At 62.9% G+C, this 112764-nt stretch carries 100 protein-coding genes, 1 tRNA gene and 1 pseudogene; 56 read left to right on the top strand and 46 right to left on the bottom strand.

Annotated features, from left to right (window positions below):
• Positions 1-3: 3 nt before the first annotated feature.
• Positions 4-1575 (top strand): type III effector, encoded by a 1572-nt coding sequence (locus AC1MEK_RS00510; protein WP_480394297.1) that lies wholly within the window; start codon positions 4-6, stop codon positions 1573-1575.
• Between the two features lie 590 nt (positions 1576-2165).
• Positions 2166-3107 (top strand): hypothetical protein, encoded by a 942-nt coding sequence (locus AC1MEK_RS00505; RefSeq protein ID WP_480394296.1) that lies wholly within the window; start codon positions 2166-2168, stop codon positions 3105-3107.
• Positions 3108-3193: 86 nt separating this feature from the next.
• Here AC1MEK_RS00505 and ptrR read toward each other — a convergent pair whose 3' ends face one another.
• A complete protein-coding gene (ptrR, locus tag AC1MEK_RS00500) occupies positions 3194-4075 on the bottom strand; it encodes a putrescine utilization regulator PtrR (RefSeq protein WP_480394295.1) in 882 nt (293 codons plus the stop codon).
• Between the two features lie 152 nt (positions 4076-4227).
• Here ptrR and AC1MEK_RS00495 point away from each other — a divergent pair, with 152 nt between their 5' ends.
• Positions 4228-5619: an aldehyde dehydrogenase family protein gene (locus tag AC1MEK_RS00495; RefSeq protein WP_480394294.1), complete on the top strand. Its 1392-nt coding sequence runs from the start codon at positions 4228-4230 to the stop codon at positions 5617-5619.
• Positions 5620-5648: 29 nt separating this feature from the next.
• Here AC1MEK_RS00495 and AC1MEK_RS00490 read toward each other — a convergent pair whose 3' ends face one another.
• Positions 5649-6080, bottom strand: coding sequence for a hypothetical protein (locus AC1MEK_RS00490; RefSeq protein WP_480394293.1), 432 nt, complete (start codon positions 6078-6080; stop codon positions 5649-5651).
• On the opposite strand from AC1MEK_RS00490, the gene AC1MEK_RS00485 reads away from it, so the two are divergent.
• Positions 6058-7332 (top strand): MFS transporter, encoded by a 1275-nt coding sequence (locus tag AC1MEK_RS00485; protein WP_480394292.1) that lies wholly within the window; start codon positions 6058-6060, stop codon positions 7330-7332. The two genes, AC1MEK_RS00490 and AC1MEK_RS00485, sit on opposite strands and share 23 nt — an antisense overlap.
• Positions 7333-7385: 53 nt before the next feature.
• Here AC1MEK_RS00485 and AC1MEK_RS00480 read toward each other — a convergent pair whose 3' ends face one another.
• Complete coding sequence (locus tag AC1MEK_RS00480; protein WP_480394291.1) at positions 7386-7652, bottom strand: hypothetical protein; 267 nt, start codon at positions 7650-7652, stop codon at positions 7386-7388.
• A gap of 411 nt (positions 7653-8063) precedes the next feature.
• Here AC1MEK_RS00480 and AC1MEK_RS00475 point away from each other — a divergent pair, with 411 nt between their 5' ends.
• Positions 8064-9383, top strand: a complete 1320-nt coding sequence (locus tag AC1MEK_RS00475; RefSeq protein WP_480394290.1) for a sigma-54-dependent transcriptional regulator — start codon at positions 8064-8066, stop codon at positions 9381-9383.
• 65 nt (positions 9384-9448) lie between these two features.
• Here the strand turns inward: AC1MEK_RS00475 and AC1MEK_RS00470 are convergent, their stop codons facing one another.
• Positions 9449-9973, bottom strand: a complete 525-nt coding sequence (locus tag AC1MEK_RS00470) for an AAA family ATPase (RefSeq protein ID WP_480394289.1) — start codon at positions 9971-9973, stop codon at positions 9449-9451.
• 7 nt (positions 9974-9980) lie between these two features.
• Positions 9981-10544, bottom strand: a complete 564-nt coding sequence (pnuC, locus tag AC1MEK_RS00465; RefSeq protein WP_480394288.1) for a nicotinamide riboside transporter PnuC — start codon at positions 10542-10544, stop codon at positions 9981-9983.
• Between the two features lie 314 nt (positions 10545-10858).
• Between pnuC and AC1MEK_RS00460 the strand changes: the two genes are divergently transcribed.
• Positions 10859-11689: an undecaprenyl-diphosphate phosphatase gene (locus tag AC1MEK_RS00460; protein ID WP_480394287.1), complete on the top strand. Its 831-nt coding sequence runs from the start codon at positions 10859-10861 to the stop codon at positions 11687-11689.
• A gap of 4 nt (positions 11690-11693) precedes the next feature.
• The gene (locus tag AC1MEK_RS00455; RefSeq protein ID WP_480394286.1) at positions 11694-12137 is read left to right on the top strand and encodes a DUF1294 domain-containing protein; all 444 of its coding nucleotides are present in this window, start codon (positions 11694-11696) and stop codon (positions 12135-12137) included.
• 8 nt (positions 12138-12145) lie between these two features.
• Here the strand turns inward: AC1MEK_RS00455 and AC1MEK_RS00450 are convergent, their stop codons facing one another.
• Complete coding sequence (locus AC1MEK_RS00450; RefSeq protein WP_480394285.1) at positions 12146-12496, bottom strand: MmcQ/YjbR family DNA-binding protein; 351 nt, start codon at positions 12494-12496, stop codon at positions 12146-12148.
• A 197-nt stretch (positions 12497-12693) separates the two neighbouring features.
• Between AC1MEK_RS00450 and AC1MEK_RS00445 the strand changes: the two genes are divergently transcribed.
• Positions 12694-13719: a hypothetical protein gene (locus AC1MEK_RS00445; RefSeq protein WP_480394284.1), complete on the top strand. Its 1026-nt coding sequence runs from the start codon at positions 12694-12696 to the stop codon at positions 13717-13719.
• On the opposite strand, the gene AC1MEK_RS00440 is transcribed toward AC1MEK_RS00445, so the two are convergent.
• Entirely contained in the window at positions 13720-14628 is a 909-nt protein-coding gene (locus AC1MEK_RS00440; protein WP_480394283.1) for a LysR substrate-binding domain-containing protein, read from the bottom strand.
• 130 nt (positions 14629-14758) lie between these two features.
• Between AC1MEK_RS00440 and AC1MEK_RS00435 the strand changes: the two genes are divergently transcribed.
• Together AC1MEK_RS00435 and AC1MEK_RS00430 are read left to right on the top strand one after the other, a co-directional pair.
• Positions 14759-15364, top strand: coding sequence for an FMN-dependent NADH-azoreductase (locus AC1MEK_RS00435; RefSeq protein ID WP_480394282.1), 606 nt, complete (start codon positions 14759-14761; stop codon positions 15362-15364).
• Between the two features lie 420 nt (positions 15365-15784).
• A complete protein-coding gene (locus AC1MEK_RS00430) occupies positions 15785-16825 on the top strand; it encodes an alpha/beta hydrolase family protein (protein ID WP_480394281.1) in 1041 nt (346 codons plus the stop codon).
• Positions 16826-16830: 5 nt separating this feature from the next.
• On the opposite strand, the gene AC1MEK_RS00425 is transcribed toward AC1MEK_RS00430, so the two are convergent.
• From AC1MEK_RS00425 to AC1MEK_RS00400, 6 genes are all read right to left on the bottom strand, one after another.
• Positions 16831-17700, bottom strand: a complete 870-nt coding sequence (locus AC1MEK_RS00425; protein WP_480394280.1) for a TIGR03915 family putative DNA repair protein — start codon at positions 17698-17700, stop codon at positions 16831-16833.
• Positions 17697-18917 carry a putative DNA modification/repair radical SAM protein gene (locus AC1MEK_RS00420; protein ID WP_480394279.1) on the bottom strand — a complete coding sequence of 407 codons (1221 nt, stop codon included), beginning with the start codon at positions 18915-18917 and terminating at the stop codon, positions 17697-17699. Before AC1MEK_RS00420 ends, AC1MEK_RS00425 begins: the two co-directional genes overlap by 4 nt.
• Before the next feature lie 172 nt (positions 18918-19089).
• Complete coding sequence (locus AC1MEK_RS00415; protein ID WP_480394278.1) at positions 19090-19743, bottom strand: HAD family hydrolase; 654 nt, start codon at positions 19741-19743, stop codon at positions 19090-19092.
• A gap of 222 nt (positions 19744-19965) precedes the next feature.
• Positions 19966-20919 carry a 2-hydroxyacid dehydrogenase gene (locus tag AC1MEK_RS00410; protein WP_480394277.1) on the bottom strand — a complete coding sequence of 318 codons (954 nt, stop codon included), beginning with the start codon at positions 20917-20919 and terminating at the stop codon, positions 19966-19968.
• 77 nt (positions 20920-20996) lie between these two features.
• A complete protein-coding gene (locus AC1MEK_RS00405) occupies positions 20997-22400 on the bottom strand; it encodes a sodium:solute symporter family protein (protein WP_480394276.1) in 1404 nt (467 codons plus the stop codon).
• Between the two features lie 487 nt (positions 22401-22887).
• Positions 22888-23433, bottom strand: coding sequence for a cysteine hydrolase family protein (locus AC1MEK_RS00400; RefSeq protein WP_480394275.1), 546 nt, complete (start codon positions 23431-23433; stop codon positions 22888-22890).
• A gap of 94 nt (positions 23434-23527) precedes the next feature.
• Here AC1MEK_RS00400 and AC1MEK_RS00395 point away from each other — a divergent pair, with 94 nt between their 5' ends.
• From AC1MEK_RS00395 to AC1MEK_RS00375, 5 genes are all read left to right on the top strand, one after another.
• Complete coding sequence (locus AC1MEK_RS00395) at positions 23528-24637, top strand: DUF1615 domain-containing protein (protein ID WP_480394274.1); 1110 nt, start codon at positions 23528-23530, stop codon at positions 24635-24637.
• 136 nt (positions 24638-24773) lie between these two features.
• Positions 24774-25052 (top strand): DUF1652 domain-containing protein, encoded by a 279-nt coding sequence (locus AC1MEK_RS00390; RefSeq protein ID WP_480394273.1) that lies wholly within the window; start codon positions 24774-24776, stop codon positions 25050-25052.
• A 256-nt stretch (positions 25053-25308) separates the two neighbouring features.
• Complete coding sequence (locus tag AC1MEK_RS00385; RefSeq protein ID WP_480394272.1) at positions 25309-27564, top strand: ATP-binding protein; 2256 nt, start codon at positions 25309-25311, stop codon at positions 27562-27564.
• Between the two features lie 19 nt (positions 27565-27583).
• Positions 27584-28045 (top strand): response regulator, encoded by a 462-nt coding sequence (locus AC1MEK_RS00380; protein ID WP_480394271.1) that lies wholly within the window; start codon positions 27584-27586, stop codon positions 28043-28045.
• 68 nt (positions 28046-28113) lie between these two features.
• On the top strand, positions 28114-30510 hold the full coding sequence (locus tag AC1MEK_RS00375; protein ID WP_480394270.1) for a response regulator: 2397 nt from the start codon (positions 28114-28116) through the stop codon (positions 30508-30510).
• Positions 30511-30668: 158 nt separating this feature from the next.
• Here AC1MEK_RS00375 and AC1MEK_RS00370 read toward each other — a convergent pair whose 3' ends face one another.
• Entirely contained in the window at positions 30669-31010 is a 342-nt protein-coding gene (locus AC1MEK_RS00370) for an FKBP-type peptidyl-prolyl cis-trans isomerase (RefSeq protein ID WP_480394269.1), read from the bottom strand.
• 136 nt (positions 31011-31146) lie between these two features.
• Positions 31147-32730: an aldehyde dehydrogenase (NADP(+)) gene (locus AC1MEK_RS00365; protein ID WP_480394268.1), complete on the bottom strand. Its 1584-nt coding sequence runs from the start codon at positions 32728-32730 to the stop codon at positions 31147-31149.
• 271 nt (positions 32731-33001) lie between these two features.
• Here AC1MEK_RS00365 and AC1MEK_RS00360 point away from each other — a divergent pair, with 271 nt between their 5' ends.
• The gene (locus AC1MEK_RS00360) at positions 33002-33442 is read left to right on the top strand and encodes a carboxymuconolactone decarboxylase family protein (RefSeq protein WP_480394267.1); all 441 of its coding nucleotides are present in this window, start codon (positions 33002-33004) and stop codon (positions 33440-33442) included.
• Positions 33443-33646: 204 nt separating this feature from the next.
• Here AC1MEK_RS00360 and pdxR read toward each other — a convergent pair whose 3' ends face one another.
• Positions 33647-35080 (bottom strand): MocR-like pyridoxine biosynthesis transcription factor PdxR, encoded by a 1434-nt coding sequence (pdxR, locus tag AC1MEK_RS00355; protein ID WP_480394266.1) that lies wholly within the window; start codon positions 35078-35080, stop codon positions 33647-33649.
• 216 nt (positions 35081-35296) lie between these two features.
• Here pdxR and AC1MEK_RS00350 point away from each other — a divergent pair, with 216 nt between their 5' ends.
• The 6 genes from AC1MEK_RS00350 (at position 35297) to mnmH (ending at position 42389) form a co-directional block, all read left to right on the top strand.
• Entirely contained in the window at positions 35297-35737 is a 441-nt protein-coding gene (locus AC1MEK_RS00350) for a carboxymuconolactone decarboxylase family protein (RefSeq protein WP_480394265.1), read from the top strand.
• Positions 35738-35924: 187 nt separating this feature from the next.
• On the top strand, positions 35925-36572 hold the full coding sequence (locus tag AC1MEK_RS00345; protein WP_480394264.1) for a LysE family translocator: 648 nt from the start codon (positions 35925-35927) through the stop codon (positions 36570-36572).
• A gap of 203 nt (positions 36573-36775) precedes the next feature.
• Positions 36776-38845, top strand: a complete 2070-nt coding sequence (gene treS / locus AC1MEK_RS00340; protein ID WP_480394263.1) for a maltose alpha-D-glucosyltransferase — start codon at positions 36776-36778, stop codon at positions 38843-38845.
• Between the two features lie 209 nt (positions 38846-39054).
• The gene (locus AC1MEK_RS00335) at positions 39055-40209 is read left to right on the top strand and encodes an MFS transporter (protein ID WP_480394763.1); all 1155 of its coding nucleotides are present in this window, start codon (positions 39055-39057) and stop codon (positions 40207-40209) included.
• A gap of 45 nt (positions 40210-40254) precedes the next feature.
• A complete protein-coding gene (gene selD, locus AC1MEK_RS00330) occupies positions 40255-41289 on the top strand; it encodes a selenide, water dikinase SelD (protein WP_480394262.1) in 1035 nt (344 codons plus the stop codon).
• Positions 41289-42389, top strand: coding sequence for a tRNA 2-selenouridine(34) synthase MnmH (mnmH, locus tag AC1MEK_RS00325; RefSeq protein ID WP_480394261.1), 1101 nt, complete (start codon positions 41289-41291; stop codon positions 42387-42389). The genes selD and mnmH overlap by 1 nt, the downstream gene beginning before the upstream one ends.
• Positions 42390-42547: 158 nt before the next feature.
• Here the strand turns inward: mnmH and AC1MEK_RS00320 are convergent, their stop codons facing one another.
• The gene (locus tag AC1MEK_RS00320) at positions 42548-43603 is read right to left on the bottom strand and encodes a permease (protein WP_480394260.1); all 1056 of its coding nucleotides are present in this window, start codon (positions 43601-43603) and stop codon (positions 42548-42550) included.
• Between the two features lie 186 nt (positions 43604-43789).
• Between AC1MEK_RS00320 and AC1MEK_RS00315 the strand changes: the two genes are divergently transcribed.
• On the top strand, positions 43790-44899 hold the full coding sequence (locus tag AC1MEK_RS00315) for a DUF2817 domain-containing protein (RefSeq protein ID WP_480394259.1): 1110 nt from the start codon (positions 43790-43792) through the stop codon (positions 44897-44899).
• 152 nt (positions 44900-45051) lie between these two features.
• On the opposite strand, the gene AC1MEK_RS00310 is transcribed toward AC1MEK_RS00315, so the two are convergent.
• From AC1MEK_RS00310 to AC1MEK_RS00300, 3 genes are all read right to left on the bottom strand, one after another.
• Complete coding sequence (locus AC1MEK_RS00310) at positions 45052-45888, bottom strand: NAD-dependent protein deacetylase (RefSeq protein WP_480394258.1); 837 nt, start codon at positions 45886-45888, stop codon at positions 45052-45054.
• A gap of 95 nt (positions 45889-45983) precedes the next feature.
• Positions 45984-46973, bottom strand: a complete 990-nt coding sequence (locus AC1MEK_RS00305; RefSeq protein WP_480394257.1) for a DMT family transporter — start codon at positions 46971-46973, stop codon at positions 45984-45986.
• A gap of 99 nt (positions 46974-47072) precedes the next feature.
• Complete coding sequence (locus AC1MEK_RS00300) at positions 47073-49172, bottom strand: sensor domain-containing protein (RefSeq protein WP_480394256.1); 2100 nt, start codon at positions 49170-49172, stop codon at positions 47073-47075.
• A 341-nt stretch (positions 49173-49513) separates the two neighbouring features.
• Here AC1MEK_RS00300 and AC1MEK_RS00295 point away from each other — a divergent pair, with 341 nt between their 5' ends.
• Genes AC1MEK_RS00295 through AC1MEK_RS00280 form a run of 4 tightly spaced genes read left to right on the top strand, consistent with a single transcriptional unit; the run spans position 49514 to position 52407 of the window.
• Entirely contained in the window at positions 49514-50179 is a 666-nt protein-coding gene (locus tag AC1MEK_RS00295; protein ID WP_480394255.1) for an amino acid ABC transporter permease, read from the top strand.
• Positions 50160-50819, top strand: coding sequence for an amino acid ABC transporter permease (locus tag AC1MEK_RS00290; protein ID WP_480394254.1), 660 nt, complete (start codon positions 50160-50162; stop codon positions 50817-50819). The genes AC1MEK_RS00295 and AC1MEK_RS00290 overlap by 20 nt, the downstream gene beginning before the upstream one ends.
• Positions 50816-51577, top strand: coding sequence for an amino acid ABC transporter ATP-binding protein (locus tag AC1MEK_RS00285; RefSeq protein WP_480394253.1), 762 nt, complete (start codon positions 50816-50818; stop codon positions 51575-51577). Before AC1MEK_RS00290 ends, AC1MEK_RS00285 begins: the two co-directional genes overlap by 4 nt.
• Complete coding sequence (locus AC1MEK_RS00280; RefSeq protein WP_480394252.1) at positions 51574-52407, top strand: transporter substrate-binding domain-containing protein; 834 nt, start codon at positions 51574-51576, stop codon at positions 52405-52407. The genes AC1MEK_RS00285 and AC1MEK_RS00280 overlap by 4 nt, the downstream gene beginning before the upstream one ends.
• A gap of 328 nt (positions 52408-52735) precedes the next feature.
• Here AC1MEK_RS00280 and AC1MEK_RS00275 read toward each other — a convergent pair whose 3' ends face one another.
• The gene (locus AC1MEK_RS00275; protein ID WP_480394251.1) at positions 52736-53914 is read right to left on the bottom strand and encodes a cystathionine gamma-synthase; all 1179 of its coding nucleotides are present in this window, start codon (positions 53912-53914) and stop codon (positions 52736-52738) included.
• On the bottom strand, positions 53911-55287 hold the full coding sequence (locus AC1MEK_RS00270; protein ID WP_480394250.1) for a pyridoxal-phosphate dependent enzyme: 1377 nt from the start codon (positions 55285-55287) through the stop codon (positions 53911-53913). The genes AC1MEK_RS00275 and AC1MEK_RS00270 overlap by 4 nt, the downstream gene beginning before the upstream one ends.
• A gap of 311 nt (positions 55288-55598) precedes the next feature.
• Here AC1MEK_RS00270 and AC1MEK_RS00265 point away from each other — a divergent pair, with 311 nt between their 5' ends.
• From AC1MEK_RS00265 to AC1MEK_RS00245, 5 genes are all read left to right on the top strand, one after another.
• Positions 55599-56555: an ABC transporter substrate-binding protein gene (locus tag AC1MEK_RS00265; protein WP_480394249.1), complete on the top strand. Its 957-nt coding sequence runs from the start codon at positions 55599-55601 to the stop codon at positions 56553-56555.
• A gap of 19 nt (positions 56556-56574) precedes the next feature.
• Entirely contained in the window at positions 56575-57912 is a 1338-nt protein-coding gene (locus AC1MEK_RS00260; RefSeq protein WP_480394248.1) for an LLM class flavin-dependent oxidoreductase, read from the top strand.
• 228 nt (positions 57913-58140) lie between these two features.
• Positions 58141-58905 (top strand): SDR family NAD(P)-dependent oxidoreductase, encoded by a 765-nt coding sequence (locus AC1MEK_RS00255; RefSeq protein ID WP_480394247.1) that lies wholly within the window; start codon positions 58141-58143, stop codon positions 58903-58905.
• Between the two features lie 108 nt (positions 58906-59013).
• Positions 59014-60246 (top strand): ethanolamine utilization protein EutH, encoded by a 1233-nt coding sequence (eutH, locus tag AC1MEK_RS00250; RefSeq protein WP_480394246.1) that lies wholly within the window; start codon positions 59014-59016, stop codon positions 60244-60246.
• A 105-nt stretch (positions 60247-60351) separates the two neighbouring features.
• Positions 60352-61155, top strand: coding sequence for a LuxR C-terminal-related transcriptional regulator (locus AC1MEK_RS00245; protein WP_480394245.1), 804 nt, complete (start codon positions 60352-60354; stop codon positions 61153-61155).
• Here AC1MEK_RS00245 and AC1MEK_RS00240 read toward each other — a convergent pair.
• On the bottom strand, positions 61134-62066 hold the full coding sequence (locus tag AC1MEK_RS00240) for an AraC family transcriptional regulator (protein ID WP_480394244.1): 933 nt from the start codon (positions 62064-62066) through the stop codon (positions 61134-61136). The two genes, AC1MEK_RS00245 and AC1MEK_RS00240, sit on opposite strands and share 22 nt — an antisense overlap.
• A 112-nt stretch (positions 62067-62178) precedes the next feature.
• On the opposite strand from AC1MEK_RS00240, the gene AC1MEK_RS00235 reads away from it, so the two are divergent.
• The 3 genes from AC1MEK_RS00235 to AC1MEK_RS00225 all read left to right on the top strand — a co-directional run bounded on the left by AC1MEK_RS00235 (position 62179) and on the right by AC1MEK_RS00225 (position 64153).
• On the top strand, positions 62179-63210 hold the full coding sequence (locus tag AC1MEK_RS00235; protein WP_480394243.1) for an SDR family oxidoreductase: 1032 nt from the start codon (positions 62179-62181) through the stop codon (positions 63208-63210).
• Positions 63211-63489: 279 nt separating this feature from the next.
• On the top strand, positions 63490-63705 hold the full coding sequence (locus AC1MEK_RS00230; protein WP_480394242.1) for a hypothetical protein: 216 nt from the start codon (positions 63490-63492) through the stop codon (positions 63703-63705).
• 181 nt (positions 63706-63886) lie between these two features.
• Positions 63887-64153, top strand: coding sequence for a DUF1652 domain-containing protein (locus AC1MEK_RS00225; protein ID WP_480394241.1), 267 nt, complete (start codon positions 63887-63889; stop codon positions 64151-64153).
• Here AC1MEK_RS00225 and AC1MEK_RS00220 read toward each other — a convergent pair.
• Positions 64147-64875 carry an SDR family oxidoreductase gene (locus AC1MEK_RS00220; protein ID WP_480394240.1) on the bottom strand — a complete coding sequence of 243 codons (729 nt, stop codon included), beginning with the start codon at positions 64873-64875 and terminating at the stop codon, positions 64147-64149. The two genes, AC1MEK_RS00225 and AC1MEK_RS00220, sit on opposite strands and share 7 nt — an antisense overlap.
• 141 nt (positions 64876-65016) lie before the next feature.
• Here AC1MEK_RS00220 and AC1MEK_RS00215 point away from each other — a divergent pair, with 141 nt between their 5' ends.
• Positions 65017-65931 (top strand): LysR family transcriptional regulator, encoded by a 915-nt coding sequence (locus AC1MEK_RS00215; protein ID WP_480394239.1) that lies wholly within the window; start codon positions 65017-65019, stop codon positions 65929-65931.
• Positions 65932-66068: 137 nt separating this feature from the next.
• On the opposite strand, the gene AC1MEK_RS00210 is transcribed toward AC1MEK_RS00215, so the two are convergent.
• The gene (locus AC1MEK_RS00210; RefSeq protein WP_480394238.1) at positions 66069-67355 is read right to left on the bottom strand and encodes an MFS transporter; all 1287 of its coding nucleotides are present in this window, start codon (positions 67353-67355) and stop codon (positions 66069-66071) included.
• A gap of 133 nt (positions 67356-67488) precedes the next feature.
• Positions 67489-68712 carry a phosphonoacetate hydrolase gene (gene phnA, locus AC1MEK_RS00205; protein WP_480394237.1) on the bottom strand — a complete coding sequence of 408 codons (1224 nt, stop codon included), beginning with the start codon at positions 68710-68712 and terminating at the stop codon, positions 67489-67491.
• Positions 68713-68829: 117 nt separating this feature from the next.
• On the opposite strand from phnA, the gene AC1MEK_RS00200 reads away from it, so the two are divergent.
• Together AC1MEK_RS00200 and AC1MEK_RS00195 are read left to right on the top strand one after the other, a co-directional pair.
• Positions 68830-69738: a LysR substrate-binding domain-containing protein gene (locus AC1MEK_RS00200; protein WP_480394236.1), complete on the top strand. Its 909-nt coding sequence runs from the start codon at positions 68830-68832 to the stop codon at positions 69736-69738.
• A gap of 95 nt (positions 69739-69833) precedes the next feature.
• Positions 69834-70055: a hypothetical protein gene (locus AC1MEK_RS00195; protein ID WP_480394235.1), complete on the top strand. Its 222-nt coding sequence runs from the start codon at positions 69834-69836 to the stop codon at positions 70053-70055.
• Positions 70056-70058: 3 nt separating this feature from the next.
• On the opposite strand, the gene AC1MEK_RS00190 is transcribed toward AC1MEK_RS00195, so the two are convergent.
• Positions 70059-70940, bottom strand: a complete 882-nt coding sequence (locus AC1MEK_RS00190) for a LysR substrate-binding domain-containing protein (protein ID WP_480394234.1) — start codon at positions 70938-70940, stop codon at positions 70059-70061.
• 101 nt (positions 70941-71041) lie between these two features.
• Here AC1MEK_RS00190 and AC1MEK_RS00185 point away from each other — a divergent pair, with 101 nt between their 5' ends.
• Positions 71042-71983 (top strand): AEC family transporter, encoded by a 942-nt coding sequence (locus AC1MEK_RS00185; protein WP_480394233.1) that lies wholly within the window; start codon positions 71042-71044, stop codon positions 71981-71983.
• A 7-nt stretch (positions 71984-71990) separates the two neighbouring features.
• Here the strand turns inward: AC1MEK_RS00185 and xth are convergent, their stop codons facing one another.
• The 4 genes from xth to AC1MEK_RS00165 all read right to left on the bottom strand — a co-directional run bounded on the left by xth (position 71991) and on the right by AC1MEK_RS00165 (position 75449).
• Complete coding sequence (gene xth / locus AC1MEK_RS00180) at positions 71991-72791, bottom strand: exodeoxyribonuclease III (protein WP_480394232.1); 801 nt, start codon at positions 72789-72791, stop codon at positions 71991-71993.
• 34 nt (positions 72792-72825) lie between these two features.
• On the bottom strand, positions 72826-73386 hold the full coding sequence (locus AC1MEK_RS00175; protein WP_480394231.1) for a type 1 glutamine amidotransferase domain-containing protein: 561 nt from the start codon (positions 73384-73386) through the stop codon (positions 72826-72828).
• A 135-nt stretch (positions 73387-73521) separates the two neighbouring features.
• Positions 73522-73953: a nuclear transport factor 2 family protein gene (locus tag AC1MEK_RS00170; RefSeq protein ID WP_480394230.1), complete on the bottom strand. Its 432-nt coding sequence runs from the start codon at positions 73951-73953 to the stop codon at positions 73522-73524.
• Positions 73954-74033: 80 nt separating this feature from the next.
• The gene (locus AC1MEK_RS00165; protein ID WP_480394229.1) at positions 74034-75449 is read right to left on the bottom strand and encodes an MFS transporter; all 1416 of its coding nucleotides are present in this window, start codon (positions 75447-75449) and stop codon (positions 74034-74036) included.
• Between the two features lie 532 nt (positions 75450-75981).
• Between AC1MEK_RS00165 and AC1MEK_RS00160 the strand changes: the two genes are divergently transcribed.
• The gene (locus tag AC1MEK_RS00160) at positions 75982-76449 is read left to right on the top strand and encodes a RidA family protein (RefSeq protein WP_480394228.1); all 468 of its coding nucleotides are present in this window, start codon (positions 75982-75984) and stop codon (positions 76447-76449) included.
• A gap of 155 nt (positions 76450-76604) precedes the next feature.
• Here the strand turns inward: AC1MEK_RS00160 and AC1MEK_RS00155 are convergent.
• The 4 genes and pseudogenes from AC1MEK_RS00155 to AC1MEK_RS00140 form a co-directional block, all read right to left on the bottom strand.
• Positions 76605-76879, bottom strand: a pseudogene (locus tag AC1MEK_RS00155) (type II toxin-antitoxin system RelE/ParE family toxin).
• Complete coding sequence (locus AC1MEK_RS00150) at positions 76879-77151, bottom strand: CopG family ribbon-helix-helix protein (RefSeq protein WP_480394227.1); 273 nt, start codon at positions 77149-77151, stop codon at positions 76879-76881. Before AC1MEK_RS00150 ends, AC1MEK_RS00155 begins: the two are co-directional and overlap by 1 nt.
• 461 nt (positions 77152-77612) lie before the next feature.
• A tRNA-Asn gene (locus tag AC1MEK_RS00145) sits at positions 77613-77688 on the bottom strand.
• Positions 77689-77776: 88 nt separating this feature from the next.
• Entirely contained in the window at positions 77777-78553 is a 777-nt protein-coding gene (locus AC1MEK_RS00140) for a PAS domain-containing protein (RefSeq protein ID WP_480394226.1), read from the bottom strand.
• 317 nt (positions 78554-78870) lie between these two features.
• Here AC1MEK_RS00140 and AC1MEK_RS00135 point away from each other — a divergent pair, with 317 nt between their 5' ends.
• The 5 genes from AC1MEK_RS00135 to AC1MEK_RS00115 all read left to right on the top strand — a co-directional run bounded on the left by AC1MEK_RS00135 (position 78871) and on the right by AC1MEK_RS00115 (position 84948).
• Positions 78871-80505, top strand: a complete 1635-nt coding sequence (locus AC1MEK_RS00135) for an APC family permease (protein WP_480394225.1) — start codon at positions 78871-78873, stop codon at positions 80503-80505.
• A 25-nt stretch (positions 80506-80530) separates the two neighbouring features.
• Positions 80531-81544, top strand: coding sequence for an Ldh family oxidoreductase (locus AC1MEK_RS00130; protein ID WP_480394224.1), 1014 nt, complete (start codon positions 80531-80533; stop codon positions 81542-81544).
• 49 nt (positions 81545-81593) lie between these two features.
• Positions 81594-82520, top strand: coding sequence for a 4-hydroxyproline epimerase (locus AC1MEK_RS00125; RefSeq protein WP_480394223.1), 927 nt, complete (start codon positions 81594-81596; stop codon positions 82518-82520).
• A gap of 75 nt (positions 82521-82595) precedes the next feature.
• Positions 82596-83543: a dihydrodipicolinate synthase family protein gene (locus AC1MEK_RS00120; RefSeq protein ID WP_480394222.1), complete on the top strand. Its 948-nt coding sequence runs from the start codon at positions 82596-82598 to the stop codon at positions 83541-83543.
• A 124-nt stretch (positions 83544-83667) separates the two neighbouring features.
• Positions 83668-84948, top strand: a complete 1281-nt coding sequence (locus AC1MEK_RS00115) for an NAD(P)/FAD-dependent oxidoreductase (protein WP_480394762.1) — start codon at positions 83668-83670, stop codon at positions 84946-84948.
• A gap of 205 nt (positions 84949-85153) precedes the next feature.
• On the opposite strand, the gene AC1MEK_RS00110 is transcribed toward AC1MEK_RS00115, so the two are convergent.
• The 6 genes from AC1MEK_RS00110 to AC1MEK_RS00085 form a co-directional block, all read right to left on the bottom strand.
• A complete protein-coding gene (locus tag AC1MEK_RS00110; protein ID WP_480394221.1) occupies positions 85154-86128 on the bottom strand; it encodes a GlxA family transcriptional regulator in 975 nt (324 codons plus the stop codon).
• Positions 86129-86250: 122 nt separating this feature from the next.
• The gene (locus AC1MEK_RS00105; RefSeq protein ID WP_480394220.1) at positions 86251-87237 is read right to left on the bottom strand and encodes a sensor histidine kinase; all 987 of its coding nucleotides are present in this window, start codon (positions 87235-87237) and stop codon (positions 86251-86253) included.
• Between the two features lie 371 nt (positions 87238-87608).
• Complete coding sequence (locus tag AC1MEK_RS00100; RefSeq protein WP_480394219.1) at positions 87609-88832, bottom strand: acyl-CoA dehydrogenase family protein; 1224 nt, start codon at positions 88830-88832, stop codon at positions 87609-87611.
• A gap of 33 nt (positions 88833-88865) precedes the next feature.
• Complete coding sequence (locus AC1MEK_RS00095; protein ID WP_480394218.1) at positions 88866-90239, bottom strand: LLM class flavin-dependent oxidoreductase; 1374 nt, start codon at positions 90237-90239, stop codon at positions 88866-88868.
• A gap of 24 nt (positions 90240-90263) precedes the next feature.
• Positions 90264-91967, bottom strand: coding sequence for a dipeptide ABC transporter ATP-binding protein (locus AC1MEK_RS00090; RefSeq protein WP_480394217.1), 1704 nt, complete (start codon positions 91965-91967; stop codon positions 90264-90266).
• Positions 91964-92842: an ABC transporter permease gene (locus tag AC1MEK_RS00085; protein ID WP_480394216.1), complete on the bottom strand. Its 879-nt coding sequence runs from the start codon at positions 92840-92842 to the stop codon at positions 91964-91966. The genes AC1MEK_RS00090 and AC1MEK_RS00085 overlap by 4 nt, the downstream gene beginning before the upstream one ends.
• A gap of 29 nt (positions 92843-92871) precedes the next feature.
• Here AC1MEK_RS00085 and AC1MEK_RS00080 point away from each other — a divergent pair, with 29 nt between their 5' ends.
• On the top strand, positions 92872-93012 hold the full coding sequence (locus tag AC1MEK_RS00080) for a hypothetical protein (protein WP_480394215.1): 141 nt from the start codon (positions 92872-92874) through the stop codon (positions 93010-93012).
• 11 nt (positions 93013-93023) lie between these two features.
• Here AC1MEK_RS00080 and AC1MEK_RS00075 read toward each other — a convergent pair whose 3' ends face one another.
• The 3 genes from AC1MEK_RS00075 to AC1MEK_RS00065 are packed head-to-tail and all read right to left on the bottom strand — an operon-like array spanning position 93024 to position 96800.
• The gene (locus AC1MEK_RS00075; protein WP_480394214.1) at positions 93024-94007 is read right to left on the bottom strand and encodes an ABC transporter permease; all 984 of its coding nucleotides are present in this window, start codon (positions 94005-94007) and stop codon (positions 93024-93026) included.
• Complete coding sequence (locus tag AC1MEK_RS00070) at positions 94000-95628, bottom strand: ABC transporter substrate-binding protein (RefSeq protein WP_480394213.1); 1629 nt, start codon at positions 95626-95628, stop codon at positions 94000-94002. Before AC1MEK_RS00070 ends, AC1MEK_RS00075 begins: the two co-directional genes overlap by 8 nt.
• Before the next feature lie 23 nt (positions 95629-95651).
• A complete protein-coding gene (locus AC1MEK_RS00065; RefSeq protein WP_480394212.1) occupies positions 95652-96800 on the bottom strand; it encodes an LLM class flavin-dependent oxidoreductase in 1149 nt (382 codons plus the stop codon).
• 467 nt (positions 96801-97267) lie between these two features.
• Between AC1MEK_RS00065 and AC1MEK_RS00060 the strand changes: the two genes are divergently transcribed.
• The 5 genes from AC1MEK_RS00060 (at position 97268) to AC1MEK_RS00040 (ending at position 102159) form a co-directional block, all read left to right on the top strand.
• Positions 97268-98290, top strand: a complete 1023-nt coding sequence (locus AC1MEK_RS00060; protein WP_480394211.1) for an aldo/keto reductase — start codon at positions 97268-97270, stop codon at positions 98288-98290.
• Positions 98291-98338: 48 nt separating this feature from the next.
• Positions 98339-99373, top strand: a complete 1035-nt coding sequence (locus AC1MEK_RS00055) for an ABC transporter substrate-binding protein (RefSeq protein ID WP_480394210.1) — start codon at positions 98339-98341, stop codon at positions 99371-99373.
• A gap of 263 nt (positions 99374-99636) precedes the next feature.
• On the top strand, positions 99637-100506 hold the full coding sequence (locus AC1MEK_RS00050) for an ABC transporter ATP-binding protein (protein WP_480394209.1): 870 nt from the start codon (positions 99637-99639) through the stop codon (positions 100504-100506).
• A gap of 2 nt (positions 100507-100508) precedes the next feature.
• On the top strand, positions 100509-101288 hold the full coding sequence (locus AC1MEK_RS00045; protein WP_480394208.1) for an ABC transporter permease: 780 nt from the start codon (positions 100509-100511) through the stop codon (positions 101286-101288).
• A complete protein-coding gene (locus AC1MEK_RS00040) occupies positions 101278-102159 on the top strand; it encodes a type 2 periplasmic-binding domain-containing protein (protein WP_480394207.1) in 882 nt (293 codons plus the stop codon). The genes AC1MEK_RS00045 and AC1MEK_RS00040 overlap by 11 nt, the downstream gene beginning before the upstream one ends.
• Positions 102160-102183: 24 nt before the next feature.
• Here the strand turns inward: AC1MEK_RS00040 and msrA are convergent, their stop codons facing one another.
• The gene (gene msrA / locus AC1MEK_RS00035) at positions 102184-102690 is read right to left on the bottom strand and encodes a peptide-methionine (S)-S-oxide reductase MsrA (RefSeq protein WP_480394206.1); all 507 of its coding nucleotides are present in this window, start codon (positions 102688-102690) and stop codon (positions 102184-102186) included.
• 217 nt (positions 102691-102907) lie between these two features.
• On the opposite strand from msrA, the gene uvsE reads away from it, so the two are divergent.
• Positions 102908-103909, top strand: coding sequence for a UV DNA damage repair endonuclease UvsE (gene uvsE / locus AC1MEK_RS00030; protein ID WP_480394761.1), 1002 nt, complete (start codon positions 102908-102910; stop codon positions 103907-103909).
• A gap of 63 nt (positions 103910-103972) precedes the next feature.
• On the opposite strand, the gene AC1MEK_RS00025 is transcribed toward uvsE, so the two are convergent.
• Complete coding sequence (locus tag AC1MEK_RS00025; protein ID WP_480394205.1) at positions 103973-104611, bottom strand: glutathione S-transferase family protein; 639 nt, start codon at positions 104609-104611, stop codon at positions 103973-103975.
• 1205 nt (positions 104612-105816) lie between these two features.
• Here AC1MEK_RS00025 and AC1MEK_RS00020 point away from each other — a divergent pair.
• The 4 genes from AC1MEK_RS00020 to AC1MEK_RS00005 all read left to right on the top strand — a co-directional run bounded on the left by AC1MEK_RS00020 (position 105817) and on the right by AC1MEK_RS00005 (position 112603).
• Positions 105817-106464: a gamma-glutamylcyclotransferase gene (locus AC1MEK_RS00020; RefSeq protein ID WP_480394204.1), complete on the top strand. Its 648-nt coding sequence runs from the start codon at positions 105817-105819 to the stop codon at positions 106462-106464.
• Positions 106465-106617: 153 nt separating this feature from the next.
• Complete coding sequence (locus AC1MEK_RS00015; RefSeq protein ID WP_480394203.1) at positions 106618-107799, top strand: efflux RND transporter periplasmic adaptor subunit; 1182 nt, start codon at positions 106618-106620, stop codon at positions 107797-107799.
• Between the two features lie 12 nt (positions 107800-107811).
• A complete protein-coding gene (locus AC1MEK_RS00010) occupies positions 107812-111072 on the top strand; it encodes an efflux RND transporter permease subunit (RefSeq protein WP_480394202.1) in 3261 nt (1086 codons plus the stop codon).
• A gap of 13 nt (positions 111073-111085) precedes the next feature.
• On the top strand, positions 111086-112603 hold the full coding sequence (locus AC1MEK_RS00005; protein ID WP_480394201.1) for an efflux transporter outer membrane subunit: 1518 nt from the start codon (positions 111086-111088) through the stop codon (positions 112601-112603).
• Positions 112604-112764 lie beyond the last annotated feature (161 nt).

Below are 112764 nucleotides of genomic sequence, written 5' to 3'. Positions count from 1 at the left end.
ACTGTGCATCCCATAAACAGAACGCCAACAAGCGCACCACCGCTGGCCACCACTGCAAGCGGATTGATTCGCGAAACCGACGCTGGCCACGCGCCGGTGGAACTGCGCGCGCTGTCCCAAGAGATGATCGACAGCGAAGTGCAGCTGATTGCCCATTACCTCAAGGAACAGGTCTTCGCCGTGCACAAACAGGCGTTACTACCTGCTCCAGCGGGTGCCAGCCAGGCCGAACTGGATGAAATCAATCAGCACAACCAAGGCGTCACCCGCAGCAACCAACAGCTGGATCGCATCGCCGACAGCCGTGCCCGGGTATTGCAGCGCGAGGGCGAAACCCTGGGCGATATCGCCGACACCCTGGCCAAGGGCGACAAGTTCGACCGTCTGGCCAACCGTACGTCCAGCGCCTTGCGCGCCACACCGTTCGCGGCGGCCACTGTGCTGCAATACCTCAAGCCTGCGATCAACAAGGGTGACTGGCTGCCAGCGCCGCTCAAGCCGCTGGCACCGCTGATTCCGGGGGCGGTGTCCGGGGTGATGGATCAGGTCGGTACTGGCGTGATGAACCGGGTGACCGGCGATAACCAGTATCTGAAAACCACGCCGGACAAGCTGCACGATGCGCTCGCCGAATCGGTGCAGCGCCACAAACCCGGGCTGGCGCAGCAGAGCCTCGACCAGGGCGGCGCGATTCAGAGTTACACCGCGCGCAATGTGGCGCGTACGATAGTGGGCACGGCGCTGGCCGGGCATCCCAAGGCTCAGGCCATCACCGACACGGCCATCTCGTCCATCGGTGGTCTGCCGGCCAACGCGCTGTTCGCCAACCGCATGCAGAACACCGAACGTCGAGATCACCAGCGCGGCGCGGCGTTTGTCTTTGGCCGCAAGGACGCCGAGGCCAAGCCGCTGGATGAAGAAACCGAATGGCTGCAGGCCTATCGCGACATCAAGCACGCCAGCTACACCGGTGCGGCGCTCAATGCCGGCAAGCGGCTGGCGGGTATGCCCATCGACATCCTGACCGACGGCAGCAAGGCGGTGCGCAGCCTGGTGTCGGCCAGCAGCCTGACCCAGAACGGCATGGCGTTGGCGGGCGGCTTTGCCGGGGTCGGCAAGCTGCAGGAAGCCGCCACCCGGCACATCAGCAACCCTTACGCGAAAACCGCCGTCAGCCAACTCACCAACACCTTGGGTTCGGCGGCGGTGTTCGCCGGCTGGACCACGGCCGGTGTGCTGACTGATCGCGCCACCCGCGCCGCCGAGGACTTGCTGCAAAACGACGTGAAAAGTGCGGCATCGAGTACGGCGTCATTCGCCGCCCAAAAGACCGCCGACGGCGCCCGGTTCGCCGCGAGCAAAACTACCGCCGGCCTGGAAATCGCTGCCAACAAGACAGCGGCTGGCGTCCAGACGGCAATCGACAAGACGGCAGCGGGCATCGACACCGTCGCGACCAAGGCAGCTGCGGGGATGGAGGCGGTGGTCACCACCGGTGCGGCGTTGAAGGCGCGTTACGACAATCAGGTGCGTCGGCGCGAGCCGGATCCTGAAAGTTTCCTGGACATGACCTGATATCCGTACAGACGCGTCATCTGCCATCTGTTGCGTAACGGCCACGGAATCGGGCACCGCTGATGTGAGTCAGCGGTGTCTTTTATTGGCGTTGGCCAGATCCGATCTGCGTGCGTGCATCATTTGATCCATATAAATCAACTGCTTAACTGCGGCACGAGGGTGAACTTGGTTAGTTGCCATGAAGGCTGGTTTATTCGTTAAAGATCTGAGCTAAAACATTGTTACCGAAACACGCTTAATTCGTTGCTTTCTGCGCGATTTCGACAGGCCGGCAAACTTGCACATTTGTGCTTTTGTTTTCGCCATGACGAACTAATGGCCAACTAATTCCTCAAAATGATCGAGTGCAGCATCCGCTGCCATCTGGCGGTTCGTCCCGTAAATATGGGCACGAACCGCCAGTGGCAGCTACGCTGAATGGGTGCATCTGAATACTGTTTTCTCACCGCGCCAGGTTTGACGCGACGTGTTGTCGTCTACAGTTGAATCGCTGTGTTACGGGTTCAGGACTGTTTTACCGATTCAGGAAGGCAACCTTTTGGGCATTTCGCTCGCATCAACCGACATGACACTTGGAGCAATCGGTTATGAAGAGACAATTGATTTTGGGCCTGACGGTTTCCGTACTGGCTTTGGGTGTCTCGGCCGCCTGTGCGGCAGACGAGGCGAAGGACGGCAAGACGGTTGCCGAATACGGCTCGGAAAAGGTGGGACCGAACCGCACGGCGTCCGATGGCGCTGACCACGTAGGTGCCAACTCGATGGCGTCGGATGGCGCGGACAAGGTCGGTGCGAATCGTGTTGCTTCCGATGGTGCGGATAAAGTGGGTGCCAATCGCGTGGCTTCGGATGGTGCCGATAAGGTCGGTGCCAATCGTGTGGCTTCTGATGGCGCCGATAAGGTCGGTGCCAATCGCGTGGCTTCTGATGGCGCAGATAAGGTGGGAGCGAATCGCGTAGCTTCGGACGGTGCCGATAAAGTAGGTGCCAATCGCGTGGCTTCTGATGGCGCGGATAAAGTCGGTGCCAATCGCGTGGCTTCCGATGGCGCCGATAAGGTCGGCGCCAATCGCGTAGCTTCGGACGGCGCAGACAAGGTCGGTGCCAATCGCGTGGCTTCAGACGGCGCAGATAAAGTCGGTGCAAATCGCGTAGCGTCGGATGGCGCGGATAAGGTCGGTGCCAACCGCGTCGCCTCGGACGGCGCAGATAAGGTAGGTGCCAATCGCGTGGCTTCAGACGGCGCAGATAAAGTCGGCGCCAATCGCGTAGCCTCCGACGGCGCAGATAAAGTCGGAGCCAACCGCGTAGCCTCGGACGGCGCAGATAAGGTCGGTGCCAACCGCGTCGCCTCTGACGGCGCCGATCACGTAGGCGCCAATTCGGTCGCCGCCAACGGTCAGCCCGAACGTGGCCTGGCCTCGGATGGCTCGGACAGGACCGGCGCGAATCAGACCGCCAACAAGCTGGACCACATGAATTTCCGCGAAGTGGCCGGCGAGATGGATTACGACCGACTGACCAAATAGTGTGCGGACAAAAAACGATCACTGCGGTGTGGCCGCGGTGATCGTTTTTTTTGCGGGTTAAACGGCCGGCGCTGCTGTACGGGTGTTCAAGCTGCAGCCGTACCTTGCCCGACTGTGTTCTGCACCAGATCGATAAAGGCATTGAGCGCTGGCGTACGCACGCCCCGGCGCCAGGTCAGCCAGATGTTGAGGTAGCGAAACTCTTCGCTCAGCGGGTAGGCGTTGACGTTGCGGCAGCCCGGCATGCTTTCGAGCATGCTGCGCGGCACCATCGCCACCCCGGCCCCTGCGGTCACGCAGGCGAGCATGCCGTGGTAGGACTCCATTTCGAAGATCTTGCCCGGTGTAGCCATGTCGGCCTTGAACCATTCTTCGAAGTGGCGCCGGTACGAGCAGTTCTGGCGAAACGCGTAGACCGTCTTGCTGCTGACGTCCTGGGCGCGGGTCACCGGCTCATGGGTGGCGGCGGTGATCAGCAGCATTTCCTCTTCGAACAGTTCGATGCCTTCCAGCTCCGGGTGGCGCAACGGGCCGTCGACGAACGCCGCGCTCAAGCGGCCTGAGAGCACGCCGTCGATCATGTCGCCCGAGGGGCCGGTGGACAGGTCCAGCTCGACCTTGGGGTAGTGCTGGTGAAAGTCCGCCAGCAGGGAAGGGATGCGTACCGCTGCGGTACTTTCCATCGACCCCAGCGAGAACACGCCCTGGGGTTCGGTGCCGGACGTCGCCTGGCGGGCTTCTTCCACCAGTTCCAGAATACGTTTGGTGTAGTCGAGGAAGGTCCTGCCGGTGGCCGAGAGGCGCAGGCGCAGCTTCTCGCGGATGAACAGGTCGACGCCCAGTTCCTGTTCCAGCTGCTTGATCCGCGTGGTCAGGTTCGACGGCACGCGGTGCAGGCGCTGGGCGGCGGCGGTGATGCTGCCTTCTTCGGCGATGGCCTTGAACAGTTCGAGTTGGGTCAGGTCCATGGGCGTCTCTCGTTCTTTCTCATTTTGAGAATGTATTTTTGATAATTATTCATTATCGGAAATTTCGGCGGCAGATTATCGTGGCCCCAAGACTTCAGCAACGGGCGTCTGCCCGGCGGTGAACGTCAACCGTCAACAGGAGGCTTTTGATCATGTCGAAACACGCATCTCCCACCCACGCCATTTCGCTGAACCCTGCCACCGGCGAGGTGTTCGCCGAATATCCGTTCGAAAGCGCAGACGTGCTGGAGCAGACCCTGGCCCGCACCACCAACGCCTTCAAGGCCTGGCGTAAGACGCCGGTCAGCGTGCGCGCCGAGCAGCTGCGCAAGATCGCCCAGGTGCTGCGCAAGAACGCCGAACCACTGGCGCAGATGATGACCGCTGAAATGGGCAAGCCGATCGTCCAGGCCCGTGGCGAAGTCGAGAAAACCGCGGCCACCTGCGACTGGTACGCCGAACACGGCCCGGCCATGCTGGCGCCGGAAAAGACCCCGGTAGAAAACGACAAAGCGTACATCGATTACCTGCCACTGGGCCCGATCCTCACCGTCATGCCGTGGAACTTTCCGATCTGGCAGGTGATGCGCGGCGCGATCCCGATGATTCTGGTGGGCAACACCTATGTGCTCAAGCACGCACCGAACGTCATGGGCAGCGCCTATCTGCTGCGTGACGCCTGGGCCGAAGCCGGTCTGCCGGACGGTGTGTTCGAAGTCATCAACGTCACCAACGAAGGCGTTTCCAGCGCCATCGCTGACCCGCGCATCGCGGCTGTGGCGGTGACCGGTAGCGTGCGTGCAGGTTCTGCGATCGCCGCACAAGCCGGTGCCGCTTTGAAGAAGTGCGTGTTGGAACTGGGCGGTTCCGACCCGTTCATCGTACTGGCCGATGCCGACCTGGATGAGGCCGTGAAGGCGGCGGCGGTCGGTCGTTACCAGAACAGCGGGCAGATCTGCGTGGCGGCCAAGCGCATCATCGTCGAAGAGAGCGTGCTGCCGGCCTTCACCGAGAAGTTCGTGGCGGCGGCCAAGGCGCTGAAAGTCGGCGACCCGACCGTGGACGAGAACTACATCGGCCCGATGGCCCGTTACGACCTGCGCGACGAGCTGCACGCTCAGGTACAGAAAACCCTCGGCGAAGGCGCGACCCTGCTGCTGGGCGGCGACAAGCTGGAAGGTGAGGGCAACTATTATGCGCCGACCATCCTGGGCAATGTGCGTCCGGGCATGACTTCCTTTAAAGAAGAGCTGTTTGGTCCGGTCGCGTCGCTGATCGTCGCCCGGGATGCCGACCACGCGGTGGAACTGGCCAACGACAGCGAGTTCGGCCTGGCCGGCAGCGTCTGGACCGCCGACGTTGATCTAGCCCGCGACATCGCCGCGCGTCTGGAGACCGGTGGCGTGTTCATCAATGGCTACACCGCTTCCGACGCCCGCGTACCGATCGGTGGCGTGAAGAAGAGCGGCTTCGGTCGCGAGCTGTCGCACTTCGGCATCCGCGAGTTTTGCAATGCGCAGACCGTGTGGCTGGATCGTCGCTGAGAGGCTGCGTCTGCTTTTGATTCTGGGCGCTAGCCCGTGGGAGCCCGGCTTGCCGGCGATCTGGCGCGCAGCGGCAGTGAAACCATTCGCCTTGTTTGTGTCAGACAAGCCGAGTGAGCCGGGTTTACTGCCGCTTCGCGCCAGATCGCCAGCAAGCTGGGCTCCCACGCCTTCGGCAGAAGCAGGCAGGTGAAATGCCGCCCCTTCGGCAGAAGCAAGTGGGTGTAAGGCCACTCTTTCGGCAGAAGCAGATCGCTGAAAATTTTGTCATACGGTATGCCGACCACCGGTTCTTCGAGCGCTGTGTCGAAAATCTTCTCGCCAGCGTCTTCAACAGCGCCATCTTGCCCGTTAAGATGCGCGCCCTGCGTTGCCCGCTGAACAATTCCAACAAGCCCCGCCAGCAACGATTCCTGTCTGTTTGATCTTGAGGTCGTTATGTCTGTGCAATTGCTGTCCATGGCGCTGGCGCCGCTGTTGGGACTGTTCATTATGAGCATCAGCAGCGCGCTGATGTCGTCGCTGACGACGCTGCGCCTGGATGCCATGGGTTTCTCCGCGACGATGGTGGGGATTGTCTCGTCGGCGTATTTCATCGGCCTGACCCTGGGCTCGGTGTTCAACGAGCGGCTGATTTCCCGCATCGGCCATATTCGTGCCTACAGCTGCTTCGCCGCGCTGATCGCGGTCACTATCTCCCTGCAAGGCCTGTGCAGCGATCCGTGGATCTGGTCGGCGCTGCGCCTGGTCAACGGCTGGGCCATTGTCGGCGTGTACCTGGTGGTGGAAAGCTGGCTGCTGCTGGTGGCCGAGCCAAAGATTCGCGGGCGCCTGCTGGCGCTGTACATGATCGCCCTCTACAGCGCAGGCCTGCTGGGCCAGTTGAGCCTGGGCACGGTGATGGGCGCCGGGCATGACGTGCCGTTCACCATCGCGGCGATGCTGGCGTCGCTATCGCTGGTGCCGATCGTGATGCTGCCCAAGGTCACGCCGCTGGTCGAGCGCGCCGAGCCGCTGCATCCGGGCAAACTGCTGCGCATCACCCCAACCGGCGTGATGGGCTGCTTTGGCTCCGGTGTGGCGATCGCGGCTGTTTATACGCTGCTGCCGCTGTACCTGCAGAAGGTCGGGCTGAACGTCACGGAAGTCGGGCACATGATGGCGGCGGTGATCTTCGGCGCCATGGTCCTGCAATACCCGGTCGGGCGCTGGTCGGACCGCAAGGACCGTCAGACCGTGCTGATCATCCTTGGCGCCGCGTGTGCGGTGTTGTCCGTCGCTGCGGTACTGTTGCCGCCGTCGGGCTGGCCGATGCTGCTGGTGATGTTCCTGCTCGGTGGCGGGGTATTCGCGGTGTACCCGGTGGCGGTCAGTCATGCGGCCGACAGCGCGCCGGATGGTGCATTGGTGCGCATGATTCAGGGCCTGTTGCTGATCAACTCGCTGGGGTCGGCAGTCAGCCCCATGGCGATTTCCCCGGTCATGACCTGGGCCGGGCCTTCCGGGCTGTTCTGGGCTTTCGCGGTGATCAATCTGGGAATGGTCGCGTTCTTCGTCTGGCGTCGTCGTGCGCACCCGGTACCGGTGGCGTCCGCGCCGTTCGCCGCAGCCGCGCAGTATTCGGCAACCGGCGTTGAGTTGCGCATGACCGAGGACCTGACCCAAGCGGTGCAGGCCCACGAGGCAGACGAAGAGCTGGTCAAGGCCGGATAAGGCAAGCCGTGACGTGTAGCCCGGCTATCAAGCCGGGCTATCGGAGGGTCAAATCAGGCCGGCATGGTCCACGGCTTGAGGCTGTAGCCCTCGTCGCGGATCTCGGCGCGGGCCTGTTCCAGCGCCTGGGCCAGTTGCTGCGGGTCGCGGTAGGCGCTGCTTGGAATCTGTTTGCGGCCGATGCGGGTGTTGGTGCGATCGATGACCGTCAGGCTCAGTTCGCCGTTGCCGTCCTGTGCGGACCAGGCCACACACTGGAAGGGTTCAAAAGCGTGACCGGCGATCAGCAAAGCATCGTTAAAGCGCAAGGGGGCGTTCATGGAGAATCCTCTAGTGCCCGTAACATTCAATCACCGACGGCGGGCGTCCCAGTCGGTTGAGTCAGGGTGAGCTACCTGGGGTAGCTACTTGTACAGATGACCGGCCGCTGGAGATAAGTCACAACATATTTCGACTTTTTTCATTTTCTTTACGTTTTTTCCTGTCCGGCGTCATTTCGACTCGCCCGTTACGCCCGCAGAGGGGTGTATCAGATCTGATCCAGTTGTTTGATTACTTCTTTAATGCCTTTTTGATCTGTGTAAGCACGTTTCGATCTTAGCCTTAGATTCAAACGGTCCAAGCGCGTGTCAAAAATTTGCTAATGTAGTTTTCAGGGCTGCCAAGGCACTGTTTCTAAAAATGTTTTTGCTACGGAAAACTATTTGAATCCTGGCGCCAAGGACCTGCATATGCATGAGATGGCATCTATCCGTCGCCTGTTAATCGTCGAGCCGTGCGACGAATGTCTGCGCCTGATTCCCGGTCTGAGGATTGCCGGTTGGGAAGTGGACAGTTGCGCGCTGGAGTCGGCGCTCGCTCATCCCTGTGACGTCGGGCTGATCCGCCTGATGCCGGAGCATTTCGAGCAGCCGCAGCTGATCAAGGAGTTGATCACCCGCAGCAACACCGAATGGATCGCAGTGCTGACAGCCGATGACCTGCGCCGCGAGCTGATCGGCGATTTCGTCTGCGAATGGTTTTTCGACTTTCATACCTTGCCGTTCGATGTCGCCCGGGTGCAGGTCACCCTAGGCCGGGCCTACGGCATGGCGCGGCTGCGGGCCCAAGGCGCAAGCTATGGCAATGGGCCTGAGCAGGAGATGCTCGGTGAGAGCCGGCCGATTCGCGAATTGCGCCGCCTGCTGACCAAACTGGCGCCTACCGAATCGCCAGTGCTGATCCGGGGCGAACCGGGCACTGGCAAGGAGCTGATCGCCCGCACTTTGCACGCGCAATCCCAGCGTCGTAACCAGCCCTTTGTCTCGATCAATTGCAGCGTCACCGGTGAGCACCAGCTGCAGGATGAACTGTTCGGGCAGGATGAAGATCCGCAAAGCGGCCAGCCGCGCAAGCCCGGCCGGATCGAACTGGCCGATGGCGGCACGCTGTTTCTGGACGAGATCGGCGAGTTGCCGCTGGATGTGCAGGCCAATCTGTTGCGATTTCTGCAGGATCAGCGTCACATCGAAATCGCTGGCGAGCGGGTTGCGGTGGACGTGCGGATCCTGGCGGCGACCCATGTGGACCTCGAGGCGGCGATCCGCAAGAAGCGTTTTCGTGAAGACCTGTATTACCGCCTGAACGTGCTGCAAGTGGGCACTGCGCCGCTGCGTGAACGACACGGCGATCTGGCGCTGCTGGCCAATCATTTTGCGCATTTCTACAGCCAGGAAACCGGGCGCCGACCACGCAATTTCAGTCAGGACGCGCTGGTGGCCATGGGCAAACACGACTGGCCGGGCAACGTGCGCGAGCTGGAAAACCGAGTGCGCCGTGGCCTGGTGCTGGCCGAGGGCAGGCAAATCGAGGCGTTTGACCTGGGGTTGCTGGGCGAGGAGGAAATCACCTCGAGCATGGGCACCCTGGAGGAGTACAAGTCCCGCGCCGAGCGTCAGGCACTGTGCGATGTGCTGACTCGCCACAGCGACAACCTCAGCGTCGCGGCGAAGGTGCTGGGGATTTCCCGGCCAACGTTTTACCGGCTATTGCACAAGCATCAGATTCGTTGAACACATCAGGCTGCTGCACCTGCGGCGCCTGAGCGATTGTTCGCGAAAGAATTCGCGCCTACAGGTTAGTTTTCCATTAACCGCTGCACCGCTTCAAACGCCCTGTCCTTGCGGTAGCTCCAACTTCCGTCGATCACTTCATAGCGTTGCCCGTTCCGTTCCAGCCACTGGCGGCCCGCGTCGAAGAATGCCCAGCGTTCTGCCAGCTCCGGTTGGCAGCGCATGCCGTCGCCGACCCATTCCACGCCGTCGGGCGAGAGCAGCAAGTGCAGGTCGTAGCGTCGAGCCAGCAGTTCCTGTTCAAGCCACGAAGGGCAGTCGCCGAACAGGGTCTGGCTCCAGAGGATATTGCTCAGCAAATGCGTGTCGAGAATCAGCAGTTCGGGCTTGCGCGCGCGTGCGGCGTCTTCCCAGGCCAATTGCCCGTGGGCGATGGCAGGGATGTCGGCGTAGCAGGTGTCGCGCTGCTCCTGTTCGATGAAGTGGCGCACGTATTCGCCCACCAGTTCGCCACCGAAATGCCGTGCGATGCGTTCGCCCAGCCAGCTCTTGCCGCTGGACTCGGGGCCGGTCAGTACCAATACCTTCATGGGCAACTCAACGCGCCAGTGCCGGGTCGGCGCGCCACTCACGCCAGCCCTGCACGGCCAGCAAGGTGAACAGCCCGTACAGCGCCGCCGTCAGGTACAGGTCTTTATAAAGGAAGAGCCCGACAAAAATGACATCCAGCACGATCCACAACGGCCAGCACTGCACGCGCTTCTGTGCCATCCACACTTGGGCGACCAGGCTGAAACCGGTCAGGGCCGCATCCAGCCAGGGCTGCGCCGCATCGGTGAAGTGCGCCATGGCAGCACCCAGCAAGAGGCTGACCAGCGCACCGATCGCCAGGCTCAGAGTCAGCGGACCCACATCCAGCGAGGTCACGCGACGCCCGTCGATGACCGCGCCACGGCGTGTCCACTGCCACCAGCCATACAACTGCAACACGGCATAGACAACCTGCAGCAGCATGTCCGAATACAGCTTCACGTCGAAGAAGATCCAGGTGTACAGCACCACCATCGCCAGCCCGATGGGCCAGCACCAGGGATTCTGCCTGACGGTCAGCCAGACGGCGATGACACCCAGTGCTGCGGCGAACAGCTCAAGCCCGGACATGAAGACTCCTGCAGTCATAATAAGGGGGAACCAGCGGGCGGCGATTGTAAGCCGTTTGCGCAAGGTTGTGGCGCCCCGAATGTTCGGTGCACCGCGAACTATCTGTCTGTGAACTGTCGAAGCCTGCGCGCCGCAGTGCCTGCTAGAGCGTTTGCCACAAGGCTCTGGTAGCATCGCGGCGCTTGCGCGTAAGGCGCCCTGTCTTGACTGTTCATGCGTTTTTTTGACATCTGACTGTTTATCGTTCGTTCGACAGTGCTCAAAACATTTCTAGAGAGCCTTGCCATGAGCAGGCTCCATTTTCCGGGGGAATGATGGATCTTTGGACCGCCGCACAGGCGTTGATACTTGGGGTAGTGGAAGGGCTGACGGAGTTCTTGCCGATCTCCAGCACAGGCCATCAGATCATCGTGGCCGACCTCATCGGGTTCGGTGGCGAGCGGGCCATGGCCTTCAATATCATTATCCAGCTGGGGGCGATTCTGGCGGTGATGTGGGAGTTCCGGCGCAAGATTTTTGAGGTCGTGACCGGGCTGCCAAGCCAGCGCAAGGCGCAGCGTTTCACCGTCAATCTGATCATTGGCGTGCTGCCGGCGGTGGTGTTGGGTGTGCTGTTTTCCGACCTGATTCATGAGTACCTGTTCAACCCGATCACCGTGGCTGCGGCCTTGGTGGTGGGCGGTTTCGTCATGCTCTGGGCCGAGCGCCGCGAGCATGAGATTCACGCCGAAACCGTGGATGAAATGACCTGGGCCGATGCCTTGAAAGTGGGTTTCGCCCAGTGCCTGGCGATGATTCCCGGCACGTCGCGTTCCGGCTCGACGATTATCGGTGGCCTGCTGTTCGGCCTGTCGCGCAAGACCGCCACGGAGTTTTCGTTCTTCCTGGCCATGCCGACCATGGTCGCGGCGTCGATCTACTCGGGCTACAAGTACCGCAATCTGTTCCAGCCGGACGATTTCGCGGTGTTCGCGGTGGGTTTCATCACCTCGTTCATCTTCGCCATGATCGCGGTGCGCGGCTTACTCAAGTTCATCGCCAACCACAGCTACGCGGTGTTCGCCTGGTATCGCATCGCCTTCGGCCTGCTGATTCTGGCGACCTGGGCATTTGGTTGGGTTGACTGGACCAGCGTACAGGTGTGAGGCGATGAATCAGCGTGTTCAGCCCAGGCCTGCCGTTCGCACCGGCAACCTGTCGGTGCGATTCGTGAAACTCAAACTGGCCGCGCTGGCCGCGCTGGCCGTGCTGTGCGCGCTGCCGCTGTATGGCGTGGTGTCCATCGGTTTGCACGGTGGTTCCTGGCTGGCGGTGCTGATCTATCCGTTGCTCAGTGCCATCGCCTTCGGCCTGTACGGGCATGACAAGCGCCAGGCTCGTGGTCAGGGCCAGCGCACGCCGGAAAAACTCCTGCATCTGACTGAACTGCTCGGCGGGTGGCCGGGCGCGCTGGTGGCCCAGCAGATATTCCGGCACAAGACCCGCAAGCTGTCCTATCAGCTGGTGTTCTGGCTGATCGTGCTGGCGCATCAGCTGTTCTGGCTCGATCGCCTGCTGCCGGGTGGCCATTTTCTGGCCCGGCACCTGTTCTGAATCGGCGCTCAGCGGTCGAGCTTGAGCGCCACTTGCCGGCGCTTGGGCAATTTGCTGACCACCAGTTGATGTGAGCGGGTCAGCAACTCCCGCAGTTCGTCAGCGCTCATCGCGAACGGGTACGTCAGGGTGATCCAGTGGGCCCGCGCCAGATACGGGGCAGGGCGCACGCCTGGGCGGTCGATATAGCCGAGAAACAGTTCCGGCCCGACCTTGAACGACAGGTCGTTACCGGCGAGCCCCATCACCGCGAACATCTTGGTCTCGGCAATCGAGAACACCCGCACGCCACCCCATTTGTAGTCCTCGCGCGCGCCGGGCAGGCCCAGGCAAAACTCGGCAATGTCTTCGATGTTCATGGCGTTCCTTTTCATCCACGGCGTTCTTGTTCAGGTGTGCGTTTTAGCAGATTCAGCCTTGTCACGCCTTTCCCTGTGCCGTTTTCCCTTCTTCCAGGCCTGACCGAGCGGATGGTCGGCCTCTTATTGTTTGCAGGATGCATTGCCATGCCCGCGCACCTGGATTCGGTGTGCGGGTGAGTCGCTGGAGAAATGCAATGCCGTTGACCCGACGTGAACTTCTTCTCGCAGGCGCTGTGGTGTGCCTGCCGTGGACCGCCCATGCCGCACCGGTCACCTTGCCGCAGACGCTGGTCGAACAGATTCTGGAGCGCGGCGGCTGGTCGCCAGCGGCGGACGACAACGTCAGCGGCGAGACGCTCAAGGCGGATTTCGTCAAGACGCTGATGCTCGACTACCGGCAACATCCTGAGGATCGCACGGCGCAGTTGGGTCTTGGGCTGCTGGCATTGACCCTTGGCGTGGCGCAGTGGGGCATCGAGGACCCGCTCGGCTTGCCGCCGGACCCGGCCAACAGCGACTGGAGCGCCCAGACCAGCGCCAACACCGGCAAGCACCTGATGAGCTACGGCGTCGGTGGCGTGGGGATCGCGCACATGGATCAGGGCGATCTGATTGCGTTCATGGACTACGTGCTGCAAAGCGGCCTCGTGCCGGCCGAACACCGCGCGGCGTTCGCCCGTCTGACCGCCCCGGCGCTCTATCCGAATGCTCAGGGAGGCGTATATGGCCAGTTGCGGGCTTCAGGCGTGTGTGCGCCGCTGGCGATCAATGTCGATCTGGAGGGCGTCGCATTCAAGCATTTCGACAACTCGCACAATGTCGGCTATTGCAGCAAATACAAGAACCCGTCGCTGACATCGCTGGACTGGCAGACCTTTCGTACCTGGATCCGCGCCGCGTTGCGAACCAAGGAAGGGCAGTGCTGGCTGCTCGGTTCCTGGCTGAGCAAATACTGGCATAAGAGCCTGGCCGTGGTGCCACCTGGCGAGGGGGCGGCAGAGGAATTGCTGATCAATGCGCGGATCCGCAACTCGTTGCCCGCCTGCGCAGACCGAGCTGTGCAAGCGCCCGCCGATGATGCCGAAGGCCGGGTGCGGCGGGAACTGGAAGAGTACGAAAAATGTGCGCCGAGCGCTTATGAGCGTCGACGCGATCTGATGCTTCGTTCGGTGGTGCTCTATCGGCATTTCACCGGTGCCACGCCGCTGACCTTCAATTGATCAGGCGCAGCCCATGGTTTGCCCGGTGAACGCTGCGGTGACATGGTCGATCCACGCGCGAACGGCAGGCAGCGCGCCCCGGCGCTGGGTGTAGGCCGCCTGCAGATTCCCGCCGGGCATCGACCAGTCCGGCAACAGCCGCACCAGCGAGCCATCGGCCAGCGCGTCGTGGCAGTTCATCATCGGCAACATGGTGATGCCCAGCCCGGCCAGCGCCGCTGCCTTGCGGATCGGGAAATCGTCGATGACCAGGCGCGGCTCCAGCACCACTTCCTGGCGTCGCCCGTCCTGATGCACCAGTTGGTAGTGCACCTTGCGGTCCGCGTCGGTTGCACCCAGCGCCGGCAGCGCGGCGAGGTCCTGAGGTGTGTCGATGACGTGAGCGGCGGCCAGGGCAGGGGACGCCACCAGCACCGCCTCGGCGGGAGACAGCTGACGCACGATCAGGCTGGGGTCTTCATCGCCGATATCGCGCACGCGCAAGGCCACGTCGATGCCTTCATTGACCAGGTCGACGCGGCGATTGACCAGCATCAGCTCCAGTTGCACCTGCGGGTAGCGCTCGAGAAATTCAGTCACCACGCTGCTCAGCTTCCAGTGGGTCATGCCCACCGGGCACGAGACCCGCAGGCGTCCACGCGGCTCGGACGACAGGCTGGCCACCGCTTCATCGGCCATCCGCGCTTCCAGCAGCATGGCCTGGCAGTGCTGCAGGTAGCGCTCGCCAATGGTGGTCAGGGCCAGTTTGCGCGTGGTGCGCTGCAACAGGCTGGCGTTGAGGCGGGTTTCCAGCTCGGCAATGCGCCGAGACAGCCGCGACTTGGGGATGCCCAGCGCGCGGCCGGCGGCTGCGAAGCCGCCGCATTCGACCACCTGGGCGAAATAGTAGAGATCGTTGAGGTCTTGCATGATCGGGTACTGACTGTTCTATGAGTGGGACAAACTATCGCATTTTTGCCGACTAATCAGCCATTGGCTTGCGCGGTAGGATGATCGCCATTCAGTCGCCCAGCGGCGATACTCACTCAGGAAGCCCGTTATGAAACTCTTGCACATCGATTCCAGCATCCTCGGCGACCATTCCGCTTCGCGCCAGCTGAGCCGTAGCGTTGTCGAGTCCTTCACTGCCGCTCATCCGGGCACTGAAGTGGTGTACCGCGATCTCGCTGCCGAAGCCCTGAACCATTTCTCCAGCGCCACCCTGGCCGCTGCCGGTACGCCTGCCGAAGGCCGTGACGCTGCACAGAAACTGGAAGTGGACACCAACGAAGCGGTGCTGCAGGAATTCCTCAACGCTGACGTCGTGGTACTCGGCGCACCAATGTACAACTTCAGCATCTCCAGCCAACTGAAAGCCTGGATTGACCGCATCGCCGTCGCCGGCCGCACTTTCCGCTACACCGAAGCCGGCCCTGAAGGCCTGTGCAAAGGCAAGAAAGTGATTGTCGTGTCCACCGCCGGTGGCCTGCACAGCGGCCAGCCAACCAGCGCCGGCCACGACGATCTGCTCAAGGTGCTGTTCGGTTTCATCGGCGTCACCGATCTTCAATTCGTCCACGCCCAGGGCCTGGCCTACGGCGACGAGCCACGTGCCAACGCCATGACCGCTGCGAAGAAGCACATCGAAGAAACCCTGTTTGCCTGATGTCTGACCACTACCGCTACTAACCGGTGCATCGTGTAGCGATGCACCACGGTAGCAGGCAGTGTCACCGCAAGCCCCATCACTCAAGGCCTTACAGCCCGTCGGTGATGGGGCTTTCGTCGTTTATGGGGGCCGTTCAGCCGGGCGACAGGCTTTGCGAATTCTTTGCGAGTAACGTGTAGCGGTTGTGGGTAGAATCGCCGCCCTGTTTGGCCAGCGCCATAAGTCGATTGGCCGGTTTTTTCATTTTTTTCGAGTTGGCCCGGCTTGTGCAGTATTGATCTTGAAGGCGCTGTTAAGGCGGCTTTGAATGTATTTGGCGATTGCCGGTCAGATGGCTACAGGCGCCGATTTACAAGGACATCAGACATCTCGCGTCTGGATTCCAGGGCATGGATTGACAAGGTGAGGGGCATTGCAATGATGCGTCTTTGTGCAGTGATGATACTGGGCCTGCTCAGCGGCCTGATTTCGGTGCAGGCCAGCGAACGGCCCAACTGGAGCGTCGGCTTTCATCAGCTGACGTTTCTCGATCCGCTGGACTCGCAGCCCATGCACGCGTACGCGTTCTATCCCTCCACCGATGAGGACCGGGTCACCCGGGTTCAGGGCTATCCCGTCGAAGCCACCGAGGACGCGACCATTGCCATGGGTCGCTTTCCGTTGCTGATGCTGTCTCACGGCAACGCCGGTACGCCTCTGGCCCAGCATGATCTGGCCACTTCGCTGGCCCGCAGAGGTTTTGTGGTGGTCGCGGTCTTTCATCCGGGCGACAACTATCTGGATCACAGCCGCCTGGGCAGCCTGAGCAATCTCTATGGTCGCCCGCAGCAGATCTCCGAAGCCATCAGCGCCGCGTTGATGGACCCGATGCTTTCACCCTATATCAGCGCCCGCAGGGTCGGCGTGATCGGCTATTCGGCCGGTGGTGAAACCGCGTTGATCCTGGCAGGTGCCCAGCCTGACCTGCAGCGCCTGCGCCACTATTGCACCGAGCGCCCGCAGGATCGGGATGCCTGCAAGACTCAGGGTGAGCTGCTGGCCGATCGCGATGACTTGCACGCTCAGGCCGACCCGCGAGTCGGGGCGTTGATGCTGATGGCGCCACTGGGGCTGATGTTCGGACGCCAAACGCTGTCGGAAGTGCACGTGCCGGTGCTGCTGTACAGCGGCGACGGCGATGAACTGCTGGCCATCGACAAGAACGCCGAAGCACTGGCGCGCAAGCTGCCCGAGGTCTCCGACTTCAAGCTGTTCCCCGGCGCGGGGCACTTCGTGTTCATGGCGCCTTGCGATGACATGCAAAGGGCGACTCAGCCCGGCCTGTGCACGGATCCGGTGGGCGTGGACCGCGAAGACATCCATCGCAATCTGAGCAGCGAAGCGGTGCGCTTCTTCGGCACCGCGCTGGGCACGCCGATGAGCACGGCGGGCATGCAGACGGCGGTGCATCGCCAATAAACGGCTTATCGGTTCGCCCGAATCACTTTGCCCCGACGCTCGGCGATCTGCCGCGCCTGACCATCCCGCTGTTTCCCGGTACGAGCCTCACTGATTAGCGCCGGAATCAACGGCCCCTCCGGCAGGTTTTTCCAGAACCGTGTCGGCAGATGGCCCTGCATCACCTTGGGATTGAGCCGAGCCGGGTTGAAGATGTGGCTGTAGTAGGTCAGCCACAGTTCGCCATGGGGATCTTCAGCGTTGCGCGCCAGATTTTTCCAGGCCTCAGGGCACTCTCGCCGGTGAATCAGTTGTTCGCCGTCGTAGAACACGCCATCGCGGGGCGTGGCAATCATCCAGCGGTGCCGGCCCATGCGGCCGATAAAGTGCTCGCTGGCTGAACGCAGGATGTCGTGGGCCGGCTCGTGCCAGGCCACGAACTCCGGCAACCTGCTGGTTTCCAGCAGCGCCGCCTTCACTTCCAGATCTTTGCCGTGTCCGGCATCGGGCAGGGCGATAAAGCGCAGAAACGCATGCAGATGGTGCGCTTCGCGGCTGACCCGCTTGAGCCTTCTGTGCAGTTCGCTGCCCAGTTTGTCTCCCGCCAGCATGGCCGTGCGGTCGCCATGGCTGACCCGCCACAACACCTCATACAACAAACTCCAACGCTGTTCGCCGCAATACTGGGCGGCATTTTGCAAGAGCTCAAGCAAGGCCAGAGGCACCCGCGCCTGAAACGGGCCGGGCGTTTGCGAGCAGGGTTGCTCCGAGGCGAACAGGTCGGCATCTTCAGCCACGCTCCAGCTCACCTGATCAGGGTCGACTTGATGGCTCAACAGCCAGCGCGCCTGCTGGCGCCACACCTCGAACTGGTCGTCGCAATCGAGAATGATCATGCCCACAACGCCATTTGCTGGGGTTGTGGTCGGTCACGCAGTTGCTCGCGCAATGCCACGCTGGAGTTTTCCGCCTGCCGCGGATGGTAGTCGCTGGTGATGATGAAGGGCTTGGCCTTGGCCAGCACGCAGCGCAGCCGCGTGAGGTCCTCATAGCGGATCCGCCGCTCGCGACGCAGTTCGATCAGCCGCTTGGTGGTGCGGATGCCGATACCCGGGATGCGCGCGATCAGTGCAGGTTCGGCGCGGTTCAGGTCCAGCGGAAACACCTCGCGATGCTCCAGCGCCCAGGCCAGTTTCGGGTCGATGTCCAGCGCCAGATGGCCGGGGCCCGACAGCAACTCGCCAGCCTTGTAGCCATAACCGCGCAGCAGGAAATCGGCCTGATACAGACGGTGCTCGCGCAACAGCGGCGGGGCGGCCAGCGGCACGCTTTTCGGGCTGTTGGGGATGGGGCTGAACGCCGAGTAATAGACGCGCTTGAGCCGGTAGTCGCCGTACAACGATTCAGCAGTGTGCAGCAGGGTACTGTCGTCGGTTTCATCCGCGCCGACGATCATCTGCGTGCTTTGCCCGGCCGGCGTGAAGCGCGGCGCCCTGGGTTCGTTGAGAATGGTCTGCTGGCCGGTGTAGATGGTGTTCATGGCCTGCTTGATCGAGCCCATTTCCTTTTCCGGGGCCAGCGTCTGCAGGCCGGCCTGGGTCGGCAGTTCGATGTTCACGCTCAGGCGGTCGGCATAACGCCCGGCTTCTTCGATCAGTGCCGGATCGGCCTCGGGGATGGTCTTGAGGTGGATGTAGCCGCGAAACTCATGCTCCTCGCGCAGCAGCTTGGCAACGCGCACCAGTTGCTCCATGGTGTAGTCCGCCGAGCGGATGATGCCGGAGCTGAGAAACAGGCCGCTGACGCAATTGCGTCGGTAGAAATCCAGGGTCAGGGTGACCACTTCTTCAGGGCTGAAACGCGCACGAGGCACGTCGCTGGAGCGGCGATTGACGCAGTACTGGCAGTCGTACAGGCAGAAGTTGGTCAGCAGGATTTTCAGCAGCGAGACGCAACGCCCGTCAGGCGTGTAGCTGTGGCAGATGCCCATGCCGGTGCTATTTCCAAGCCCGGATTTGCCTTCAGAGCTGCGTTTGGGCGCGGCGCTGCTGGCGCAGGAGGCGTCGTACTTGGCGGCGTCGGCGAGGATGCTCAGCTTGTCGATCAGCTGCATGGGGATTCTCGGTACTGTTTTTATATACAGTATCGAGTTGTGCCGCGACGGACAAGCGTCGAATGGATGGATTTTTTCCCAGCCGATGAAAGCCCGTCGTAGCAGCACGGTTTGCCGGCGAGTTGTCCGTAAGATCGCCCCGCGGGCAAGCCCGGCTGCTACGAAAAGCGAATCATGCCTGGCCGATCCGCTGCACCAGCTCCTTCAACTCGCCAAAATTTTTCACCCGATGAAAATTCGCGTGGTCGAAGAACGGCGAAAAATCGGTGTCATGGCCATACCCGGCCACTTGCGCACCCGCGCCAAGACCGGCTTCAACGCCGGGCACGCTGTCTTCCACCAGCAGGCATTCCTCGGGTTTGAGGCCCAGCAACTCCGCGGCGTGTTCGATCAGCACCGGGGAGGGCTTCCACGCCTGGACTTCATAGGCGCTGACGATCAGCCCATGAAACACATCCAGCAGGCCTACCGTGCTCAGGCAGGTCTCGATCTTGCTGCGCGGGCCGTTGGAGGCCACGCATTTGGGCAGCGACAGGCCGCGCACGAACTCCACTGCGCCGGGCATTTCTTCCAGGCGCTCCTGCAGCAAGGGCAGGGTGCGGGCGCGGAAGCTGTTGACGATTTCCAGGTTTGGCAGCCAGGGGTAATCGCGGCACAGGCCTTCCATGCACAGGGCGAACTGCACGCCACGGAAACGGCTCAGGACTTGGTCCAGGCTCAGCGAAACCTCGTGTTCCTGCAGAATGTCGCGCAAAAGCCCGGCAGCCAGCCGCTCGCTGTCGACCAGGGTTCCATCGCAATCAAAAATGACACCGGCAATGTTCAAGCAGGATTCTCCCGGATGGGCCCATGAGGGCTTGATGATCGTAATGGGGCGGTTGGACCGGCATTATCCGGAAAAGTTGGCGGGCAGGGGTGAAGACCGATCTACGGTCGGGATGCGTCACGAGTCTTGTGTGAACCGCGGACCGTAGCAGCCGGGCTTGCCTGCGGGAGCGATCTTGAGGATGTCCGCGCCGGCAAGCCGTACTGCTACGTGCTGCGAGTCTTACAACGAAACCGGCGTCACCAGGGTGCCATCTTCGAAGTACTGGCTGACATTGGCAAACACCAGGTCCGCCATCGCCTGACGGGTCTCCACCGTGCCGCTGCCAATGTGCGGGGTGAGCACCACGTTGTCCAGCGTCATCAGTTCGGCCGGGACATTGGGCTCGTCTTCGAACACGTCCAGGCCGGCGCCGGCGATTTCGCCTTCCAGCAGCGAAGCGATCAGCGCCTGCTCATCAACCACAGAACCGCGGGCGACGTTGATCAGGTACGACTTGGAGCCCAGTGCCTTGAGTACGTCACGGTTGATCAGGCGTTCGGTTTCCAGGCCGCCCGGCACGATCACCACCAGGTAGTCCGACGCCTTGGCCAGCGCCTGCAGATCGTCGTAATGGGTGTAGGACACGTCCGAATACGCCTGGCCGCGACGGTAGTAGGCGATGTTCATGTCAAAGCCGGCGGCACGTTTGGCGATGGTCTTGCCGATCTTGCCCAGACCGACGATGCCGCAGGTCTTGCCGCACAGATCGTTGCCCAGCGGGAATTTGCCTTTGGTCCATTTGCCGGCGCGCACGAAACGCTCGGCTTCGCTGATGCGCCGGGAGACGCACAGCATCAGCGCCAGCGCGGTTTCCGCCACGGCGTTGTTGAGCACGTCCGGGGTGTTGCTCAGCTGGATGCCGCGACGGGCCAGGTAATCGGTGTCATTGGCGTCGTAGCCGACGCCAAAGCTGTTGACCACCTGCAGATTGGGCAGACGATCGAGCAGCGCGTTATCGGTGCCGTAGACGCCGCTGGTGATGACGCCACGGACCTTGCTGGCGTGCTCTGCGGCCCAGGCGTCCAGATCCTTGATTTCCCAGAGGTTGTGAACGTTGAAGTCGCGGTTCAGACCTGCGGTCAGCGAGGCGTGCATAGGTCCCCAGACCAGCACGTCGGCTTTCTTGTCGCTCATTATTTCCTCCTTGTGGCGCGGCCCTGGCCAGATCGAATTGGCGAAAGCCGCACCGGGTTGCACGGGTGAAGACGAAATCAGCCGTTCTTGTTTAACACAGGTTGCGCCTCGGAGCGCCCGGTTTTGAGCAGTTCGGCGATCGCCATGGTCAGCAGCGGGGCGAACAGTGCGAAATAGGAACTGTCGATGCCGTAAGGGTTCCCGGCCAGGAACCAGCCGATGGTGGAGACCACCGACAGGATCACGCCGGCCAGGGCGCCGCGACCGGTGCCGAACTTCGGTGCGTAGAAGCACATCAGCACGATCACCGCCAGGGTGGCGCGCAGGGCTTTGCCGAGGAAAGCGATCAGCAGGATCTTGTCAGCGAACAGCGCCAGGATCAGCGGCAGGAAACCGATGACCACGATGGCCAGGCGAATGAAGATCACCGACTTGCGATCGCTCTTGTCCTTGTTGAAGAACGGGTCGTAGAAGTCTTTGAGCGCCAGGGTCGCCGAGGCCAGGGTGTTGGCCGAGATGCCACCGAACAGCGCGCCGGCCAGTCCGATCACCACCAGGCTGGCGGAGAAGGTGGGCATGTGGGCGATCAGGGCAGGGAAGGCGTCGATGGATCTGATGCCCGGGTACAGGTAGGCACTGGCCATGCCGATCAGCGCGGCCATGATGCCGAACGGGATCATCAGCGACGACACGTAGAAGCACGCGCGTTTGGCCGTCTTGTGATCCTGGGTGCTGACCAGCGCCTGAATCACGTACTGGGTGGCGAAGATCGAACCGATGCCGCCAATCATCCAGGCGAAAATCTGGCCCCAGCCCACACCGGTGAAGTCGAACATTTTCGCAGGCAGATTGGCCTGCATCACGCTGATACCCCCGGTGGCGTTCAAGGCAAACGCCAGGGCCAGCACGATACCGACGTACTTGATCACCGCGTGGGCGAAGTTGGTATAGACCACCGAACGCATGCCGCCGACGCTGACATAGAACACCGTGATCACGCCCACCAGCAGGATCGCCAGGGTCTTGTCGATGTTCAGCACCGCGGCCAGCACCGCGCCGCCGCTGGCGTACAACGCCACCGAGACGATGCTTAATGCGCAGATGGTCAGGACCGACGCCGCGTAGCGGGTGCCCTGGCCGTAGTTCTGGGCGAGGATGCCGGAAATGGTGTTGAGGCCGGTCTCGCGATATTTCTTGGCCAGCACCAGTGCCAGCAGCAAGAAACCCATCGATAGCGCGACCAGATTCCAGGCCGCGGAAATCCCGGCTTCAAAGCCTTTCTGTGCGGTGCCGATGCTGACTGAACTGCCGATGAACTCGGACAGCAACAGGGCGCCGATCAGGAAGGGCGGAAAGCTGCGGCCGCCCCCGGTGAATCCGTCACTGCTCTTGGCGTGTTTGCGCACGCTGTAGCCGATATAGGACATGACGATGAAGTAGCCGGCGGTCAGACAAAGGATGATTGTTATTCTTGGGTCCATGTTCTCTCCGTACCCCATATGCAGGGTGCGTGGATGGCGGTCTTATAGAGTGTGCCGTGCAGAAGTGCGCTGATGTCAGACGACAATCCGCTGCAGGCGTGGGTCACGCAAGCGTTGGGCGTTATCGGGTGATCAGCGTCTCGGGTGTCTCGGCGGTGAGCCTAACCCGCATTGCAGAGAGGTTGGATGTGAGGCGTGGATGGAGCTGGGGTGTGTGGATCTTGTCATTTTTATTAGAGGCTCGTGATTAACGTTGGGGAAGCAACTCAATACGAAGCAGTCGTTATACGTCATCGTACAACGCTAGGCAATCGTACGCTTGCGGGGACGTGAATCAAGTGCCGTTGATCGTGGGGAGGAGTAACCGGGGAATGATTGGCGGCATTGTGGCGAAACTCGGCGTAGCAGTCCGGCTTGCCGGCGACGGCGACCTTGAAATCGCTGCCGCCGGCAAGCCGGACTGCTACGGGGGGATCATTTGAAAAATTCAACCCATCAACGCATCGGTGGCAACCACCTCGGCATAGGCAAACCCCAGCGCTGCCATGTACGCCGCATGGGCCTGGGCGGCAGGAATCACGGTGCCGTTGAATTCCAGGTCCTTGGTCGCGCAGGCGTCATGCACCACCCTGACTTTGTAACCCAGATCCGCCGCCGCGCGGGTGGTGGCGTCGATGCACATGTGGCTCATGGAACCGACCACGGTGACGTTCTCCACGCCCTCGTTCTTGAGCAGTTCGTGCAGGCGGGTTTCGCGAAATGAATTGGGAAAGTGCTTGAGCAGCACGTTTTCGTCCGGCAGGTTCGCCACCTTCGGGTGCAGGTTGGCGCCCTCGGAGCCGGGGGTGAAAAACGGCGCGTCGTCGCTGGTGAACTCATGGCGGATATGCACCACCAGGTCCCCCGCCTGGCGCGAGGCCTGGAGCACTCTGGCGGCGTTGTCGGCAGCGGCATCGGCGCCCACCAGCGGCCATTTTCCGCCGGGGAAGTAATCGTTCTGGATGTCGACGAGAATCAGTGCGGATCTGGACATGTCATGCTCCTGGTTGGCGTGCAGTGGCGTCAGGTTGTGCGGGACCGGCCTCAAAGCATAGGCTGCGCCGATGTCCAGCGAGGAAAACCGAACCATGAGCGTAGAACGGTCCGCGAAAACCGGCCTGACGATACTGTTAGCGTTTTTGGCCGGTTGCGCCGCCCAGCGCAATCAGGCACCCGCGCCGGCGCCTGAGATGGTGCGCAGCGAAATCGTCCGGCTGATGCCCGCCAGCGTCCCTGACCGGCAGGGCTGGGCGACGGACATCTACACGGCATTCGAGACGCAGAAGATCGCGCCGACTGTTGAAAACCTGTGTTCGGTGCTGGCCGTCACCGAGCAGGAATCCAACTACAAGGTCGACCCCGCCGTGCCGGGCATGGGCAAGATCGCCCAGGATGAGATCGACCGCCGGGCCAGCAAGGCGCACATTCCCAATCTGTTGGTGCGCAGTGCGCTGGATATTCGTTCGCCCACCGGCAAGACCTACAACGAACGGCTTAACGCGGCGCGCACCGAGAAAGACCTGAGCCTGATCTTCGATGACTTCATCGGCATGGTGCCGTTGGGGCGGACGCTGTTCGGTACTTTCAACCCGGTGCACACCGCAGGCCCGATGCAGGTCAGCATCGAGTTCGCCGAGCGCCAGGCCCAGGATTATCCCTACAGCGTCGATGGCTCCATCCGCCATGAAGTCTTCACCCGCCGCGGCGGCATGTATTTCGGCATCGCCCATTTGCTGGGCTACCCGGTCAGCTATGACAAGCCGGTGTTTCGCTTCGCCGATTTCAACGCCGGCTGGTACGCCAGCCGCAACGCGGCGTTTCAAAGCGCGGTGGCGCGGCTTTCCGGCAAACGCCTGGCGCTGGATGGCGACCTGATCGCCTACGGTTTCGGGCCTTCGTTGGGACAAACCGAACTGGCGGTGCGCAGCCTGCACACGCAACTGGGCATGCGCAACACCACCATCCGCAGCCAGCTGGAGAAGGGCGAGACCCAGGCTTTCGAAGACACCGACCTGTACAAACAGGTGTTCGCGCTGGCCGACAAGGCCGCCGGCAAGCCGCTGCCCCGGGCGATCCTGCCGGGCATCGTGCTGGAGAGCCCCAAGATCACCCGCAAGCTGACCACCGCCTGGTTTGCCCAGCGGGTCGAAGAGCGTAGGGTGCGCTGCATGGGCCGGGCCTCCGGAGCGCTCAAATAGGCCTCGCATCTGTGAGCCAGTGCACAGCGCGGTGACGCTGCAGATGGCGGGGTAAAAACCCCGACTACACTGGCTTATCGGTCTGAGTGCAGAGGGAAAGGCTGCGCTCGGCTTAGACCTACAAGGAGGTGTCGCGATGCTGTTCACACCCGAATTGCGCAGGACCCTGGAAAGCGCTTTTGTGCCATTGGCCTGCGAGTGCACCGTCAGGCCGGGCGGTACGTTGATGGTCAGGATCTTCGACCCGGACACCGGCAGGGTGGCGATGCTGGTCGAAGAACTGTCCATCACTCACCTGACCACCATCCGCGCGGTCGCCGAACTGATTGCCGAATTGCGCTACGACCTGCGCACCTGCGCCACGCCGTTCGGTTCTTCACCGCTGTCGCTGAACGCTGCCAGCCAGACGGGTTGACGCTCATCGGGCCGGCTGGTTTCGCCTGCAACTTCGTCGAACTCGGCGCGAGGGCGCCTGTCCTTATTTTCAGACGCAGGTTTTCAGAGACTGATCCCGGGCCGGGCGTGGCGACGACCCGCACATCGCTCGATCTAATCCATGCCAGCGCCTGTGATATTTGTTACTGTTCGCGCCAATTCATCGAGTGCCTACGCAAGGCATACACCGTTGGCGCTGCCCGAAAGGCGCGCAGGATGGTGAAGGAGACCCCGTTTTGACCCTCAGCCAGGAACTCCATCAGAGCGCGATCGACAACTGCGCCCGTGAGCCGATCCAGATTCCCGGCAGCATCCAGCCCCAGGGTTTTCTGCTGGTCATCGACGAAACGACGATGACTGTCGTGCAGGTCAGTGCCAACGTTGCCAGCTGGCTGGGCCTTGAGCCTGCGGTGCTGCTCGGCGCCGATCTGCAGGACGTCTTCGACAACTGCCAGGGTTTGCTGATGCGCCTGGCCGCCTTGCACGAGGACGATCAGAATCCGTTCCACGTTGGCGATGTGAAATTCCTCAAAGGCAGCCGCGCAGGCCTGCCCATGGCAATGATGGTGCACCGCAACGACCGGGTGCTGATCGCCGAATTCGAACCAGCCAGCGACATGTCCTCGGCCTATGGCAACGTCTACCCGCTGATGCGCGCGTTCATCAGCCAGATGGACGAGGCCGAAAGCATCGACCAGCTGTGTCAGCGCTCGGTGGCCGAGGTCAAGCGAATCACCGGTTTCGGCCGGGTCAAGGCTTACCGCTTCGATGGCGAAGGCAATGGCCTGGTCAACGCGGAAAACGCCGACCCCGGTTACCCCAACTACCTGGGCCTGAGTTTCCCGGCCTCCGACATTCCGGCCCAGGCCCGTGCACTTTATGTGGCCAACCGGATTCGCGTGATCGAGGACGCCAACTACCAGGCCTCGCCGCTGGTGCCGCTGGAGAACCCGGTGACCGGCGCGCCGCTGGACCTGAGCTTCGCCACGTTGCGCAGCGTTTCCCCGGTGCACCTTCAGTACATGCGCAACATGCAGACGCTGGCCTCGATGTCGATTTCCATCGTCGTGCGCGGGCAGTTGTGGGGGCTGATTTCCTGTCATCACGCCTCACCGCGCTCGGTCAGCTTCCAGACCCGCACCGCCTGCGAGCTGCTCGGCAGCGTGTTGTCCCTGCAGATCGAAACCAAAGAGGCTCAGGCCAAGACCCAGCGCATGCTCAGCCTGCGCCGACAGATCGTGCAGATGCTGGCGGCAATGGCCGACCTGGACAGTGTGATCGGCGGCCTGCGTTCGATGCCCGAGGTGTTATTGGCGTTTGTCGAGGCCACTGGCGCGGCGGTGATTTCCGAGTCGACCCTGGATGTCTACGGCGACACCCCTGATCGCGAGCAGATCAAGGCGCTGACCCAGTGGCTGAGCCAGCGCAATGCCCACGAGGTTTTCCAGTCCGACAACGTCGGCCGCGACATTCCCGAACTACCTGAATTGAGCCAGTCGGTCAGCGGCGTGCTGGCCATGGCCATCTCCGAGTTGCATTCGAACTTCATCATCTGGTTCCGCCCCGAGCAGACGCGGGTGGTGAACTGGGCCGGCAAACCGGAAAAAGCCGTCGACGATTCAGGCTCCCTGAGCCCACGTCACAGCTTCGCTCTGTGGCAGGAAACCGTCCGGGGTTTTTCCCGGCCCTGGGACGAGCTGGACACCGAAGGCGTGGTCGAGCTCCGGGCGGCGGTGCTCGGCATCGTGCTACGCAAGGCCGAGGAAATGGCCGCGCTGGCCGAGGAGCTGGAAAAGTCCAACAAGGAACTCGAAGCCTTCTCCTACAGCGTGTCCCACGACCTGCGCGCGCCGCTGCGGCACATCGCAGGCTACGCCGAGCTTTTGAGCGACATCGAGGGCAGCAAACTGTCCGACCGTGGCGTGCGCTTTCTGGAGAACATCGGCGAGTCGGCGCGCTTTGCCGGTACCCTGGTGGACAATCTGCTGAGTTTCTCGCAAATGGGCCGTTCGGCCATGCGTTACTCGCAGGTCGACCTCAACGCCATGGTTGAGGCCATCCGCCGGGAAATGCAGCCGGACTACGAGGGCCGCGATCTGCAATGGCGCATTCCCGAGCCGCTGCCGGTGGTCATCGCCGACGCCGCGTTTTTGCACCTGGCCATGCGCAACCTCTTGTCCAATGCCATCAAGTACAGCCGCAACGAAGCCGCTGCGGTGATCGAGATCGGCAGCTACGAGGAAAACGGCAAGGTCGTGGTGTACATCCGCGACAACGGCGTGGGCTTCGACATGCAGTACGCCGGCAAACTGTTCGGCGTGTTCCAGCGCCTGCACCGCATGGAGGAGTTCGAAGGCACCGGCATTGGCCTGGCCAGCGTGCGCCGCATCATCGAGCGCCACGACGGCTCGGTCTGGGCCCACAGTGAACAGGGCCAGGGCGCCACTTTCTATTTCGCGCTGCCTAAACGCAGCCTGACCGTATCCATTTGAGTGTCCAAGGAGACGCCCAATGCTCAAACCCATTCTTCTGGTCGAAGACAATCCCAACGACCTGGAGCTGACCCTGGTTGCCCTCGAGCGCAGCCAGTTGGCCAACGAGGTGATCGTCCTGCGTGACGGCGCCGAGGCGCTGGATTACCTGTTTCGCCGCAAGCAATACCAGGACCGCGATGCGGGCAATCCTGCGGTGTTGCTGCTCGATCTTAAGCTGCCGAAACTCGATGGTCTTGAGGTTCTCAAGGCGATTCGCGAGAGCGAGGAGCTGCGCAGTATTCCGGTGGTCATGCTGACCTCGTCCCGCGAGGAACCGGACCTGCAACGGGCTTATGCATTGGGAGTGAACGCTTACGTGGTCAAACCGGTCGAATTCAAGGAATTCGTCTCGGCAATCTCCGATCTCGGGGTTTTCTGGGCCGTTCTCAACGAGCCGCCGCCTGGCTCTCTGCGCCTGACGCGTCGTCCCGGCTCCTGACCGGGCTCTGCGCAGCAACGCATCGATTGCCGGCGGCGGGGACCGTTCAACACCATTGACGATTATCCATGCCGCCATCGCTGCTCAAATTGCTGCTGGTCGAAGACAGCCCCCACGACGCTGAGTTGACGTTGCTGACCCTGGAGAGCAGTGGGCTGAAGATCGACGCCACGCTGGTCTACACCCACCAGGACGTGGAGCGCGAACTGCTGGCCCGGCGCTTCGACCTGATCCTGAGCGATTACCTGCTGCCCGGTTCATCCGGCGCCGAAGTGCTCGACACGGCGCTGCGGGTGGCGCCGCAAACCCCCTTCATCTTTTTGTCCGGCATTTTCGGCGAGCAGCATGCGGTCGAAATGATGCGCATGGGCGCCATCGACTACGTGCTCAAGCAGAACCTGAAAATGCTGCCCAAGGCGGTCAACCGTGCCGTGTCCGAGGTGCGCGAGCGGGAGAAGCGCCTGCGCGCCGAGCAGACGCTGCAGGACGCCGAAGTCCGCGCCCATCTGGCCATCGAAGCGGCGGACATGGGCGTGTGGACCTACGACCCGCGCACCGAAACCCTGCTCTGGGACGAACGCTGCAAGACCCTCTATGAACTGCCGCCCGAGGCGCAGGTGAGCATGGCGTTCATGTTCTCGCGCTGCCACCCGGACGACCGCGACGTGCTGCAGAGCAAAGTCATGGCGGCGCTGACCGCCGACACCGGTTTTCAGATCGAACATCGCCTGCTGGTCAAGGGGGACGAAGAGCGCTGGGTGTTCTCCAACGGCCGATCGATGTTCGAGAACGGCAAATGCGTGCGCTTCACCGGCGTCATGCAGGACATCAGCGAACGCAAGCGTGCGTCCCAGGCGCTGCAGCAACTCAATGAAATCCTCGGCGAGCGCGTGGTGCAGCGCACCCGCGAGCGCGACCGCACCTGGGAGTTGTCCCGCGAACTATTAGGCGTATTGCGCCTGGACATGACGCCGATCGCGCTGAACCCGGCCTGGGAGGCGACCCTGGGTTTCAAGCGCGCCGAATTTACTGCTCAGGGGCTGCGCGAGCTGATTCACCCGGAAGATCTGGTCGCTACCCTGCGCGAGACCGCCAGCGTCGCCGAAGGCAACGTCACCACGCGCTTCGTCAATCGCATGCGTCACGCCGAAGGCAGTTTTCGCTGGCTGTCGTGGACCATCGTGCCCGACGAAGGCCTGATGTACGCCGCCGTGCGCGACATCACCAGCGAGCGGGCAGTGGTGGACGAACTGGCGGCCACCAACAAGCGCCTTCGCGACCAGATTCGTGAACGCGAACGGGTAGAGGCGGCGCTGCAGCAGATGCAGCGGCTGGAGGTGGTCGGGCAGCTGACGGCCGGGGTCGCCCACGACTTCAACAACCTGCTCACGGTCATCCTGACCAGCGCCAACTTCCTCACCCGGGATCTGGAAAAAGGCGTGTTCACCAAATCGCCGCAGCGCTTGCAGAACATTCGCGAGGCGGGCGAGCGCGGGGCCAAGCTCACCAGCCAACTGCTGTCGTTCTCAAGACGTCAGCGCCTGGAACCGGTGGCCTTGAGCCTGAACGACACCATCGGCGGCATGCGCGAGCTGCTGGGGCGGGCACTGGGCGGTAGCGTCTGGGTTGAAACGAATCTGGCCGAGGACCTGTGGAGCGCGCTGGTCGACCCGACACAGACCGAGATGATCATCCTCAATCTGGCAATCAACGCCCGGGACGCCATGGCGTCGGGCGGGCAGCTGCGCCTGAGCACCTGGAACCAGATTGTCTATCGCCTGCCGCAACGGCCCGAAGATCCGGATCCTGGTGCTTACGTGGTGCTGGCGGTCAGCGACTCGGGCTGCGGGATGAGCGAGGAAGTGCTGGCCAAGGCCTTCGAGCCGTTCTTCACCACCAAGGCGGTGGGCAAGGGCTCGGGGCTTGGATTGGCACAGGTGTTCGGTTTTGCCAAGCAATCCGGTGGCGGGGTGAGCATCGAAACCGCCGAGAATGTCGGGACCACCATCAAGGTCTACCTGCCCAGCATCGCCCAGACCGCCGTGGCGACGGTCAGCCAGTCGGACATGCCCGGCCACGCCGAGGCGTGCGACTTGCACCGCACCATCTTGCTGGTGGACGACGACCCCGACGTACGCTCGGTGACCTCGATGATGCTCAGCTCACTGGGCTATTCGGTGGTCGAAGCCGACAGCGGCCACGACGCGCTGAAAAAGGCCGACACCGGCATCGACCTGGTCCTCACCGATTTCGCCATGCCCAACATGACCGGTGCCGAATTGTCCGAACAGCTCAAGCGCGATCACCCGGAGCTGCCGGTGATGTTCATCACCGGCTTTGCCGACATCGACATTCTGGACGTGGACCAGCAGTTGATCGTGCAAAAGCCCTACAAGGAAGAAGAACTGGCGCGCAAGCTGTCGCGGGTGCTGGCCAGATCGACCAGCACAGCCACGATCCCGTAGCAGTCCGGCTTGCCGGCGATAGCGTTGGCGCGGTCAGATCGATGGTGTGGGAGCCGGCTTGCTGGCGAATGTGGCCGATCAATCAACATCGATGTTGGATGAGACATCGCATTCGCCAGCAAGCCGGCTCCCACAGGTTGACGTTCGCAGGTACTGCCTCAATCGTCCCGCGTCAACACTTCCAGCAATTCAATCTCGAAAATCAGGTTCGAATTGGGCGTGATATGCGCACCCATGGAGCGTTCGCCGTAGCCCAGGTGCGCAGGCACCCGCAATGTGCGCTTGCCGCCCACCTTCATCCCCATCAGCCCGATGTCCCACCCTTTAATGACCCGCCCGGTGCCAATCACGCACTGAAACGGCTTGCCCCGTTGCCAGGAGGAGTCGAACACCGTGCCGTCTTCCAGGGTGCCGGTGTACTGGGTGGTGATCAGTGCGCCCTTGACCGCAGCCTTGCCGGTGCCTTCCAGCAAGTCGATGATCTGTAATTCGTCGTTCATGTCAGTATCCATCACTGCATCTATTGCCACGCCTGCGATGCTAATGGCGCCTGCCAGCGCTGGCAATCGCCCATGAAAAAACGGCGCGTCCCGCAAAGGACGCGCCGTTTTTCAGTTCAGCACTACCGCACGATCATCAAGCGATGACGTCGGTGCTCCACTCGCCGTTGACCAGGCGCTTGAGGCCCAGCGGGTTGGCGTTCTGCAGAGCGGCCGGCAGCAGGCTGTCCGGGTAGTTCTGGTAGCAGACCGGGCGCAGGAAGCGGTCGATCGCCAGGGTGCCGACGGAAGTACCGCGCGCGTCGGACGTCGCCGGGTACGGGCCACCGTGGACCATGGCGTCGCAGACTTCAACGCCGGTCGGGTAGCCGTTGACCAGGATGCGGCCGACTTTTTCTTCCAGCACCGGCACCAGCCACTGGTACTTCTGCAGGTCGGCGGTTTCACCGATCAGGGTTGCGGTCAGCTGACCACGCAGGGCCAGCAGCGCGGCCTTGAGTTGGGCGTCGTCCGCCACTTCGATCAGCAGGGTGGTCGGGCCGAACACTTCTTCCTGCAGCAGCTCGTCGCCATTGAGCAGCATGCTCACGTCAGCCTTGAACAGCTGCGCCTGAGCCTGACGACCTTCCTGCGGCTTGCCGGCCAGGTGAGTGACGCTCGGGTGCGCCAGCAGTTTCTGCACGCCCTTGCTGTAGCTGCGCAGGCCGCCTTCGTTGAGCATGGTTTGCGGCGCCTGGCCACCCATGTGCTCCTTGAGCTGCTCGGTGAACGCGGTCAGGGCAGGGGATGCGATACCGATCACCACGCCCGGGTTGGTGCAGAACTGGCCTGCGCCCATGACCACGGAACCCGCCAGCTCGCCGGCGATGGCAGCGCCACGGGCAGCCAGTGCGCCAGGCAGCAGAACCACCGGGTTGATGCTGGACATCTCGGCGAAGACCGGGATTGGCTCAGGACGGTTGGCGGCCAGTTTGCACAGGGCGTCGCCGCCGTGCAGGGAACCGGTGAAGCCGACGGCCTTGATCGCCGGGTGCTTGACCAGACCTTCGCCGACGCCGCTGCCGAAGATCATGTTGAACACGCCTTTTGGCATGCCGGTTTTCTCGGCAGCGCGGACGATGGCCTGGCCGACCAGGTCGGCAGTGGCCATGTGGCCGCTGTGAGCCTTGACCACCACCGGGCAACCGGCGGCCAGGGCAGACGCGGTGTCACCGCCGGCGGTGGAGAAGGCCAGCGGGAAGTTGCTGGCGCCGAACACGGCCACAGGGCCGACGCCCAGGCGCTGCTGACGCAGGTCGACGCGCGGCAGCGGCTTGCGTTCCGGCAGGGCCAGGTCGATGCGCGCACCGAGGAAGTCGCCACGACGCAGGACCTTGGCGAACAGACGCATCTGGCCGCTGGTGCGACCGCGCTCGCCTTGAATGCGGGCGGCAGGCAGTGCGGTTTCCTGACAGACCAGTGCCACGAAGTCATCACCCAACGCATCCAGCTCGTCAGCGATGGCGTCGAGGAACTCGGCGCGACGGGCAGGGCTCAGTTGGCGGAACTCGCCGAACGCTTCTTTTGCCGCCAGGGCGGCCGCCTCGATTTCGCCGTCGGTGGCCTGGTGAAAGGCGTAGGGCAGCGCTTCTCCGGTAGTGGCATCGAGGCTCTTGTGACGGGCTTCGCCAAGGCCGCTGCGCGCGCCTGCGATGAAGTTCTGGCCGAGAACGTTAGGCATCTGCTTCTCCTGTTATTTTTGGGACGTGTCGATCAGGCCTGGGCCTGAAAGGGAATCGGTGAGTGTGCATGAAGCGTGGCGCCGATGACCAGAAACGGCGGTCATCGAAAAGTTGACAGTCATCATACAACTGCATTTTTCCGCCCGCAACCGCTGTCCGTCTCCGGCGATCGGCGTCGCATTGGCTTCCTGATCTTTGCCGGGATTGGTTATTGGGCGCATTGCCTGCGACGCATAAGCTGGCAGCCTGTTTCCCGTTGCGAGCGCTGCCATGGCATCCCGAATCGATTACCACAAGGCCTCGCCCGGCGCGATCAAGGCGATGCAGGCGCTGGAGCAGGCGGTCGGCCGCTTACCGCTGGAGCCTGCGCTGGTGCTGCTGGTCAAATTGCGGGCCTCGCAGCTCAATGGCTGTGCCTGGTCGGTGGATCGCTTCACCCACGAGGCCAGCCTGCAGGGCGAGTCAGAGCGCAAGCTGTATGCGGTGGCGGTGTGGCGGGAATCGCCGCTGTTCAGCGAACGCGAGCGGGCAGCGCTGGGCTGGACCGAAGCGGTCACACGCATCGCCCAGACTCACGCGCCGGACGCAGACTATGAATGGCTGAGCCAGCACTTCAGCGAAAGTGAGCGGGTGGATTTGACGTTGCTGATTTCGACGGTGAACAGCTGGAACCGGTTGACGGTGAGTTTCGGGCAGCAGCTCGACGGTTGATTGAACGCGTTGCTTTTGATTCTGCCCGGAGGGCGTGGGAGCCGAGCTTGCTCGCGATCTGGCGCGAAGCGACAGCAAAACCCGTGTATCCGATGTACCTGACACGGCCAAGGTGTCTGAATTTACTGCCGCTTCGCGCCAGATCGCGAGCAAGCTGCGCTCCCACGCCCTCCGGGCAGAATCAAAAGTGCGGCGTTTAGACCTTCAACCAATCTGCAGCAACAAATCCCGCAACCGGTCCATCGCCGGGTCGATGTCCAGCGTCTCGATCGCGCCGAACCCCAGAATCAAACCATCGCGCACAGGTGTGTCGTGGAAGAACCCGGTCAGCGGATAGAGGCCGATTTCCACCTTGCGCGCCAGTTCGATCAGCAGCGGCAGGTTCACCGGCTTCTTGAACATCACCGCCATATGAAAACCGGCCGTTGAGGGAATCGCCTCGAGCCACGGCGACAGGTCTCCGGAGAAGCGCGCGAGGATGCGCTCGCGGCGGCTGGCGTAGATGCTGTGGCAGCGGCGGATGTGCTTGTTGAGCAGGCCCTCACTGATGAACTTCGCCAGCGCCCATTGCGGCAGGGTGCTGGTGTGCCAGTCGGTGAGTTGCTTGGCTTTGATCACTGCTTCGAGAATCGCCTTGGGCAGCACCGCGTAGCCCAGGCGCAGTTCGGGCAAAAGGGTTTTGGAAAAAGTGCCGACATAGGCCACCACGCCGAACTGATCCATGCTTTGCAGTGAGTCGGTGGGCCGGCCCTCGTAGCGGAATTCGCTGTCGTAGTCGTCCTCGATGATGATCGCGCCGATGCGGCTGGCCTTTTCCAGCAGGGCCTGGCGACGGGCCACGCTCATCGGCATGCCCAGCGGCATCTGGTGCGACGGGGTGACGTAGATCGCGTGGGCGTTTTCCGGAATCTGCTCGACGATGATGCCTTCATCATCCACTGGCACGCCGACCACATTGGCGCCCTGTGCGGTGAACAAGAGGCGCGCGGGTGTGTAGCCGGGATCCTCCATCGCCACAGTGCAGCCGGGCTCCAGCAGCACCCGGGCGATCAGGTCCAGCGCCTGCTGCACGCCGTTGCACACCACCACATCGTCGGCCACGCAGCGCACGCCGCGGGAGAACGCGATGTGCCCGGCTATCGCGCTGCGCAACGACGGCAGGCCCTCTGGTTGACTGTAGAAGCCACGGGCCTGGGACATCTGGCGCAGTGCGTATTGGGTGCAGCGGCGCCATTCATCGTGGGGGAACTGGGTCTTGGCCGTGGCGCCGCCGATGAAATCGCAACGCAGCGTGCCTTCCAGCGTGGGGTGGCGCAGGGGCAGGGAAATGTTCGCCCACTTCTTCACCGAGGCATCGCCCGCCAACTGCGAACTGACCTGCTGGCGCTGCGGGGTGCGGCTCAGAGCGTTGACGAAGGTGCCGCTGCCGATCTTGCCCACCAGGTAGTTTTCGTAGGTCAGGCGGCTGTAGGTGTCGGAAATGGTCTTGCGCGAAAGGCCCAATTGGGCGGCGAGCAGGCGGCTGGGCGGCAGCTGCACGCCGGCGGCCAGGCGCCCGGATTCGATGCTGTCGCGCAGCTGCTCATACACCTGGTTCGCCAGGTCCTTGCGGCCCTGAATGACGATGTGAAGTTCCACGAACGGCTCCCGAACGGACGGGGCTCTGGCAACCCCTGCCCGGGAATTCTAGCCAGCGCCCGGGAAGCGGGGATAGCTGCGCACTGAAAAAAGCCCGGATTGGTCTCCTGCTGCGAGGCACCGATTGGACTGTTGCAAATAGCGTCGATTGGCGGTGGTGCGCCTCTGCAAGCGGGCTTAAGGTGAAGGTCCCGGAAACTGACTCAAGGCCGCGCCGTGGAACCCCGTCTGGATTACTACACCGCATCCCCCGATGCCCTCAAGGCGCTGATGCTGCTGGAGGCGGCCAACTTCGATCTGGGTGTCGAGAAACCGCTGATGGAGCTGGTCAAGCTGCGGGTTTCGCAACTCAACGACTGCGCGTTCTGCGCCGACATGCACGCCACCGAAGCGCGCAAGGGCGGCGAGAGCGAGCGGCGCCTGCACAGCCTGGTGGTGTGGGAGCATTCGAGTCTGTACAGCGAACGCGAGCGCCTGGCGCTGGCCTGGTGCGATGCCGTGACGTTGCTGGACCGGCCGGTGATGGCGGGTGATCTGTATCAGCGCTTGTGCGCCGAGTTCAGTGAACGGCAAGTGGTGGATCTGACCGTCGGCATCGCCACCATCAATTGCTGGAACCGCCTGGCGGTGAGTTTTCGCAAGGGGCCGGCAATCTGAAGCGTGCATGCGATTTTTTTGTAGGAGCGCGCTTGCCCGCGATTGCGCCGTGTCAGTCACCGCAATGGGCGCAGACATACCGTTATCGCGGGCAAGCGCGCTCCTACGGGTCGAGGTGTGTCGGCAAACGCGATCAGACCCGCTATCCTGCTCGCCTTCTTTCAAGATCGTGCAACGGATACCCGACATGGAGTTCACCAGCGGCTTTTTGCTGAGCCTTTCCCTGTGCCTGGACATTGGCGTGGCCAACATCGCCATGATCACCCTGGCCATGCAACGCGGCTACCTGCAAGGCTTCTGGCTGGGGCTGGGCACCTGTTTCGGTGATCTGTTCTATGCGGTGCTGGCGCTGGCCGGGATGACCGTGCTGCTGCAATACGAATGGATTCGCTGGGCGCTGTGGATCGGCGGCTCGCTGTTGCTGATCGGTTTTGCGGTGAAAATGGTCTTCTCGGCAATCAACAGCCATAAAAGCCTGGCACTGGCCGACGAGGCCGATAACCGCTCCAGCCTTCGCGAATTCTCCCGCGGGGTGTTTCTGGCAGTCTCTTCACCCACCGCGATTCTCTGGTTCGCCGCGGTCGGCGGCACGCTGATTTCCCGCGCCGGTGGCCACGGCAGCCTGAGCACGGCGTTTTTCCTCTCCGGGTTCTTCAGCGCGGGTGTGGCTTGGTGCGCGTTCATCTGCTTTGCCGCGAGTCACGGTGGGCGATTGCTGGGCGATCGGTTGCTCAAGTATTCGTACTGGGTATCGGCGGCAATCTTCTGCTATTTCGCGGTGTACGTGATTGGCTCGGGGTATCAGGAATTCATCGTCAACGCCGGCCGGTATTGAGCCCGGATCGCCGATTTGTAGGAGCCGGCTTGCTGGCGAATGCGGCATGTCAGACGCCTCAGGGTTGAATGCTCCACCGCATCGCCAGCAAGCCGGCTCTTACACGGTTCAATGAGATGCAGCCAATCTACGAACGTTTGCGTCTTCGCGGGCTCATAGGCTAAAGCACCTTCTCCAATTCAGCGAAGACGGAACTGGACCCTATGACCACACCGGACAAGCAGTACGTGGAATGGCTGGTTGAGCAGTCGATGCTCAACGCCGCAAAGCAACGCGCCAGACTCTACGGCGGCCAGGGACGGCTCTGGCAACGCCCCTACGCACAGGCCCGCGCCCGGGACGCTTCGGCGATCGCCTCGGTGTGGTTCACCGCCTATCCGGCCTCGATCATCACCCGCGAAGGTGGCTCGGTGCTTGAAGCCCTGGGCGATGAACAGCTCTGGCACGCCTTGTCCGAAATCGGCATTCAGGGCATTCACAACGGCCCGCTCAAGGCCTCGGGCGGTCTGAAAGGGCGCCAGAAAACACCCAGCATCGACGGCAATTTCGACCGCATCAGCTTCGAGGTGGATGCCGATCTCGGCACCGACGCCCAGTTCCTCAACCTGAGCCGCATCGCCGCTGCGCACAACGCGGTGATCGTCGACGATGTCATCCCGTCGCACACCGGCAAGGGCGCCGATTTCCGTCTGGCCGAGCTGGCCTACGAGGACTATCCGGGGCTCTACCACATGGTGGAGATCCGCGAGGAAGACTGGCCGCTGTTGCCCGACGTGCCACCTGGCCGCGATGCGATCAACCTGCCGCCGGCCACCTGCGATGCCTTGCGCGACAAGCACTACATCGTCGGCCAGTTGCAGCGGGTGATCTTTTTCGAGCCCGGGGTCAAGGAAACCGACTGGAGCGCCACGCCGGTGATCACCGGGGTCGATGGCAAGGCCCGGCGCTGGGTGTACCTGCATTACTTCAAGGAAGGCCAGCCTTCGCTGAACTGGCTGGACCCAAGCTTCGCCGCGCAGCAGATGATCATTGGCGATGCGCTGCATGCCATCGATGTCATGGGCGCGAGAGTGCTGCGGCTGGATGCCAACGGCTTCCTCGGGGTCGAGCGCAAGGCCGAAGGCACGGCCTGGTCGGAAAGCCACCCCCTGTCGATCACCGGCAACCAGCTACTGGCCGGGGCGATTCGCAAGGCCGGTGGTTTCAGTTTCCAGGAACTGAATCTGACCATCGACGACATCGCCGCGATGTCCCATGGCGGCGCTGACCTGTCCTACGACTTCATCACCCGGCCCGCGTACCAGCACGCGCTGTTGACCGGCCGCACCGAATTCCTGCGCCTGATGCTGCGTGAGGTGCACAATTTCGGCATCGACCCGGCGTCGCTGATCCACGCCTTGCAGAACCATGACGAACTGACCCTGGAGCTGGTGCATTTCTGGACCCTGCACGCCCACGATCAGTACCTGTACATGGGCCAGACTTTTCCCGGCAACATCCTGCGCGAGCACATCCGCGAGGAAATGTACGAGCGCCTGGCCGGCGAGCACGCGCCGTACAACCTCAAGTTCGTCACCAACGGCGTGTCCTGCACCACGGCGAGCATCATTACCGCGGCGCTGGGCATTCGTGATCTGAACGCCATCACCCTGGCGGACATTCAGCAGATTCAGCACATCCACCTGCTGCTGGTGATGTTCAATGCCATGCAGCCGGGTGTTTTCGCGTTGTCGGGCTGGGATCTGGTCGGCGCCTTGCCGCTGCCTGCCGAGCAGGTCGAGCACCTGATGGGCGACGGTGACACTCGCTGGATTCACCGCGGCGCCTACGATCTGGTGGACCTGGACCCAGACAGCGAAGTGTCAACCGGCGGCATGCCCCGGGCCAAGACCTTGTATGGCAGCCTGGTGGAGCAACTGCAGAAGCCGGATTCGTTCGCCTCGCAACTGAAAAAGATTCTCGCCGTGCGCCGGGCCTACGACATCGCCGCCAGTCGGCAGATTCTGATCCCCGACGTCGCGCACCCGGGCCTGCTGATCATGGTTCACGAACTGCCGGCCGGGAAGGGCACGCAGATCACCGCGCTCAACTTCAGCCCGGAAACCCTCGTCGAAACCCTGCACCTGCCCGGCATCGCCCCGGGGCCGGTGGTGGACATCATCAACGAGCGGGTCGAAGGCGATCTGACCGAGGCGGGCGAGTTCACCATTACCCTGGACGCCTACGAAGGGCTGGCGTTGCGGGTGGTGAGCATGGCGGCGCCGATGATGTAGGCTCTGCTTTTGATTCTGCCGTAGGCGTGGGAGCGTGGCTTGTCCCGCGATCTGGCGCGCAGCGGCAGCAAAACCATCCCCCTTGGCCGTTTCAGACATACCGCATACACAGGATTTGCTGCCGCTTCGCGCCAGATCGCGGGACAAGCCACGCTCCTACGCCCTTCGGGCAGAAGCGTTCGGCGATCGTATTCATTCAGATTTAAGGTATCTCTTTGTCCTCCGCTCAATCCGCCAACACCCCAACCCTCATTCACCTCTGGAGCTACCGCCTGACCTTCCTGCTCTCCGGCATGTCGCTGGGGGCCTGGGCGCCGCTGGTGCCGTTCGCCCGCGACCGGGCCGGGCTCGAAGAGGCAGAACTGGGCCTGTTGCTGCTGTGCTTCGGCCTGGGCTCGATGCTGGCGATGCCGCTGGCGGGGATGATGACTACGCGCAGGGGCTGTCGCTTCGTCTCGATCGCAGGCGGGCTGCTGATCTGCGCGACGCTGCCGCTGCTGGCCACGCTGTCGTCGTTTTCCGCGCTGGCTGTGACGCTGGCGTTGTTCGGTGCCGGGCTTGGCAGCATCGATGTGGCGATGAACGTGCAGGGGTTGATGGTCGAGCAGGACCATGGCAAGCCGATGATGTCGGGTTTTCACGGGCTGTTCAGCCTGGGCGGCATCGTCAGCGCGGCCTTGATGGGCCTGCTGCTGTGGAGCGGGGCCTCGCCGCTGGTCGCCGTTCTGGTCATCGTCGCGCTGGTGGCCGGCATGCTCGGCTGGCATGCCAGACATTTGCTCCCTTATGGCGCGGATGATCCTTCGGCGCCGTTCTCCTGGCCCTCGTGGCGAGTGCTGGTGATCGGCCTGTTGTGCTTTGTCGCGCTGTTGGTCGAGGGTGCGATCCTGGACTGGAGCGCGGTGTTTCTGAACCGCGCTCACCAGATCGACCTGTCGCTGGCCGGCGCGGCCTACGCGGTGTTTTCCCTGACCATGGCCGCTGGGCGTTTTTCCGGCGATGCGTTGCGCAAGCGCTTTGGCGCGATGAAGCTGCTGATCGGCGGTGGCCTGCTGGTGCTGGTCGGGTTCGTCATGGCGGTGCTGTTGCAGCCCTGGCCGCTGTTCATGCTCGGCTTCGCCTTGATTGGCCTGGGGTTGTCCAACACCTTTCCGGTCTATGCTTCGGTGGTCGGCGAGCAGAGCGTCGTGCCGGCGGGCCTGGCCATTGCCATCATCACCGGGATCGGCTACTGCGGCATCCTGATGGGCCCGGCGCTGATTGGCTTCGCGGCGCATTTCATCGGCCTGCGCGAAGCGCTGCTGTGCGTGGGCGCGCTGATGCTGGCGCAGGTGTTGACCGCGCGACGGATGACCCGTCACTGACGCGCTCTGGTAAACTTGCGCGCCTTGAAACTCAAGGGTCTCCCCATGAACGACACGGTTCGTCTTACCCAGTACAGCCACGGCGCCGGTTGTGGCTGCAAGATTTCTCCCAAAGTGCTGGAAACCATTCTGGCTGGCAGCGGCGCGCAAAACCTCGATCCGCGCCTGTGGGTCGGCAACGCCTCGCGCGATGATGCAGCCGTCTATGCCATCGACGACGACAAGGGCGTGGTGTCCACCACCGACTTTTTCATGCCGATCGTCGACGATCCCTTCGATTTCGGTCGCATTGCGGCCACCAATGCCATCAGTGACATCTACGCCATGGGCGGCGACCCGCTGATGGCGATCGCCATTCTCGGCTGGCCGGTCAATGTGCTGGCCCCGGAAATCGCCCGAGAGGTCATTCGTGGCGGCCGCGCGGTGTGCGACGCCGCCGGTATTCCTCTGGCCGGCGGACACTCGATCGATGCACCCGAGCCTATCTTCGGCCTGGCTGTCACGGGGTTGGTGGAAAAACGCTTCATGAAGCGCAACGACACGGCCACCGTCGGCAGCAAGCTGTTCCTGACCAAACCCCTGGGTATCGGCATTCTGACAACCGCCGAGAAAAAAGGCCTGTTGCGCGACGAAGACATCGGCCTGGCGCGCGATGTGATGTGCACGCTCAACAAACCGGGTGCGCGTTTTTCAAGGCTCGCAGGCGTCACCGCAATGACCGATGTCACCGGTTTTGGCCTGTTGGGGCATCTGGTGGAAATGGCCGATGGCAGCCAGTTGACGGCGCGGCTGAACGCAGCGGCGGTGCCGCGTCTGGGCAGTGTCGACTTCTACATCGAGCAGCAGTGCATCCCAGGAGGCACCCATCGCAATTTCGACAGCTATGGCGAGCGCATCGGCGCGCTGAGTGATGAGCAGAAGCTGCTGCTGTGCGACCCGCAGACCAGCGGTGGCCTGCTGATCGCCGTGGAGCCCGCCGAAGAGTCAGCGTTTCTGGCGCTGGCCGAAGAACTGGGCCTGGCACTGGCGCCGATCGGCGAGCTGGTGGAGCGACAGCGACTCGCGGTCGAGGTGTTTTGATGCGCGACAACAGCGCCCATTTTCGTGACATTTTCCTGCACGACATTCCGATGATGGACGTGCGCGCCCCGGTCGAATTCACCAAAGGTGCCTTTCCGGGTGTGATCAACCTGCCGCTGATGAATGACATCGAGCGGCAGAAAGTCGGCACCAGCTACAAGCAGGATGGCCAGCAGGCGGCCATCGAGCTGGGCCACAAACTGGTGTCCGGCGAGCTGAAGCAGGCGCGGATTCAGGCCTGGGCGGATTTCGCCCAACGCAATCCGCAGGGTTTTCTGTACTGCTTTCGCGGCGGCCTGCGCTCGCAGATCACCCAGCAATGGCTCAAGGACGAGGCGGGCATCCAGTATCCGCGTGTCATCGGTGGCTACAAGGCCATGCGTAACTTTCTGATCGGCGTGACCGAGCAGGCGGTGGCCGAGTGCGATTTCGTGTTGATCGGCGGCATGACCGGCACCGGCAAGACCGAAGTGCTGCAGGAACTGGACAATGCCCTCGATCTGGAAGGCCACGCCAACCATCGCGGCTCCAGTTTCGGCAAACACGCCACGCCGCAGCCGGCCCAAATCGATTTCGAGAACCAGCTGGCCATCGACATCCTGAAAAAGCGCGCCCGACACCGACACCAGTTCGTGATCGAAGACGAGGGGCGAATTGTCGGCATCTGCGCCGTGCCGCTGGAGCTGTACCGCAGCATGCAGGCGGCGCCGCTGGTCTGGCTGCAAGACAGCTTCGAGGCGAGGGTGGAGCGGATTCTCAAGGATTACGTGATCGACCTGTGCGCCGAGTTTATCCAGGTGCAGGGTGTCGAGACGGGCTTTGCAGGCTATGCCGAGCGCCTGAAACAGAGCCTGGCCAGCATCACCCGGCGGCTCGGTGGCGAGCGCTATCAGCGCCTGGCGGCCATCATGGACAGCGCGCTCGAAGAGCAGCAACGCAGCGGCAGCGTCGAGCAACACCGCGCCTGGATCAGCGCCATGCTCGGCGAATACTACGACCCGATGTACGCCTACCAGCGCGACAGCAAGAAGGCACGGATCGAATTTGCCGGTGACCGGCAGGCGGTGGTCGAGTATTTGCGGCACCGCGCAAACAGATAGCGCAGCGCACCAAGCGATAGCCGGAGTCCTCAGGACCTGGGCCAGGCACGGACCCTGTAGGAGCGAATTCATTCGCGATGCGATAGTCCTGACGATGAGTCTTTGTCGTCTGACAGAATTTCGCGAATGAATTCGCTCCTACAGGGATCATGTTCTCTCTACAACATCGCAGCGCCGATCAAGCCGCTTATCACACCGATCAGCATGGTCAACACGCCCACGGTCACCAGCACCCGCGTGTCGAAGGATTTGCGCAGCATCAGCAACGACGGCAGGCTCACGCTCGGCAGGGTCATCAGCAACGCCACGGCGGGCGCGGTGCCCAGGCCCAGGGTCATGAGGGTCTGGACGATCGGGATTTCCGCCGCGGTGGGGATCACGAACAGCGTGCCGACAATCGCCAGCGGCACCAGCCAAAGCAGGCTGTTGCCCATCGCCCCATCCACATGCGGGAACAGCCAGACCCGCGCGGCGCCCAGTACCAGTACCGCCAGCACGTAGATCGGGATGGTGGTCCAGAACAGCTGCCACAGGGTCCTGGCCCAACGGGCGAACAGGCTGCCCTGGTTGGCGCTTTCGGCCTCGACCACCGCTTCCACGGCTTCTTCAGGCAAGGCTTCGGGGCGCGAAATTCGCTGGGCTACCAGTGAAACACCGACCACCAGCACGATGCCGGCCAGCAGCCGCAATGCGGTGAAGCCCCAACCCAGCACGAAGCCCATGAACACCAGCGTCGCGGGATTGAGCACCGGGTTGGCGATCCAGAACGCCAGCGCCGCACCGACCGAAACGTTCTGCTTGCGCAAACCCGCGGCCACCGGCGCCGCGCAGCAGCTGCACATCATGCCGGGGAGGGCGAACAGGCCGCCGCGCACCGTCGAACCCAGGCCCGCACGACCGAACAGGCGCAGCAGCCAGTCCCGAGGAATCAGCACCTGCAACAGGGAGCCGAGAATCACCGCCAGCACGGCGGCTTTCCAGATCGCCAGGAAATACACCTGCGCATAGGCCAGGGCCGCCGCCCAGGGATTAGCCGGGTTATCGTTGATGATCGAGCCGCCGATGTTGTGGGTGTCGGCGGCGACGAAGGACTTGAGGTAGTACGGCGACCACTTGACGTAGTACAGGCCGATGGCGGCCACCAGCAGAAACAGCAGCGGTTTCCACCAGAAAGACCAGCCTCGGCGTTCGGAAGTAAGCGGAAGTGTGGACATGGGGGGATTCCGGGGCAAGAAAACGAAAGGGCGCGATGATACGCCTTCGTTTGGCAGTGTAGTAGCTGTTGCAAGCTGTGTCGGCGCGGTCTTTGCGGCATGCTTGTTGCTCTTGCCCAGGCTCCGGACGTCGTGCAGCATGGCCCATCGATCTGCGTGATATCGCTTTGTGTCCGAGAGGTTTCAATGAGCTCCTTTTTCCCGCAACGGCCTTCCTACAGCCAACTCCGTGAACGCTTTCTGGCGGCTGCCACTGCCGCGGGCGCGCAATTGACTGAATACACACATCCGCTCAAGGGGCCGTTCGGCGAAACGCTGGCCACCGATGTCGCCTGGCTGGGCGATCCCGATGCGCGCAAGGTGCTGGTGGCACTCAGCGGCACCCACGGCGTGGAAGGCTATTACGGTTCGGACTGCCAGAGCCGCTGGCTGGAAAGCCTCGCGGGTCAAGGGTTGCCCGAAGGCGTGGCGGTGCTGATGATTCACCTGATCAACCCCTGGGGCACCGCGTGGATGCGCCGGGTCAACGAGGACAACCTCGACCAGAACCGCAATTACCTGGATTTCCGAAAACCGTTGCCGGACAACCGTGCCTACCACGATGTCCACGCCATCTATGCCTGCGAGCAGTTGCAGGGGCCGCAGCGGGACCAGGCCGACGCGCTGTTCCAGGCCGCCATCGCCGAGCAGGGCTGGTCTGGCCTGATGTCAGTGGTGGAGGCCGGGCAATACGCGTTTGCCGACGGCCTGTTTTATGGCGGCTCGCAGCCGAGCTGGTCGAACCGGACGCTGCGCGAGATCGTCGGTAAACACCTGAGTGGCGTCGACGTGGCGGCCTGTTTCGATCTGCACACTGGCGCGGGGGATTACGGCCACCCGATGCTGATGAGGATCGTCGAGTCGGCCTATCCGGCGCTCGATGACGCGCGGGCGCTGTTCGGGCCGTGGCTGTTCACCCTGATCACCGGCGCCAATCAGGTCAGCGAAACCGGCGTTGCGGCCACGTCCACCGGCTACACCTCGCAAATGCTGCTCAATGCCTTGCCGGGGGTGCACCTGATGCCGTTCGTCATCGAGTGCGGCACTTATCCCGGCGCTGAGGTGCACGGGCACCTGCGCGACGATCACTGGCTGCATCTCTATGGCGACCCGCTGGACGAAACCGGCCGGCGGATCAAGCTGGGTTTGCTGGAGCAGTTCTACCCGGCCGACCCGGACTGGCAGGAGGTGGTGTGGCTGCGCACCCGCCAGATCTGGGACAAGGCGCTGGCGGCGTTGCCGGGTATCGAATCCTGAGACTGGCGCGGGTTATCTGTAGGAGCGAATTCATTCGCGAAGCGGTTTCAGGCGACAAAAATGCGTCGGCTGGACTGGCCATTCGCGAATGAATTCGCTCCTACAGGTGGCGGCAGCGCCATCAGCATCGCTGCCGCCGGCAAGCCGGACGGCTACGGGGCGATGAGTCTGCGGGCCAAATCTGGTAACAGCACCTCGCACGAACCGGCGATCTTCACGTCCAGCACCTCATCGGCCCGGGTCTTGCCCAGGTTGATGGCGATCAAGGGTTTGCCCTGATCGGCCATGGCCCGGCACAAACGAAACGCGGAATAGGCCATCAACGACGTGCCAATCGCCAACAGCCCGTCGGCCTGCTCGACCCGGGCCATGGCCCTGGCCGCTGTGGCGGGCGCAACATTTTCCCCGAAAAACACCACATCCGGTTTCATCCGCTCACCGCCGCAGTGCGGGCAATGGGGGACCTGAAAGCGCTCCTCGAACGCCGGATCGAGCAAGGTGTCGCCATCCGGCGCCTGAACCGCATCGACCCCGGCCAGATAAGGGTTCTGCTCGAGCAAGGTGTGCTGGATCAGGTCGCGCTCGGTGCGCTGACGGCAGTCCAGGCACAGCACCCAGTGCAGGCTGCCGTGCAATTCGATCACCTCAGTGCTGCCGGCCTGGTCGTGCAGGGTGTCGACGTTCTGGGTGATCACGCCGCTGATCAGGCCATGCTGTTGCAGCCTGGCCAGTGCTTCATGGGCCGTATTGGGCTGTGCGGCGCGGACCCGTGGCCAGCCGAGCATCGCCCGGGCCCAGTAACGCCGGCGCGCTTCGGGGGCGTTGAGGAACTCCTGGAACATCATGGGCTGGCGCCCGCGCCGCACACCGTCGCCATCGCGATAATCGGGAATGCCTGAGGCGGTGCTGATCCCGGCACCGGTCAGCACCACGAACGAGCGGTCGCTCATCCAGTGCAGCAGGGTTTGGACAGCAGAGTGATCAGCCATGCACGGGGCCTCGTCGGTGCGGTGGTGCGCCGATACTAAACGAGGTCGGCGCCAAATGGTCAGGCCGGTTTGTCCGACACGAACCGGCCGGGCGGCTACGGGGTGGTTTCGCGTTGTTTTTGCTGGCTTGGGATTGCGGCGCTGTCGGCTGGCTCTGCCGCCTTGACCGTCTTGCGCGCCGACAAACGCGACACGCCGAAGATCACCAGCGCCAGCCCGATCAACTGAAACACCGAGATCGCTTCGTTCAGCGCCAGCCACGAGGCGAAGATGGTCAGCACCGGCCCCAGGTTGCCGAACGCGGCGGTGTGGGTGGCGCCCATGCGCTGAATCGCCAGCGCCATCCAGTAGATCGGCAACACGGTCGAGACCATGGCCATCAGGCCGCCGTAGATCCACACCGGCGCTGGCAGGCCGGTCAGCACCTGCAGATCGCGGGTCATCGCGAAATGAATCAGTACCATCACCGACGACACGCTGCCGGCAAAGCCTGCCAGACGTGTCGAGCCTACACGGCGGATCATTACCCCGGTGCCCAGGTAATACAGCGCGTAACTCACCGCGCTGGCGAACACCCACGCCGCGCCGATCAGCATCTGGCCGCCAGCGCCATGCTGTTGCAGGTCATGCACCAGTGCCACGCCCAGCCCGATGTAACACAGGCCCATCGCCCCCAGCGTGCGGCGGGTCGGGCGTTCGCCCAGGGCGACGATCTGCATCACCAGCACCAGCGTGGGGTAGGTGAAGAGGATCAACCGCTCAAGGCCGGTGCTGATGTATTGCAGGCCGTAGAAGTCGAACAGGCTGGACAGGTAATAGCCGATCAGACCCAGCATCAGAATGCGCGCGATGTCGTTGGCAGTGAGCCTGGGCTGGTCGGCGCTGCGGCTGAGCCAGATCAGCCAGAGAAACAGCGGCAAGGCCAGGCCCATGCGGATCGCCAGGACCGTGATCGCATCGATCTGCGCGGCCTGGTAGGAGAGTTTGACGAAGACGGCTTTGAGGCTGAAACCGGTGGACGACAGCACGGCGAACAGCACGCCGTTGCGTACGCCGCGCTGCAGCAGGGAGGTCAGGGCATTCATGAAAGGGCCGGGGCAGACAGGAAAGGCCCTATTCTAATCAGATGTCCGTCCGCTCAGTGACGCATTTTCACGAAGGGTGCATTCGGAGCGCGAGAGGGGTCATTCCTCATCAATCATTGACGACAGCCGCTCACCCGCCGGCATCGGCCGACCGAAGTAATAACCCTGGAAGTGCGAGCAGCCCTCGCTGATCAACTGCTGCATCTGTTCGATGGTTTCGACCCCTTCGGCAGTGGTCTTGATCATCAGGCTGTTGCTCATGCCAGTGATCGCCCGCACGATGGCCAGCGCCTCTTTGCTGTTGGCCATTTCCCGGACGAACGACATGTCGATCTTGATCCGGTCGAACGGGAACGAACGCAGGTAGCCCAGCGATGAATAGCCGGTGCCAAAGTCATCCAGCGAAATTGCCACGCCCAGCGCCTTCAACGCCTTGAGGGTGTTGACGTTGTCGTCGCTGTTTTCCAGCAGCACCGATTCGGTGATTTCCAGTTCCAGCCGCGCAGGATCAAGCCCGGAGTCGGCCAGCGCCAAGGCCACCGCGTCGACCAGCCCCGGGTTGTTGAACTGCACCGGCGACAGGTTGACCGCCACCGTCTGGTTAGTGCCCCAGTTCGCCGCTTCCTGGCAGGCCAGGTTCAACGCGCGATTGCCGACTTCATGGATCAGCCCCGTTTCCTCGGCCATGGGGATGAAGTCCATCGGCATGATCGCGCCCTTGGTAGGGTGGATCCAGCGCAGCAGCGCCTCGTAGCCGGAGATTTCTTCGCCGCCCTGGCCGACGATGGGCTGGTAGTGCAACTGCAAGTGGCCGAAATGCAGGGCCGTGCGCAGGTCGGTTTCCATGGTCCGGCGATAGCGCGCCGATTCATCGAGTTGCGCCCTGAAGCGCTCGAAACGGTTGCGCCCGTTGCGTTTGGCCTCGTACAGGGCCATGTCGGCGTAGCCCATCAGCTGCTCGGGGCTTTGGTGGTCCTCCGGCGACAAGGCGATGCCGATGCTCACGCCCACCGAGCAGCTGTGGCCTTCGATCAGGAATGGCGGCCGTACCGACTGAATCAGCCGTTGCGCAGTCAGCTCGGCGGCTTCGGCGGTGTCCAGCTCCGGCAGGATCACCGCGAACTCGTCGCCGCCCAGGCGGGCCAGGGTGTCGCGATCCCGCAGCTCCGAGCGCAGGCGATTGCTCAGGGCGCGCAGCAACTTGTCGCCAAAGCCGTGGCCCAGGGCGTCGTTGATGTTCTTGAAATCGTCCAGATCCAGGCACAGCGCGGCGGTCAGTTTTTCCGAACCCTGGGCCTGCAACAGGGTGTTCTTCAGGCGATCATGGAACAGCACCCGATTGGGCAGGCCGGTGAGGGCGTCGTGGTGCGCCATGTGGTGGATACGCGCGGTGGCGGCCAGCTCCACGGTGACGTCTTCGGCGACGAACAGCACGTAATCGGTGGCGTTGCCCGGGTCGCAGTTGAGCACGGTACGGCTGCGCAGGGTCTTGGGGCCCTTGTTGGTGCTGATCAGGGTTTCGGCGGTCCTGATCTCGCCCGCGCGCAGGTCCGCGCTCATTTGCTGGTCCATGTACGCGGCCACGTCAGGTGGCAGGCACTCGCTGAGCAAATGCCCGACCATGCCGGTGCGGCGATTGGCCAACAGCGTCTCGGCCTGCTGGTTGGCCAGCAGCACGCGATGGGTATGGGCATCCTTGACGATGACACTGGCCGGGATATTGGAAATCACCGAGTCGAGAAAGCGCGACAGCGAGGCCATCTCGGCGCTGTATTGCTCGGCCAGGACCTTGGCTTCGAGAATCTGCAGCTCGTTCTGGCGGCGTTCGCTGATGTCGCGGGTTATCTTGGCGAAACCCAGCAGATGGCCATCTGCGTCGCGCACCGCATCGATCACCACATGGGCCCAGAACGAGCCGCCGTCCTTTTTCATCCGCCAGCCCTGGGCCTCGAAACGCCCGGTGCTGCGGGCGATTTCCAGATTCAGGCCGGGCTGGTCGCAGTCGCGTTCTTCCTGGCTGTAGAACACCGAGAAGTGCTGGCCGACGATTTCCTCGCGGGTATAGCCCTTGGCCCGCTGAGCGCCGGCGTTCCAGTTGGCGACGATGCCCTCGGGGGTCAGCATGTAAATGGCATAGTCCACCACGCCTTGGATCAGCAGCCGGTACATGGCATCCGAGTGGTCAGTGAACTGCTGCATGGACATACCTCATGTGAATCGGCCAAACGCTTGCGTAAGACGGGCGGTGGGAGCAGGGCATACCTGCCAGCGATAGTGGCATTATGCTGCCTAAACTGGCTGAAGTGATACAGCACTTTAGGTGTGTATAACTAATGTATTGATAAATGTGTAGATCTGTTCGGCTGCGGGTGACGGCCGGAACCTGTCGCGGATGTTGCCGGGGCAACAGTCATTCAGCAGGACCGTTTGAAAACAATCAGTTAGCGCTCGTTTTTAACCAGTGAGGCCCTGTGTTTGCGCGACTTTCAGATGGCACAAAGCCTGCAACCGTCCGGGTCCATCCCTGCCGATGCCCTGAAATGAATTTCGATGTTGCCTTTGCCCTGTCCACCTTGCCGGCGTTTGTCACGGCGGTGGGCGTCACCCTGCAAGTGGGGCTGATCGCCATTGCCACTTCGCTTGTCGTCGCACTCGTCAACGCGGCGATTCTCATGTTTCGTGTGCCGTTGCTGCAGCCGCTGGTGCGGGTCTATGTGGAGCTGGCGCGCAATACGCCGCTGTTGATCCAGCTGTTTTTCATCTATTTCGCCTTGCCCAGTGTCGGCATTCGCATCTCCGGCTTTGCCTCGGCGATCATCACCATGACTTTTCTCGGCGGCGCCTACCTCACCGAAATCCTGCGGGCCGGGATCGACGCCGTGCCCAAATCACAGATCGAGTCGGGGCTGTCCATCGGCCTGTCGCGCTGGCAATTGCTGCGCCATGTGATCCTGCCGCAAGCCGGCATCCTCAGCCTGCCGGCGCTGTTCGCCAACTTCGTGTTCCTGCTCAAGGAAACGACGGTGGTGTCGGCCGTGGCGGTCCCGGAAATCCTCTACACCACCAAGAATTACATCGCCCTGTATTACAAGACCTACGAGATGCTCGCGGTCATGACCGGGCTGTGCGTGCTGCTGTTCGTGCCGTTGTCGCTGTTGCTGCGGGCGCTGGAAAGGAGGCTGCAACATGGCCAGTTCGGGGCTTGAACTGTTGTGGGTGTCGGCGCCGCAACTGGCGACCGGCATCGGCCGTACCCTGGGTATCTCGTTGCTGGCCATCGTCTTCAGCAGCCTGGGCGGGGTGATCTACGGCGTGTTGCGCAACCTCGGCGTGCGTTGGCTCGACGCCATTTTGCTGGTGTACCTGGAGCTGTTCCGGGCCATTCCGGTGCTGGTCTGGCTGTACCTGTTCTTCTTCGGGCTGCCGATCTTCTTTGGCTGGAGCATTCCCGGTTTCGGCTGCGCGGTACTGGTGCTGTCGCTGTGGGGCGCGTCGGAAGTCGGCGAGGTGGTGCGTGGTGCGCTGCGTTCCCTGCCGCAGGGGCAGCGTGAGGCGGGGCTGGCGATCGGCCTGGATCTGCCGCGCCTGTACGGCAAGGTTCTGCTGCCGCAAGCCTTGCGGCGCATGACCCCGCCGCTGATCAACGTCTACACGCGGCTGATCAAGACCAGCTCGCTGGCGGTGCTGATCGGCGTGGTGGACGTGATCAAGATCGGCCAGCAGATCATCGAGCGCACCTACGAATCGGTGCTGATCTACGGCTTCCTGTTCGTGTTTTTCTTTCTCGTCTGTTATCCGCTGTCAGCCGCCTCCCGCGTGCTTGAGCGGCGGTGGAATCATTCATGAGTGCATTGATAGAACTTGCCGGTTTTTCCAAGAACTTCGGCAGCACCCCGGTGTTGCAAGGCATCGACCTTGCGGTGCGTGAAGGCGAGGTGGTGGTGATCCTCGGCCCCAGCGGCTGTGGCAAGAGCACCTTGCTGCGCTGCCTCAACGGCCTGGAACTGGGCCACGCCGGAACCTACCGCTTTGCCGGACGCGAACTGCCCAACGACACCGACTGGCGCCAGGTGCGCCAGCAAGTGGGCATGGTGTTCCAGAGTTACCACCTGTTCCCGCACATGAGCGTGCTGGACAACATCCTGCTGGGCCCGGTGAACGTGCAGAAGCGCCCCGTGCAGCAGGCCCGCGCCCAGGCCGAGGCGCTGTTGGCGCGGGTGGGCCTGCTGGACAAGCGCGATGCCTGGCCCCGCGAGTTGTCGGGCGGGCAGCAGCAACGCATCGCCATCGTTCGCACCCTGTGCATGAACCCCAAAGTCATGCTGTTCGACGAGGTCACCGCCGCCCTTGATCCGGAGATGGTCAAGGAGGTGCTGGAGGTGATTCTGGATCTGGCCCGCTGCGGCATGACGCTGTTGATCGTCACCCACGAAATGGCCTTCGCCCGCGCGGTGGCCGACCGGATCCTGTTCATGGACGGCGGCCGGATCGCCGAACAGAGTACCCCTGAAACATTCTTCAGCTCCCCGCAGACCGCACGCGCGCAGCAGTTTCTGGAGAAGTTTTCCTATGTAGAAAACCTGCCCAAAAGGAATGCATCGTGAAGCTTAAATCTGCGCTCGTTTTCCCCTTGCTGGCTGCCGGTCTGTTGATTGGCAGCGTGGCCGCCCACGCCGAAGGTTATCTGGACAAGATCAAGGCCCGGGACAAACTGGTGGTCGGCGTGTTCAGCGACAAGCCGCCGTTCGGTTTTGTCAACGAGAAGGGCGACTATGTCGGTTTCGACACTGATCTGGGGCGTCGTTTCGCCAAGGACCTGCTCGGTGACGAGAAGAAGATCGAATTCGTGGTGGTCGAGCCGGCCAGCCGGATTCCGTTTCTGCAAAGCGACAAGGTCGACCTGATCCTGGCCAACATGACTGTGACACCGGAGCGCGCCCAGGTGGTGGATTTCACCCACCCGAACCTGCGCATGGCGGTGCAGGCGCTGGTGCCGGAGAAGAGTGCGGTGAAGAACCTGGATGATCTGGCCAACAAGACCATCATCGTCACCACCGGCACCACAGCCGATATCTGGCTGACCAAGAACCACCCGGACTGGAAACTGCTCAAGTTCGAGAAGAACTCCGAGTCCTTGCAGGCGCTAGCCAACGGTCGTGGCGATGCCTACGCCCAGGACAATCTGGTGCTGTTCAGCTGGGCCAAGCAGAACCCGGGCTATCGCGTATTGCCGCAGAAACTGGGCGACGAAGCGCCGATTGCGCCGGCGGTGAAGAAAGGTAACGCCGAGTTGCAACAGTGGGTCAACGGCGAACTGTCGAGCCTGGGCAAGGAGAAATACCTGCTCAAGTTGTATAACCAGTACGTGCGTGAGCAACTGGCGGCGGACACCGATCCTGCGGCGGTGATCGTCGAAGGCGGGGAGTGGAAGTAGCGGTTGGCGTCAGGACGTGCCGGTGATGGCGTCCATGAGATCGCCCCGCCGGCAAGCCGTGCTGCTACAAGGTGCGAGATGTACGCGAATTCCGTGGCATTGGGCTGGATCATGGGTGGTCTTGAGATTGCCCCGCCGGCAAGCCGTGCTGCTACGGGGTGCGAGGTGTACGCGAATTCCGTGGCATTGGGTTTGATCATGGGGCGGTCTCGAGATCGTCCCGCCGGCAAGCCGTGCTGCTACGGAATGCGAGGTGTACACAAGTCCGTAGCAGCCGGGCTTGCCCGCGGGTGGCCCTCAAGGTCGCCACCACCCGCAAGGCTTAGCGTCAGATCCCCGCCAACGCCTGCGCCAGGTCCGCGCGCAGGTCTTCGACGTCTTCGATGCCCACCGACAGCCGCACCAATGCGTCGCCAATGCCCAAACGCGCGCGGTTGGCGGCCGGGATGCTGGCGTGGGTCATGATCGCCGGGTGTTCGATCAGGCTTTCCACGCCGCCCAGGCTTTCGGCCAGGGCGAAGATCTCGACCTTTTCCAGAAAACGCTTGGCACCGGCCAGGTCGGTGTTCAGGTCCAGCGAGATCATCCCGCCAAACCCGCGCATCTGCCGGCAGGCCAGCGCATGCTGCGGATGCGAGGGCAAACCGGGGTAGTAGACGCGCTTGACCTGCGGCTGACGCTCCAGCCATTCGGCGATGTCCAGCGCGTTGGCGCAGTGACGCTCCATGCGCAGCGCCAGGGTTTTCACTCCACGCAGGGTCAGGAAGGCATCGAACGGCCCGGCAATCGAGCCCACCGAGTTCTGCAGAAAGCCCAGGCGCTCGGCCAGATCCGGATTGTCGCCGACCACCGCAATGCCGCCGATCACGTCGGAGTGGCCGTTGAGGTACTTGGTGGTCGAGTGCACGACGATGTCGAAGCCCAGCGCCAGCGGGTGCTGAATCCACGGGCTGGCAAAGGTGTTGTCGGCCACGCAGATGATGCCCCGGTCCCGGCAAATCCGGGCGATGGCCGCCAGGTCCGTCAGGCGCAGCAGCGGGTTGCTCGGGGTCTCGACCCAGATCATTTTGGTGTCGTCCTGCAGGCCCGCTTCAAAGGCTGACAGATCAGTCATGTCGACAAAACTGAAACGATGCCCGGCGCTGCGTTTGCGCACCTTGTCGAACAGGCGGAAGGTGCCGCCGTACAGATCATCCCCCGACAAAATGTGCGAGCCGGCATCGAGCAGTTCGAGCACCGAGCCGATGGCGGCCAGCCCCGAGGCGAAGGCAAACGCCTGGCTGCCGCCTTCAAGGTCGGCCACACAACGCTCTAGCGCCCAGCGCGTCGGGTTGTGCGAGCGCCCGTAGTCCAGGCCCTTGTGCACGCCGGGGCTGTCTTGCAGGTAGGTGGAGTTGGCGTAGATCGGCGGCATCAGCGCGCCGGTGCTGGGGTCCGGCGCCTGGCCTGCGTGGATCACGCGGGTGGCGAAAGCGTGGGACGGGTGGCTGTCGTCGTGCTGGGTCATGCCAGGGATCTCCGCAAATGATTGAGCAGGTCGAAACGGGTGATCAGGCCATGGAAGCCCGACGCGTCGGCGATGATCGCGACCAGGCCGCGATCCAGTTCTTCCTGGAGCTGCGCCAGGCTGGCGTCCGGCGGCAGGGTTTCCAGTTTTTCGGTCATGACGTCCGCGACCACGGCGCGAAAGTGCGAGGCGTCCTTGTGTACGTTGAGCAGGATGTCGGATTCATCGATCACCCCCACCAGCTGCTTGCCATTGACCAGCACCGGCAGCTGCGACACATCGGCCAGGCGCATGCGCTGGAAGGCCGTGAGCAAGGTGTCGTCGGGGCCCACGCTGATCACCCGGTCATCCTCGAAGCGGCGGGCGATCAGGTCGCGCAAGTCGCCATAGTGGGTGCGGGCGAGCAGGCCCTGATCGGTCATCCACTGGTCATTGTAGACCTTGGACAGATAGCGGGTGCCGGTGTCGCAGACGAAGCTGACCACACGCTTGGGCTCGGTCTGCTCGCGGCAGAAACGCAGCGCGGCGGCCAGCAAGGTGCCGGTGGACGAACCACCGAGAATGCCCTCGGTGCGCAGCAACTGGCGGGCATGCTCGAAGCTGTCTTCGTCGCTGATCGAATAGGCGTGGCGCACGCTGGAGATATCGGTGAACGACGGAATGAAGTCCTCGCCGATGCCTTCCACCGCCCAGGAACCGGGCGTGGGCAGGGTGCGGGTGCGGCTGTATTCGGCGACCACCGAACCCACGGGATCGGCCAGGACCATTTCCAGATCCGGCTGCACCCGTTTGAAGAAGCGCGTCAGGCCCGTCAGCGTACCGGCCGAGCCGACACCGACGACGATGGCGTCCAGATCGTGCTGGGTCTGCGCCCAGATTTCCGGCGCGGTGCTGCATTCGTGGGCCAGCGGGTTGGCCGGGTTGTTGAACTGGTCGGCGAAGAAGGCATCAGGGATGTCCTTGGCCAGGCGTGCGGCGACGTCCTGGTAGTAATCCGGGTGGCCCTTGCCGACGTCGGAGCGGGTGATGTGCACCTCGGCGCCCATGGCTTTGAGGTGCAGGACTTTCTCGGTGGACATCTTGTCGGGCACCACCAGCACCACGCGATAACCCTTGGCCCGGCCCACCAGCGCCAGGCCCAGCCCGGTGTTGCCCGCAGTGGCTTCGACGATGGTGCCGCCGGGGCGCAGGCTGCCGTCGCGTTCGGCGGCGTCGATCATGGCAAGGCCAATGCGGTCCTTGATCGAGCCACCGGGGTTCTGCGATTCGAGTTTGAGAAACAGGGTACAGGGGCCGGTGTCGATGCGGGTGACCCGCACCAGCGGCGTGTTGCCGATCAGTTCCAGTACGGCGGGACGAGAATCCAAAGCCATGTCTAATCCTCACTGCATGATGCCTATGGGATGGACAGCGGCCCGTCGCGAATGTGCTGTACAGAGATCAAGAGCAACAGGCAGCCCATGGCTGTAAAGGGTAGTTCATGACCTGACTTTAAAAATATGTGTGGTTTGCATGTCCGTGTAATTAGGTTATGCCCAAATGGAATTTCACACTTTCCGCATAAGGCTTTAGCTTATAAGCAAGAGCGTAGTTATACGTAAACGCTATAAATTACCTGCCATCACCTGCGAGACCGCACGCGCGGATCGACCCTGAACTGCCCATCCGGCATCTGGAGACGAACGTGCGTTATCTGAAGAATCTGGCCGCAGGTGCTGCGGCTGCCTTGCTGAGCCTCGCCGCCCAGGCGCAAACCCTGACCGTGGGCGATCAAAGCTACAACGCCCAGGCCGTGATGGAAGCGGCCGGGGTACTCAACGACTTGCCCTATACCCTGGAGTGGAAGCAGTTCACCGCAGGCTCGCCGGTGGCCGAAGCACTGAACGTCGGCAGCCTGGATCTGGGCCTGCTGGGCGACGCGCCGCCGCTGTTTCTCGGTGCATTGGGCGCGCCGATCAAGGTGATCGCCATCACCCGACAGAATCTGGGCGGTGTCGCGATTCTGGCAAGCAAGGATTCGAACATTCACAGCATCGCCGACCTGCGCGGCAAGCGTGCGGCGATCTGGAAAGGCTCGTGGAGCCAGCAACTGCTGTTCACAGCGCTGGACAAGGCCGGTGTACCGCGCGATTCGCTCGACCTGCGCTACCTCAGCGCGCTGGACGCCTCCCACGCGCTGGACGGCGGCGCGGTGGACGTGATCGCCACCTGGGAGCCCTACGTCACCCAGCAGGAACGCCAAGGCGCGCGGATTCTTGCCACCGCCGAGGGGCTGATTCCGGCGCAGAGCTACGTGGTCGCCAACGCTCACATTGTTGACTCGAAACGCGCAGCCATCGATGACTTCCTCCAGCGCCTGAAAAAGGCCCGCGAGTGGACGCTCAAGGACAAGGCCAACACCGACGCCTACGCCGATGCCTGGGCCAAGCGCACCCGCGCCGACGCCGAAATCGCCCGCATCTGGTTCGCTCGCGCCCGTACCAATGTCGAGCCGCTGAGCCCGCAGGTGATCACCGATGCACAGAAGACCGTGGACTTCTTCGCAGGCCTGGGCCTGATCAAGTCGTACCCGGCGGCCAGCCTGTTCGATCAGTCATTCAGCGCGCCGTTGCAGTCTGCAACTGCACAAGCCCAGCCTTGATTCCGGGAGTTTGCCAAGCATGAGCCAACAACACGCCAAGCGGCAGATCAAACTGGGCGCCCTGACCATGGGCTGCGGCGGCCCCGGGCGGCACAACCTGTGGCTCGACCCTGAGCTGCCGGCCGACGCCAGCGTCAATATCGACTGGTACATCGACATCGCCCGTCAGGCGGAAGCGGCATTGTTCGACCTGATGTTCATCGTCGACAGCCAGTTCATCACCCCGGGCTCGCCGTCCCATTACCTCAATCGGCTGGAGCCGCTGACGCTGCTCTCGGCGCTGGCGGTGAGCACCCGCCATTTGGGGCTGGTCGGGACCCTGACCACCTCGTACAACTCGCCGTACAACGTGGCCCGGCGTCTGGCCTCGCTGGATCTGATCAGCAAGGGCCGCGCAGGCTGGAACGTGGTCACCAGCGGCGACGCCGGCACGGCAGGCAATTACAGCCGCGACGAGCACTATGACTACGACACCCGCTACGGCCGCGCCGCCGAGCACGTCAAGGTGGTGCAGGGGTTGTGGCAGTCCTATGAAGACGACGCCTTTGTGCGCGATCGCAGCACCGGGCAGTTTCTCGACACCGGCAAACTGCATGCGCTCAACCACAAGGGCGAGCACTTTCAGGTGGTCGGCCCATTGAACATCCAGCGCTCGCCCCAGGGCCAGCCGGTGATCTTTCAGGCTGGCGATTCGGAGCAGGGCCGCGAACTGGGCGCGGCCACGGCGGACGTGGTGTTCACCCACGCGGCGAGCATCGAGCAGGGCCAGGCGTTTTATCGGGATGTGAAGGGCAGGGCTGAGCGCCTGGGGCGTGACCCTGAGCAGTTGCTGGTGTTGCCGGGGGCCGAGATCTACGTGGGTGACACGGACGAACAGGCCCGGGAAATCGAGCGTCACTACCATCAGGCGGACCACAGTTTCGAGCTGGCACTCAAGGAATTCGGCCGCAACTTCGGCTGGCATGACTTCAGCCAGTACGAGCTGGACGCGCCGTTTCCGCAGGAGAGTCTTGAAGCGGCGCGGTCGAGCTTTTTTACCAACGCCAAGCGCATTGCCGATCAGGCGCGGGACAAGGGTTTCACCCTGCGTCAGGCAGTGGAGTTCGGCCGTCAGTTGCGTCCGGGGGCGTTCGTCGGCTCCGCCGAAACCGTGGCGCGCAAGATGAGCGAGTGGTTCGAAGCCCGGGCGCTCGACGGCTTCAACATCTACATCGGCCATCCGGGGCAATTCAAGCGCTTCACCCAGGAGGTCATCCCGCTGTTGCAGGAGCGCGGGGTCTACCGCACCGCGTACGAAGGCACGACCTTGCGCGAGAGCCTGGGGCTGGAAATCCCGACCTTTCGCAATCCCCGTTGACCCCAGTCACCCCCGACCCGTAGCAGCCGAGCTTGCTCGCGGGTCGTTCTCAGGATAGCCCCGCCGGCAAGCCGTGCTGCTACGGGGCGCGTTGTGCACAAAATATTTCAATAAATCATTAATTATCAACGGGTTATATGTACGTATATCCCGCGATATATTTACGCCCTCGATCGCCCGGCATAGCGTGACGCCCGGACAGCCAACGCAAGAACGAGGAAAACAGCAATGGCGCGATTGAAAGGTAAAGTGGCACTGATCACCGGCGGCGCGGGCGGTTGCGGGCTCGCCGCCAGCGAGTTGTTCGCAAGAGAAGGCGCCAAGGTCGCGATTCTCGACCTGCCCAGCAGTCAGGGCGAGGCCGTGGCGGCGAAAATCAATGCGGCGGGCGGCGAGGCCTGCTTCGTCTCGGCCGACGTGTCGTCGTCCGAGCAGGTCGAGCGCGCGGTGCGCCATGCCGAAGAGCGCTTCGGTGCGATCAACGTGTTGATGAACCACGCAGGCACCATCGCTGCGGGTCCGTTTCTGGAAACCACCGAAGGCGAGTGGGACCGCTTGATGGGCATCAACGTCAAGGGCATGTTCCTGGTCACCAAGGCCGTGCTGCCGAACATGATCGCTTCGGGCGGCGGCAGCATCATTTGCACCTCTTCGATCTCCGCTGTCGTCGGCACGCCGATGGAAGTGCTGTATTGCACCACCAAGGGCGCCTGCCACATGTTCGCCCGGGCGATCGCCGTGGAGTACCGCGACCGCAACATCCGCAGCAATGCCGTGTGCCCCGGATTCATCGGTACCGCCCATGGCCAGCGCGAACTGGAACTGCTGCGCGGCTTGGGCGTGGAAGTCTCCGACGAGAACATCGCCGCGATGCAGGGTCGTCTGTGCGATCCGGAAGAAGTGGCCAAGGCCGCATTGTTCCTGGCCAGCGACGACGCCAGCTTCGTCAATGGCGCTCATCTGTTCGTCGACAACGCCTACACCGCTATCTGATCCCGATGCGCACCCGATAAAAAACGCGCACGGCTCCACCACAACAACACGATCCGACCCTAACAAAACTGCCAGCACCATAAACTCTTACAACAGCGAGAGGCAGCAATGGAACATATAGGCACTTACGTCATTTATCTGATCATGGCGTGCGCGGTACTGGGCGCCGTCGCATCGATTTACAACGCAGAATCGGAACTGGCCAAGGAGTTCACCGCCGGCCTGCACAGCATCGGCCCGATCTTCATCCCGGTGGCCGGGATCATGGCGGCCATTCCTTTTATCTCCCACTTCATCAGCGCAGTGATCGGCCCGCTGTTCCTGGCCATGGGCGCGGACGCCGGGATCGCCGGGCCGATCTTCATCGCCTCCGACCTTGGCGGTTACCAGCTCGCCCAAGCGCTGTCCCACAGCCCCGAAGGCTGGATTCTGGGGCTGATCACCGGCTTTCAGTCGGGCTCGACGATCATCTTCGTGATCCCGGTGGGCCTGGCGATGCTCAACAAGTCCGACCACAAATACATGGCGCTGGGCATCATGGCCGGGCTGCTGGCGATTCCGGTGAGCATCATCATTATCGCCATGGGCCTGGACGTGCTTGGCATCGGCGTGCGCCCGGACATCGCCACCACTGGCGCCGCCACCCAGGCGTTGCATTACACGCTGCCGATGCTGATCCAGAACCTGATGCCGCTGATTCTGTTCTGCGGTGTGCTGGCCGCTGCGCTGCGGTTTTTCCCAGGGCTGATGGTGTACCTGTTCCTGAAACTGGGGCAGGTGATGTACGCGGCGGTGACGCTGATTCTGGTGGCGTCGATCGTCGAATACTTCACCCAGTTCTTCAGCACGGTGTTCGGCGGCTGGGGCTTTGCGCCGATCATCGCCGACAAGGACGATCAGTTCCGCGCCCTGGAAATCGCCGGCTACGTGGGCATCATGCTCTGCGGCGCGTTCCCGATGGTGTACCTGATCAAGCACTTCCTGTCCCGGCCCATCGAGAAAGTCGCCTCGCGTCTGGGCCTGTCGCCGGTCGGCGCAGCCGGGATGCTTGCCGCGTCGGCGAACATTCTGGCGATGTTCCGCCTGGTGGCCGACATGCCGCCCAAGGACAAAGTGCTGGTGATCTCGTTTGCCGTGTGCGCCGCGTTCACCTTTGGCGATCACCTGGCCTATTCGGCCAACTTCCAGCCGACCATCATCGGCCCGGTGATCTTCGGCAAACTGGTGGGCGGGCTGATCGGCATCGGCCTGGCCTACTGGCTGGCGGTGCCCAAGGCGCTGGAGCTGGGCAAACAGGATGAAACTCAAGGGGCGTATGGCGCCAACGCGCAATTGACCTGACCGGTCGTGACTTCGCTTGTATGATTCGGGACCCGGGGGTGCATCGCGATGCGCCCCCGGGCGTTTCCCCAGGATTGACCGACGCGCAGCCACACCGGGCAGACCATGAACCAGCACGACATCCAAACCCTCTCCACGCTGATTGGCGCGGTGGGCAGCACTCAATTGGGCCAGGCCCTGGACGCCATGCTCAGGCCGATCCTCGCGTTCGACATGAGCTGCGTGTACCTGTTTCGCTTCAACCACAACGCGGTGCTGATCCACGACGGCTACAACGCCTCGGTGCCCGAGACCACGCTAAGCGCTTACCTGCGCGGCGGCTATTTGCTCGATCCGTTCTACGTCGCCTGCACCCACGACCATCCGGCTGGCGTGTGGCGCATGAGCGAGTTGGCGCCGGACAGCTTCTTTTCCTCAGGCTTTGCCATTTCCCAGGACATTCACCCGTGCGTGTCGTCGCACCATGGCGCGCTGATCGAGGAGGTCGGTTTCATCATCCCGATCGCGCCGCGAGTGGCGGTGGTGTACTCGTTGATGCGCGGTGCGACCGGGGGCAACTTCTCGGTCGCGGAAATGGACGCGCTGAAGGCGTTGTCGCCGATGATCAATTCACTGTTCGAGCTGCATTGCCGCCTTTCGTACAGCGAATGTTATGCCGAGCCCGAGGGCGCGGACCTGCAGTCCGAAGACGCCTTCGTCGACATCCTCCAGGGCCAGCTCACCGAGTCCCAGCGCTACATCGCCAAGCTGATCCTGCAGGGCCACAGCAACGCCTCGATCGCGCGGGTGCTGGGGATTTCCGAAGGCACGGTGAAGGTGCACAAGCACAACATCTACCAGCGCCTGGAGATCTCGACCAACACCGAGCTTTATCGGTTGTTCATCAACTACCTGACCCGTGCGGCCTGAGTCAGCAATTGCTCGCGATAGGCTCGGGGTGACTGGCCGTTGATGCGCTTGAACGCGTTGCTGAACGCGCTTTCCGAGCTGTAGCCCACCGATTGGCCGATGACCGCCACCGAGGTGTTCTCCTCGCGCAGTGCGCGCTCGGCCAGGCGCATGCGCCATTCGCTCAGATACGTCAGCGGCGCGACGCCGGCGACGGTGCGAAAGTGCTGGGCAAAGGTGGTGCGCGACATGGCGCAGGCCCGCGCCAGTTCTTCCAGCCCCCAGGCGCGGGTCGGGTCGCCGTGCATCAGGTGCAGGGCCGGGGCGATGCGCGGATCGCTCAGCGCCCGCAGCCAACTGGCCGACATGGGGCGTGCGCTTTGCAGCCAGGCGCGCAGGATCTGAATGAACAGCAATTGCGACAGATGCGCCGACGCCAATTGCGAACCCGGCTGCGCGGTTTTGCGCTCCTGCACCAGTTGATCGAGCATCCAGCGGAAAGTCGCCGCCTGGGCAGATGCTGCGGGCACCTGAATCCATGGCGGCAGCACACCGGCCAGCAATTGCCCGCTGGCCGGGTCGAGCAGCACATGGCCGCCGATTTGGGCGAAATCCTCGCCATCGCCCAGTACTACGGGCGATGTGCCGGAAGCCTGAAACACGCTCATGGCATCCAGCGGCTCCGTTTCCAGATCGCTGCCCATGACGAACGAGCGTTTGGCGGTCAGCAGGCCGACGTCACCCGTCTCGAAGAAGCTTGGCGGCTGGCCGTCGATGTGCACCCAGCAATTGCCCTTGAGCACGGCCATGAACTTGATCTTGTCCGGTGCCGGAAAGCGCAGCGCCCAGGGGCCGCCCGCGGAGAAACCGCCGGTGGTCAGCGACCGGGCATGGGTGAGTTTGAGGATGTCGGAAAAGGGGTCTGTGGTCATTTGCGTACTATCGAGCAAGTAAAGCGCACGTTCAAGCATTCGAAATCCGGCATCCGATCTTTAATCTGCTCGCCATCGAACGCAGACACTCTGCATTGAATACAGGTGAGACATGGCTCAGGAAACGGTATTGGTCACAGGCGGCACCGGTTTTATCGCGCAGCATTGCATGATCGTGTTGCTCAACAACGGTTATCGGGTACGCACCACCCTTCGCTCGCCGGGGCGCGAAGAAGAGGTGCGCCAGTACCTCAGAACCGGCGGCGTCGAGGCCGGAGATCGGCTTTCATTCGTGATTGCCGATCTTGGAGCCGACGAGGGCTGGGCCGAAGCGGCTAAGGGCTGCTCCTACGTCATGCATGGCGCGTCGCCGACGCCATCGGGCGACCAGGTCAACGAAGAGGACTGGGTCCGGCCTGCAGTGGAGGGCAACCTGCGGGTGCTGCGCGCGGCGCGGGATGCCGGGGTCAAACGGGTGGTGCTGACCTCGGCTTTCGGTGCGATCGGGGCCGGGCACAAGGCTGATCATCCGCGACCTTTCGTGGAAACCGACTGGAGTGATCTGGCGGGCGATATTGCGCCGTATCAGAAATCCAAGACCCTGTCCGAACGTGCGGCCTGGGCGTTCATCGCCAAAGAGGGCGGCGCGCTGGAGTTGTCGGCGATCAATCCGGTGGCGGTGCTGGGCCCGGCGTTGGGTGCCGATTATTCGCATTCGATCCGCCTGATCGTGTCGCTGATGAACGGCCAGCCGGGCGTGCCGAAGATCAATTCGGGGTTCGTCGATGTGCGTGACGTTGCCGAGTTGCATTTGTTGGCCATGACAAGTCCGCTGGCCAAGGGGGAGCGGTTCATTGCGGCGTCTGGCGAGAGTATGTGGATGGTCGAGGTGGCGAAGGTGTTGCGTGAACGCATGGGCGCGGCAGCCAGCAAGGTATCGACCAAGGTCATGCCCAACTGGTTGGTACGGCTTGGGGCCAAGAGCAATCCGGCGCTCAGGCCGGTGGCACCGCTGTTGGGCGTTGATTTGAATGCCTCGGGCGAAAAAGCTGTGCGGTTGCTGGGCTGGGCGCCGCGCTCCGGAGAGGAGGCGATTGTGGCGACGGCGCAGAGTCTGGTGCGGTTGGGGTTGGTCGGGGATTGAGCGTTCGGGCGAAGCTTATATTCAGTGGGTGCCTGTTCGCTCGCTGAGTTCTGCCTGACGGCGCAAGCGTTTCGACGCCCTCGTAGCAGCACGGCTTGCCGGCGGGTGCGATCTTGAGGGCCACCCGCGGGCAAGCCCGGCAGCTACGGAAGGTTGTGGTGGTTTTGAAGGCAAGGCACTCGGCCAACCATTGGCAATCGCGACCCACATGCAAAAGATTGAACTCTCCCCCAAGCCTTGCTGACAAAACGCCATTACCCACCTGCCGAGGCGTCGTCAATGCTTGAATCCCGGGCTATCGCACTGCTGTCCACCTTCGTCGGCGAGTTGGCGGCCAGGGTTCATCCGCTCGACTTTACCGCGCTGCTCTACCTGCGCGATCAGGGGTATGTCGACGTGTGCGTCGAGGGCGGCCAGGTGATGGCGGTGCGCACCGAACGTGGGATGCGCTTCATTCTTGAACGTCTCGGTCGGCGTCAAACCGGGAATGACTGAACGCGATGTTCGCCCGGGCTTGACCTGGGTCAGTCCTCAGCCTTGCAAAAGAGGTTAAACAGAGCGACGAACAGACTGGCGTTGCAGTACCGGGAATGACCGCCCGGCCGGTGCAAGGTGAAAACCTTTGAATTCACAGCCCGCGCCTCAGTCGACCGGTCACACAACAAGGAATCCTGCCATGACCCTCTCGCCTCTGGAACTGCGCCACATCATAGAATCCGGTTTTCTGCCGCTCGAATGCCGCTGCGTATTGACCTCAGAAAATACCCTGACGATCGAGCTGCTTGATCCTGCGACCGGATTCAACAGCATCAGCGGCGCCATCCCCATCGCCAGCCTGAACACCAGCCGTGCGATCGCCGAACTGATCGGCTCGCTGCGCACGCAGTTGCTGGCGCAGCGGGATTCGCCCATGCAGGTCATGGCCGGTTTGCGCCGTCAGTGAAACGAGCGTGTCGGCCGGACCACGATCTCGTTCACGTCCACCTCATCCGGTTGCTCGATGGCGTAGCGCACGGCGCGTCCGATGGCATCGGGCTGCAGTGCGATCGCTCGCCATTGGGCCATCGCTTCGGCGGTGGAAGCGTCGGTAATGGTGCTGGCCAGCTCGCTTTCGACCACGCCCGGATGGATGCAGGTGACGCGGATGTCCGAGCGCTCCTGGCGCAGGCCGTCGGAGATGGCGCGCACGGCGTATTTGGTGGCGCAGTACACCGCAGCGGTGGGTGATACGGCCAGGGCGCCGATCGAGGCGATGTTGATCACGTGCCCGGCGCCGCGCTGAGTGAACTCCGGCAACACAGCGGCGATGCCGTGCAGCACACCCTTGATATTCACGTCGACCATCAGGTCCCACTCGGCGGTTTTCATTGCGGCCAGCGGGGAGAGCGGCATCACCCCCGCGTTGTTGATGATCACGTCGACCCGCCCCCACAACTCGCGTCCGGCCTCGGCAAATGCGTTGACGTCGCGGGCATCGGTGACGTCCAGGCTGCGCCAGGCACACTGGCCGCCGGCGGCGTTGATCTGATCGGCGATCACTTCCAGCCGCTCGGTGCGGCGGGCGCCGAGCAGCAGTTTTGCGCCGGAGCTCGCCAGTTCCCGGGCGATGCCTTCGCCAATGCCGCTGGAGGCGCCGGTGATCAGGATGACTTTATCGATGCTCATGGTGAGTCCTCATTCAGGTAGCAGAGCAATGCCGGAGCGCGGGTTGCGGCCTGCGCTTGCGGCGTTGCAAATATCCTGGAGGCCTACCACTATTAAGAGAACTCCCTGTTCACTGAACGATTTAGTAAGCAAGGCTAACCAATGAGTCTGGACCTCAATCTGCTGAAGGCGTTTCTCGCCGTCGCCCGGCTGCAGAACTTTCGTGCGGCGGCCGAGCAGCTGGATGTCACGCGTTCGGCTGTAAGCCAGAGCATTCGCCGCCTGGAAGACAGTGTCGGGGTGCTGCTGGTGCAGCGTTCCACCCGCAGCGTGCGGTTGACCGAAGCGGGAGAGCGGCTTTATCGACAAGTTAATGAGCCGATGGCGGCGATGTTGGGCGCCCTCGATGAGGCCGTGAGTCAGGGGTCGCCGACGGGATTGCTGCGCGTGGCAGTGACCTCGATTGCCGAGCGGTTTCTAGACGGACCCTTGATTGCCAGCTTCGTCGAGGCCTATCCGGGCATCACCCTGGACGTGACCGTCAGCGACGAGGAGTTCGACATCGTCGCCCGCGGTTTTGATGCCGGGGTGCGGCTGGGCCAGGTGATCGAGCAGGACATGATCGCGGTGCCGATCACAGGAACGCAGCGCGAAGTGGTGGTGGCCACACCTGACTATTTCGCCCGGCATGGCCGGCCGGTCCATCCCCGCGATCTGGCCGACCACCGCTGCATCGGCTGGCGTCGCACACTGGATGCCGCGCCGTATCGCTGGGAGTTCGCCGAGCACGGCCAGCCGTTCGATGTGGCCGTCGCGCCGCAGGTCACCACCAACGACATGCTGCTGATGGTGCGCACCGCACTGGCCGGAGGCGGCATCACCTTCGGCATCGAAGACACCTTCAGGCCCTACCTCGAACGCGGCGAGCTGGAAAGGGTGCTGGATGACTACCTGCCCGAGTTCGCCGGTTTCTTCCTTTATTACCCCAATCGCCACAACATGGCGCCGAGCCTGCGGGCGCTGATCGACCATGTGCGGCGGTATCGGGAAGAGGCAGAGTCAGCCGTCGTCTCCTGACAACTCAGTCCGGTAAAGACGCAGATCCTGTAGGAGCGAATTCATTCGCGAACGGTCTTTCAGGCGCCAGAGCTGCATCGCCTGTACCCAATTCGCGAATGAATTCGCTCCTACAGGGGTCGAGTCTTGCCGGGCAGTCAGCGCTTGATCAGTAACGACAGCACCGCGCTGGTCGCGCACAGGCCCGCCACCACCGGGAAGATGATCGCCGTGTTGCCGGTGGCGTCGATCAGGTGGCCGATCACCGGTTCACCGATGCCGGCGAACAGGTAGGACATGGTGTTGAGCACCCCGGTGGCCGTGCCCGCCACATGCCGGCCGAAGATGTCCGGGCACAGTGCCCAGAACGACGACGCAGGCCCGAACACGAAGAAGCCGCAGAGAAACAGCAGGGCGATGGCGAGCAGGCTGGCGTGGGGCACGAACATCATGACGATGGCGGTGATCGACGCCAGAATCATGTAGGTCACGATGGCCAGGTAGCGCCGCCCTTGAAACAGCACATCGGAGATCCAGCTGTTCGACAGTGCGCCCAACGCCATGCCCACCGGCAGGGCGACGGTGATCCATTTCGGGTCGATCACGGCCGCCGAGGTCTTCCAATCGACCCCGAGAAAATGCACCGGCACCCACACCACCAACGCATAGCGCGCCGCATTCTGAAAGCCGATGGCGATGCCCGCCACGTACAGCTTCCAGTTGCGCAGCACAATCGCGTAGCGCTGGCGGCTGGTCAGGTCATCTTCCGCTGCGGTGATCGTGGATGCGGCCTGAGGTGTGCCGGCGTCGAGCTGACGATCTTCGGGGCGCTCGGCCACGAACAGCCACAGCACTACGGCGCCCAACAGCATCGACAGGGGCGCGAGGCGGAAAATCCACACCCAGTCCAGCTGCATGGCCTGCAGAATCAACAGCGGCAGGATGAAGGCGAGCACCGAGGAAAACCCCGAGAAGCCCACGTACACGCCATAGACGAAGCCGCGCCGTTCCAGGCCCCACCAGTTGGACAAAAGGCGGCTGCCCGGCGCGAAACCCATGGACTGGAAGTAGCCATTGGCGCCCCAGGCGATCAGGAAGAACCAGAACGAGTGGCCGAAGCTGAACGCCCAGTTGGCAGCCAGCGACAGGATTACGCCGGCGATCATCATCCGTTTGCCACCGAACTTGTCGCCCAGGTTGCCGTTGACGAACTGGCCGGCGGCGTAGCACCACAGCATCGTGGCGCTGATCCAGCCCACTTCGTATTTCGACAGGCCGTAGTCGTGCTGCACGCCGGGTATGGCGAAGCCCAGGGTCTGGCGGCCGGTGTAATAGAACAGGTAACAGAAGGTCACGCCCATCAGCGCGCGCCATTTGTAGCGCTCGAAGGTGGACATCCGTGACGCAGGTTGCAGTTGCAGGGTATCGGCGGTTTCAAGAGGCATGCTTTGTCTCCGTGTGGCGCGCAGTCTGACGCTGCGCTCACCATTTTTTTTCTGGACGAAGCGAGGGGGGCACGCAGTCTTCGCTGCGTTTGAAGCGTGTCGAGCAGGTGTTGCGAATCCGGCCTTGCTTGGCTCAGGCCAGGTGGTTCAGCGCGAGATCGATGATGTCGAAGTTGCGCAGGCGGCGCCCATCAGCCATGGCGGCAAGGGGGCGGTTGAAGATCAGCGGCACCCGTTGTTCGGACAGCCCGCCGTGGGAACGCAAGGGCACGGTGAGGCCCGACAGGTCGTGCTTGTCTGCGGCGCTGCCCAGCACCGTCAAACGGTCTGCGATGACCACCAGATCGCCGATGCGGTCTTCGGGCAACTCGAACGTCTGGCTGGCCTGGGTGCGGGTCAGCACGCTTTCCACGCCTTCGATAGCGGCGAGATAGGCCATTACTTCGCGCTGCACGGCAGGGTCCTTCAGGTACACCGTCGCGTAGGAGCCCAGCGCGCCGTGATGCACCACGTAAGGGTCGGTGATCGGCAGCAATACGCGGCTGTGTGTCGCGCCGAAACGGGCGTCGAGCAGGTCCTGCAGGAACAGGATGTTGGGCCGGCCAATCGAATCGGTCTTGGCGTTCATGCCGTGGTCGGCGGTGATCGCCACCACTGCGCCCGCGTCGTGATAGCGCTGGAAGTAGCTGTCCATCATGGCGTAGAACGCGTTGGCCTCGGGGGTGCCGGGCGCGTGTTTGTGCTGGATGTAATCGGTGGTGGACAGGTATATGAAGTCCGGCCGCTCATGGCTCAGCAGCTCCAGCCCGGCGGCGAATACGAACTCCGACAGCTGCGCGCTGTACACCGAAGGCACTGGCATGCCGACGCGTTCCAGGATGTTTTCGACGCCGTGTTCGTGCAGGGTCACCTGGTCGGCCTTTTCAGCCGAGAAGCAGATCCCTTCCAGCCGGTGCCCCAGCAGGCTGCGCAGTTTGTCCTTGGCGGTGACCACGGCGACCCGCTGGCCGGCCCTGGCCAGTTCAGCCAGCACGGTGGGGGCGCGCAGGTACTTGGCATCGTTCATCAGGACTTCCTGCTGAGTGTCCTGATCGAAGAAGAAGTTGCCGCAGATGCCGTGCACCGAGGGCGGCGCGCCGGTGACGATCGACAGGTTGTTGGGGTTGGTGAAGGAGGGCACCACGCAATCGCCGGTCAGCACGCTGCCGAATCCGGCCAGTTTGGCGAGAAAGGGCGCCTGCCCGGCCTGGATCGCCTGGTTGATGTATTCCTGCTCGCAGCCGTCGACACAGACGACGATGGTCGGTGTGGAGGGCAGGCGATAGGTGCGTGCGTTGACGGTGATGGTCTGGGTCATGACAGATCTTCCGTTGTGGGTGATGGGCAGTTTGTAAAACCCGCCATTCAACGTAAGCTGGGCGCCTGGCTCACACAATCGAATTAAACTCGCAGTAACTGTGCGCAGGGCTCACACATGAGACAAAGACTCCCACCGCTTCACGCGCTGCGCATCTTCGAAGTCGCCGCGCGGGCAGGCAGTTATTCGGCGGCTGCCCGCGAGCTGAACCTGACCCACGGTGCCGTCAGCCGGCAGATCGCAACCCTTGAAGACTGGCTGGGGCAGCCGCTGTTCGTGCGCGACGGGCACAGCATGGTCGCCTCGCCCCATGCGCGAGCGCTGGCTCGGGAGATCAGCGCTGCGTTCGACCATATCGCCGACGCCTCGGAGCGTTACGGCAAGAGCCAGCAAGTGAAGGTCATTCGGGTCAGTGCGCCGGCCACCGTGGCGATGCGCTGGCTGATTCCGCGCCTGCCGGAGTTTTCCGAGCGCTATCCCGGCGTGGATGTGCGGGTCTCGACCGTGCTGTCGACGCAGCCGGCGTTCACCGGCAGTTTCGATGTCGCCATTCGCCGAGGCGCGCCGGAGGGCGGGCAGTTTCAGGCCATCGCCCTGTTCCGTGAGCAGAACACCGTCATCGCCAGCCCCGCGTTGTTGGCGCGAACCGGCGTCCAGACGCTGGAGCAGATGGCGGGCGTGACCTGGCTTGGCACCGAAACCCGCCCCGGTGACTGGGAAAACTGGCTGGAGGAGGCGAAGCAACCGATGTTGCGGGCGACTCGAACCCTGCGTTTCGACCACTTCTTCGTGACCTTGCAGGCGGTGGTGGACGGGTTGGGTTTTGGTATCGGCCCGTTTCCCACGCTGGAGGCCGAATGCACCGCCGGGCGGTTGGTCAGGCCATTTCCCGAATTGTCTTCACCGGGGGCGACCTACCATGCGCTGGTGCCGCTGGATGCCGACAAACCGGTGCATCTGCGGGCGTTTGTGGAGTGGTTGCAAGGGGTGGGTGCGAAGCAAGAGGATAAACCCCTGGCGATTTAAATCCTGTAGGAGTGAGCTTGCTCGCGAATGCGTCGGTTCATCCACATTTCTGCTGACTGACACACTGCATTCGCGGGCCGCGCAATGCTTTTCCGATGGGCGAGGGGGCGTACCTGTTCGTCGCGGGCGGGATCGGCATCACGCCGATCCTGGCCATGGCCCGCGCGGCGCAGCGGGCCGGGGCGCAGTGGCAGCTGCTGGACGGCGTGCCGGATCATCGCGACATGCTGCTCAGCGAAAGCGAGCGGGCGAGGGGAGACGTGATGATGCTGTGCGTGTCCCGCGCGTTGACGCCGACGCTGACGCTGGATCTTTAGATCTCAGCGCGCAGTCTGACTGGCCACTGACCTGAAGCCCTCCAGGCACGGATTCAAATTGTCCTGATTCCAGACCAGGCCCAGTTCCAGCGTCGGTGAGGCGGGCAGAGGCAAGAACCTGACGCCTGTCTTGCCGGACTGCGCCATGGCAGCAGGTACGATGGCCACCCCCAGCCCCTCGGCCACCAGGTTGACGATCGTGCCCTGCAGATGGGTGTGCATGCGCACCACGGGTTCGAAACCGGCGTCGCGACACAAGCCCATGATCATGGCGTGCAGGGCCGGGGTCACCGTCTCCGGGCTCAGAATGAAGGGCTCATCCTTGAGCAGTTCCAGGCCGACGCTGTCCTGCCCGGCGAGACGATGATCACAGGGCAGGGCAATGCTGAGTGTTTCCGAGTGCAACGCCAGATAAGCCAGCGGTTGCTTCACATGGGTCTTGAAGGCCAGGCACAGGTCGTGTTCACCGGTTTGTACCGAGCGGATCAGCTCGGTCGGCAGCAGCTCGGTCAGGTTGATCGTGACGTCGGGATATTCAAGCGAATAGCGTTTCACCAAGTTGGGAAACATCGTCCAGGCAAGCATCGAGGTGAAGGCGATGCGCAGTTCGCCACGTTCTCCCCGGGCCACCGCCTGGGTGCTGCGCAGGGTCGTTTCCAGATTCTGCAGCAGCGTCTTGCCATGGCGTTGCAGCTCCTTGCCCGCCGCAGTGAGCACCACCGAACGGGAGTTGCGCAGGAACAGTTCGCAGCCCAGTTTCTGCTCCAGCGCTGCGATTTGCCGGCTCAGGGAAGGCTGGGTGACGTTGACGCGGGCGGCCGCTTTGGCGAAGTGCAACTGGTCGGCCAGCGCCAGGAAATAGCGCAGTTGTCGAAGCTCGATCATTGATACGTTACGCGTATTGATGAGCGCCTTATTACTCATTGGACTGCATGGGTTGTCAACTTTATTCTCCTGCGCTCTCAAACCCTCGCGCCAGAGCCATCATGCACACTGTTCTCGTTGTCGTTGCGCCTATCTTTGCCTTGATTCTGGTGGGGTATCTCTGCCGTAAATTCAACAAGCTGGGCGACAGGGCGGCGTCGGAAATCAACCTGATGGTGGTCTGGCTGTGCCTGCCATCCTTGCTGTTCAAGGTCACCGCGACCACCGCCTGGAGCGATATCTGGCAGCCGGGGTTCATCATTTCGTTCGGCGCCGGCACGCTGCTGATGTTCGCGATCACGGCGCTGTGGCGTCTGGCGACCGGCCACAGCCTGGTGGCGTCGAGCATCGACGGGCTGAGCGCAGGCTATGCCAACACCGGGTACATCGGCATTCCGCTGTGCGCACTGCTGTTCGGCCAGCCAGGCCTGCAGCCGGCGCTGATTTCTTCGCTGATCGTGGTGTGCGTGCTGTTCGCCATTGCGGTGATTCTGATCGAGATCGGGCTGCAGGAAGAAAAGCACGTCGGGCACGCGGTCAAGCTGGTGATCAAGGCACTGGCCAAGAATCCGCTGGTGATTTCGCCCATCGCCGGTGCTGCATGGTCGGCGACTGGCCTGGGCCTTGGCGTGCCGGTGGTGCATTTTCTCGACATGCTGTCGGCGGCGACAACGCCCTGTGCGCTGGTATCGCTGGGATTGTTTCTGGCGCGCAAGCCGGGCGCAAATACCCACCCAGCCAATCCCTGGCCATTGGTGGCCATGAAGTTGGTGGGGCAGCCACTGGTGACCGGTTTCCTCGCATTCAGAGTGTTCCAGCTGCAACCCATGTGGGCGGCATCCGCCGTGCTGCTCAGCGCGCTGCCGACGGGGACCGGGCCCTTCATGCTGGCTGAGTACTACAACCGTGAGGCGGGGTTGATCTCCAGGACCATCCTGATCTCGACGCTGGGGTCGCTGGTGACGCTTACGTTGCTGCTGTATTACCTGCATTTCGCAGGCTAGTGATCGCTCACCTGTCCCGTTTTCGAGTGTTAGCCAGACGAATCCACGTCGGCGCGTGATCGCTCGGGTGTTCTTCGCCGCGCACCCACGCATCGACACCTGCGTCCTCTAGATAAGGCGCAAGAGCGGGGTTGAGCAGCAGATGGTCGATGCGCAGGCCGGAGTTTTTCTGCCAGTGCTGACGGAAATAGTCCCAGAAGGTGTAGACGCGTTCATCCGGGTACAGATGCCTCAAGGAATCGACCCACCCTTGAGCCAGCAGCCTGCGATAACAATCGCGGGTTTCAGGCTGGAGCAGGGCGTCCTTGAGCCAGGAGCGCGTGTTGTAGATGTCCTGGTCAGTGGGCACCACGTTGAAATCGCCAGCCAGCACCACCGGGTGTTCGCTGGCCTGTAATGATTGCGCGTGATCGATCAGGTGCTCGAACCAGCGCAGCTTGTAATCGAACTTTGGCCCCGGCTGCGGGTTGCCGTTGGGCAGGTAAAGGCATCCGACAACGACGCCGTGCGCCGCCGCCTCAAGGTAGCGTGCCTGGGTGTCGGCCTCTTCTCCCGGCAAGCCCTTGCGAATGAGCAAGGGCTGCGCGTCGCGGGCGAGGATGGCGACGCCGTTCCATGACGCCTGGCCCAGATGCAGCGACCCATATCCCGCCGCCTCGATATCACTGGCAGGGAATGCCTTGTCCGCCGCTTTGAGCTCCTGCAAACAGACGACGTCGGGCTGTTCGCGCGCAAGCCAATGCAACAGATTGGGCAGGCGCGCGCTTATGCCGTTGACGTTGAAGGTGGCGATCTTCAGGTTTTCCATCGCGGTGCGCCTTGAGCAAACCTGTAAACCTTGTTCACGAAGCCTCAAGCACGTTGCCCAGCGCCTCGTTGAAGGCAGGCAGGTCCTTGGGGTTGCGGGAGGTGATCAGCGTCCAGCCGTTGCCCGGGCAAACCTTGACCTCAGTGTCTACCCAGTCGGCACCGGCATTGGTCAGGTCTGGCCGGATGCTTGCGTATGAGGTCAGCGATTTGCCGTCAACCACGCCAGCGTCGATCAACAGCCACGGCCCATGGCAAATCGAGGCGACGGGCTTGCCGGCCGATGAGAATTCGCGCACCAGGCGTTGCGCATCGGCATCCTGGCGCAGCGTGTCGGCGTTGACGGTGCCGCCGGGAATCACCAGCAGGTCGAAATCCGAGGCCTGCAAGCCTTGCAGCCTGGCGTGGGAGGTGACGGTGACATCCTTCTCGCTGTCGTTGACCCAGGTCTGCGCTTCGCCACCTTTCACGGTGGCGTGGGTGACATCGGCACCGCGCGACTCAAGCGCCTGCATGGGCTTGAGCAGTTCGTCGCGCTCGATCCCTGTGTTGGCAGTGATGATGAGTACGCGTTTGCGTTGCGAAGTATTGGTCATGCTCGAACCCCTGCGCTGAAAATGAATGGCCGGGTTGAGGAACCCGGCCGTCTTCAGAGTGGGCAGCAGTGACTTTGGGAAGTTCGATCAATCTGCCGGCCAACGCTCAGGCCGCGGCATTCCCGCGCCTTCGAATCAGAACTTGAACGCCTGACGCCCGATCAGCAGCCACTGGCCGTGCTGCTTCTGCCAGACCTGGAAGTTTTCGATCTCGGTCGGTACTTCCACGCCGCTGTTCACCGCCTGGGCGGAGAAGTGGTTGCGCACCAGGGCGGTGTCGCCGTCGAGGGTGATTTTCTGGTTGAGCATCTGCAGGGTCTTGAAGCCGCTGCGGCCGGTTTCGATGTCGGCGATGAACTCGGCCTTGTTCTGGATCTTGCCGCTGGAGTGGCCGTAGGTCACCTTGTCCGAGGTCAGGGCGCCGAGGGTCTTGAGGTCCTTGTGCAGCATCGCCTGGGTCATCTTGTCGACGGCCTTGGCCACGTCCTGTTCGTCCGTCGCCGGGCTGGCAGCGACATAGCCGGAAAACAGGCAGACAAATCCAGCGATCAGTTTGAATCGGGTCATCGATATTTCCTTGTTGTTGTCATCGCATAAAGCGCCGGCCGGTGTGCGGCCGGGCGCAGGGAATGGGCAGAGCAGGGCGCTTACAGGTCGGTGATTTCCTTGTGGCGCGGCACCAGCATCTTCATCACGGTCCACGCCACCAGATAAGCCAGCGCGCAGATGGCAAACATGATCATGTAGCCGGTGTGGATGTCGTTGATCGACTTGTAATAGTCGAAGACCCAGCCGCCGATCTTGGTCATGACCACGCCGCCCAGGCCGCCCGCCATGCCGCCGATGCCCACTACCGAGGCGACGGTTTTCTGCGGGAACATGTCCGAGACCGTGGTGAAGATGTTGCACGACCAGGCCTGGTGCGCGGAGGCGCCGATGCCGATCAGCAGCACCGGCACCCAGAAGCTGATGTAGCCCAGCGGTTGCGCCAGCAGCACCAGCAGCGGGAACAGCGCGATCACCAGCATGGCTTTCATGCGGCCGTCGTAGGGCTTGTCGCCGCGGGCCATGAAGTAGCTGGGGAACCAGCCGCCGCCGATGCTGCCGACCATGGTCATGCTGTACAGCACGAACAGCGGCATGACGATCGCCGCGCCCTTCATGCCGTATTGGGCGGAGAGGTAGGTCGGCAGCCAGAACAGGAAAAACCACCACACGCCGTCCGTCATGAACTTGCCGAAAGCGAACGCCCAGGTCTGGCGGTAGGTCAGCAGCTTGAACCACGAGACCTTCTTGGCCGGCGCGCCTGGCACTTCGGTGGCCTTGGCCGGCTCGGCCTCATCGCTGCGGATGTAGGCCAGCTCTTCGGCGGTCAGGCGCTTTTGCGCTTCGGGTTTGGCGTACATCGCCATCCACACGCCTAGCCACACAAAACCCAGCAGGCCGATGACGATGAACGCCGATTCCCAGCCCCACATCGCGGCGATCAGCGGCACGCAGATGGGCGCGGCGATCGCACCGACGTTGGCGCCGGAGTTGAAGATGCCGGTGGCCAGCGAGCGCTCCTTCTTCGGAAAGTATTCGGCGGTGGCCTTGATCGCGATCGGGAAGTTGCCCGCTTCGCCAATCGCCAGCACCGCCCGCGACAACATGAAACCGGCGATAGACACTGGAATCGCCGCCAGCCCCAGGGCACTGGTGATCGCGCCGATCCCTTGCCCCAGCGGCACCGCGAAGGCATGCATCACCGCGCCCGTGGACCACACGCCGATCGCCACGATGTAGGCGGTCTTGGTGCCAATCCGGTCCACCACGCGCCCGGCGAAAACCATGGCGATGGCGTAGACGAACTGGAACACCGAGGCGATGTTGGCGTAGTCGGTGTTGCTCCAGCCAAATTCGGTGGACAGATCCGGCGCCAGCAGGCTGAGCACCTGGCGGTCGAGGTAATTGACGGTCGTGGCGAAAAACAGCAGCGCGCAGATCGTCCAGCGGTACTTGCCGACCGTTCGGGTGGCCGCCTGGGCCATGCTTTGCGGATGGGTGGTCTCGTTCAGGTTCATGGCATCACTTTTATTCTTGGAGGGGTGATGGGCTCTCGGCTGTTGGCCAGAGCACAGGCAAAAGGCCTGCGAAACGTCGGAGCTGGAGTCGGACGTCTAACAAGTCTGGCGCAATGGCTTGAAACACCGCATCCCGGGAGGACCGGATGCAGCCTGAATGCCGCCCAGCAAGCGCGTGGCACGGGGCAGGTGATTCGGAGAGATGAGCAAACACGTCGAATTCATGGTGGTGACTGACACTCATTTATTATTTTTAGGAGTGACTCGACGATTTATCGTCTGTCGTCGTACAACGAATTCAGTTATAGCCAGCGATCTGATGGGTTGTCAATGCGTCAGCTTCAGGTTCATTGAAGTCGCCGCCTTGCCAGTGATCCAGGTCTCCTTTTAGCGCTCGGCGCCCGCTTTCAGCGCTTTCAACTCCTAGGGTTTCTCGAATGCGCAGACAAATGTGCAGTGATGCCCCTTGATCGCTTGACCTCCATCTAACTGGAGGTTTCAGACTGCTCGCTTTTCAATCCGGAGCCGTTTCATGCAAGCACATTCCCGCCCAGCCTTTGCCCTGATCAACCCGCCCGGCCTGTATGACCCTCGAGCCAACGGCTACTCCCATGTCGCTGCGTTGGCACCTGACGCGAGGCTGCTTTTCATTGCCGGACAAGGGGGAGAGAACAGCGCCGGTGATCTTTCACCCGATTTCTCAAATCAGGCCCGGCAAGCCATCGCCAACCTGAACATCGCCCTGACGTCGCAGGGCGCACGCCTTGAACAGGTGTTCAAGCTGACGTTGTTGATCGTCGACCACGATCAACACCGATTGGAGATCTGGGCTCGGGAGGCAAAAGCCGCGTGGGGCGAGCAGGGCCTGCCGGTCTGTACTTTGATTCCGGTGCCGCGATTGGCGCTGGATGGGATGTTGATCGAGATTGATGCGGTTGCGGCTTGCCAGGGGGAGAGGCAGGCTGCAGGCCAGAGGGAAGGGGAGGTCGCCGGCATCTAGCGCGGCATATCAATACCGTGGGAGCAGAAACAGAAAAGGCCAGCTATGCGTTGGCCTTTTTCGTAGCGAATCATGCGCCGTCTTCCCAGACGCGAGCGGGAGATATTTTCCATGATCATCAACAGCCGCTCGCCCATTTTCGATTGTGCAAGAGGCTACCGGTCTGCGCGTGTGTGCCACAGGCGCAGCAGGTAGTTCGTGGAGTCGACTATCTCATAACGCATCTCGTAGTGGCTGACCTGCAGGCGTCGCACGTCTCGAGGCTCGAACTCTTCAAGCCGTTCACCAATTCGGGGATTTCCAACAGCAGAATGGGTGCCGAAGTGAGCTGTTGCACTGTAGGTGCAGCTGCGGGTTGATTCACCGCAGCCAGAAATTCATACAACCTGGCGATGTCAGAAAGCACCTTGCTGGTCCACTTCAATTCCATCAGCGCGGGACCGGCAACGGAGTGTCAGTGCTGAGGCTCTCTGCCCAGGCTTGCACAGCTTGATGGTCAATTACGCGGCCCGCATCAACGTCGGCCAAGGCTTCGCGGGTGAGACGGCTACGCTCTTCTTCTTGGTCGATCCAGGCGGAGAGTGCCTGTTTCACGATCCAATTCTTCGATCGCTCAAGGCGCTCAGCCATCAGATCCACTTTTTCGGCGAGTTGCACAGGAACGTGGGCCGTGACGGATCGGGTTTTTGCGGTGGTTGTCATGACGGGTTGCTCCTGAATATTGCGGCTTCCGGGCGTGAAATAACCGGTGCTGCCAATAAAGTGACCGCCCTCTGGCGGCTACGTCAGGAGCGTTGGATAAAAGGATTTTTGCCTGCAGCAAACTGCTGAGCTTTGCTCATCATGCCCGCTATCCGATTCAGAGCTAAACATAATCAATAAGCGACTTGGATCAAGTGCCTGGCAAGACTCGCGGACCACCGTTCGGCCGTTAGCGGCGAAAAGCGCTGTGGTCAGAGGTAAGGAGGCGTGGACGTGTTTCGCTGTGTGTCGAACTCGGTGAGCAGGGGGGCGAACATTTGAGTCGGCGCTGAACGCGCCTGGATGTGAGATTGCCGCGAGGTTAACCAGGTCCGCCTAAGTCGAGACAACCGATGGGGTTGTGCAAGCATTCGCACCACAAAAAAAAAGCCAGCTTTGCGCTGGCTTTTTAGTACTTCATTTGGCTCCACGACCTGGACTCGAACCAGGGACCCAGTGATTAACAGTCACTTGCTCTACCAACTGAGCTATCGCGGAATGAGCGCTATCTTACTGATTAAAAAAGGGAAGTCAAGCGCGAGTGTGAAAAAAATCATAAACATCATCGCGTTAGCCATTGCAGGGGTCATTCCCTTCCCGTCGCCTGCCGATACTGCCGGGGCGTAAACCCGGTCAGCGCCTTGAACTGGCGGCTGAAGGCGCTGTGGTCGGTGTAGCCGCACTGGATGGCGACGTCGGTGATCGGCAGGTCGGTCAGCAGCAGGCGGTGGGCGTTTTCCAGGCGTACTTTCTGGATCATCTGCCGGGGCGTCAGGTGGAACACGCGCTTGCAGTACCGCTCCAGCTGGGCGACGGAGATGCCGGCGATGCGCGTCAGTTCGCTCAGGCTGATGGGGCGGTAGAAGTGGCTGCGAATGTACTCGTCGACGGCGGCCAGGCGCTGGTAGGCCGGGTGCATGTCGCTGGCCGATTGCAGGTCGACGGAAATGCCCATCAAACCGATGATTTCACCATGGCGGTTATGGATGGGGCGTTTGTGCGTCATGCACCAGCCCGGCTCCCGGCTGCCATACAAATGCAGTTCAAGTTGGTCTTCCAGTATTTCGCCTTGTTTGAGTACGCGCTGATCCTGTTCGGTATAACCGGGGCCGAATTGTGCGGGAAATACATCGGCGCTGGTCTTGCCCAATAACGGCCCAAGTTGCTTGAGGCCACAGCGTTCGACCAGCGTGCGATTGGCCAATACATAGCGCGCCTGATTGTCCTTGATGAAGATCGCCGCATTGGGAATCACGTCCAGCATAGGCAATAACAGGGCGACACCCGCGAGCCATTGTTCGATGGTTTCCGGGCGGTGCAGGTCGTTGCCGTGCATCAGGATATCCAGGGCGTTGTGCGCCATTTCACGACTCCAGCGGGCCATTTTTCACGAGCGAGGCGGCCAGCTTGCATCAAGGCCTGCGGGCTGTCGAGTGCTGTGTAGAGCCATCGCCTGGGTCGGATGAGGATGTGTCGATTGTGCCGATTTCGTCATGGGATGGACGCGAAAGCATCAAGCGCGGGCCCTGCTTTGGGTTCAGGCTATGCCCATCGAATGCAGCCGACATTTCAATAAGACAGCGGCGGTTTATTCAGGTATTGCCAATACAGGGACATTGCGCAATAGCGACTTCAGCTTCATGAAACTGCCGATTCAATAACACACAATAAGGCAAAGCGATGTCAGGTAACGGTAAGTTCAAAAAGCAACTTTCACTGATAGACCTCACGTTTATCGGGTTGGGTGCAATCTTTGGATCGGGGTGGTTGTTTGCCGCCAGTCATGTCTCTGCCATTGCGGGGCCGGCAGGTATCTTTTCCTGGGTGTTGGGCGGTTTTGCCGTATTGCTGCTGGGGATCGTTTACTGCGAACTGGGCGCGGCGTTGCCCAGGGCAGGGGGCGTGATTCGTTACCCGGTTTATTCCCACGGCCCGCTGCTGGGTTACCTGATGGGGTTCATCACCCTGATCGCCTTCACCAGCCTGGTCGCCATCGAAGTGGTCGCCTCGCGCCAGTATGCGGCGGCCTGGTTCCCGCAACTGACCAAAACCGGATCGAGTGATCCGACCGCCATCGGCTGGCTGGTGCAATTCGCCTTGCTGTGCCTGTTTTTCTGGCTGAACTACCGCAGCGTGAAAACCTTCGCCAAGGCCAACAACCTGATCAGTGTGTTCAAGTTCATCGTGCCGTTGCTGGTCATCGGCGTGCTGTTCATGTTCTTCAAGCCTGACAACCTCAGCAGCCAGGGCTTTGCGCCGTTCGGCATGTCCGGTATCGAGATGGCAGTTTCAGCGGGCGGCATCATCTTCGCTTACCTGGGGCTGACGCCGATCATTTCGGTGGCCAGTGAGGTGAAGAACCCGCAGCGCACCATTCCATTCGCGCTGATCCTCTCGGTGCTGTTGTCCACGGCGATCTACGTGCTGCTGCAACTGGCGTTCGTCGGCAGCGTGCCCACCGAAATGCTCGCCAACGGCTGGGCAGCGGTCAGCAAGGAACTGGCGCTGCCGTATCGCGACATCGCCCTGGCGCTGGGTGTGGGCTGGCTGGCTTACATGGTGGTGGCCGACGCGATGATCTCGCCCAGCGGCTGCGGCAACATCTACATGAACGCCACGCCGCGGGTGATCTACGGCTGGGCGCAGACCGGTACCTTCTTCAAGATTTTTACCCGCATCGACCAGGAGTCGGGCATTCCGCGCCCGGCGCTGTGGCTGACCTTCGCCCTGTCGGTGTTCTGGACCCTGCCATTCCCGTCGTGGGAGGCGCTGATCAATGTGGTGTCTGCTGCACTGATCCTCAGCTACGCCGTGGCGCCGGTGTCGGTGGCGGCCCTGCGTCGTAATGCGCCGGACATGGCGCGGCCGTTCCGGGTCAAGTGCATGGGCGTGATGGGGCCGCTGTCGTTCATCATCGCCGCGCTGATCGTCTACTGGTCCGGTTGGGACACTGTGTCCTGGCTGCTGGGCCTGCAAATCGTGATGTTCGTGATCTACCTGCTGTGCGGCCGCTTCGTGCCGACCCAGCACCTGAGTCTCGGCCAGCAAGTGCGCTCGTCGCTGTGGCTGATCGGCTTCTACGCCACCACCATCGTGCTCTCCAAACTGGGCAGCTTCGGCGGCATCGGCGTGATCAGTCATCCGTTCGACACCTTGGTGGTGGCGGCCTGCGCATTGGGCATCTATTACTGGGGAGCGGCCACCGGCGTCCCGGCGCATCTGGTGCGTCTGGACGATGACGAAGAAAGCGAAGCGGTTGTCGAGCGCCACGCAGGGCAGCGCCCTGTGGGTGGTCGTGCGCAGCCGGCATCCTGATGGTTGATCACGGGGAGATGACGCCATGAGCGACACCATCCATCTGAGTCTCGATCAGGTTCACGACCTGGCGATGCGCGCGCTGACCCACAACGGCATGGGTGAAGACCATGCCCGGGCGATTGCCGATGTCATCACGCAAGGGCAGCGCGACGAGTGCCATTCCCACGGTTTGTACCGGGTGTTGGTGTGCGTACGTTCGCTACGCTCGGGCAAGGTGTCGCCGACGGCCGTGCCGACCGTGAGCCAGCCGGCGCCGTCGATCGTCAAGGTCGATGCGCATCAGGCGTACTCATTACTGGCGCTGCAGACAGGCTTGCCCTTGCTGGTCGAGCGCGCTCAAACGCTGGGCGTCGCGGCGCTGGTGATTCGTAACTGCTTTCATTTCTCTGCGCTGTGGCCGGAAGTCGAGGCCATCGCCGGGCACGGGCTGGTGGGCCTGGCCATGACGCCAAGCCACGCCTGGGTCGCACCGGAGGGCGGAAGCAAGGGCGTATTCGGCACCAATCCGCTGGCGTTCGCCTGGCCGCGTCCGGGATCGGAGCCCTTCGTTTTCGACTTCGCCACCAGTGCGATTGCCCGTGGCGACATCGAGTTGCACGCCCGGCAAGGGAAGCCGATTCCGCTGGGTTGGGGGCTGGACGCCGAAGGCGCGCCGACCACCGATGCCCAGGCGGCGCTGGCCGGTGCGATGCAGACCTTTGGCGGGCACAAGGGCTCGGCCTTGGCGGCGATGATCGAACTGCTGGCTGGTGCCTTGATCGGCGACATGACCAGCGCGCAATCGCTGGCCTTCGACGGCGGTGCGGGCGCCACGCCGTGCCACGGTGAATTGCTGTTGGCGTTCGACCCCAAGCGCTTTCTTGGCGACGATCTGGAAAAGGGTTTGCAAAGCGCCGAGCAGCTGTTCGGTGCGATCACCGATCAGGGCGCGCGGCTGCCGTCCCAGCGTCGCTTTGCCGCCCGTAAACGCTCGGTGCGCGACGGGGTATTCATCGACAGCCGGCTGCTACACGACATCGAACAATTGCTGATTTGACCGACCGTCATTCATCCCACTCAGGCCTCGGCCCGGAAGGAAACGCTTCATGAAAAAAGTACACGTCATCGATTCCCACACCGGCGGTGAACCGACGCGGCTGGTGATGAAAGGCTTTCCGCAACTGGCCGGCAGCACCATGGCCGAGAAGCGCGACTCGCTGCGCAACGAACACGACCAGTGGCGCCGCGCCTGCCTGCTCGAGCCGCGTGGCAACGACGTGCTGGTGGGTGCGCTGTATTGCGAGCCGGTGTCGGCGGACGCCACCTGCGGCGTGATCTTCTTCAACAACACCGGTTATCTGGGCATGTGCGGCCACGGCACCATCGGCCTGGTCAATTCACTGGCTTATCTGGGGCTGATCAAGCCGGGCGTGCACAAGATCGACACGCCGGTGGGCCAGGTCAGCGCCACGTTGCACGACGACGGCGCAGTGACCATCGGCAACGTTGCGTCCTATCGCTATCGCCATCAGGTGTCGGTGGACGTGCCTGGCCATGGCGTTGTGGTCGGTGACATCGCCTACGGCGGCAACTGGTTCTTCCTGGTCTCCGATCACGGCAAGACCCTGGACATGAGCAACGTCGAGCACCTGACCGAGTACACCTGGACGATGCTCAAGGCCTTGGAAGAGCAGGGCATCACCGGCGAAAACGGCGCGCTGATCGACCACATCGAGCTGTTCGCAGGCGACGCCACAGCCAACAGCCGCAACTTCGTGATGTGCCCGGGCAAGGCCTACGATCGCTCGCCCTGCGGCACCGGCACCAGCGCCAAACTCGCTTGCCTGGCGGCCGACGGCAAGCTCGAAGCCGGCAAGACCTGGGTCCAGGCCAGCATCACAGGCAGCCAGTTCCAAGGGCGCTTCGAGTGGGAGGGCGAGCGCATTCGCCCCTTCATCAAGGGCCACGCTTACATGACCGCCGACAGCACCTTGCTGATCGACGAGCAGGACGCTTTCGCGTGGGGCATCTGAGCCTCACGCCTCATTGCCGCATCGGCGGCACAACCCTTCATCTGATTTGAACGAACGCTTCAAGGAGCAACCCACATGAGCACCAACGTCTTCTCCGGCACCATGCCCGCCCTGATGACTCCCTGCACCGCCGAACGCAAGCCGGACTTCGATGCGCTGGTCAAGAAGGGCCGCGAACTGATCGACATCGGCATGAGCGCCGTGGTGTATTGCGGCTCCATGGGCGACTGGCCGCTGCTGACCGAGGCCGAGCGTCAGGAAGGCGTGGCGCGCCTGGTCGCGGCCGGCATCCCGACCATCGTCGGCACCGGCGCGGTAAACACCCGTGAAGCGGTGTCCCATGCCGCCCACGCGGCCAAGGTGGGCGCGGCCGGCCTGATGGTCATTCCGCGCGTGCTGTCCCGCGGTGCTTCCCTGGCCGCACAGAAAGCGCACTTTTCCGACATTCTGAAAGCCGCGCCGAACCTGCCTGCGGTGATCTACAACAGCCCTTACTACGGCTTCGCCACTCGCGCCGACCTGTTCTTCGAACTGCGCCGTGAGCACAAGAACCTCATCGGCTTCAAAGAGTTCGGCGGCGCTGCCGACATGCGTTATGCAGCTGAAAACATCACTTCGCAGGATGACGAAGTGATCCTGATGGTCGGTGTCGACACCCAGGTGGTGCACGGCTTCGTCAACTGCGGTGCGATGGGCGCGATCACCGGCATCGGCAACGCACTGCCGCGTGAAGTGCTGCAACTGGTCGCGCTGAGCAAGAAGGCGGCGGCAGGCGACGCCAAGGCCCGCCGTCAGGCCCGTGAGCTGGAGTCGGCGCTGGGCGTGCTGTCGTCCTTCGACGAGGGCTGCGATCTGGTGCTGTTCTACAAGCACCTGATGGTGCTCAACGGCGACAAGGAATACACCTTGCACTTCAACGAATCGGACAAGCTGAGCGAGGCGCAGCGCGGCTACGCCGAGGCGCAGTACACGCTGTTCCGTAACTGGTACGCCAGCTGGTCGGCCGAGCAGAACCTGGCCTGATTCCGGCTGTGCAGGCGACGCCGCCACTGGCGTCGCCTTTTTTGTTTTGTGGCGATGGCAGCCATTGCGGCTGGGTTTTTATTTCAGGTTTTCTTCGGGACATTTCATGACCTTTAGCGGCTCGATGGGCAATTCCAGTCATTCTGCTGCGCCTGATCACGGCGCCGATGTTGCGGTGGTCGGTGCCGGTATCGTCGGCGTGGCCTGCGCGCTGTTACTGGCTCGCCAAGGCAAGCAGGTGGTCGTGCTCGACTATCAGGCCCCGGGGCTGGGAGCCTCTTACGGCAACGCCGGGCATCTGGCCACCGAGCAGGTGTTTCCCATCGCCGACGCCTCCATTCTCAAGCGTTTGCCCGGCATGCTGCTCGACCCCATGGGGCCGCTGCGGCTGGACTGGAAATACATGCCCCGCGCCTTGCCGTGGTTCACCCGCTTGCTGCTCAATCTGCGGCCGGCGCCGTTCGCGCGCACAGTCGCAGGTATTCGGGCGCTGAACGAGGGCAGCCTGGCGGCCTGGCATCGGCTGTTGGCTGCCATTGGCCAGGAAGCGTTGATGAAGGAAGACGGCTCGCTGCTGGTGTTCGAGCGCAACGAGTCTCGCCAGGCGCTGAATGCACTCAAGGCGCGCATGCAGCAGCAGGGCGTTCCAGTGGAGTTCTGGGATGCGCCAACGGTTCAGGCAGCGGCGCCACAGTTGAATGCGCGGATTCAGGGCGGGTTGTTCTTCCCGGCCACCGGGCATTTCGTCGACCCTTACCGATTGGTGGTCGAGCTGGTCGAGGCGGCGAAGCGCAGCGGCGTGCAGTTTCGCCAATGCAGGGTGTCGGGCGGGCAGGTCAATGCCTCCGGCGTGACGCTGACCACCGATCAGGGAGCGGTGAATGCCCGTCAGGTGTTGATCGCCTGTGGTGCGCATTCCGCTCACCTGACCCAGGTATTGACCGGCAAGAAGGTCCCGCTGGACACCGAACGTGGTTATCACCTGATGCTGCCCCATGAGCATGATCGGCTGCCGTTCGCGGTCACTTCGCTGGAGCGCAAATTCATCATGACGCCCATGGAGGGCGGCCTGCGTCTCGCCGGCACCGTGGAGTTCGCGGGGCTCGACAGCCCGCCGAACATGCAGCGCGCCTGGCAGTTGCACCGCGCCAGTCAAGGGCTGTTCAAGGATGAGCTGGATGACAGTGGTGCCACGCCGTGGATGGGGTTTCGGCCGTCATTGCCCGACTCCTTGCCGGTGATCGACAGTGCGTGCGAGGGCAAGGTATTGCTGGCGTTCGGACATCAGCACTTGGGGTTGACTCAGGCGGCGGTGACGGCCGAGATGATTGCTGAGTGGGTGACGGGCGAGGGTGCGCGTGCTGGATTGCCTGCGCGAGATGCCTATCGTCTCGATCGTTTCTAAAGCTTGCCGCCGCAACGCTATCCCGTAGCAGCACGGCTTGCCGGCGGGCTGGCGCGAAGCGGCAGTAAAATCAGGCGATCGTGGTGTTTCAGGCGGAATGTGCAATCCGGGTTTACTGCCGCTACGCGCCAGCCCGCCGGCAAGCCGCGCTGCTACGGGATCGTATGTAATTATGAAGATACTACGGTATGTAATACGGTCTGAATCACCCCTCACCAAACTGCTGCCGATACTGATTCGGCGACAACCCGATCCGCTCGCTGAACAGCTTGCGCATATGCCGGGCGCTGCTGAATCCGCAGCGGGCGGCGACGACCTTGAGCGGCAGTTCGCAGCCTTCCAGCAACTTGCGCGCGTGGTCGATGCGGGCGTTCTGTACGTACTGCATGGGGGTCAGGTTGACCTCGCGCTGGAAGGCGCGGGCGAAGTTGCGCGGGCTCATGGCGGCGATTTCAGCCATGCCCGCGATGGTGTAGGGCGCGTCGATGTGGTCGACCACATGGGCCTGCACTTTGGCGATAACTGTACCGTCGCGTTGCACCGCCGCCAGTAGCGGGCTGTAGGGCGTCTGCCCGCCCTGACGCTTCATCACCACCAGCAGCACCTTGGCCACTTCCAGTGCCAGATCCTTGCCGTGGTCTTCGGCGACCACCGCCAGCGCCATGTCGATCCCCGCCGTGATCCCGCCCGAGGTAATCAGGTTGCGGTCCACCACGTAGATCTGTTCGGTCTCCACCCGCGTTTGCGGATGGCGCTGGGCCAGGCGATCGACGTAGTTCCAGTGAGTAGTGCAGCGATAGCCATCGATCAGTCCGGCCTCACCGAGTAGGAAAACGCCGGTGCAGATGGCGCCGAAACGCTTGGCGCTGCGTGCTGCGTCCGGCAGCCAGGCGCTCAGGTTCGGGTGGCTGACGCCATAGGCGCCGGGGCCGCCGGGCACCAGCAGCAGATCGATGTCGGCCGGGTAATCTTCAAGCGTCATGTCGGCGACGACCTTCAGCCCGCTGGAGCTGCGGATGGGGCCCAGGCTTTCGGCCACGGTCAGCAGTTGGTACTGCTTTTCTGCGGGGAGCAAACGATTGGAGATCGAAAAAACGTCCATGGGCCCTGTCACGTCGAGCATCAGCACGTCGTTGAACAGCACCATCACCACAGTTTTGTGAGCACTTGCGCCCTGCATACATCAACCGCCTTCGTTCTGGCCCGCGCCTTGGATCGCTGGCAGGAGCACCTGTTGAGCAAGGGGGCAGTTTAGGCCAATCGAGGGGGATTTCGGTACAGCTGTGTATTCGAAAGAGGGTGTCAGAGCTGTTTGCAGGCTCGCGGCAGGTTGAAACGAAAGCACGCACCGCCCAATTCAGATGTCTCGACGTAGAGCGCGCCGTCGTGGGCCTCGACCACTGAGCGGCAGATAGTCAGGCCCATGCCCAGGCCGCTGGTGCGGGTGGTGTAGAACGCGCCGAAGATTTTCTTGCGTTCGGCTACCGGGATGCCGGGGCCATTGTCCTCGATGGACACTTGAACCCCGTCGCGCAGGCTGCAGGACGTTACGCGCAGCACACCCGCGCGGCCGACATTGCCGCTCATGGCTTCCAGGGCGTTGGTGACCAGGTTGAACACCAGTTGCTGGATCTGCACCGGGTCGGCGATTACCGATCGATCGGCGTGCAGCTCGGTTTCCACGGTCACGCCTTGCCAGGTCAGTACCGGCGCCTTTAGGCGAATGACTTCCTGAATGATGTCGTCGACCTTGATCGGGCGCGGCTTGGCCGGCGTCTGTTTGGCCAGGGCGCGCAGGGAAGTGACGATGCTGGTGGCGCGTTCACAGTCGGCGCGGATGTCCGCAAGCCCGCTGACGGCTTCGGCCAGATTGGGCGTGTCGCGTTGCAGCCAGCGCATGCAGGCTGCGGCGTTGGAAGCGATGGCCAAGAGTGGCTGGCTGATCTCGTGGGCGATGGAGGCGGTCAGTTCGCCCATGACTTTCAGGTGGGCGCTGCGGGCGGATTCTTCAGGTGTGGCGCGCGATGCTGTCTCTGGGTCGGCAGGGGGTGAGGCCGGGAGTTGCTTGAGCAACCGGGGAAAGTGCCCGAACGCCGGGGTCGACCAGACTTCAAGCCTGGCCAGGCGTTGCTTGCTCGGCGAAGCCGGGGCTGGCGTGCTCTCGGCAGAGGGTTCCAGCGCAGGGAGGCAGGGGGGATGCAGCGCGGACATGTCGTAGCTGTCCAGCCAGGGCGGATCGCCAGGATGGCCTGTGTCCAACACGACTTGCGGTAGCAGTTTGTCTGGCATCGCGCCCCCGGATCCTTCAGCGCCTGGTGTCGTCGGCACCGAGTATACGCAGGGATCGGCGGGGCAAAACCGCCAGGCAGGCGATTGGCAGAATCGGGCACCCTGATGGCCGTTACATTCCGCTGTGGGCCATCAGGATTGCGCGCTGAAACCATTCATTGGTGGCATGTTGATATCGCCCCGCCGCCGACCGCGTAGTAGCACGGCTTGCCGGCGGGCTGGCGCGAAGCGGCAGTAAACCCGGATTGCACATTCCGCCTGACACACCTCGGTCGCCTGATTTTACTGCCGCTACGCGCCAGCCCGCCGGCAAGCCGCGCTGCTACGTGGCAGAGGCAGACCCGCCGGCAAGCCGGGGGCGATATCGATACTCAAGCCACCCCAATCTTCCACTGCGCCGGCGGCGGGGTGCCGTTGACGGCGAAGTCGCCGACGATGCGGTCCTTGTAGATGCGCGGGTTGTGCGAGGCCAGGGTGCGGGCGTTGCGCCAGAAGCGGTCCAGGCCTTGCGGGCGCAAGGTGGCCGAGGCGCTGACCGCGTCGAACATGCGCGAGGCGGCGTCGATGATCAGGTCGCTGACGATGGTCTGCGACTGGGCGATTTCAAGCTCGGCGATGTTCACCGCCTGCAGTCGCACCTCACCGTCGGTGGCGAACCGGGCCTGATACGCACGTTCGATGGCTTCGGCGTTTTTCAGCACGATGGCGCCCGCGCTGTAGGCCGCGGCGCGCAGGCTGCCCACCACCTGCAGCACCTGCGGATCCTGGGCCACCCGCGTGGCGTTGCCGTTGCTGAAACTGCGGGTGCGCTTGCCGACCGCCGCCGCGACTTCGCCGGTCAGCGCGCGGCCGATGCCCGCCAGGTTCGCCAGGTGGATGATCTGGAAAAACGCCGGCGAATAGCCAAAGCGTTCTTCGCTGTTGATGTGCCGCGCATCCACCGCCACCTTGCGAAAATGCGCGGTGCCGCTGGCGGTCAGGGTCTGGCCGAAGCCGTTCCAGTCATCCACCACTTCGACCCCTTCGGCATCGCGGCGCACGGTGACGAACACCCGCTCACCGTTGTGGTCGCTGACGGCAACGTCGACCCAATCGCTGTACAGGCTGCCAGTGGTGTAGAACTTGCTGCCGTCGATGCGCCATTGCTCGCCATCCAGATACAGGCGTGAATTCAGTTGCGCCTGAGGCGTCTGGCCAATCTCGCCGATGGCCGGGCCGACGATTTCACCCCGCCCAAGACGCTCCAGCCACAGGGCGCGGCGTGCCTCGTCAGGGCTGTTGAGAATGCTCTCGGTGAAGCCCAGATGGCCGCGCAGCGACTGCACCAGGTTGGAATCGGCTTCGCCCAGTTCGATCAGCAGGTTGGTCAGCTCCGGGATGCTCACCCCGGCGCCGCCGTATTCTTCAGGCACGCGCAGCGCAGTGAAACCCGCAGCCTTGAGCTGCTGGATCTCTTCGAACGGCAGGCGACGCTCCAGCTCGCGGGCAATGGCGCCTTCGCGCAGGGTGGCGAACAGCGGGCGAAAACGCTCGGCCAGTGCTTCGTAACGGTCCGAAGGGCCTGCGCCCCAGGCGGCGTCGATTTGATGTGTCATGGCAAACAATCCTTGAGTAAGGTTTCGGTCAGTTCAGATGGCAACGGTATTTGCACGGCGCAGCGTCGCCGGGTGTGCGGGGTAGGGCAGGCCCAGACGCTCGCGCAGGGTGTTGCCGGTGGGGCCGTTCTCGGGCACCAGGCCCCGGCGCTTGAGTTCGGGCAGGATCAGGCCGATGAAGTCGTCCAGGCCTTCGGGATAGGTCGGCGGCAGGATGTTGAAACCATCGGCGCCGTAACCTTCGAACCAGGCCTGCAACTGGTCGACCACTTCCGTGGGCGAGCCCACCAGCGTCCAGTGCCCACGCGCGCCGGCCAGGCGCAGGTACAGCTCGCGAATGCTCAGGCCCTCGGCGGCCAGTTGCAGGATCAACTGCTGACGGCTTTTCGAGGCGTTGCTGACGGGCAGGTCCTGCGGCAGCGGGCCATCGAGCGGCAGATGAGAAAGGTCGACGCCGCCCAACAGCCCCGACAGCAGGCTCAGGCCCACCTGCGGATGCACCAGATTCTGCAGGCGCTGATGCTTGGCATGCGCCTCCTCGCTGGTCGGTGCGGTGAAGATCGTGACGCCAGGCAGGATCTTGATGTGCTCAGGCTTGCGACCCAGCACCGCGGCGCGGGACTTGATATCGCTGTAGAACGCCTGGGCGTCGGCCAGGCTCTGGTGCGCGGCGAAGATGGCTTCGGCAGTGGCAGCCGCCAGTGCGCGACCGTCCTCCGAGGCGCCGGCCTGCACCAGCACTGGCTTGCCTTGTGGCGAGCGCAGTACGTTGAGCGGGCCGCGCACGTTGAAGTGCTCGCCGTGATGGTCAGCCAGGTGCAGTTTGCTGCGGTCGAGAAACAGGCCCTTTTCCTTGTCCAGCAACAGCGTGTCGTCTTCCCAGCTGTCCCACAGCTTGTCGACCACCTGATGAAATTCCCGCGCGCGGCTGTAGCGATCGGCATGGGCCGCCTGATTGCCCTCGGACGCGCCGCCGAAGTTCTTGGCCGCATCCGGATCGCTGCTGGTGACCAGGTTCCATCCCACCCGGCCGCCGCTGATCTGGTCCAGCGAAGCGAACTGCCGCGCCAGATTGTAGGGCTCGCTGTAACTGGTGCTGGCGGTCGCCACCAGACCGATGCACGAGGTCACGGCGGCCAGTGCCGAGAGCAGCGTCAGTGGCTCGAAACTCAGGCTGGGGGCGATCACCCGGTCGAAGGTCGGGGCATCGATGCTGCGCACCGAAACGCTGTCGGCCAGAAACAGCGTGTCGAAACCGGCCTCTTCGGCCTTGCGCGCCAGCTCAATGAAATGACTCACTCGGATGCCCGCGTCGGCCTGCGAGCCGGTGTCGCGCCAGGCGGCGATGTGGTGCCCGGTGGCGCGCAGGAACAGGCCGAGTTTCAGGGTGTCGGGACGTTTGCTCATGGGGTTGCTCCTTGTATGGGCGGGTCAGCAGGCGACTGCGAATGACAGGCTGCGGCTCAAGGGAATGGAAACCTCGCGGCTGCCGGGGATGGCCGCCAGCAAGCGCTGGGTGTAACTGTGTTGGGGGCTATGCCAGAGCGTTTGCGGGGTGGCCTGTTCGACGATGCGCGCGTCATGCATCACCAGCACGCGATCGGAGAAATAACGCACCACCGACAGGTCATGGGAGATGAACAGGTAGGAGAGGTCGAACGCCTCGCGCAGCTCCACCAACAGGTTGAGAATCTGCGCCTGGGTGGACACATCCAGCGCCGAGACCGGCTCGTCACAGATCACCAGTTTCGGTTTGACGATCAACGCCCGAGCGATGCCGATGCGCTGACGCTGGCCGCCGGAAAATTGATGGGGCAAGCGCTCCAGACTGTTGCGCGCAAGCCCCACGGCATCGAGCATCTGTTCGCGGGCGCGGCGGCGCAGGCCGGCATCGTCCTGGCCGTGCAGGCGTTGTACGCGGTCCAGAATGGTCTCGACGCTGTGCCGGGGGTTGAGTGCGGCATAGGGATCCTGAAAGACCATCTGCAACTGGCCGTGCCAGGCCAGACGCTCGACGGCCGTGAGTTGCGCGATGTCACGCCCGGCGAAGGCGATCCTGCCTTGGCGAGGTTCGATCAGGCCCAGCAGCGCCTTGCTCAGGGTCGATTTGCCGCAACCCGATTCGCCAACCAGGCCGACGGTTTCTCTGGGGTGAATGTCGAACGACAGCCCACTGACCACCTCACGCTGGCCATAGCCCAAACTCAAATCCTGCACCTGTAACAGCGGTGCAGTGTCGCGGGCGGCAGGGCGTGGCGCCTTGCCTGGTCCGTAATGAGCACTGCTGACCTTGTATTGGTTGGGCTGGCCGCTCTGGCGGGTGACCTGAATCTCCGGCAGGCGCTGGTGCAGGTAATGCTGGTCGTGATCCCGGCCCAGCGAGGCGTTGAGCAGGCCGCGGGTGTAAGGATGAGATGGATGCTGGAACAGCTCGGCATTGGGCCGGTGCTCCAGTGCCTGACCGTCGTGCATGATGATCACCCGGTCGGCCTGTTGCCGGACCACGCCCAGGTCATGGGTGATCAGCAAAAGCCCCATGCGCAGTTCCCGGCGCAGCGAGTCAAGCAATTCAAGGATCTGCGATTGCACGCACACGTCCAGCGCTGTGGTCGGCTCGTCGGCGATCAGCAGGCGTGGTTCGCAGGCGATGGCCATGGCGATCATCACCCGCTGCCGCTGACCGCCCGACAGGTGCTGCGGGTATTCGCGCAGGTGCGCAGCCGGGCGCGGCAGCTTGACCAGGCCGAACAGTTCTTCGGCGCGCTTGAGCACCTGGCGCCGGGTGAGGTCGGTGTGGGTCAGCAGGGTTTCAGTGAGCTGCTCACCCAGCGTCAGCACCGGGTTGAGGCTCGACAGCGGCTCCTGAAACACCATGCCCAGCGCGCTGCCTTGTACTTGGCGCATTTGTCGCGCCGACAGTTGCAGCAAGTCGCGGCCTTCGAACAGCACCTGGCCCGAGAGGCGTGCGTGTTCCGGCAGCAGGCGCAACAGCGCCAGTGCCGTGGTGGATTTGCCGCAGCCTGATTCGCCCACCAGCGCCAGGGTTTCGCCTGCGTCGAGGGTGAAATCCAAGCCCTTCACGGCTTCGACGCCCTGATAGTTCACGCGCAATCCGCGTACGTCGAGCAGGCTCATGGCAAGTACCGGCGCAGGCGCGGGTTCAAGGCATCGTTGAGCCCGTCCCCCAACAGATTGAACGCCAGCACCACGGCGATGATCGCGACACCGGGCAGGGCGGTGAGGTACCAGGCGCTGGCGATCTGTTCGCGGCCGCTGCCGATCATCGCGCCCCAGCTGGCGATGTTCGGGTCGCTCATGCCGAGAAACGCTAGCCCTGCCTCGATCAGAATCGCCGAAGCCACCAGAATCGACGCGGTGACCACCAGCGGCGCCAAGGCGTTGGGCAGGATTTCTTCGAGAATCACCGTGCGGTTGCTGAAGCCCTGGCTACGGGCGGCGGTGACGAAATCGGCCTCGCGCAGGGTGCGGAATTCGGCGCGAATCAGTCGGGCGATGGTGGGCCACGAAGACACGCCGATGGCCAGGGCGATGATGTTCACGGTCGGTGTGCCGATGGCGACGATGACGATCACCAGCAGGAACGACGGCACGGTCTGGAAGACCTCGCAGAGGCGGGTCAGGACATCGTCCAGGCGCCCGCCGTGGTAACCGGCCAGAGCGCCGACGGTGACGCCGATCAGCACGCTGATCAGCGTGCCGTAGAGGGCGATCAGCAGTGAAGCGCGAGCGCCGTGGGCGATGCCGGCAGCGACATCGCGCCCCAGAGAGTCGGTGCCCAATGGAAATGCCGGGTCGTTGCCGGGCCAGAGCAAGGGAGCCGCGACCATGTCCAGCGGATCGCCAGGGAAGAAATATCCGGCGCTCAGCGCCATGAACAACGTCAGCAGCAGAATCGCGGCCCCGGTCAGCGCCGCCGGATTACGCCGCAGCGCACCCCACAGCGATTCGCTGTGCCCGTTGCGCGGGGTTGGAAAAGCAATCGTCGACATTGAAACCTCACTCATCTGGGGGGCACGGGTTGAACAACAAACCTGTGGGAGCCGGCTTGCTGGCGAATGCGGTGCGTCAGGCGCCGCATCTCGTGCAGATCCACCGCATTCGCCAGCAAGCCGGCTCCCACAGTTGCGAGGCGGTGTTCAAAAAGGTCATTTCAAGGTGAGACCGGCGCATTCAATCCACTCGAATCCGCGGATCGAGCCAGGCCTGCAACAGGTCCATGCTCACGTTGACCACGACCACCAGCATCGAGGACAGCAACAGAATCCCCAGCAGCAGGTTGTAATCGCGCGACAGCACGGCATCGAGGGTCAGGCGCCCCAGGCCCGGCCAGCCGAACAGGGTTTCGGTGACCGCCGCGCCGCCCAGCAGCGCGGCGAAATGCAGCCCTGCCAGGGTGGTGACCGGCAGCAGGGCGTTGCGCAACACGTGGCGGATCGCGACCCGCGCCGGGCTCAATCCCTTGGCCCTGGCGGTGCGCACGAAGTCCAGCCGTTGCACCTCCAGCATCGAGGCGCGGGTCAGCCGGGCGTACAGCGCGATGTAGAACGAAGACAGGGTCAGCACCGGCAGCAGCACATGCTTGATGCGGTCCAGCAGCCAGTCGCCACCGGAAAGATCCAGCCCGAGCGTGGCGATACCGTCACTGGGCAGCCAGCCCAGGGTCACGGAGAACAGCACCACCGCCATCAGGCCGATCCAGAAACCGGGGGTGGAGTACAGCACCAGCACCGCCAGCGACAGCACCCGGTCCAGCCAGCGCCCGACCTTGCTGGCCATCACCGCACCCGCGCCGATGCCCACCACCAGCGCCAGCCCCAGGGAGCTGACCATCAGCAACAGGGTGTTGGGCAGGCGGTCGAGAATCAGGCTGAGCACCGGCACGTTGAAGCGCGGAGAAACCCCCAGATCCAACTGCGCCAAGTGGCCCAGATAGGCAAGCAACTGCTGGCCCAGGCTCAGGTCCAGGCCGAAATGGCTGCGCCACTGCGCCAGGGTCGCGACCGTCGCACCGCCCGACTCACTGGCCAGCACATCCACTGCGTCGCCGGGAATCAAGCGCAGCAACAGAAAGTTCAGCAGCACGATCCCGAGCATGGTGGGCACCGCCTGCCACAGCGTGCGCCGGGTCAGGCGCAGCAGGCGCTGGTCAGCCATGGGCAATCGCCTCGCCGGTGACGCTGACGTCGGCCAGGCTGCCGTCCAGCCCGTTGCCGTCTGCCTCGAATCCCGAAACACGGGCGTTGAATACCGTCACCTGCTGCTGCATGACCAACGTGATGCTCGGCAACTCTTCGATAACGATCTTCTGGAACGCCTTGAACAGCTCGCCGCGCTTGGCTTCGTCGGTCTCCACCGCAGCGCTTTCCAGCAGCCGGTCGACCTCGGGGTTGTTGTAATGGGTGCCATTGGTGAACGGCACGCCCTTGCGGAAGTTCTTCGACCAGAACAGGCGCTGCACGCCCACCGTCGGGTCGAAGGTGGTGCCCATGCCGACCACGGCGAAGTCGTAATCGCGGTCGGTGTAGATGCGCTTGATGTAGGTGGGGAAGTCCTGCGCGCGCAATTGCACATCGATGCCGATCCGCGCCAGTGCCGAGCGGATGTAAGTGGCGGTGCGCGCGTAGCTGTCCCCGTAGGGCAGCGGGTCGAGGGTCAGGCTGAAACGCGAGTTGCCCTTCTTCGCAAGGCCAGCCTGATCCAGCAGGGCGTTGGCTTTGGCAATGTCAAAGGGGTAAGGGGCCGGCCCGTCGTAGTAGTACTGAGGGAAGCTTTTCGGAATCGGCGAAACGCTGACATCGGCGTAGCCGTAGTACACCACCTTGCGGATCACCTCGCGATCCAGTGCATGGGCGATCGCCTGGCGCACTTCGTGGCGGGCCAGCAGCGGGTTGTCCAGATTGAACTCGAGCATGGTCGGGGTGATGCTGTAGGCGTACCCTCGCGTGGTGAATTTCAGCTTGCCGTTGGCGGTGATGCGGGCCAGATCGCTCAGTGGCACCGGGCTCTGGCCGCCAGCGTCGAGGCTGCCATTCTCGAACGCCGCCAGGCGCGCCGCCGAGTCAGGAATCACCTTCAGAAACAGCGTATCGACCCCCGGATGCCCGGCATCCCAGTAATCGGGGTTGCGCTCGTACTCGATGAAGCTGCCGCGCTGCCACTGCTTGAACCGATAGGGGCCGGTGCCCACCGGTGCGTTGTTGTGCGGGTTGCTCAGCGGGTCGCCGCTGGCATAAAGATGCTTGGGTAGGATCGGCGTTTCCCCGGCGGCAAAGCCGCGGATCAGGTACGGCGCCGGTTTGCTCAGGCGCACGATGGCGGTATGAGTGTCGGGCGTCTCGACGCTCGACAGGTTGGCGAAGGTGCCGCCGCCACGCGGGTGGAAACGCTTGATCAGGTCCAGGGAAAACGCCACATCCTCAGAGGTGAACGGCTGGCCGTCGTGCCACTTCACGCCCTGACGCAACGTGAAGCGATAACTCAGGCCGTCTGGGGCTGCTTCCCAGGCGGTGGCCAGCGCCGGTTGCGGCGCGAGCTTCTCGTCGTAACTCAACAGGCCTTCGAGCACTTTGCTGCTGGCGGTGATGGTGGTTCCGGCGGTGGTGTTGAACGAGCTGAGCGAAGGCGGTTCGGGGTTGACCAGCAGGTTGAAGATGCGCCGGCCGGTAATTGCCTGCTCGGTGGCTGCCGCGAGGGCATTGGGCAGAAACGGCACGCTGGCACCGAGCAGGGGCAGGGCAGACAGACCTTGAATGAACTGACGACGGGAAAAAGGCATGGGCGGGTTTCCTGATCAAAGTCTCAGAGGCGCAGACCGGCCTGGTGCAGCAGTGGCAAGACACGCTCGCCAAACTGTTCCAGGTCGGGAACGAAGTCGAAAAAGCTCAGTTGAATGCCGTCGATCCCGGCCTGTTTCAGGCGCAGGATGTCGCGCACCACCGTTTCGGGGCTGCCGACCAGCTGGATGTTGCCGCCGACATAACGCTGATCGGCCTTGTGCCCGCGCCAGGCGTGGGCGTCGCTGGCTTCGCGCACATGCCCTTCAAGCGCACCCGGGTCGCCCGCAGCGGTGATCGCGGCGTGGTGTTCCCAGGCCTCGGCGTCGCTGTCGCGGCAGATCACCAGCGGGTTGATCAGTGTGCGGATCTGCCGACCGTGGCTTTGCGCCGCGCGTTTGATGCGTTGCAGGTGCTCGGGCAACTTGCTCAACGCGTCTTCGATTTCGGCGCTGCCGGGGCTGGTGGTGAAGACGATGTCCGAATGCCGCGCGGCGAAGTCGATCCCGGCGCTGGAGCCAGTGGCGTTGACCAACACCGGGCGGCCGAAGCGCGGCTTGACGCTGCTGTAGGCTTCCTGCAGCCGGTAGTAGTCGCCGTTGAAGTCGACGTTTTCGTTGCTCGCCCACAGTTGCTGCACGGCGCGGATGAACTCGTCGGCCTGCTGGTAGCGCTGGTCATGCTCGATCGGTTCATGGCCGAAGCGCCGATGCTCGCGATGGCGGTGGCCGGTCACCAGGTTCAGGCCCCAGCGGCCGTTGCTGATGTGGTCCAGCGTGGCGCCGAACTTGGCCAGGTGCAGCGGATGCCAGGGGCCGTACAGCACGTGCAGGGTGGAAATCAGCAGGATGCGCTCGGTGACCGATGCCAGCGCTGCCTGGGTGATGAAGGCGTCCAGCGATTTGTCGTGATAGCCGATCTCACCGCCGTAGCCACCTTTGCCCAGCCATTCAGCCAGGGCGAAGACCAGATCGAACCCCAGTGCCTCGGCGCGCAGGGTCAGCTGCTTGTTGTAGTCGAAGGTCCAGTCCGTGCCACGAGGCAACGCCGAAGGGCTCCAGCCGCCCGATTGCACAGGCAGGAACAGGCCCAGCATCAGAGGTTGAGCGAATGCGCGGGATAACGGGCTGTCGGGATAATCCAGAGGCGAGGGCAATAAGGACAAAAGAAACACTCCTTCGATGTGGCGTGAAAGAGTAAGTGCAAGGGGTGTGCCGTTAGTTGGCGTTTCAATGAAAAGTGCCGGAAATAATAAGTGTTGAATGCAATAGGGCTTGCATAGTTGGGTTTGTACGTGCGCCTGTTTCGTGACTTGTGTTTATCCACTGTTGTTGGAGCAACACTTTATTCTTTCATTTGGCGTCCCGTAATAGTCCGGCTTGCCGGCGGCAGCGATCTCAAGTTCGTCCCGCCGGCAAGCCGTGCTGCTACGGAGTGTGATTGTGCATAGTGTATGGGGCCGATAGTCGTAGCAGCATGGCTTGCCAGTGGGAGCAATTTTGAGAACGAAAAACAACTCCGGAATAACATTAGTTTAAAACGTTATAGACGCTTAATTGACGAGTTTGCCGGTCGATCTTTATTGTCGCCGTCAGTTCGTTTCAGCCGTTTATTAATTAATCAATTGCATGCGGAGTGGCCATGAGCGCTATCGACTATCGCCCGTTGGGTCGTCACGGAATCAAAGTTTCGCCCCTGACCCTGGGCACCATGATGTTTGGCGGGCAAACCGATGAAAGTGTAGCCAGGCGCATTACCGACAAAGCCTTCGAGCAGGGCGTGAACTTCATCGACACCGCCAACGGCTACAACGCAGGCGCCTCCGAGCAAGTGGTGGGACGGCTGATCGCCCAGCGTCGCCAGCAGTGGGTGTTGGCGACCAAGTTCGTCAACCCTGACCCCAGTGGCGCAGGCCCCAACAACCGTGGCGCATCGCGCAACAACGTGATCGCTTCGGTGGACGCCAGCCTCAAGCGCCTGAACACTGATTACATCGATCTGTTCTACCTGCACCGCGAAGACCCGGACACCCCGGTGGAAGAAACCGTGCGTGCGCTGTCCGACCTGATCCGCGCCGGCAAAATTCGCAGCTACGGCCTGTCCAACCATCGCGGCTGGAAGCTCGCCGAATTCAGCCGCGCTGCCGACCTGCTGGGCGTCGAGCGTCCGGCGGCGAGCCAGCCGCTGTACAACCTGGCCAACCGGCAGATCGAAGTCGAGCACCTGCCGGCTGCCGATTACTACGGGATCGGCGTGGTCTCCTACAGCCCGCTGGCCCGAGGCGTGCTGACCGGCAAATACCTGCCCGATCAACCGGCCCCCAGCGACACCCGCGCCGGGCGCAACGACCCGCGTCTGCAACAAACCGAGTGGCGCCCCGAATCGCTGAACCTGGCTCAGCGCATCAAGGACCACGCCCAGGCGCGAGGCATCAGCAGTGGTCAGTTCGCCCTGGCCTGGGTGCTGAACAACCGCCTGATCACCTCGGCCATCGCCGGGCCCCGCACCGAAGCGCAATGGGACGACTACCTGCCGGCGCTGGAGTACCGCTTCACCGCCGAAGACGAAGCCTTCATCGACGATCTGGTGGTCACCGGGCATTCCTCGACCCCCGGCTACAACGACCCGAGCCATCCGTTCTTCGGTCGTCAGTCGCGGGTCTGACCTGCGCCGGCGTTCTGGGGCCGTCATTCACTTTCAGGAAAATCAGCGATGCAGGAAATCAACAGCCGCAGAACGTTCATCAAACAGGTCGCGCTGCTGGGCGCAGCGGGGGCGGCAGGCTTGCTGCTGCCCGGTTGCGACAAGCCGGAAAAGACCGCTAGCAGCGCGCCCGCCGTAATCAAAAAACGCTCCGATCAGGTGGTCAGTTTCAAGTACCCGGACAACCCATCGTTCGACCTGGTGTACCTGGCCGACTCGCTGGGTTACTTCGAAGGCACCCGCACCCGGCCCAACTACATTGGCAAGATTGCCGCGCCACAGATCATTCCGCTGGTGGGCACCGGCGAGATCGATTTCGGTACGCGCATGGTGCCACTTGTGATCTCGGCGATTGCCAGCGGCCTGGATTTGAAAGTGGTCGCCGCCGGCGGCAAGACGCTGCAAGAGGCGCCGCACATGAAGTACTTCGTACGCGCCGACTCGGGGATCTTCACGCCCAAGGACATGGAAGGCAAAACCGTCGGCTTCAACAGCTTCGGCGCCTGTGCCGAGTTCGTGACCAAGAAGTACCTGCGCGAGCATCAGGTGGACGTCGACAAGATCAACTGGGTGGTGGTGCCGGACAACCAGGGCGAGCAGACCCTGGTCACGCGCAACATCGACATCGCGATCATCCATCCACCGGCCTCCGGCGGCGCCGAGCACAACCCCGAGCTGCGCAAGCTGTGGAGTGACTACGACCTGGACAAGGGCCTGGGCGGCATGGCGCCGTACAGCGGCTACGGCAAGTTCATCCGGGAAAACCCCGAGGCCACCCAGGATTTCGTCAGTGCCATCGCCAAGGCTGCCAACTGGGTCAACGCCAACCCGGACGAAGCCCGCAAGATCGTATCGCAGCGCATCGGCACGCCGCTGGAACTGGTCGAGCGCTACGCCTACATCGACGATCTGGTCGTCACCGAACCGCCGATCCAGTACTACATCGACATCCTGCAGAACGAGAAGAAGATCAAGCCGGGGGCGGTGGCGGTGAAGGATGTTTATACCAATGAGTTCAATGTGCTGGCCAAAAGCACGGCCTGAACCCGTAGCAGTCCGGCTTGCCGGCGGCCGCGATGCGCCTGACAACACGATGGCGCCTGATCTACCGCCCCGCGGGCAAGCCCGGCTGCTACGGATCGGAGGGGGCTGCCGGATTTGGCCATGACATCGGCCCCGTAGCAGCCGAGCTTGCTCGCGCGAGCATTCTGTCAATCACAGATGTGTCTTCTGACACACCGCAACCGCCGGCGAGCCGGACTGCTACGCGGTGGTGTGGATGCGGCAATTATTCAACAGGAGCGGCAGTGCACAAAATTTCAACATCCGGCCTTCACATGGAATACCAGGCCCAGGACGAAGCGGGCAACCGCGAGCGGGTCGAGGTGCTCAAGGATTTCAACCTCGACGTACGCGAGGGCGAGTTTCTGTCCATTCTCGGCCCGTCGGGCTGCGGCAAATCCACCTACCTGAACATCCTCGCGGGCCTTGCGCAGAAAAGCGGCGGCACCCTGAATATCGACGGCCAGCCGCTGCAAGGCATCAACCGCAATCAGGGCGTGGTGTTTCAGGGCTATGCACTGTTGCCGTGGCGCACGGTGCTCGACAACATTGCCGTGGGCCTGGAAATCCGTGGTGTCGGCAAGGCAGAACGGCGCGAGCAGGCGCGGGAGTATCTGGATCTGGTCGGCCTGAACGGCTTCGCCTCGCGCTACCCCCACGAACTCTCTGGTGGCATGCGTCAGCGCGTGGCCATCGCCCGCTCGCTGGTCTACAAGCCCGACGTGCTGTTGATGGACGAGCCCTTCGCGGCACTGGACGCGCAAACCCGCGAAACCCTGCAGGACGAACTGCTGCGCATCTGGAGCCTGCACAAGAAAACCATCGTGTTCATCACCCACAGCCTCGACGAGGCGATTTTCCTCTCCGACCGGGTGGCGGTCATGACCCCGCGCCCCGGGCGGATCAAGGAAATCATCGACATCGACCTGCCGCGCCCGCGTTTGCCCGAAGTGCGCAACAGCCATGACTTCGTGCACCTGCGCCAGCGCGCCTGGCTGTCGCTGCGTGAAGCCATGGGCGGCGCTGCGGCGAGCGACCTCGAACTGCCCGCCAAACCGCTCGAACGCAGCTGGCAGCAGCTTGCCCTGAGCAGCGGCTATCGGATCGGAGTGTGAGCATGAGCATCAAGCGAATTTCCCGCCGCGTGGTCGACAGCTCCATCGGCATCGTTGCTTTTCTCGCCCTGTGGGAAGCGCTGCCGCGTCTGGGCATCGTCAACCCCGGCTACCTGAGCCCACCGTCAGAAGTGCTGGCGGCCATTGCCGACATGGCCGGCAACGGTGCGCTGATCAAGCATTTGCAGGCGAGCCTGGTGCGCTCGTTGGCAGGGCTGGCGCTGGCGATCGTCACCGGCATCACGCTGGGCCTGCTGATGGGCTGGTTCGCACGGCTGGAGCGGATTCTCGATCCATTGCTGCAGTTCTTCCGCCAGACCTCGGCATTGGCGCTGTTTCCGGTGTTTATCCTGTTTCTGGGGATCGGCGAGTTGTCCAAGGTCGCGATCATTTTCTGGGCGTCCTTCTGGCCGATCCTGCTCAGTACCATCACCGGGGTGAAGCAGGTCGACAATCTGTTGATCAACTCGGCGTTGTCCATGGGCGCCAACCGACGGTTCCTGTTTCTGAAGATTGTCCTGCCCTCGGCGGCGCCGTCGATTTTCACCGGCGTGCGGCTGGCGGGGGCCTACTGCATCACCGCGCTGGTGGCGGCGGAGATGATCGGTGCGCACTCGGGGCTGGGCTTCCTGACGCTGAACTCCCAAGAGGTGTTCCAGATCCCGAGCATGTACGCAGGCATTCTGCTGCTGGCGGTAGTAGGGCTGGCGCTGAACTTCCTCCTGGCCTTGCTGGAGCGGCGTTTCACCCGCTGGCGCCGTGGGCTCAAACATGCCGGCTAAACGCCTACATCGAAAGCCAGCCGCCTTCGTTGAAGGTGGCTGGATTCGCTACAGCCTGGCGGTGCTGATCGGTGGCGCGGCGGTGTGCGCGGTGTGGCTGCTGCCGATGCTCGATGCCGCCGAACAGAGGCCCGGGCCGGTGCTGGAAGCGGCCCTGGAGCGGCAGGTATTGCGGGTCGGCGTGCGCAGCTACCCGCGGCCGACCTACAGCAGCGAAGCGCTGGTGTCCGAGCCCGATGAACTGGACAGCGAGCTGGCCCAGGCGCTGGGCCGTCAGCTGGGCTTGAAGGTACAGCTGGTCGGGCTCGCCGCACAGGATGTCGGCGGCTATCTGCACAGCGGCCAGGTAGACGCGGTGATCGCTGGCAGCCTCGACATCCCGGGGCTGGAAAAACAGCGCGCGTCGTTGCGCAGCGTGCCGGACGCCTTCGAACACGGCGCGCTGGTCAGCCTGCGCAACGCGCCGCAAAGCCGCATCGAAGGGCAGAGCGTCTGCGTGGCGTTCGGCAGCCCGTGGATTCACGCACTGCAAAAACAGCACGCCCAGGTGCAGACCTACGCCTCCGGCATTCGCGCCGCCACGGCATTTCTCGCCGGTGACTGTGCCTTTCTTGCCGACGAACGCACGGTGCTCAGCAGCCTGCTGCAGACCCCTGACTGGCGTTTCTACCGCCTGTTGCCACAAACCCTGGAGGCCAGCAGCGACGCGCGGGTCTACCTCGCTCGGGCCGATGCCAGAAGTTTGCGTCTGGTCCAGGCCGGGCTGCGGGCCTGGCAAGCGGAAGGCGGGCAATCCAAGGCTTGGGACCTGCACAGCAATGCGTATCTGGTCGACAGCATGAAGATCAGCGACGGGCTGGTCTGTCACTGATCGCTTTCAAGGTCGTCAAGGCGGTCAGGCGCGGGTCGGCAGCACCCAGTTCGGCCGGATGAAGTGGCAGGTGTAGCCGTTGGGAATGCGCTCCAGATAATCCTGATGCTCAGGCTCGGCCTGCCAGAAGGCGCCGGCCGGGGCGATTTCGGTCACTACCTTGCCGGGCCACAATCCTGAGGCGTCGACGTCTTTGACGGTCTCTTCGGCGACGTGTTTCTGCTCGTCGTCGAAGTAGAAAATTGCCGAACGATAGCTCAGGCCGATGTCGTTGCCCTGACGGTTGGCGGTGGACGGGTCGTGGATCTGGAAGAAGAATTCAAGGATCTTGCGATAGCTGATGGTCTCGGGATCGAAGACGATCTCGATGGCTTCGGCGTGGGTGCCGTGGTTGCGGTAGGTGGCGTTTTCAACGTCGCCCCCCGAGTAGCCGACGCGGGTGGACAGCACGCCCGGGTAGCGACGCAGCAAATCCTGCATGCCCCAGAAGCAGCCGCCGGCGAGCAGGGCGGTTTGGGTCTTGGTTGTCATGGTTCAGTCCTTTCAGTGGCTCGATGAGCGCAAGGTTTTGATCGCTCGCCAGTGTGCTCGCGCCGTCCTCGGCTGTGCAAGGGGTGAACGGTGCGTGCATGCGTGGTAAACAAGCGAACTCGCCGGGCCGGCCAGCTGTCCATCCCACAGTGAGCCACCGGCGTTGACGCCCATTCGAGGAAACATCGTGAACACCCCCCGCATCGGTTTTGCCTGCATGTATCGCCACCCCGAGCGCGCGTTGTCGCTCAAGGAACTGAAGGCGATTGAAGGCGACTACAACCCGCGCACCACCACCCTGCGCTGGATGGACAGCGTCACCGTGCAGGTGGCGCGAGCGAAACTGCTGGAAATCGTCGAGCACAACCTGGCTGCGCAGATCCGCCTGCTCGGCTATGTGGCGCAACTGCCCCAGGGCCGTCGCATGCTGCGCCTGAGCAGCGATCTGCTGCCGTTCTACAGCCATCCCAAGGTGCTGGATTTCTACCGCGACCCGGCTGTCGCCACCCGGCTTGAGCAGCTGTTCGCCGGCATCGGCGACGCGGCGCGCAAGGCCGACATCCGCCTGTCGTTCCACCCCGGGCAGTTCTGCGTACTGGGCTCCGATCGCCCCGAGGTGGTGGAAAACAGCCTGGCCGAATTCGAGTACCACGCCGACATGATCCGCATGATGGGCTACGGCAGGCGCTTTCAGGATTTCAAATGCAACGTGCACATCGCCGGCAAGCTCGGCGCCGAGGGCGTGCGCCATGTCTGGCCCCGCCTGTCGGAGGTGGCGCGCAACTGCATCACTCTGGAAAACGACGAAAAAACCTACGGCGTCGATGACTGCCTGCAACTGGCCGATCTCGCGCCGGTGGTACTGGACATCCACCATTGCTGGATTCACGAAAGCCGGTACATCTCCCCCGACGACCCCCGCGTTGCGCAGATCATCGACAGCTGGCGCGGCGTACGGCCGGTGATGCATTACTCGCAACCACCGGAAAGCCTGCAGGCGCTGGGTTTCACGCCCGAGCGCAAGCTGGAAATGGAAGAGCTGCTGAAGGTGGTCAACAAGCGCGACCTCTACCTGCACAGCGACCGCATGTGGAATGACTGGACCAACACCTACGCGCTGCAGTTTCTGGAGCGCTTCGACATCATGTTTGAGGCCAAGGACAAGAACCTGGCCACTGAAGAGTTCTATCGGCGCTTTGTGGCGCCGTTGTCGGCCTGAAGCGAGTGGCAGCCGGGCAAATGAAAAGGCCGCGATCATCGCGGCCTTTTTTTGGATCGGCGATCAGCCGTTGTTGCGGGCGTTGTGTGCGGCGAACAGTTCGGCTTCTTCGGCCAGCGCCTTCTGCACCGAGGGCAGGGCGTCGATCCGTGCCTTGTAGGCCATCAGGTTCTGCAGATGGCCGATCTCGGCGCCCGAGCGCTCGCTCCACCAGGTGGCGAACACGTAGGCATCGGCCACGGTGAAGGTATCGCCAGTGAGGAATTTGCGCCCGTCAGCCAGGCGCGCGTTCAGTGTGGCGTAGGCGGCGACCAGCTTGGCGCGGGTCCAGGCGGTGCCTTCCTCGGTCAGCAGTTTGCGCATCAGCGGGATGTGTTTCTGGGCGATTTCGGTGGCGGTGAAGGTCAGCAGCTGGTCGAACTTCACCCGTTCCAGCGTGCCGTGGGCGGGGATCAGACCGGCTTGCGGATATTGGTCGGCGAGGTAGGAGGTGACCACGATGGTTTCCGAAATGACGTCTTCGCCGTTGTCCAGGATCAGCGCCGGAACGTAGAGCAGCGGGTTCACAGCGGCGAAGTTGTCGTCGTTGGAGGTGGTTCTGTTGAACACGTCGTAGTGCACCAGTTCCGGGGTCAGGCCCAGTTCGTTGGCGATGATTTGTACGGCCTGGGAGCAAGTCTGGTTGGCGATGTAGAGTTTCATGGCGGCAGTCACCTTGGGTTGAGTGGACCGTTGAATCGGGCCAGTGATTGCAGTCTGAACGTGGCGTTAGGATTGATAAATGGCGGGTTTGGAGACGGTCTGTCGCTGCTGTGGAGACAGTTATTCCGGAGCGGCGGCTAATTTAAACGACTTGGCCGTGTCAGACAGGTCGTGTGTAGGAAGATCAAGATCAAGATCAAAGGCGCTCTTCCTAACGTCAGACCTGTTTCGACTTCGTCGAGTTACTTGGAAAAGACACCCAAGTAACCAAGGTGTCCTGCTCCTGGTTTGGCCCTCCTGCGTCGGGTCCCTTCATTCCGGTCTCGCTCCGTGGGCCCGGCGCGAATGGGCCATCCATGGCCCCGCGCCTCGCGCGGCATCCATGCCGCTTGGCCCACTACGCAAGACCTCCATTCAGCCTGCACCCAAGTCGCGATTTGTGTCGTTTGTGGGATCTGCACACGAAGCTCAAAAGCCAAATCAAAAGCGCGTTTTCGTGGTGTTCGTGATCTGCTTCTGGCCGGAGGCCGTGGGAGCGCAGCTTGCTCGCGATCTGGCGCGAAGCGGCAGCAAAACCGTTTATCCAGGCCCTGCCAGGCAGACCGCGTACACAGGATTTGCTGCCGCTTCGCGCCAGACCGCCGGCAAGCCGTGCTGCTAAGGGGGCGGTGCTAGCCGATCGCTTTTGATTTAGCTTTTGATCTTCGTACGCAAATCTCACAAACACCACAAATCGCGACTTGGGTGCAGGCCGAACGGAGGTCTCGCGGAGTGGGTCGAGCGGCATGGATGCCGCGAGAGGCGCGTTGGGCCATGGATGGCCCTTCGCGCCGGGCCCACGGAGCGGGACCGGAGAGAGGGAACCCGACGCAGGAGGGCCAAACCAGGAGCAGGACCCCTTGGTTACTTGGGGGTCTTTTCCAAGTAACTCGACGAAGTCGAAACGGGTCTGACGTTAGGAAGAGCGCTTTTGATCTCCCTCCACACGCGGTGTGTCTGACACGGTCAAGTCGTTTGAATTGCTGCCGCTACGCGACAGACCGCCGGCAAGCCGTGCTGCTACGGAGCGTTCGCTTTAGTTCTTTGGTGACTCAATCATCCATTGTCGCCACAACGGCGACTAACCGTCTCACCCCGCGCTGTTTATCCAGCCCCGCGCACCGATCATCATGGGTCCATGGATTCCCGACACCGAGGCACGGGCAATGTTGACCAAACACTTGATCACCTCAGGCGCATACCTTGAGAACTTCGCCGATGTTCCGGCCGAGATGGCCTGGACCCTGGAACGCATCGCCCAGTCAATGGACCAGACCCTGGCAGCGCGGCCCTCGGCTGGCGACATCTGGGTATTTGCCTACGGCTCGCTGATCTGGAATCCGCTGCTCAACTTCGCCGCCCACCAAGGCGCCGTGCTGCACGGCTGGCACCGCAGCTTTTGCATGGAAATCATCGCTGGCCGCGCCACACCTTTGAAACCGGGGCGGATGCTGGCGCTTGAACCGGGTGGCTCGACCGAAGGCATCGCCTATCGGCTGACCGAAGAAGTGGCCCAGGACGAGCTGATTCTGCTGTGGGTCCGCGAGATGCCCACCGGCGCCTACCGACCGATGTGGCTGGACGTCGAGCTTGACGATGGCAGGCACGTCGATGCACTGGTGTTTGTCGCGTTGCCCGGCCATCCGTTGTACCGGCAGGACGCCAGTGTCGAGGAGGTTGCCCATTGCATCGCCACCGCCGAAGGGCCGATGGGCAGCAACGCCGACTACGTTCACAAGCTGTGCTGCGCGTTGAGCGAGCGCGGGATCACCGATGAATACATCGGTGCGCTCTCGGCAGAAATTCTCTTCTAACCCGCGCAGGTCTTTTCAGTACGGCGCGCTCGGCGCCGGATGTTTCACCCCTTGAGCCAGACGTATCCCTCGACATTCCCGGAATGCGCGACGGGCATGGCTGCGCCTTCGATCCGTGCATTTCGTATATCCGTCAATCCGCAGGAGACAAACATGAACGCCAACCGTAAACGGCTATCCGCCGCGATAAGCGCGCTCTTGGTGGCCGGCAGCGTCGGAGTCGCCGTGAAATATGGCGATCATTTCCAGCCGGTCGCCAGTGCCCAGGCCGCACAAGCCGTCCCGGCGCCGAAAACCGAAGTCGATGTGGCCACTGTGCTGGTCAAGACCATCAGCGAGTGGCAGGACTACTCGGGCCGGCTGGAGGCGGTCGACCACGTCGACATTCGCCCGCTGGTGCCCGGGACCATCACTGCCGTGCACTTCAAGGACGGCGCCAGGGTCGCCAAGGGGGATCTGCTGTTCACCCTTGACCAGCGCCCGTATCTGGCCGAGGTGGAGCGTGCCGCCGGGCAACTGGCCGCCGCCGAATCCCGCGCGGCCTACACCGCCACCGACGCGGCCCGCGGCCAGCGCCTGATCGAGCAGAACGCGATTGCCCGGCGCGACTTCGACGAGAAGCAGAACGCTGCTCGCGAAGCCCAGGCCAGCGTCAAGGTCGCCAGGGCGGCGCTGGACGCAGCCCGGGTCAACCTGTCGTACACGCAGATCAGCGCGCCTGTGTCGGGCCGGGTGTCGCGCGCCGAACTGACCGTCGGCAACGTCGTGACCCCGGGCACGGCGCCGGTGCTGACCACCCTGGTGTCGGTGTCGCCGATCTACGCCGCGTTCGATGTCGATGAGCAGACCTACCTGCGCTACCTCAATCGCGCCGCCGGCAGCAGTGCGCCGGTGTCGCTGGGGCTGGCCGACGAGGCGGGCTACTCGCGCAAGGGCGTGGTCGACTCCATCGACAATCGCCTGGACACGCAGTCCGGCACCATCCGTGTGCGGGCGCGTTTCGACAACGCCAACGGCGCGCTGCTGCCGGGGCTGTATGCGCGGATTCAGGTGGGCGGCGGTTCGCCCCACGAAGCCGTGCTGGTGGATGACTCGGCGATCGGCACCGACCAGGCGAAGAAATATGTACTGGCGCTGACCCAGGATGACCGCGTGCAGTACCGCGAAGTCACCCTGGGCAATCTGTTCGAAGGGCTGCGCGTCGTCACCTCGGGCCTCAAGGCCGGGGATCGCGTGATCGTCAACGGCATACAACGCGCGCGCCCCGACGAGACCGTGCAGGCCAATCCGGTGGACATGGCCGGCGTGAACCGCGCCGGCAAACCTTCGGCTTAAGGGGTGACTGAGATGAACATTTCCCGATTTTTCATTGACCGGCCGATCTTCGCCGGCGTGCTGTCGGTGCTGATCCTGCTGGCCGGGCTCATTGCGCTGACCCAACTGCCCACCGCTGAATACCCCGAAGTGGTGCCGCCTTCGGTGGTGGTGCGCGCGGAGTACCCGGGCGCCAACCCCAAGGTGATCGCTGAGACGGTGGCCTCGCCCATCGAAGAGCAGATCAACGGCGTTGAAGACATGCTCTACATGCAGTCGCTGGCCAACAGTGACGGCAAGCTGACCACCACCGTGACCTTCAAGCTGGGCACCGACCCGGACAAGGCCCAGCAGTTCGTGCAGAACCGCGTGGCCCAAGCGTTGCCGCGCCTGCCCGAAGACGTGCAGCGCCTGGGCGTGACCACCGTCAAGTCGTCGCCGACCCTGACCATGGGCGTGAGCATTCTTTCGCCCGGCCAGCGTTACGACCTGACCTACCTGCGCAACTACGCGCTGATCAACGTCAAGGACCGCCTGGCGCGGATTCCCGGGGTGGGCGAGGTGGTGATGTGGGGCTCGGGTGACTACTCGATGCGCATCTGGCTCGACCCGCAGAAGGTCGCGCGCCTGAACCTGACCGCCGCCGATGTGGTGAAAGCCATTCGCGAGCAGAACGTGCAGGTGGCGGCCGGGATCGTCGGCGGCGCGCCGATGCTGACCAATGTGCCGCTGCAACTGAGCGTCAACGCCCAGGGCCGGCTGAAGACCGAGCAGGAGTTCCGCGACATCATCCTCAAGAGCAGCGGCGGGGCGGTGACGCGCCTGTCCGACGTGGCGCGGGTGGAGATGGCAGCTTCCGAATACACCCTGCGCGCGCTGCTGGACAACAAGCCGGCGGTGCAGATGATCATCTTCCAGCAGCCCGGCGCCAACTCGCTGCAGATCTCCGATGACGTGCGCAAGGTCATGGAAGAGATCAAGCAGGACATGCCCGAAGGCGTGGACTACGGCATCAAGTACGACCCGACCCAGTTCGTGCGTGACAGCATCCACGCGGTGATCCAGACCCTGCTGGAGGCCATCGCCCTGGTGGTGCTGGTGGTCATCGTGTTCCTGCAGACCTGGCGCGCCTCGCTGATTCCGTTGCTGGCAGTGCCGGTGTCGATTGTCGGCACCTTCGCCCTGTTGCTGGGCTTTGGCTACACCATCAACGCGCTGTCGCTGTTCGGCATGGTGCTGGCGATTGGTATCGTGGTGGACGACGCCATCGTGGTGGTGGAAAACGTCGAGCGCAACATCGCCGACGGGCTTTCGCCCCGCGATGCGACCTACAAGGCCATGCAGGAAGTCAGCGGGCCGATCATCGCCATCGCCCTGACACTGGTGGCGGTGTTCGTGCCGCTGGCGTTCATGTCCGGCCTGACCGGGCAGTTCTACCAGCAGTTCGCGATGACTATCGCGATCTCGACGGTGATCTCGGCGTTCAACTCCCTGACCCTGTCGCCCGCGCTGTCGGCACTGCTGCTCAAGGGCCACGACGCGCCGAAGGATCGCCTGACGCGGATCATGGACGCGGTGTTCGGGCGCTTCTTCGCGGCTTTCAACCGTGTGTTCAATCGCGGCTCGGAAAACTACGGCGGTGGCGTGCGCCGGGTGGTCAACCGCAAGCTGCTGATGCTGGCGATCTACGGCGTGCTGCTGGCCGCTGCGGTGTGGATGGGCAAGATCGTGCCCGGCGGCTTCGTGCCCGCTCAGGACAAGGATTACGTGGTAGCCATCGCGCAACTGCCCAGCGGCGCGACGCTGGATCGCACCGACCGGGTCGTGCATGAAATGGGTGATATCGCCCTGGCGATTCCCGGGGTGAAAAACCTGCCGCAGTTTCCGGGGCTTTCGGTGAGCCTCGCCAATTCACCGAGCAGTGCACTGGTGTTCCCGGTGCTCGAACCGTCGAAGTTCCGCTCCAGGGAGGAGTCCGCCCAGGCCATCGTTGCGCAGCTCAATGCCAAGTACGCCGGCATCAAGGGCGCGGCGATCGCCGTGTTCCCACCGCCGCCTGTGGTCGGGCTGGGCACGGTGGGCGGGTTCAAACTGATGCTCGAAGACCGTGGCGCGCTGGGTTACGAGGCGCTGAACAAGGCGACTCAGGATTTCCTTGCCGCGGCCGCCAAAGCCCCGGAACTGGGCCCGGCGTTCTCGACCTTCCAGATCAACATGCCGCAGTTGAACGTGGACCTGGACCGGGTCAAGGCCAAGCAGTTGGGCGTGTCGGTGACTGAAGTGTTCGAAACGCTGCAGATCTACCTGGGGTCGATGTACGTCAACGACTTCAACGCCTTTGGCCGGGTGTATCAGGTGCGTGCCCAAGCTGATGCGCCGTTCCGCGCCACTGCCGAGAGCATCGGCCTGCTCAAGACGCGCAACGAGCGGGGCGAGATGGTGCCGCTGTCGTCGCTGGTGAAAGTGACCACCACCTATGGCCCGGAAATGGTCGTGCGCTACAACGGCTACACCGCCGCCGACATCAACGGCGGCCCAGCCCCGGGCTATTCGTCCGGCCAGGCCCAGGCAGCGGTGGACCGCATCGCCCGGGAAGTGCTGCCGCGCGGCATCAAATACGAGTGGACAGACCTGACCTACCAGCAAGTGCTGGCCGGCAACTCGGCGCTGTGGGTGTTCCCGATCAGCGTGCTGCTGGTGTTCCTGGTGCTGGCGGCGCTGTACGAGAGCCTGACCCTGCCGCTGGCGATCATCCTGATCGTGCCGATGAGCATTCTCTCGGCGCTGCTGGGCGTGTGGCTGACCGATGGCGACAACAACATCTTCACCCAGATCGGCCTGATGGTGCTGGTGGGACTGTCGGCGAAGAACGCGATCCTGATTGTCGAGTTCGCCCGCGAGCTGGAGATGCAGGGGCGCACGGTCGTGCAGGCGGCCATCGAGGCGAGCCGCTTGCGCCTGCGGCCGATCCTGATGACCTCCATCGCCTTCATCATGGGCGTGGTGCCGCTGGTGTTCTCCACCGGCGCCGGTGCCGAGATGCGTCACGCCATGGGCGTTGCGGTGTTCTTCGGCATGCTCGGCGTGACCCTGTTCGGGCTGCTGCTGACCCCGGTGTTCTACGTGCTGCTGCGCAAGCTGTCCGGTGTCGAGCACCTGCAGGACAAACACGGCCGGCATCCGCACCTGGGCGCCGATCTGGGCAGCCACGAGACCTCGGATTACGCCGCGTTCACCACCCATGGCAACCAAACCCACGTTCAAGCCCGCGTGTCTGAACACGCCCAGGCCTGATCCGGAGAACGACATGAAACTCATCGCAATCAATCGCCTGTTCTTCGGATCGGTGTGGCTGGCAACGTTGCTGGCCACGGCGGGCTGTTCGCTGGCGCCGACTTACCTGAAACCCAGCGTATCGATGCCGCCTGCCTACAAGGAAGAACGGGTGCAGGAGCCGCGTACTGCGCTGTCAGCCGCTGAAGCCGGTTCGTGGAAAACCGCAGAGCCCGCCGAGGACATCGCCCGTGGCGACTGGTGGGTGGTGTTCAAGGATGCGCAACTCAACGCGCTGGAGCTCGAAGCGGCCGGCGCCAACCAGAACCTGGCCGCCGCCGCTGCCCGCTTGAAGGAGGCGAGGGCGCTCAACGTGGCTGCTCGCGCAGGGTTGTTCCCGACCCTGGACGCCGGGATCGGCCCGACCCGGCAGAAGGTGTCTGGCGCCTCTGAAGGCCTGTCCAACAGCGCCAACGTGCCGGCGCAAACCCTGTGGCGGGCACAGGCGGGCATTTCCTACGAGGTCGACCTGTTCGGCCGCGTCGCCAACAGCGTGGAAGCGGCGAAGGACGATCTGCAACAGAGCGAGGCGCTGTTTCGCTCGGTGCACCTCGCGTTGCAGGCCGATGTGGCGCAGAACTACTTCGCCCTGCGTGAGTACGATGCCCAGTTGCAGGTGTTCGCCGAGGCCGTGGCCCTGCGTGAACAGGCGCTGAAACTGGTGGAGCAGCGTTATCAGTCCGGCGACATCAGCGAACTGGACTTGGCCCGCGCGCAATCGGAACTGGCTTCGGCACGATCGGACGCTCTGGGCGTGCAGCGCTTGCGGGCGGCGTCGGAGCACAGCCTGGCGGTGCTGCTGGGCAAGGCGCCTGCCGAGTTCTCGATTGCAGCCAATCCGTTGGCGGCGGTGAACCTGAACATTCCCGCAGGCTTGCCTTCATCGCTGCTGGAGCGGCGCCCGGACATCGCCGCTGCCGAGCGCGGCATGGCGGCGGCCAATGCACGGATTGGCGTGGCGAAGGCAGCGTTCTTTCCTTCGCTGACCCTGACGGGAGCAGGCGGATTTGAGTCCGATTCGCTGGGCAGCCTGTTCAAATGGAGCAGCCGCACCTTTTTGCTCGGGCCGTTGACCGGCACGGCGCTGAACCTGCCGATCTTCGACGGCGGCAAACGCAAGGGCGACCTGGCCAATGCGCGGGCGGTGTATGAAGAAAATGTCGCGACCTATCGGCAGCAGGTGCTGGTGGCGTTCCAGGAGGTCGAAGACGGCCTGTCGGACTTGCGCATCTTCCAGGAACAGACCCGCACCCAGAACGAAGCGGTCCAGGCCTCGGCCCGGGCGGCGCAGTTGTCTCGCGCGCAGTACAACGAAGGGGCGGTGACCTATCTGGAGGTGATCGACGCCGAGCGCACGGTCTTGCAATCGCGGCGCGCCGATGTGCAGTTGCGCGGGATGCAGGCGGCGGCCACGGTCAACCTGATTCGGGCGTTGGGTGGGGGTTGGGGAGACAGCAAGCCGGTTGTGGTGTCTACGCAACCTGGGGTGTAGCGGCCGTAAAATCAGGGGATCTGGTTGTGTCAGACAGATCGCGTGTGGAGGAAGATCAAGATCAACGGCGCTCTTCCTAACGTCAGATCTGTTTCGACTTCGTCGAGTTACTTGAAGGGACCAAGTAACCAAGTCCTTCTGCTCCTGGTTTGGCCCGACTT

It is taken from the genome of Pseudomonas sp. 2 (genome assembly GCF_056627435.1).
Note: the sequence above shows the minus strand (reverse complement) of the source record. Positions and strands in the feature narration are given on the sequence as shown.

Bases quoted from the DNA above. Each gene is read 5' to 3' on its own strand.
- AC1MEK_RS00505 (WP_480394296.1), top strand. From the start codon at position 2,166: ATGAAGAGACAATTGATTTTGGGCCTGACGGTTTCCGTACTGGCTTTG.
- ptrR (WP_480394295.1), bottom strand. From the start codon at position 4,075: ATGGACCTGACCCAACTCGAACTGTTCAAGGCCATCGCCGAAGAAGGC.
- AC1MEK_RS00495 (WP_480394294.1), top strand. From the start codon at position 4,228: ATGTCGAAACACGCATCTCCCACCCACGCCATTTCGCTGAACCCTGCC.
- AC1MEK_RS00485 (WP_480394292.1), top strand. From the start codon at position 6,058: ATGTCTGTGCAATTGCTGTCCATGGCGCTGGCGCCGCTGTTGGGACTG.
- AC1MEK_RS00490 (WP_480394293.1), bottom strand. From the start codon at position 6,080: ATGGACAGCAATTGCACAGACATAACGACCTCAAGATCAAACAGACAG.
- AC1MEK_RS00480 (WP_480394291.1), bottom strand. From the start codon at position 7,652: ATGAACGCCCCCTTGCGCTTTAACGATGCTTTGCTGATCGCCGGTCAC.
- AC1MEK_RS00475 (WP_480394290.1), top strand. From the start codon at position 8,064: ATGCATGAGATGGCATCTATCCGTCGCCTGTTAATCGTCGAGCCGTGC.
- AC1MEK_RS00470 (WP_480394289.1), bottom strand. From the start codon at position 9,973: ATGAAGGTATTGGTACTGACCGGCCCCGAGTCCAGCGGCAAGAGCTGG.
- pnuC (WP_480394288.1), bottom strand. From the start codon at position 10,544: ATGTCCGGGCTTGAGCTGTTCGCCGCAGCACTGGGTGTCATCGCCGTC.
- AC1MEK_RS00460 (WP_480394287.1), top strand. From the start codon at position 10,859: ATGGATCTTTGGACCGCCGCACAGGCGTTGATACTTGGGGTAGTGGAA.
- AC1MEK_RS00455 (WP_480394286.1), top strand. From the start codon at position 11,694: ATGAATCAGCGTGTTCAGCCCAGGCCTGCCGTTCGCACCGGCAACCTG.
- AC1MEK_RS00450 (WP_480394285.1), bottom strand. From the start codon at position 12,496: ATGAACATCGAAGACATTGCCGAGTTTTGCCTGGGCCTGCCCGGCGCG.
- AC1MEK_RS00445 (WP_480394284.1), top strand. From the start codon at position 12,694: ATGCCGTTGACCCGACGTGAACTTCTTCTCGCAGGCGCTGTGGTGTGC.
- AC1MEK_RS00440 (WP_480394283.1), bottom strand. From the start codon at position 14,628: ATGCAAGACCTCAACGATCTCTACTATTTCGCCCAGGTGGTCGAATGC.
- AC1MEK_RS00435 (WP_480394282.1), top strand. From the start codon at position 14,759: ATGAAACTCTTGCACATCGATTCCAGCATCCTCGGCGACCATTCCGCT.
- AC1MEK_RS00430 (WP_480394281.1), top strand. From the start codon at position 15,785: ATGATGCGTCTTTGTGCAGTGATGATACTGGGCCTGCTCAGCGGCCTG.
- AC1MEK_RS00425 (WP_480394280.1), bottom strand. From the start codon at position 17,700: ATGATCATTCTCGATTGCGACGACCAGTTCGAGGTGTGGCGCCAGCAG.
- AC1MEK_RS00420 (WP_480394279.1), bottom strand. From the start codon at position 18,917: ATGCAGCTGATCGACAAGCTGAGCATCCTCGCCGACGCCGCCAAGTAC.
- AC1MEK_RS00410 (WP_480394277.1), bottom strand. From the start codon at position 20,919: ATGAGCGACAAGAAAGCCGACGTGCTGGTCTGGGGACCTATGCACGCC.
- AC1MEK_RS00405 (WP_480394276.1), bottom strand. From the start codon at position 22,400: ATGGACCCAAGAATAACAATCATCCTTTGTCTGACCGCCGGCTACTTC.
- AC1MEK_RS00400 (WP_480394275.1), bottom strand. From the start codon at position 23,433: ATGTCCAGATCCGCACTGATTCTCGTCGACATCCAGAACGATTACTTC.
- AC1MEK_RS00395 (WP_480394274.1), top strand. From the start codon at position 23,528: ATGAGCGTAGAACGGTCCGCGAAAACCGGCCTGACGATACTGTTAGCG.
- AC1MEK_RS00390 (WP_480394273.1), top strand. From the start codon at position 24,774: ATGCTGTTCACACCCGAATTGCGCAGGACCCTGGAAAGCGCTTTTGTG.
- AC1MEK_RS00380 (WP_480394271.1), top strand. From the start codon at position 27,584: ATGCTCAAACCCATTCTTCTGGTCGAAGACAATCCCAACGACCTGGAG.
- AC1MEK_RS00375 (WP_480394270.1), top strand. From the start codon at position 28,114: ATGCCGCCATCGCTGCTCAAATTGCTGCTGGTCGAAGACAGCCCCCAC.
- AC1MEK_RS00370 (WP_480394269.1), bottom strand. From the start codon at position 31,010: ATGAACGACGAATTACAGATCATCGACTTGCTGGAAGGCACCGGCAAG.
- AC1MEK_RS00365 (WP_480394268.1), bottom strand. From the start codon at position 32,730: ATGCCTAACGTTCTCGGCCAGAACTTCATCGCAGGCGCGCGCAGCGGC.
- AC1MEK_RS00360 (WP_480394267.1), top strand. From the start codon at position 33,002: ATGGCATCCCGAATCGATTACCACAAGGCCTCGCCCGGCGCGATCAAG.
- AC1MEK_RS00345 (WP_480394264.1), top strand. From the start codon at position 35,925: ATGGAGTTCACCAGCGGCTTTTTGCTGAGCCTTTCCCTGTGCCTGGAC.
- treS (WP_480394263.1), top strand. From the start codon at position 36,776: ATGACCACACCGGACAAGCAGTACGTGGAATGGCTGGTTGAGCAGTCG.
- selD (WP_480394262.1), top strand. From the start codon at position 40,255: ATGAACGACACGGTTCGTCTTACCCAGTACAGCCACGGCGCCGGTTGT.
- mnmH (WP_480394261.1), top strand. From the start codon at position 41,289: ATGCGCGACAACAGCGCCCATTTTCGTGACATTTTCCTGCACGACATT.
- AC1MEK_RS00320 (WP_480394260.1), bottom strand. From the start codon at position 43,603: ATGTCCACACTTCCGCTTACTTCCGAACGCCGAGGCTGGTCTTTCTGG.
- AC1MEK_RS00315 (WP_480394259.1), top strand. From the start codon at position 43,790: ATGAGCTCCTTTTTCCCGCAACGGCCTTCCTACAGCCAACTCCGTGAA.
- AC1MEK_RS00310 (WP_480394258.1), bottom strand. From the start codon at position 45,888: ATGGCTGATCACTCTGCTGTCCAAACCCTGCTGCACTGGATGAGCGAC.
- AC1MEK_RS00305 (WP_480394257.1), bottom strand. From the start codon at position 46,973: ATGAATGCCCTGACCTCCCTGCTGCAGCGCGGCGTACGCAACGGCGTG.
- AC1MEK_RS00300 (WP_480394256.1), bottom strand. From the start codon at position 49,172: ATGCAGCAGTTCACTGACCACTCGGATGCCATGTACCGGCTGCTGATC.
- AC1MEK_RS00295 (WP_480394255.1), top strand. From the start codon at position 49,514: ATGAATTTCGATGTTGCCTTTGCCCTGTCCACCTTGCCGGCGTTTGTC.
- AC1MEK_RS00290 (WP_480394254.1), top strand. From the start codon at position 50,160: ATGGCCAGTTCGGGGCTTGAACTGTTGTGGGTGTCGGCGCCGCAACTG.
- AC1MEK_RS00285 (WP_480394253.1), top strand. From the start codon at position 50,816: ATGAGTGCATTGATAGAACTTGCCGGTTTTTCCAAGAACTTCGGCAGC.
- AC1MEK_RS00275 (WP_480394251.1), bottom strand. From the start codon at position 53,914: ATGACCCAGCACGACGACAGCCACCCGTCCCACGCTTTCGCCACCCGC.
- AC1MEK_RS00270 (WP_480394250.1), bottom strand. From the start codon at position 55,287: ATGGCTTTGGATTCTCGTCCCGCCGTACTGGAACTGATCGGCAACACG.
- AC1MEK_RS00260 (WP_480394248.1), top strand. From the start codon at position 56,575: ATGAGCCAACAACACGCCAAGCGGCAGATCAAACTGGGCGCCCTGACC.
- AC1MEK_RS00255 (WP_480394247.1), top strand. From the start codon at position 58,141: ATGGCGCGATTGAAAGGTAAAGTGGCACTGATCACCGGCGGCGCGGGC.
- eutH (WP_480394246.1), top strand. From the start codon at position 59,014: ATGGAACATATAGGCACTTACGTCATTTATCTGATCATGGCGTGCGCG.
- AC1MEK_RS00245 (WP_480394245.1), top strand. From the start codon at position 60,352: ATGAACCAGCACGACATCCAAACCCTCTCCACGCTGATTGGCGCGGTG.
- AC1MEK_RS00240 (WP_480394244.1), bottom strand. From the start codon at position 62,066: ATGACCACAGACCCCTTTTCCGACATCCTCAAACTCACCCATGCCCGG.
- AC1MEK_RS00235 (WP_480394243.1), top strand. From the start codon at position 62,179: ATGGCTCAGGAAACGGTATTGGTCACAGGCGGCACCGGTTTTATCGCG.
- AC1MEK_RS00230 (WP_480394242.1), top strand. From the start codon at position 63,490: ATGCTTGAATCCCGGGCTATCGCACTGCTGTCCACCTTCGTCGGCGAG.
- AC1MEK_RS00225 (WP_480394241.1), top strand. From the start codon at position 63,887: ATGACCCTCTCGCCTCTGGAACTGCGCCACATCATAGAATCCGGTTTT.
- AC1MEK_RS00220 (WP_480394240.1), bottom strand. From the start codon at position 64,875: ATGAGCATCGATAAAGTCATCCTGATCACCGGCGCCTCCAGCGGCATT.
- AC1MEK_RS00215 (WP_480394239.1), top strand. From the start codon at position 65,017: ATGAGTCTGGACCTCAATCTGCTGAAGGCGTTTCTCGCCGTCGCCCGG.
- AC1MEK_RS00210 (WP_480394238.1), bottom strand. From the start codon at position 67,355: ATGCCTCTTGAAACCGCCGATACCCTGCAACTGCAACCTGCGTCACGG.
- phnA (WP_480394237.1), bottom strand. From the start codon at position 68,712: ATGACCCAGACCATCACCGTCAACGCACGCACCTATCGCCTGCCCTCC.
- AC1MEK_RS00200 (WP_480394236.1), top strand. From the start codon at position 68,830: ATGAGACAAAGACTCCCACCGCTTCACGCGCTGCGCATCTTCGAAGTC.
- AC1MEK_RS00195 (WP_480394235.1), top strand. From the start codon at position 69,834: ATGGGCGAGGGGGCGTACCTGTTCGTCGCGGGCGGGATCGGCATCACG.
- AC1MEK_RS00190 (WP_480394234.1), bottom strand. From the start codon at position 70,940: ATGATCGAGCTTCGACAACTGCGCTATTTCCTGGCGCTGGCCGACCAG.
- AC1MEK_RS00185 (WP_480394233.1), top strand. From the start codon at position 71,042: ATGCACACTGTTCTCGTTGTCGTTGCGCCTATCTTTGCCTTGATTCTG.
- xth (WP_480394232.1), bottom strand. From the start codon at position 72,791: ATGGAAAACCTGAAGATCGCCACCTTCAACGTCAACGGCATAAGCGCG.
- AC1MEK_RS00175 (WP_480394231.1), bottom strand. From the start codon at position 73,386: ATGACCAATACTTCGCAACGCAAACGCGTACTCATCATCACTGCCAAC.
- AC1MEK_RS00170 (WP_480394230.1), bottom strand. From the start codon at position 73,953: ATGACCCGATTCAAACTGATCGCTGGATTTGTCTGCCTGTTTTCCGGC.
- AC1MEK_RS00165 (WP_480394229.1), bottom strand. From the start codon at position 75,449: ATGAACCTGAACGAGACCACCCATCCGCAAAGCATGGCCCAGGCGGCC.
- AC1MEK_RS00160 (WP_480394228.1), top strand. From the start codon at position 75,982: ATGCAAGCACATTCCCGCCCAGCCTTTGCCCTGATCAACCCGCCCGGC.
- AC1MEK_RS00150 (WP_480394227.1), bottom strand. From the start codon at position 77,151: ATGACAACCACCGCAAAAACCCGATCCGTCACGGCCCACGTTCCTGTG.
- AC1MEK_RS00140 (WP_480394226.1), bottom strand. From the start codon at position 78,553: ATGGCGCACAACGCCCTGGATATCCTGATGCACGGCAACGACCTGCAC.
- AC1MEK_RS00135 (WP_480394225.1), top strand. From the start codon at position 78,871: ATGTCAGGTAACGGTAAGTTCAAAAAGCAACTTTCACTGATAGACCTC.
- AC1MEK_RS00130 (WP_480394224.1), top strand. From the start codon at position 80,531: ATGAGCGACACCATCCATCTGAGTCTCGATCAGGTTCACGACCTGGCG.
- AC1MEK_RS00125 (WP_480394223.1), top strand. From the start codon at position 81,594: ATGAAAAAAGTACACGTCATCGATTCCCACACCGGCGGTGAACCGACG.
- AC1MEK_RS00120 (WP_480394222.1), top strand. From the start codon at position 82,596: ATGAGCACCAACGTCTTCTCCGGCACCATGCCCGCCCTGATGACTCCC.
- AC1MEK_RS00115 (WP_480394762.1), top strand. From the start codon at position 83,668: ATGGGCAATTCCAGTCATTCTGCTGCGCCTGATCACGGCGCCGATGTT.
- AC1MEK_RS00110 (WP_480394221.1), bottom strand. From the start codon at position 86,128: ATGCAGGGCGCAAGTGCTCACAAAACTGTGGTGATGGTGCTGTTCAAC.
- AC1MEK_RS00105 (WP_480394220.1), bottom strand. From the start codon at position 87,237: ATGCCAGACAAACTGCTACCGCAAGTCGTGTTGGACACAGGCCATCCT.
- AC1MEK_RS00100 (WP_480394219.1), bottom strand. From the start codon at position 88,832: ATGACACATCAAATCGACGCCGCCTGGGGCGCAGGCCCTTCGGACCGT.
- AC1MEK_RS00095 (WP_480394218.1), bottom strand. From the start codon at position 90,239: ATGAGCAAACGTCCCGACACCCTGAAACTCGGCCTGTTCCTGCGCGCC.
- AC1MEK_RS00090 (WP_480394217.1), bottom strand. From the start codon at position 91,967: ATGAGCCTGCTCGACGTACGCGGATTGCGCGTGAACTATCAGGGCGTC.
- AC1MEK_RS00085 (WP_480394216.1), bottom strand. From the start codon at position 92,842: ATGTCGACGATTGCTTTTCCAACCCCGCGCAACGGGCACAGCGAATCG.
- AC1MEK_RS00075 (WP_480394214.1), bottom strand. From the start codon at position 94,007: ATGGCTGACCAGCGCCTGCTGCGCCTGACCCGGCGCACGCTGTGGCAG.
- AC1MEK_RS00070 (WP_480394213.1), bottom strand. From the start codon at position 95,628: ATGCCTTTTTCCCGTCGTCAGTTCATTCAAGGTCTGTCTGCCCTGCCC.
- AC1MEK_RS00060 (WP_480394211.1), top strand. From the start codon at position 97,268: ATGAGCGCTATCGACTATCGCCCGTTGGGTCGTCACGGAATCAAAGTT.
- AC1MEK_RS00055 (WP_480394210.1), top strand. From the start codon at position 98,339: ATGCAGGAAATCAACAGCCGCAGAACGTTCATCAAACAGGTCGCGCTG.
- AC1MEK_RS00045 (WP_480394208.1), top strand. From the start codon at position 100,509: ATGAGCATCAAGCGAATTTCCCGCCGCGTGGTCGACAGCTCCATCGGC.
- AC1MEK_RS00040 (WP_480394207.1), top strand. From the start codon at position 101,278: ATGCCGGCTAAACGCCTACATCGAAAGCCAGCCGCCTTCGTTGAAGGT.
- msrA (WP_480394206.1), bottom strand. From the start codon at position 102,690: ATGACAACCAAGACCCAAACCGCCCTGCTCGCCGGCGGCTGCTTCTGG.
- uvsE (WP_480394761.1), top strand. From the start codon at position 102,908: ATGTATCGCCACCCCGAGCGCGCGTTGTCGCTCAAGGAACTGAAGGCG.
- AC1MEK_RS00025 (WP_480394205.1), bottom strand. From the start codon at position 104,611: ATGAAACTCTACATCGCCAACCAGACTTGCTCCCAGGCCGTACAAATC.
- AC1MEK_RS00020 (WP_480394204.1), top strand. From the start codon at position 105,817: ATGTTGACCAAACACTTGATCACCTCAGGCGCATACCTTGAGAACTTC.
- AC1MEK_RS00015 (WP_480394203.1), top strand. From the start codon at position 106,618: ATGAACGCCAACCGTAAACGGCTATCCGCCGCGATAAGCGCGCTCTTG.
- AC1MEK_RS00010 (WP_480394202.1), top strand. From the start codon at position 107,812: ATGAACATTTCCCGATTTTTCATTGACCGGCCGATCTTCGCCGGCGTG.
- AC1MEK_RS00005 (WP_480394201.1), top strand. From the start codon at position 111,086: ATGAAACTCATCGCAATCAATCGCCTGTTCTTCGGATCGGTGTGGCTG.